Genomic DNA, 103778 nt, shown 5'->3' with positions numbered 1-103778 from the left:
GCACTCGTCGAGATCTACCAGAACTGCAACATCTTCAACGACGGCGCCTTCGACACCCTCAAGGACAAGCAGCAGGCCGAAGAAGCAGTCATCCGCCTCGAACACGGCCGGCCCATCCGCTTCGGCGCCGGCCTCTCCAAGGGAGTCGTACGGGACACGGCCACCGGCGACCTGAAGGTCGTCCCCGTCACCCCCGAGAACGAGGCGCAGCTCCTCGTCCACGACGCCCACAACCCCAGCCCCACCACCGCCTTCGCACTCTCCCGCCTCGCCGACCCCACCACCCTCCACCACACCCCCATCGGCGTCTTCCGAGACGTGGAACGGCCCGTCTACGACACCCTCATGGCCGACCAACTCGACACCGCCATCGAGCACAACGGCAAAGGCGACCTCGCCGCACTCCTCACCGGCAACGACACCTGGACCGTCGTCGGCTAGCCGACGGCCGGACCGCCGCCGGGGGCACCACCCGGTTCACGAGGCCCGGGCGCCGTCCGCCCGGGCCTCGTCGTATGCCCTGCGGGCCTTCTCCACGTCGTCCATCCGCCGCTCGGTCCACAGGGCCAGCGCCTTCACCTGGGCGGCGGCCTCGCGGCCCAGTTCGGTGAGGGAGTAGTCGACGCGCGGCGGGATCACGGGCCGGGCGTCCCGGTGGACCAGGCCATCGCGCTCCAGTGTCTGCAGCGTCTGCGTCAGCATCTTCTCGCTGACCCTGCCGATCGCGCGGCGCAGCTCGCTGAAGCGGTGCGGGCGCTCCAGCAGCGCGATGAGGACGAGGACGCCCCAGCGGCTGGTGACATGCTCCAGGACCAGCCGGTGCGGGCACATCGCCTCGCCGTTGGCCCCGGCTCCGGCCCCCCACTTACTTACCGTCATGCCTGTACCTTACTTGAAAGTGGGTACTTTCAATGAGTTAGCGCAGCTCCTAGGGTGAGTGGCAGGACCAGCCCACGAGGAGTTACGTCATGAGCATCGTCGTCACCGGAGCCACCGGACATCTTGGCGGTCACGTCATCGAGCAGTTGCTGGAGAAGGTTCCGGCCGAGCGGGTCACCGCCGTCGTGCGCAGCCGAGAGAAGGCCGCCGATCTGGCGGCACGGGGCGTCCGGGTCGCGATCGCCGACTACAACGCGCCCGAGACCTTCGACGGTCTCTTCTCCGCCGGCGACAAGGTGCTGCTGATCTCCAGCAGCGAGGTGGGCCGGGACCGCGTCGCCCAGCACCGGGCCGTCCTCGACGCCGCCGGGGCCGCCGGTGTCGCGCTCCTCGCCTACACCAGTGGTCCCGGCAGCCTGACGGCCACGCTGGCCGACGACCACCGGGGTACCGAGGAGGCGATCCTGGCCTCGGGCCTGCCCTATGTGCTGCTGCGCAACAACTTCTACCACGAGGTCTACACCGAGCAGCTCGCCCCCGTCCTGGAGCACGGGGCGGTCGTCCAGGCGGCCGGCGAGGGCCGCCTCGCCACGGCCGCACGCGCCGACTACGCGGCGGCCGCCGTCGCGGTGCTCACCGGAGAGGGCCACGAGAACACGACGTACGAGCTGAGCGGCGACACCACGTGGAGCTTCGCCGAGTACGCCGCCGAGCTGAGCCGGCAGACCGGCAGGCAGATCCCGTACACCCCCGTCCCGGTCGAGGTCTACGCCGGCATCCTGACGGGTGTCGGCATGCCCGAGCCGGTCGCCGCGGTCTTCGCGGGCGTCGACGTGGCCATCGAGAAGGGGGAGCTGGCCGTCACCACGGGCGACCTGTCCCGCCTCACCGGCCGCCCCACCACCCCGATCGCCGACGCGATCGCCGCCGCGCTCCAGGAGTGAGCCCGCTCGCCGAGGCCCCGGCATCCCCGCGGCCTCCGCCTGTCATGACCGTATGGCGATACGAGCATGACAGGCGGGGACTCTCGGCGCTACCTTCGGGGAGCTGCGTGGAAGCAGCCACGCGAGAAGGAGGGGCCCGTGACCGGGAAGTCGAAGGGCGAGCGGCGAACAGGTCTGCTGAACGGCTTCGCGGCATACGGGATGTGGGGGCTCGTCCCCCTCTTCTGGCCCCTGCTGAAGCCCGCCGGGGCGGCGGAGGTCCTCGCCCACCGCATGGTCTGGTCGCTGGGTCTGGTCGCCCTGGCGCTGCTGGTGATGCGGCGCTGGTCCTGGGCCGGGGAGCTGCTGCGGCAGCCGCGCAGGCTGGGGTTGATAACCATCGCGGCGGTTGTCATCACCGTCAACTGGGGCGTCTACATCTGGGCCGTCAACGCCGGCCACGTGGTGGAGGCGTCACTCGGCTACTTCATCAATCCGCTCGTCACCATCGCGATGGGCGTGCTCCTGCTGAAGGAGCGGCTGCGGCCCCTCCAGTGGGTGGCGGTCGCGGTCGGTCTCGCCGCCGTCCTCGTGCTGACCATCGGCTACGGCCGGCCGCCGTGGATCTCCCTCTGCCTCGCCTTCTCCTTCGCCACCTACGGTCTGGTGAAGAAGAAGGTCAACCTGGGCGGCGTCGAGTCGCTGGCGGCGGAGACCGCCGTGCAGTTCGTGCCCGCGCTGGTGTATCTGCTGTGGCTCACGGCGCGGGGCGACTCGACGTTCACCTCCCAGGGTCCCGGGCACGCGGCGCTGCTCGCCTCCACCGGCCTGGTCACCGCCCTCCCCCTGGTCTGCTTCGGCGCCGCGGCGATCCGCGTGCCGCTGTCCACGATCGGCCTGCTCCAGTACATGACACCGGTCTTCCAGTTCCTGCTGGGCATCTTCTACTTCCACGAGGAGATGCCGCCCGAGCGGTGGATGGGCTTCGGGCTGGTCTGGCTCGCGCTGTCCCTGCTGACCGGCGACGCACTGCGCACGGCCCATCGGACGGCCCGCGCGCTCAGGACCGGCGTCGGCGCGCCCGGCACCAGCTCACCCGGCGTCGGCGCACCCGGCACCAGCTCACCCGGCACCGGCATCGCCGCCGGAGCGGTGCGCACCCCGCCGCAGCGGACGGACGGTGCCGCGGCGGGGACCGATCCGGTGGAGACGACGCTGTAGGCCCGGAGACCTCGGCCGGCCGGTCCCGGCCGGCCGAGGTCTCCGGGTCCTTCGGGCCACCACGTGGTGGGTCACTCGCCGCCGAGCGCGGTGCGGGCGCGTTCGGCGAGGCGGCCCATGCGGCCGCGGGCCCGCTCCAACTGGTCCAGGTCGTCCGCGGCGGGACCCTCGTCGGCGGCGAGCTCGGTCCAGACGGCGATGAGGTCACGGCCGAGGTGCAGGCCCTGCATCGGGTCGCGGACGGCACGCCAGGCGGCGGCCGCGCTCTGCACGTTGCCGTACGCTCCGCGCGGGTCGCCCAGGCGGTGGCGGATCCGGGCGAGGTCGAGTGACAGATGGAACGACCGCAGGGGGTCCCCGGCCAGATAGGCGATGTAGGAGGTGAGCTCGCGCAGGCGCAGCACGTCCGGGTGGTCCGTGCCGAGTTCGGACGCGGACTCCGCGACGGCCCGCTCGGCCAGTTGGGCGGCGTCCTCGATGCGGCCCTGCTTCACGGCCGCGTTGATCCGGGCCATGGACTCCGCGACCGGCCCGCCCGCGCCGGCCGCCGGGACGACCTCGGACTCGTCCCCGAGGACCGCCACGGCCACCGAGTCGAACTCCCGCACGGGCGGCTCCTTGACCTCGTCCTCCTCCGCGTCGGCGCTCGCAGCGAACGACAGGAGCGGTGCGTGCCTGCGGCTCGGCTCGGGGCGGCGAACAGCGGTGGGGCGGGGAGCGGGAACGGGATCCCCGTCCACGTCGGCGGTGGGGGGCACGACCACTTCGGGAGTCTGCACGGACGACGGGGCGGGCGTGGGCCAGGTCGGCGGCTTCGCCATGACCGCGGGCGCGGGGGGTGCCTCGGTGGTGACGGGCGACGGCGACGCGACGGGCCCGGCGGGCGGCCGGACAGATGTCGCCGACGGCGGGCCGAACGCTCCGGTCGGCGGCAGGACGGTGCCGGGAGCCTGCGGCTCGGACGTGGTCGTGCCGCGCGGCGGCAGCGGAACACCGTCGTCGGAGGCGCCCGGCAGCACCTGGGCCGGGCCGGGCGTCGCGGTGATCAGCGCCGCCTGCTCGGGAACCGCGCGCAGGGCGAACGTGGCGACGGTGCCGCCGGGGCGGACCGGCGCTCCGTCCCGGCCCGGCGCGACGCCGTCCCGGCCGGACCCGGCGGATCCGGTGGAACCGGCGGGCCCCGCTCCCCCGGCGGCCCCGGCGACCCCCAGGGCGCCAGCGGATCCCAGGGCCTCCGCCGACCCCACCGCCCTGTCCGCCCCCTCCGGTTCCGACGGTGGGAGGGCGTCGGTCGTGGACGCCGGGGCGCCGGAAGCAGGATGCTCCGCGGGCCTGTGGTGTCCGGGCGTACGGTGCCCGGCGGGCGCCTGTTCCGGAGTGACGGCGCGGCGCGCGGCCTGCGGTGCCGTCGGGTCGGGTACCGCCCGCAGGGGGAACGTCGGGGCCGTGGTGCCCGGGGCCGGCTGCTGGGTGTCCACCGCCCGCAGCACATGCGTGGGCTTGTCGCGGCGCGGGCGCTGCGGCTCGGCCTCCGGCACGGCGGGAACGGACGGCGCGCCTCCCGCCGCGTGCCTTTCCGCGCCGGGCAGGCCCTCGACCGGCCAGGTGGGTGCCGCGACCGCGACCGCCGGGACCGGATCGTCGTCCTCGGCCGCCGCGCGGGGCGCAGAGGCGGGGGCGCCGGTCACGCCGGCGGGTGCCGATGCCGGTGCCGGTGCCGGTGCCGGTGCCGGTGCCGGACGTCCGGCGGGCCCCGCGGCCATGGGCGGGAAGGGGCCACGGGGTGCGGGCGCGCCCGGTTCCGGCGCCGGCGCACCCGCGGCGGCCGGTGCGGGCGCCCCGACGCGCACCGGCTCCCCCGTGAACGCGCTGGAGCCGTCGACGTACACCCGGATCGGTACGACGAAGCCGCTCCGTTCGTCGTGGACCGTGGCGAGGACCGGGTGGCCCGTGGCGAGCGCGAGGCGGTGGAGGTAGTTCAGAACGGCCTGCTGGACCGGTTCGCCCGGCGCCTCGACCACGGGCATCCCACCGACGGTGGCCCCCGCGCCCACAACCCCGTCCCGCCCGGTCGCGGGGACCCGGACCTCGATCGGGGTCACGCCGGAGCCCGCTCCCGCCCGGGACGCTGCCCCCGCTGCGGAGCGCCCCCGCTTCTGTTCGCGGCTGAGTCGAGACATCGTTCCCTCACTCGGGTCGGTCGGTCGAGGAAAGGGTGGCAGTGGCGGAGGAAGAAGTCGGCGCCGCGTCCGCCACGAAGAGCGCACCGGGGACCAGCGTACGCAAGCCGGCCCGGACGTCACCGAAGGCATCCGCCGGGCCCGTGGCGGGCGCCGCAACCCATGGGCCCGCGACGCCCGTTCGGGCCCACGGCGCTCTGTCCACGGCACTCGCCTTCCCGCTCGGCATCGGCTCCCCTCGCTCTCCGGCTCCGGACATTCGTACGGAGACGTATGTACGCATCCGAGTGTCCCGCGCGCGGCCCCGCCTCGCGTCACCGCAGCGTCACAGGCTCGTCGCAGGTACCCGTGCCCCGGTACCGAACTCCCCGTCCTGCCGTGAAGATCGGGGGTGCGACGACCGACCGAGGAGAGTGGCGATGCAGGGGATCGCGCAACAGGGGCCCGGCGGGCCCGAGATCTGGGTTCGCGGCCCGGTGGACGACGCAGGACCGCGGCCGGAGGCGGCCCAAGGCGTCGCCGCTCCGCGGCGGTTCTCCTGGGTGGCCACGCACGGCGGGGCCGGCACCTCGACGCTCGCCACGGTCTTCGGCGGATTCGACGCGGGCCGCGGCTGGCCCCTGCCCGACCGGAGCGAACCCGCCTCGGTGCTCCTGGTCGCACGGACGCACGACGCCGGTCTGCGGGCCGTGCTGCACTCCCTCGATATCTTCCGGCGCGGCGACGCGCCGCCCGGCCTCGACCTCGACGCCATCGTGCTGGTCGCGGACGCGCCGGGCCGACTGCCACGGCAACTCGCCCAGCGCATCAAGGTGATCGAGTCGATGATCGACGTCTACCGAGTGCCGTGGGTGCCGGCCTGGCGGATCGGCGACCTGGCTGGCCAGCCGCCCCGCGAGTGTGAGCAACTCGCCCGGCTGACCGGCGTGTTCACGCCGTCGGGCGGATGGCGGGGGCAGCGGTGAGCATGCGCTGGACCGTGCACGGGGAGCGTTCCCTGTACGAGACGCCCTGGGTGCGGCTGCGCGCGCTCGACGTGGAGCAGCCCGACGGGACGCGTGGCGACTACCACGTGGTCCGGCTGCGGGACGTGGCGGTCACCGCCGCCGTCGACCGCGAGCGGCGCGTGCTGATGATGTGGCGCCATCGCTTCGTCACCGACACCTGGGGCTGGGAGCTGCCGATGGGCCTCGTGGAGGACGGCGAGCAGCCCGACGCGGCGGCGGGGCGCGAACTCGAGGAGGAGACGGGCTGGCGCGCGGGCTCGCTGCGGCCGCTCGTCCACGCCGAGCCCGCGGCCGGCATCACCGACGCCCGTCACTTGGTGTTCCGCACGGACGACGCCCGGTGGATCGGGGCACCGACCGAACGCAACGAATCGGACCGCCTGGAATGGATCCCGCTCTCCCGGCTCGCCGGGATGATCGCGCGGCGGGAGATCGTCAGCAGCGCCACGCTCGTCGGTGTCATGGCCCTGCTGCTGGACATCATCCCCTCGGCGGGCTGACCCGGGCACTCTGCGAGACCCACGCCGAGGCCCGCACCGAGGCCCGCACGGGACTCCGGACTCCGAACTCCGGGACTCCGGACTCCGGGACTCCGGGACTCCCCCAAGATATCTGCACATGCATATAATGCGTGTACAGGTATCCGTGGCATGCCATCCAGCCCCTGGGGGACCCATGAATCGCCGTTTCCTCTTCCTTCTCGGAAGCGCCCGCAGCAACGGCAACACCGAGTTGCTGGCCCGCCGGGCCGCCGAGCAACTGCCTTCCGACGTCGAGCAGCAGTGGATCGCGCTCGCCGAGCACCCGCTCCCCGACTTCGCCGACCTGCGGCACGACGCGGACCATCGACAGTCCGAGGAGGGCGGCCTCACGACGCTCCTGGACGCCACCCTGGCCGCGACCGACATCGTGATCGCCTCGCCGCTGTACTGGTACTCGGTGTCCTCCCACACCAAGCGCTACCTGGATCACTGGTCGGCCTGGCTGCGCACCCCCGGCCTCGACTTCAGGGCGACCCTGGCCGGGCGCACGCTGTGGGGCGTCACCGTGCTCGCGGGCGAGGAACCGTCGGTCGCCGAGCCGCTGATCGGCACGCTCAACAACTCCGCCGCGTACATGAAGATGCGCTTCGGCGGGGTCCTGCTCGGCAACGGCAGCAGCCCAGGCGACGTACTGAAGGACACGGCGGCCCTGACGCGCGCCAAGACGTTCTTCGCCGAGCGGCCGCGGGGGCTCGCGCGGTTCCCGTACGAGGCCGCCGCGTCCGGTCCTACGCGGTGATGTCCTTCGTGGTGAAGCGCGCCCAGGCCGCCGAGCCGAAGACCGCCGCGTACAGGGCCTGCAGGCCCAGGTTGTGGACGAGGTCGTCCCAGTAGACCGGGTCGCGCATGAGGTCCGCGAACGACAGCCAGTAGTGCGAGAAGAAGTACGGCTGGAGCGCGTGCAGTTGCGGTATCTGGTCGAGGATCTGGACCGTGGTCAGCAGGCCGACGGTCGTGGCCATCGCCGCGATACCGCTGTTGGTGAGGGTCGAGACGAACAGTCCCAGGGCCGCCACGCCGATCAGGGACACGGCGACGACCAGAGCGATCAGCAGGGCCCGGCCCAGACCGTCGGCGAAGCCGATGCGCGTGCCCGAGATGGTCGTCAGGTCGCCCAGGGGGAAGAGCAGCGCGCCCACCGCGAGCGCCGAGAGGGCGACGACAAAGGTGGCGACCAGGCAGAAGGCCATGGTCGTCGCGTACTTGGTGAGCAGCAGTCGGGTGCGGCCGGCGGGGGCGACCAGGAGGTAGCGGAGCGTGCCGGCGTTCGCCTCGCCCGCGATCGCGTCGCCCGCGACGACGCCGATCGCCATCGGCAGGAAGAAGGGGAGCGTCGCGGCGAGCGCCGTGAAGACCAGGAACAGCCCGTTGTTGGTGACCTGGGTGATGAAGGCCGGCCCGCCCTCGCCGCCCCGGCCCCCGCCGACACCGGAGCCGTCGCTCGTCTCGATCTTGACCGCCACTCCGACCAGGACGGGCACGGCCGCCAGGACGGCGAGCAGCGCGAGCGTGCGCCAGCGCCGGAAGGTGGTCACCAGCTCACTGCGCAGCAGCCCGAAGGCCCACAGGGGGTTCGGACGCCGGGGCGTTCCGGTCGGCCCCGGCCCGGCCGCCTCGGCCCGCTCGGCCCCCTCGGCCTCCGCGGCCCCCTCGGCCTCCGCGGCCCGCTCAGCCCGCGACATCGAAGCCCTCTCCCGTCAGCGCCACGAACGCGTCCTCCAGGGATGCCCGCTCGACTCCGAAGCCGCGTACCCGGACGCCGGCGGTGACCAGCGCGGCGTTCACGTCGGCCAGTTCACGGTCCGGTGGTTCGCCCGTCACCCGGTCCTCCGCCGCGGTGACGTCGACCACGCCCTGTTCCTTCAGGACGCGGGCCGCGTCGGTCACGTCCGGGGTGGTCACCACGAGACGTCCGCGCGCACCGGCCGCCAGGTCCCGCACCGCGCCCTGGGTGATCAGCCGGCCCCGCGCCATCACGGCGGCGTGCGTGCACACCTGCTCGATCTCGCCAAGCAGATGGGAGGAGAGGAAGACGGTCGTGCCGTCGGACGCCAACTCCCTGACCAGGGAGCGGATCTCGCGCATGCCCTGCGGGTCGAGGCCGTTGGTGGGCTCGTCCAGGACCAGGAGCCTGCGGGGCCGCAGCAGCGCCGCCGCGAGCCCGAGGCGTTGCTTCATGCCCAGCGAGTACGCCTTCGCCTTCTTGCTTCCGGCCGCCGTGAGGCCGACCCGGTCCAGCGCGGCGGCAACGCGTGCGCGCCGGGTGCGGGGGTCGGCGGTGGGGTCGGCGGCGTCGTACCGCAGGAGGTTGTCGCGGCCGGAGAGGAAGCCGTACAGGGCCGGGCCCTCGATGAGGGCCCCGACGTGCGGGAGCACGGCGCGCGCGGCCCGGGGCATGGGCCGCCCCAGGACGCGTGCCGTGCCCGAGGTGGGTTCGATCAGGCCCATCAGCATGCGGATGGTGGTGGTCTTGCCTGAGCCGTTCGGCCCGAGGAAGCCGAAGACGCTGCCCACCGGGACGGTCAGGTCGAGCCCGTCCACGGCGAGCTGTCCGCCGCGGTAGCGCTTGGTGAGGGCGCGGGTGGCGATGACCGGGGCCTCCGGTCCGCTCACCGCCGTCTCCGCCTCCTCCGGCTCCGCTTCCACGGCGGACAGTTCCTCCATGGGCTCTCCTGCTCCTGGGGCTCTCCTGCTCCTGCCGTCCCCGCCGGACCTGTCCCGCCGGTGTCCCGCCGGACCTGTCCCGCCGGACCTGTCCCGCCGGACCTGTCCCGCCGGACCTGTCCCGCCGGACCTGTCCCGCGGGGCCTACTTCCCCGCGTTCGCCGCCTTCACCAGCGCGTCCTTGGTGACCGCGCCGGCGTACACCTTGCCTTCGTCCGTGATCAGGGCGTTGACCAGGCGGGTGGAGAACACGGTGCCCGAGCCGAACTTGCCCTTGACGTGGTCGCCGAGCGAGCCGAGGAAGCCGGAGACCGCACTGTCGCCGGACGCCGGGCCGCCCGAGGGCATCCTGCCCTTGCCGTCGCCGAGGACGACGATCGTGTTCCAGCCCTCGCCGATGGTCTCGGGCCCGGCACCCGGGACCGGCTTCTCCATGTCCTTGGGCAGTGCCTTGGGCAGACCCTTGGGAGCGGCCTTGCCCTCGCCGTGCCACCTGCTCCCCCGCTCGGCCCGCAGGTCGTCCCCCTGGGTGACCTTCGTGCCCTTGGGCGGCGTGAAGTCGAACGTCGACGCGGCCGGCCTGGCGAAGGAGACCTCGGTGAAGCCCACGTCCACGACGGCCGCGCCGCCCGCCGCCGGGGTCAGCGTGAACTTCAGCGGCATCCCGCTCTTCGCGTCCACCGCGATGCTGATCGCACCGACCGTGGTGCCCGACTGCTTCGGCCTGATGAGCAGCTTGTACGCGTCCCGGCCCGCGACCTGGGCGGTTCCGTCGACCGTCACCGAGGTCGTCTCGTCGGCGGCCTTCAGCGCCTCCTGGGCCAGGTCCCCGGGCGTGGCCGGTATGTCCCGGGGCGTCGTCCGCTCGTCCTTGCGGTCGGCGGCGCCGGTCGCGTGGTACGCCTCGTTGGATGCGCTGTCGTACGCCCAGAGGTCGGTGCCGTTGCGGATGACGCTGTACTCGGCGGCCTTCTCGATGAGGGAGAGCTTCTGCTTGTCCTGGCCGTCCGTGGCGACGCGCAGCGTGTGGGTCCCGGAGGCCAGTTCGAGCAGCTTGGAGCTCGGGTCGGCGGCCGAGCCGTCCTTGCCGCCGCCTCCGGCGCCCCGGGAGAAGGCGCCCGAGGCGAAGCTGTTCTGCAGACCGCCCAGGTTGGGCAGGCCCAGGTCCGTGCTGATCTTCACCGTGCCGGACAGCTGCTGGACGTCCGACGCGGCGATCTTCTCGATGAGCTGCTGTGCGCTGATCTTCGGCAGGTCGGGGTCGCCGGATCCGGCGAACGCCGGGACAAGCCCGATGGTCGCCGCCGCCACCCCCACCACCGCGACCGGAACGACGTACCGCGCGGCCTTGCGCCGTCCGTCGCGTACGTCCTCCGCCTGCCCGGCGGGTGCGTTGTGATCGGATTCGTACGGTGCCATTGTCTGCCTTACCTCCGTCGTCGGCGGCGGCCTACCGTCAGTGCACTCGTCCACCCCTGCGCCGCCATTGTCACCCGAACTCCTGTCAGGTGGGGGGTCCGGGGGGTCTCCCCGGGAAAGTCGATGCCTCAATCTGACCAAAACGGCCGCGGGGAAGCGTCAGACCGCGGGCTCAACTCGGCGTACTGCTGGGGTATGACATGGCAAGGCGGGACCTCCACCCACCCGTAGGGGTCGTCAGGGGGCCGCCGCCCCGGGGCCTTTCGGGGATTCCCCGGCCTCCGGACGCGCGAACTCCTGGTTCAGCCCCGCACGGGGACATGGTCCGCCCGGCAGCGGCGACTCCGGTGGCGATCAGGCCGGTGCGCCGTCTCGCCCCGGGGCCGAACGGATCGGACGCCGGACCCGCCCCGGGGAAGTGATCCGGACCACATTCCCGGCGATCACCGACGGTGGCCCGCCGCCAGAGGTGCGCCGCGGGCGACGCGGGGGCAGCGGGCGGGCTCAGCCGGCCCGGTGCACCACCGCGTCGCACATTTCCGTCAGGGCCGCCTTCGCACCGCACTCGGGCAGCGGCGCCAGGGCGGCGCGCGCGTCCTCCGCGTAGCGGATCGTGTCACGGCGGGCCTGCTCGAGCGCCGGGTGCACCCGCAGTCGGGAGAGGGCCTCGGCGTGCCGGGCGTCGTCCGTGAGGTCGGAGCCCAGGAGCTCGCACAGGGCGATGTCCTCGGGCAGCCCCAGGCGCTCCGCGCGCTCACGCAGACGCAGCACGGGCAGGGTGGCGATGCCCTCGCGCAGGTCGGTCCCCGGAGTCTTTCCGGACTCGTGCGAGTCCGACGCGATGTCCAGAACGTCGTCGGCCAGCTGGAACGCCACGCCCAGCCGCTCGCCGTACTGCGTGAGCACGTCCACGACGGTCTCGTCGGCGCCCGACATCATCGCCCCGAAGCGGCACGCCACGGCCACCAGCGAGCCCGTCTTGCCGCCCAGCACGTCCAGGTAGTGCTCCACCGGGTCGCGGCCGTCCCGTGGTCCCGCCGTCTCCAGGATCTGGCCCGTGACCAGCCGCTCGAACGCCTCCGCCTGGATGCGGACCGCCTCCGGGCCGAGATCGGCCAGGATGTGCGAGGCCCGCGCGAACAGGAAGTCGCCGGTGAGGACCGCCACCGAGTTGCCCCAGCGGGTGTTCGCGCTGTCCACCCCGCGCCGCACCTCGGCCTCGTCCATCACGTCGTCGTGGTAGAGGGTGGCGAGGTGGGTCAGCTCGACGACCACGGCCGAGGGGACGATCCCGGGCGCGTACGGATCACCGAACTGGGCCGCGAGCATCACGAGCAGCGGCCGGAACCGCTTCCCGCCCGCCCGCACGAGATGCTGCGCGGCCTGCGTGATGAAGGGCACCTCGCTCTTGGTGGCGTCGAGCAGCCCCTCCTCGACAGCGGCCAATCCGGCCTGGACATCGGCTTCCAGAGCCTGGTCCCGCACGCTCAGCCCGAACGGCCCGACGACGGTCACGAGGGGTCTCCTGTCTGCTGACGTCTGCTGACGCTCACACGGTCGGTCTCAAGGACGGTCACTGGGGCGATGACGTCGCCGGTCGACTCGGCTCACCGCGTTTGTCGATCTGTCGTCGCCACCACTCAAGTCAGCGTATCCGGTCAGGTTTCGATCACCACGAGCGCCCGCTGTTCCAGGCCGGGCGGTATCGGATCACGAACGGTATGTTCTCGATCAGCCGATACGAACAGATATTTACCGATATACCCGAAGTGCACCTTCTATGGTGCTGTACACCGTCGGGTGCGGCCGCGGCGCGCCCGGTCCGCCGAGGGCGAGGGCGGGCATCCGGGAGCCCGAGCAGCAGCCCGAGCAGCAGTCCGAACAGCAGTCCGAGGTCAGGCACATGCGCATCCGTACGGCCTTCCCCCATGAAACGGCCCACGACGACGTCTGGATCCCGCTCCAGGACGGCACCCGTCTGTACGCGCGCGTATGGCGGCCCCTCACCGATGAGCCCGTCCCCGCCCTGCTCGAGTACCACCCGGGCCGCCTCACCGACGCGACCGCGGCCCGCGACCACCAGCGTCATCCCTGGTACGCGGGCCACGGCTACGCCTCCGTCCGCGTGGACGCCCGCGGGTACGGCAACTCGGACGGGCCGCCCGCCGGCGCCGGCGGGGCGACCGGGCCCTCGGACGGCGTCGAGGTCGTCGAGTGGCTGGCCGCGCAGCCCTGGTGCGACGGCCGCGTGGGCATGTTCGGCCTCTCCCGGGGCGGCTCCGCCGCCCTCCGGGTCGCCGCCCTCGCCCCGGAGCCGCTCAAGGCGGTCGTCGCGGTCTGCCCCGCCGACGACCCGTACGACCCATACGAGCCGTACAGCACGTACAAGCCGTACGACCCGCATGACCCGTACGACCCGTACGACCCGTACCGCCCCTGCCACCCGTGCGACCGCGACGCGGAGCACCCCGGCGGTTCCGTCCTCTCCGGCCCCACTCGCGCCCGGGCGGCGGCGGTGCTCGGTCTCGCGGCCCAGCCGCCGGACCCCCGGTACGTGGGCACGGTGTGGCGCGACGACTGGCTCAGGCGCCTGGAGGCACTCCACCCTCCCGCCCGTGTCCGGGCGGACCCGCGCGAGCAGGGCACCCGAGAAGGCCACGGCACCCTCTCCGGGGACGCCGGCGCGGTCCGGGCCGCCGTGCTCGCGGTGGGCGGCTGGCACGACCCGTACCGGGACACCGTGCTCGCCCTCCTGGAGCGCCTTCCGGCCGACCGCGTACGGGGCCTGATCGGGCCGTGGCCGCACGCGTACCCCGACCACGGTCTGCCGCCCGGCCCGGCGATCGGCTTCCTCCAGGAGACCCTCCGCTGGTGGGACCACTGGCTCAGGGGCAGGGACACGGGGGTCATGGCGGAGCCGCTGCTGCGCGCGTACGTCACCGGCGCCCGCCCTCCCGCGGCCGGGTGCGAGGGGCTGCCGGGCCGCTGGGTCGGCGAGCCGTCGTGGCCGTCGCCGAACGTCACCCCGGTCCCCTACGCGCTCCGGGGCGCCCCTGTGCCCGTGCGGTCCCCGCTGCACACCGGTCTGGACGCCGGCCGCTTCGTCCCCCGCGGCGGCGACGCGGACCTGCCGCCCGACCAGCGCGAGGAGGACGCGAGGTCGGTGTGCTTCGAGTTCGGGGCGGAGGAGGAGACCTGGGTGCTGGGGCGGCCCCGGGTACGACTGCGGCTGACCTGCCCGGCGCCGTGCGGGCAGGTGGTCGCCCGGCTGTGCGACGTGGCGCCCGACGGGACGTCGGTCCTCGTCACCCGCGGCGTCCTGGACCTGTCCGCGCGTGCCGGCGGCGACCGGACGGCCTCCCGGGCCCCGGGGGCCACCGAGGACGTGGTGGTCGAGCTGGGCGGCACCGGCCACGCCTTCCCGCCCGGCCACCGCATCCGCCTAGCCGTGTCCTCCGTGTACTGGCCGTGGCTGTGGCCGCAACCGGGCGCGGAGGCGGGCCTCGTCCTGGATCCGTCGGGCAGTCGGCTCGAACTTCCCGTGCGCACGGCGCAGTCGGGGCCGCCCCTCGTGTTCGGGGAGCCGGAGCACGCCGAGCCGCTGGGCGTCAGCTCCCCGGCCACGCTCGACGAACCGCGCCCGAGCCGGCTGGTGGTCCGGGACGTGGCGAAGGGCGAGTGGCGCCTGGAACTCGCCCCCTGCCGGGAGGGTGTTCTGGTGTACCCCGACGGTCTCGAGGTCGCCGAGGACGCCCGGGAGACGTACACCGTCGAGGACGCCGACCCGCTGACGGCCCGCGCCCGCTGGGACCGGTCCGTGCGGATGCACCGCCCGGAGACGGGATGGGACGCCAGGGTGGAGACGCACTCCGGGATCGTCTGCACGGCGGCGGAGTTCGTCGTGTCGGACGAGCTCGTCTGCGGGGACGGCGACGAAGTGGTGTTCCACCGGACATGGGTGACGCGGATTCCCCGTACGACGCCCACCTCCCCCGCACCAGCGAAATGCCCGAATAGGGGGCATTAAGGGCTCACTTCCTGTGACCTTCGCCACCAGGACATCGAAGGCGTGCGGGGATCCTCGGGGGGGCCGGCGACCTCCACCCCATTTGCCCGAATTGGCACCCGATTTCCCATAACGCCAAGTTCCTTACCGTCGGCAGGGCGCCAGTGAATTCGGTCACGCCACCACTATATGGCTCTTTTCGGTCATGTAGTCAACTTTCCTTCTACAAAGGGCATGTTGACTGCCGACTCCACGGGGGACCAATATCCACATTGCGGAATCTCAAGGTCATTTCGGCTGGACCGCGACTTCCGGCTTGTTCCCGACATCTCCCCTCGCTTACCTTCCTCTCGACCCGAGCGGATCGCCGAATCCTGCCGCCGCTCGAGGGCCCATCGACCGATGACGGCAGGAGCGGGGGACCCAGGTAGGTCGCCGAACCGGACACCGCGCCGGAACGGCTCGGGGTGAAGCCACGCCCTCGGAACCGAGGACACGGCCGGGCACCTCCCAGCCCGAACCCGACAGCTCACCTCGCAGGCGCCGGAGAGGAAAACGACATGCCCGCTTTCGCCCTGCCCGCACGCCGTCGGAACGACCGGTCCAAGGCCGCCCGCATCCGCCGCACCCTCGCCGCCGCGGCGACCGGTGCCGCCGTGCTCGCTCTTCCCGTCGTGGGTGCGACGAGCGCTTCGGCCGCCGCTCCCGCCGCCGCACCGGCGACCGCCACGGCTTACCGCGGCAGCCTCGACGGCTGGATCCGTCAGTCGCTGACCGTCATGGCGAAGCACGGGATTCCCGGGTCCTACAACGGGATCTACCGCAATGTGATGCGCGAGTCGTCGGGCAACCCGAGGGCCATCAACAACTGGGACAGCAACGCCGCGAAGGGCATCCCGTCCAAGGGCCTCCTGCAGGTCATCGACCCGACCTTCCGCACCTACCACGTGCCCGGCACGGCGTACGACCCCTACGACCCGATCGCGAACATCACGGCCGCCTGCAACTACGCGGCCCACAGGTACGGCTCGATCGACAACGTCAACAGCGCGTACTGACCCCGAAGAGTCTCTCGAGGACGACGGCGATGCCGTCGTCCTCGTTGGACAGGGTGATCTCGTCGGCGACCGCCTTGAGTTCGGGATGGGCATTGGCCATGGCGACGCCGTGCGCGGCCCAGTCGAACATGGGGATGTCGTTGGGCATGTCGCCGAAGGCGATGGTCCGGGACGGGCTCAGGCCCAGATGCTCGGCGGCCAGCGCGAGTCCCGTCGCCTTCGTGATGCCGCACGGCTGGAGTTCGACGGTTCCGGGCCCCGACATGGTGACCGTCGCCAGCGACCCGATCGCACCGCGGGCCGCCATCGCCAACTCGTCGTCGGACAGGGTGGGGTGGCGCAGCAGCACCTTGCTGATGGGCTCGCACCACAGGTCGTCGCGCCGCTCGACCCGCACCGCGGGCAGGGTGGGGTGCGGCATCCGGTAGCCGGGCTCGACGAGGGTGAGCCCGTGCACCCCGTCCTGGTCGACGGCCGCGTAGACCTGCCCCACCTCGGCCTCGACCTTGCCGAGCGCGGTCTCCGCCAACTCCCGGTCCAGCGTGACGGAGAACAGCAGCCGGTCCGCGCCGGCGTCGTACACCTGCGCGCCCTGTCCGCACACCGCGAGCCCCCTGCTGCCCAGGTCGTCGAGCAGCGGCCGCACCCTGGGCGCCGGACGCCCCGTGACCACCAGGTGCTGGGCGCCGGCCGCCACGGCCCGCGCCAGCGCGGCCTTCGACCGGTCGGAGAGCGTGTCGTCACCACGCAGCAGGGTTCCGTCCAGGTCGGTGGCGATGAGTGCATATGCAAGGGGTGCGGCCATGATCAGAGAATACGGATGGAACACCCCGGCGTGCTCGGCGCGAACCGGACGAGGATCCAGCCGTGCGCCGCGGCCAGATGCCGTACCCGCCGCGACGACGCGAACCCCGTGCCGCAGCACACGAAGCGCATCACTCGCGCACCTGCACCCCGCCTTCGAAGCGGTCGCGCAGCCACGTGATCATCTCGTGGTGCTGGGAGCTGTGGGAGAACGGTCCGGTGGGTGCGGGTCCGTCCGCCGCCGCAGCCGGTAGACGCTGTCCACGACGGGCGGCCCACCCGTAACGTGTGCCGCGACCACCTGCAACCACCCCTGCACGGCACCACCGGAACGCACGAGAGCGAGGCAGCATCCCATGCCCCCCTTCGACGTCCCCGAGGGCGACCCCTTCGGCCCGCACAACCTCCCCTACGGCGTGTTCTCCCCCGCAGGCTCCGACGAGCGCACCGTCGGCGTCCGCCTGGGCGACCACGTGCTCGACGCCGGCGCGGCGGCCGAGGCCCTCGGCTCCCCGTACGCCTCCCTGCTGGCGCGGCCGTCCCTGGGACCGCTGCTGGCCGCGGGCCGCACCGCATGGTCGGACGTGCGCCGGGCGCTGACGGCGTGGGTGACGGTGCCCGCGCACCGGGAGACGGTGGAGCCGCTGATGCGCCCGCTGTCCGAGGTGACCCTCCACCTGCCCTTCGAGGTCGCGGACTACGTCGACTTCTACGCCTCCGAGAACCACGCCCGCAATGTGGGGCGGATCTTCCGTCCGGACGCGGAGGACTCGCTGACCCCCAACTGGAAGCATCTGCCGATCGGTTACCACGGGCGGTCGGGGACCGTCGTGGTGTCGGGCACGGACGTCGTGCGTCCACAGGGGCAGCGGAAGGCCCCCACGGACCCCGCTCCGGTCTTCGGCCCGTCCGTCCGCCTGGACATCGAGGCGGAGGTGGGCTTCGTGGTGGGGGTCCCGTCGCGGCTGGGCCGGCCGGTGGCGCTGTCCGCGTTCCGTGACCACGTCTTCGGGCTGTGCCTGCTCAACGACTGGTCGGCGCGGGACATCCAGGCGTGGGAGTACGTGCCGCTGGGGCCGTTCCTCGGCAAGTCGTTCGCCACATCGGTCTCGGCGTGGATCACCCCGCTGGACGCGCTGGAGCAGGCGCGGGTGGCGCCGCCGGAGCGCACCCATCCGCTGCTGCCGTACCTGGACGACGCGCGGGAGGAACCGGCCGGCTACGACCTGCGCATCTCCGTCGCGATCAACGGCCATGTCGTCTCCCGGCCACCCTTCTCCACCATGTACTGGACGGCGGCCCAGCAACTGGCCCACATGACGGTGAACGGGGCGTCGCTGCGGACGGGCGACCTGTACGGCTCGGGCACCGTGAGCGGCGCGGCGGAGCGCGAACGCGGCTCGCTCCTCGAACTCACCTGGAACGGCCGCGACGCTCTCGAACTCCCCGACGGCAAGCGGGCGTTCCTGGAGGACGGGGACGTGGTCACGCTGACGGCGTGGGCGCCCGGGCCGGACGGGACACGGGTCGGGCTCGGCGAGGTGACAGGCCGGGTGGTACCGGCGGTGGACACCGCGGGCTGAGGCGCGCCGGGCGCTGGGGCCCGGCGCCGTTCTAGAACCAGTCGTCCGGCTCCGGCTCCGGCTCCTGCCCCATGTCCCGGTCCGGCTCCGGGCCGGGTCCGGCGCCGTCGTCGGCGTCGGCGTCGGCGTCGGCGTCGGCGTCGGCGTCGGCGGGGGCGGCCTCGGCGGGGGCGGGGGCGGGGGCGGGGGCGGCCTCGGCGGGGCCGCCCAGGGCCGCGAGCACCCCGAGCACCCCTTCGCCGTACGTGGCCAGCTTCTTCTCGCCGACCCCGCCGACGGTGCCCAGCTCCGCCACCGAACCGGGCCGGCGCATGACGATCTCCCGCAGCGTGGCGTCGTGGAAGACGACGTACGCCGGGACACCCTGCTCCCGGGCCTGTTCGGCACGCCACGCGCGCAGGGCCTCGAAGGCGGGCAGCAGCTCCGGGGGCAGCTCGGCGGCGGCCGCCTTCGCCTTGCGCTCGGGCCGTGCCGAGCCCGACGACCGGGGCACCTCCGGCTTCTTCGGCTCCTTGCGCAGCGGCACCTCACGCTCCCGCCGCAGTACCGCACCGCTCTCCTCGGTCAGCACCAGCGTGCCGTACTCGCCCTCGACCGCCAGCAGCCCCTGCGCCAGCAACTGCCGCATGACACCCCGCCATTCGCCCTCGGTCAGCTCCTCGCCGATACCGAAGACGGACAGCTGGTCGTGGTCGAACTGGATCACCTTGGCCGTGCGCCGTCCCAGCAGGATGTCGACGATCTGCACCGCGCCGAACTTCTGCCGCCGCTCCCGGTGCAGCCGCCACACGGCGGACAGCACTTTCTGCGCCGCGATCGTCCCGTCCCAGGTGTCGGGCGGAACCAGACACGTGTCGCAGTTGCCGCAGCCGCTCGGCTCGGGGTCCTGGCCGAAGTAGGCGAGCAGATGGCCGCGGCGGCACTGGGCCGTCTCGCACAGGGCCAGCATCGCGTCCAGATGCGCCTGGGCGCGGCGGCGGAACGCCTCGTCACCCTCTCCGGACTGGATCAGCTTGCGCTGCTGGATGACGTCGTTCAGCCCGTAGGCCATCCAGGCCGTGGACGGCAGCCCGTCGCGGCCCGCCCGGCCCGTCTCCTGGTAGTAGCCCTCGATCGACTTCGGCAGGTCCAGATGGGCGACGAACCGCACGTCCGGCTTGTCGATGCCCATGCCGAACGCGATGGTCGCGACCACCACGAGGCCGTCCTCGCGCAGAAAGCGGGACTGATGGGCCGCGCGCGTGCCCGCGTCCAGTCCCGCGTGGTACGGCACCGCCTCGACACCGCTGCGGGTGAGGAACTCCGCCGTCTTCTCCACCGAGTTCCGCGAGAGGCAGTAGACGATGCCCGCGTCGCCCGGGTGCTCCTCGCGCAGGAACGCCAGCAACTGCTTCTTGGGGTCGGCCTTCGGAACGATCCGGTACTGGATGTTGGGCCGGTCGAAGCTCGCCACGAAGTGCCGCGCCGCCGGCATGCCGAGCCGCTGGATGATCTCCTGGTGCGTCGCCCGCGTCGCCGTCGCCGTGAGCGCGATCCGGGGGACGTCCGGCCAGCGCTCGCCCAGCAGGGACAGGGCCAGGTAGTCGGGGCGGAAGTCGTGGCCCCACTGGGACACGCAGTGCGCCTCGTCGATGGCGAACACCGAGATCTTGCCGCGCGAGAGCAGATCGCGGGTGGACTCCAGACGCAGCCGCTCCGGGGCCAGGTACAGCAGGTCCAGCTCGCCGGCCAGGAACTCGGCCTCCACCACGCGCCGCTCGTCGAAGTCCTGCGTGGAGTTGACGAATCCGGCGCGCACACCGAGCGCCCGCAGCGCGTCCACCTGGTCCTGCATCAGCGCGATCAGTGGGGAGACCACCACGCCCGTGCCGGGTCTGACCAGGGCCGGGATCTGGTAGCAGAGCGACTTGCCGCCGCCGGTCGGCATGAGCACGACGGCGTCGCCGCCGGCCACCACATGCTCGATGATCGCTTCCTGCTCACCGCGGAATGCCTCGTACCCGAAGACCCGGCGCAGCGCGGCGAGCGCCTCGCTGCCCTCGTCCGGCGCCGGCCTCACGCCGGCTCCGGTCATCCCACCCGCCTCGGTCATCCCGCCCGTCCCGTCCATCGCCCGTCCCCCGCACGTCGTCCCTCGACCCACTGCATCCACGATAGGCGCCGCCGCCGACAGCCTCCGGGTTTGTCCACAGACTCGACCCGTTCCGCTGCGTCACCGTTCGATGGCATCGGGCGACCGACAGGACCTTGTCCCCACGGTGCCTTCCGCCGCACACGCAGTTGATCGACGCGAGCCTCGTCTTCCCGCAGACACGACGGCCCGGCACCCCTGAGCGGGTGCCGGGCCGTTCCGTGCCGGTGCGGGTCAGCGGACGAAGACGCCCGCCTGGCTGGCCAGGTCCAGGAAGTACTGGGGCGCCACGCCCAGTACCAGCGTCACCGCCACGCCCGCGGCGATCGCCGTCATCGTCAGGGGCGAGGGGACCGCCACCGTCGGGCCCTCCGGATTCGGCTCGCTGAAGAACATCAGCACGATCACCCGGATGTAGAAGAACGCCGCGATCGCCGACGAGATCACACCGATCACGACCAGTGGTGTCGCTCCGCCTTCCGCCGCCGCCTTGAAGACGGCGAACTTCCCGGCGAAGCCGGAGGTCAGCGGGATGCCGGCGAAGGCCAGCAGGAACACCGCGAACACGGCCGCCACCAGCGGGGACCGGCGTCCGAGCCCGGCCCACTTGGACAGGTGCGTGGCCTCGCCGCCCGCGTCGCGCACGAGGGTGACCACCGCGAACGCGCCGATCGTCACGAACGAGTACGCGGCGAGGTAGAAGAGGACCGAGGACACGCCGTCCGGTGTCGTCGCGATGACACCCGCGAGGATGAATCCCGCGTGCGCGATCGACGAGTACGCCAGCAGCCGCTTGATGTCGGTCTGCGTGATCGCGACGATCGCACCGCCGAGCATGGTGGCGATCGCGACCGCCCACATCACCGGCCGCCAGTCCCAGCGCATGCCCGGCAGGACGACGTACAGCAGCCGCAGCAGCGCGCCGAACGCCGCCACCTTGGTCGCCGACGCCATGAAGCCGGTCACCGGGGTCGGCGCGCCCTGGTACACGTCCGGCGTCCACATGTGGAACGGCACCGCGGCCACCTTGAACAGCAGCCCCATCACGACCAGCGCGGCGCCGACGAGCAGCAGCGCGTCATTGCCCATGGTGTTGGCGAGCGCCGGGTCGACGTTGGGCACCGTGCCCTCGACGACCCGCGCGATCGCCGCGTACGACACCGAGCCCGCGTAGCCGTACAGCAGCGCGATGCCGAACAGCGTGAACGCGGAGGCGAACGCGCCGAGCAGGAAGTACTTGACGGCGGCCTCCTGCGACATGAGCCGCTTGCGGCGGGCCAGCGCGCACAGGAGGTACAGCGGCAGCGAGAAGACCTCCAGGGCCACGAACAGCGTCAGCAGGTCGTTGGCCGAGGGGAAGACGAGCATGCCGCCCACCGCGAACAGCAGCAGCGGGAACGCCTCGGTCGTGGTGAACCCCGCCTTCACGGCGGCCTTCTCGCTGTCACTGCCCGGTACGGACGCGGCCTGGGCCGCGAACGAGTCGACGCGGTTGCCGTGGGCCTCCGGGTCGAGGCGCCGCTCGGCGAACGTGAACACGCCGAGCAGACCGGCTAGCAGGATCGTCCCCTGCAGGAACAGGGACGGTCCGTCGACCGCGATCGCGCCCATCGCCGCGATGTGGGCCTTCGTGGTGCCGTATCCGTTGGCGGCGAGCGCCACCACCGCGGCGAACGCCGCGACGAGCGCGACGACCGATACGAAGGCCTGCGCGTAGTAGCGGGACCTGCGCGGCACGAACGCCTCGATCAGCACCCCGACGAGCGCGGCACCGATGACGATCAACGTCGGTGACAGCTGCCCGTATTCGATCTTCGGCGCATCGATCTTCGAGATCGGATCGGCCGCGGTTGTCCACAGGTTGTGGACGACTGCTGTGCTCACTTGGCCGCCTCCACCTCGGGCTTGGGATCGGTCTGGTGTACGTCCGACATGGTCTGCTGGACCGCCGGGTTGACGATGTCGGTGACGGGCTTCGGGTAGACGCCCAGGAAGATCAGCAGCGCGATCAGCGGGGCGATCACCAGAAGTTCGCGTACGCGCAGGTCCGGCATCTCGGCGACCTCCGCCTTCACCGGGCCCGTCATCGTCCGCTGGTAGAGGACGAGGGCGTAGAGCGCCGCGAGGACGATGCCGAAGGTGGCGACGATCCCGATGGCCGGGTGGCGCGTGAACGTGCCGACCAGGACCAGGAACTCACTCACGAACGGCGCGAGCCCCGGCAGGGACAGCGTGGCGAGGCCACCCACCAGGAACGTCCCGGCGAGCAGTGGCGCGACCTTCTGCACACCGCCGAAGTCCGCGATCAGACGCGAGCCACGGCGCGAGATGAGGAAGCCCGCCACCAGCATCCAGGCAGCCGTCGAGATTCCGTGGTTGACCATGTACAGCGTCGCGCCCGACTGGCCCTGGCTGGTCATCGCGAAGATGCCCAGGACGATGAAGCCGAAGTGCGAGATCGACGCGTAGGCCACCAGCCGCTTGATGTCCCGCTGGCCGACCGCCAGCAGGGCGCCGTAGATGATGCTGACGACCGCCAGGACGAGGATGACGGGCGTCGCCCACTTGCTCGCCTCCGGGAAGAGTTGGAGGCAGAAGCGCAGCATCGCGAAGGTGCCCACCTTGTCGACGACCGCTGTGATGAGCACGGCGACCGGGGTGGTGGACTCACCCATGGCGTTGGGCAGCCAGGTGTGCAGCGGCCATAGCGGCGCCTTCACGGCGAAGGCGAAGAAGAAGCCGAGGAACAGCCAGCGTTCGGTGCTGGTCGCCATGTGGAACGAGCCGTTCGCCCGCGCCTGCACGATCTCCGGGAGCGAGAAGTTCCCGGCCTGCACATAGAGGACGATCACCGCGGCCAGCATGATCAGGCCGCCGGCCAGGTTGTAGAGGAGGAACTTCACGGCGGCGTACGACCGCTGGGTGGCCGCCGCCTCCTCCCCGTGCTCGTGGGCGTGGTCCCCGAAGCCGCCGATGAGGAAGTACAGCGGGATGAGCATGGCTTCGAAGAAGATGTAGAAGAGGAAGACGTCGGTGGCCTCGAAGGAGAGGATCACCATCGCCTCGACGGCCAGGATCAGGGCGAAGAAGCCCTGCGTCGGCCGCCAGCGCCGGCTTCCGGTCTCCAGCGGGTCGGCGTCGTGCCAGCCCGCCAGGATCACGAACGGGATCAGCAGCGCGGTCAGCGCGACGAGCGCCACCCCGATACCGTCGACACCCAGCTCGTACCGCACCCCGAAGTCCTTGATCCAGGCATGGGACTCGGTGAGCTGGTAGCGGGCGCCGCCCGGTTCGAAGCGGACCATGACCACCGCGGCGAGCGCGAGCGTGGCCAGCGAGACGAGCAGCGCCAGCCACTTCGCGGCGGTGCGCCGTGCGGCAGGGACCGCGGCGGTGGCGATCGCCCCCACGGCCGGGAGCGCCGCCGTCGCTGTCAACAGAGGAAAGGACATCGCTATCAGACCGCCCTCATGAGCAGGGTCAGTGCGACGAGCACCGCCGCACCGCCGAACATCGAGACCGCGTACGACCGGGCGTAGCCGTTCTGCAGCCGGCGGAGCCGTCCGGAGAGGCCGCCGACCGAGGCCGCCGTGCCGTTGACGACGCCGTCGACCAGGGTGTGGTCCACGTACACCAGGGAGCGCGTGAGGTGCTCTCCGCCGCGGACGAGGACGACGTGGTTGAAGTCGTCCTGCAGCAGATCGCGCCGGGCGGCCCGGGTGAGCAGCGATCCGCGCGGGGCGACGGTGGGGACGGGGCGACGCCCGTACTGGGCGTAGGCGATGCCGACGCCGACCAGGAGCAGCACCAGGGTCGCGCCCGTGACCACCCCGGCGCTGACCGGCGAGTGGCCCTCCGCGTGACCGGTGACCGGCTCCAGCCAGTGCAGGAAGCGGTCGCCCAGCGAGAAGAGACCGCCCGCGAACACCGACCCGAAGGCCAGCACGATCATGGGGATCGTCATCACCTTGGGCGACTCGTGCGGGTGCGGTTCGGCGTGCTCACCGCGGTGCTCCGCGGCGGGCGATGGGGGTCCCCCCGGCCGAGCGGATTCGAGGCTGGGGGAACTCGGCTCGTCCGGGGAGGCGGTCGGCCGGTTCCGCCAGCGCTCCTCCCCGAAGAACGTCATCAGCATCACGCGCGTCATGTAGTACGCCGTGAGGGCCGCGCCGAGCAGGGCCGCGCCGCCGAGGATCCAGCCCTCGGTGCCGCCCTTGGCGAACGCCGCCTCGATGATCTTGTCCTTGGAGAAGAAGCCGGACAGGCCCGGGAAGCCGATGATGGCCAGGTAGCCGAGGCCGAAAGTGACGAACGTGACCGGCATGTACTTCCGCAGGCCGCCGTACTTGCGCATGTCGACCTCGTCGTTCATGCCGTGCATGACCGAGCCGGCCCCGAGGAACAGCCCGGCCTTGAAGAAGCCGTGCGTGACCAGGTGCATGATCGCGAAGACGTAGCCGATGGGGCCGAGGCCCGCCGCGAGCACCATGTAGCCGATCTGCGACATGGTCGAACCGGCCAGTGCCTTCTTGATGTCGTCCTTGGCGCAACCGACGATCGCACCGAAGAGGAGCGTGACGGCGCCGACCACGGTGACGACCAGCTGCGCGTCGGGCGCCGCGTTGAAGATCACACCGGAGCGGACGATCAGGTACACGCCCGCGGTCACCATGGTCGCGGCGTGGATGAGGGCCGAGACCGGGGTCGGGCCCTCCATGGCGTCCCCGAGCCAGGACTGGAGCGGCACCTGGGCCGACTTGCCGCAGGCGGCGAGCAGCAGCATCAGGCCGATGGCGGTGAGCTTGCCCTCCCCCGCCTTGTCCGCGCCGGCGAGGACCGGCTCGAAGGCGAAAGTCCCGAACGTCGTGAACATCAGCATGATGGCGATCGACAGGCCCATGTCGCCGACGCGGTTGACGAGGAACGCCTTCTTCGCGGCGGTGGCGGCGCTGGGCTTGTGCTGCCAGAAGCCGATCAGCAGGTACGAGGCGAGGCCCACGCCCTCCCAGCCGACGTACAGCAGCAGGTAGTTGTCGGCGAGGACGAGCAGCAGCATCGCCGCGAGGAACAGGTTCAGATAACCGAAGAAGCGGCGCCGGCGCTCGTCGTGCTCCATGTACCCGACCGAGTACAGGTGGATGAGCGATCCGACGCCCGTGATCAGCAGCACGAACGTCATCGACAACTGGTCGAGCCGGAACGTGATGTCGGCCTGGAAACCGGCCACCGGGATCCAGCTGAACAGGTGCTGCGTCATGGTGCGTTGGTCGGCGCCCTTGCCCAGCATGTCGGCGAAGAGGACGACGCCGAACGCGAAGGAGGTGGTCGACAGCAGCGTGCCGATCCAGTGACCGACCCCGTCCAGCCTTCTGCCGCAGCACAGCAGGACGGCTGCTCCGAGCAGGGGCGCTGCGATCAGCAGCGCAATCAGGTTCTCCACGATTCAGCGACCCCTTACAGCTTCATCAGGCTGGCGTCGTCGACCGAGGCCGAGTGGCGGGTACGGAACAGCGACACGATGATCGCGAGCCCGACCACGACCTCCGCGGCGGCGACGACCATCGTGAAGAAGGCGATGATCTGGCCGTCGAGATTGCCGTGCATCCGGGAGAAGGTGACGAACGTGAGGTTGCAGGCATTGAGCATCAGCTCGATGCACATGAACACCACGATCGCGTTCCGCCGGATCAGCACGCCGGTGGCGCCGATCGTGAACAGCAGGGCGGCGAGATACAGGTAGTTGACCGGGTTCACTTCGATGCCTCCTCGGTCCTCTTGAGCGCGGGCCGCTCTTCCTCGGTCCGCTCCAGGCGCTCGGCGGTGCGGTGCTCCAGGGCCTTCAGATCGTTCAGTGCCTGCTCGGACACGTCCCGGATCTGGCCGCGGTCGCGCAGCGTCTTGTTGACGGTCAGCTCGGACGGGGTGCCGTCCGGGAGGAGACCCGCGACGTCCACCGCGTTGTGCCGGGCGTACACGCCGGGGGCCGGCAGCGGCGGAACGTGCTTGCCTTCCCGTACGCGCTGCTCGGACAGTTCGCGCTGGGTCCTGGCGCGCTCGGTGCGCTCGCGGTGGGTGAGCACCATGGCGCCGACCGCGGCCGTGATGAGCAGCGCGCCGGTGATCTCGAAGGCGAACACGTACTTGGTGAAGATGAGGGCGGCCAGGCCCTCCACGTTGCCGTGCGCGTTCGCCTGGCCCAGGCCGTCGAAGTCCTTCAGCGCCGCGTTGCCGATGCCGCCGAGCAGCAGGACGCCGAAGCCCACGCCGCACAGGAGCGCCAGCCAGCGCTGGCCCTTGATGGTCTCCTTCAGGGAGTCCGCCGCGGTGACGCCGACCAGCATCACCACGAACAGGAACAGCATCATGATCGCGCCCGTGTAGACGACGATCTGCACGACCCCCAGGAAGTAGGCGCCGTTGGCGAGGTAGAACACCGCCAGGACGATCATCGTGCCGGCCAGGCAGAGCGCGCTGTGCACGGACTTCTTCATGAAGACGGTGCACAGGGCGCCGATCACCGCGACGGTGCCCAGGACCCAGAACTGGAACGCCTCACCGGTGGAGGTGGTGTAGGCGGCGAGCTGCGCGCTCATGCGTCCACCTCCTCCCCCGAGGGCTGTTCGCCCTTGGAGACGGCGACCTGGCGCACCGTGCCGGGCGCGGCCTCCGTCACCAGGCCCCGGTAGTAGTCCTGCTCGTCCATCCCCGGGTAGATGGCATGGGGGGTGTCCACCATGTCCTCTTCGAGGCCGGCCAGCAGCTGCTCCTTGGTGTAGATGAGGTTGGCGCGGCTGGAGTCGGCCAGCTCGAACTCGTTCGTCATCGTGAGCGCGCGGGTCGGGCACGCCTCGATGCACAGGCCGCACAGGATGCAGCGGGCGTAGTTGATCTGGTACACCCGCCCGTACCGCTCGCCCGGGGAGTAGCGCTCCTCGTCGGTGTTGTCGGCGCCCTCCACGTAGATCGCGTCGGCGGGGCAGGCCCAGGCGCACAGCTCACAGCCGACGCACTTCTCCAGGCCGTCCGGATGGCGGTTGAGCTGGTGCCGCCCGTGGAACCGCGGAGCCGTGGTCTTCTTCTGCTCCGGGTACTGCTCGGTGAGCCGCTTCTTGAACATGGCCTTGAAGGTCACGCCGAAGCCGGCCACAGGGTTCAGGAAACCGGGCTTGGTCTCCTTGGGCTCCTCAGCCATCGGACGCCTCCTTTCCATCCGTAGATCCGTCACTGACAGTGTCCGCCCCGCCACTGACAATCAGCTCCCGCTCCCGGTGCGGGCGGCGCCTCGGCACCGGCGGCAACGTCTGTCCCGGCAGCGGCGGTACGGGGAACCCGCCCGCCATCGGGTCGAAGGCCGCGGGCTCCTCGGCGGAGCGCGCGGTCTCCTTCGCCTTCTCGCGGAACATGTCGGCGACGAACGACAGCAGCAGCAGAGCGAGGACGCCGCCGGCCACGTACAGGGCGATGTCGCCGAAGGCGTAGTTCTCGTTGCGCAGCACCCGTACCGTCGCGACGAGCATCAGCCAGACCACGGAGACCGGGATGAGGACCTTCCAGCCGAGCTTCATCAGCTGGTCGTAGCGCACGCGCGGGAGCGTGCCGCGCAGCCAGATGAAGAAGAACAGCAGCAACTGGACCTTGATGACGAACCAGAGCAGCGGCCACCAGCCGTGGTTCGCGCCCTCCCAGAAGGTGCTGATGGGCCACGGGGCCCGCCAGCCGCCCAGGAAGAGCGTGGTCGCCACGGACGAGACCGTCACCATGTTCACGTACTCGGCGAGCATGAACATCGCGAACTTGATCGACGAGTACTCGGTGTTGAAGCCGCCGACCAGGTCGCCCTCGGACTCCGGCATGTCGAAGGGGGCGCGGTTGGTCTCGCCGACCATCGTGACGATGTAGATGATGAACGAGACCGGCAGCAGCAGGATGTACCAGCGGTCGTGCTGCTGTTCGACGATCCTCGAGGTGGACATCGAGCCCGAGTAGAGGAACACCGAGGCGAAGGCGGCGCCCATGGCGATCTCGTAGGAGATCATCTGCGCGCAGGAGCGCAGGCCGCCGAGCAGCGGGTAGGTGGATCCGGAGCTCCAGCCCGCGAGCACGATGCCGTAGATGCCGACCGAGGCGATCGCAAGGACGTAGAGCATCGCGATCGGCAGGTCGGTGAGCTGCATCGCGGTGCGGTGGCCGAAGATCGAGATCTCGTTGTCCGCGGGCCCGAACGGGATCACCGCGATCGCCATGAAGGCCGGGATGGCCGCGACGATCGGCGCCAGGATGTAGACGACCTTGTCGGCGCGCTTGACGATGAGGTCTTCCTTGAGCATCAGCTTCACACCGTCGGCGAGCGACTGGAGCATGCCCCAGGGGCCGTGCCGGTTGGGGCCGATGCGCAACTGCATCCAGGCGACGACCTTGCGCTCCCACACGATGGAGAACAGCACGGTCACCATCAGGAAGGCGAAGCAGAAGACCGCCTTGATGGCGACCAGCCACCACGGGTCGCGGCCGAACATGGAGAGGTCTTCAGCTGCGAAGTACGGGCTCATGCCTCCACCTCCTTGGGGGCTTCGTCGGCGGACGTCGCCGGGCCGATGCGGACGAGGGTGCCGGGCAGCGCCCCGGTGTCGGAGATGACGCCGCCGCCCGTGGAGTTCATCGGGAGCCACACCACGCGGTCGGGCATCTCGGTGATCTGCAGCGGGAGCTCAACGGTTCCGGACGGGCCGCTCACGGTCAGCACCGCCCCGTCCTCGACGCCGGCCTCAGCGGCGGTGGCGGCCGACACACGCGCGCGTGCCGCGTGCCGCGTGCCGGCGAGCGCGTCGTCGCCCTCCTGCAGACGCCCCTGGTCCAGCAGCAGCCGGTGGCCGGCGAGCACGGCCTCCCCGGCGGCCGGGCGGGGCAGCTGAACGCCGACGCCCAGGGAGTCGGCGGACCGCGGCCCGTCCCATGCGCCGAGCCGGTCCAGCTCCGCACGCACCGTGCGCAGATCGGGCAGTCCCAGGTGGACGTCCATGGCGTCGGCGAGCATCTGCAGCACCCGCGCGTCGGTGGGCGGCAGCCGCCGGGTCATCTGCTCGGGCTTGAGCGCGGCCTCGAAGAAGCGCGCCCGGCCCTCCCAGTTGAGGAACGTGCCGGCCTTCTCGGCCACCGCCGCCACCGGCAGCACCACGTCGGCGTGCTCGGTGACCTCGCTGGGGCGCATCTCGAGCGAGACCAGGAAGTCCACCGCGGAGAGTGCCGCACGCGCGCGTGCCGGATCGGGCAGATCGGCCACCTCGACGCCGGCCACCACCAGTGCCTGCAGCTCGCCGCCCGCGGCGGCGTCCACGATCTGGCCCGTGTCACGGCCGTAGCCGCTCGGCAGGACCGCGACGCCCCAGGCGGCGGCGACCTCCTCCCGGGCCCGCGGGTCGGTGGCCGGACGCCCGCCCGGCAGCAGCGAGGGCAGCGCGCCGACCTCGACGGCGCCGCGCTCCCCGGCCCGGCGCGGGATCCACACCAGTTCGGCGCCGGTCGCCGCCGCGGCCCGGACGGCGGCGGTGAGCCCGCCCGCCACGCCGGCGAGGCGCTCGCCCACGACGATCACCGCGCCCTGGGTGCGCAGTGCCTCGGCGGCCCGGACGCCGCCCTCCTCCAGGCCGACCTCGCTCGCCAGCGCGTCCAGCCACTCGGGCTCGGTGCCGGGCGCGGCGGGCAGCAGCGTTCCGCCCGCCTTCTCCAGGCCCCGGGTGGCGTGCGTGGCCAGCGAGAAGACCAGCTGCTTGTGCTTGCGCCACGCCTTGCGCAGCCTCAGGAAGACGCCGGGCGCCTCCTCCTCGGACTCGAATCCGACGAGCAGGACGGCCGGCGCCTTCTCCAGGGAGGTGTACGTGACGCCGCCGCCGTCGAGGTCGCGGCCCCGCCCGGCGACCCGGGCGGCCAGGAAGTCGGCCTCCTCGGTGCTGTGCACGCGCGCGCGGAAGTCGATGTCGTTGGTGTCGAGCGCCACGCGCGCGAACTTGCTGTAGGCGTAGGCGTCCTCGACGGTGAGCCGTCCGCCCGTCAGCACACCGGCCCGGCCCCGCGTGGCGAGCAGGCCCTGCGCCGCCACCCGGAGCGCCTCCGGCCAGGACGTGGGCTCCAGCTCACCCGATTCGTTCCGCACCAGCGGCTGGTCGAGCCGGTCCTTCAGCTGCGCGTACCGGAACGCGAAGCGCCCCTTGTCGCAGATCCACTCCTCGTTGACCTCGGGCTCGTTGGCCGCGAGACGCCGCATGACCTTGCCGCGCCGGTGGTCGGTGCGGGTCGCGCAGCCGCCGGAGCAGTGCTCGCACACCGACGGGGACGAGACGAGGTCGAAGGGACGGGCGCGGAACCGGTAGGCCGCCGACGTGAGCGCGCCGACCGGGCAGATCTGGATGGTGTTCCCGGAGAAGTACGACTCGAAGGGGTCGCCCTCGCCGGTGCCGACCTGCTGGAGCGCGCCGCGTTCGAGCAGTTCGATCATCGGGTCGCCGGCGATCTGCTGGGAGAAGCGGGTGCAGCGGGCGCACAGCACGCAGCGCTCGCGGTCGAGCAGCACCTGGGTGGAGATCGGCACCGGCTTCTCGTAGGTGCGCTTCTTGCCGTCGAAGCGGGAGTCGGCGGCGCCGTGCGACATCGACTGGTTCTGCAGCGGGCACTCGCCGCCCTTGTCGCAGACCGGGCAGTCCAGCGGGTGGTTGATGAGCAGGAACTCCAGCATCCCCTTCTGGGCCTTCTCGGCCACGGGCGAGCTGAGTTGAGTCTTCACCACCATTCCGTCCGTACACGTGATCGTGCAGGACGCCATGGGCTTGCGCTGGCCCTCGACCTCGACCATGCACTGGCGGCAGGCGCCCACCGGGTCGAGCAGGGGGTGGTCGCAGAAGCGGGGTACCTCGATGCCGAGCTGTTCGGAGGCACGGATCACCAGGGTGCCCTTGGGCACGCTGATCTCGATGCCGTCGATGGTCAGCGTGACGAGGTCCTCCGGCGGGATGGCCGCCTCCCCCTTTCCGGAGGGGCGCTGGCCCGCGGCGGAGCCGCTGTCGGATTGCTGTACGGTCATGCGTTCACCTCCGTGCGGTCGGCCCAGGCCGTGGACTTGGCCGGGTCGAAGGGGCAGCCCCGGCCTGTGATGTGCTCCTCGTACTCCGCGCGGAAGTACTTCAGGGAGGAGAAGATGGGTTGGGCGGCGCCGTCGCCGAGGGCGCAGAACGCCTTGCCGTTGATGTTGTCGGCGATGTCGGCGAGCTTGTCGAGGTCGGCCATGGTGCCCTTGCCGGCCTCGAGGTCCCGCATCAGCTGCACCAGCCAGTACGTCCCCTCACGGCACGGGGTGCACTTGCCGCAGGACTCGTGGGCGTAGAACTCGGTCCAGCGGGTGACGGCGCGGACCACGCACGTCGTCTCGTCGAAGCACTGCAGGGCCTTGGTGCCGAGCATGGAACCGGCGGCGCCCACGCCCTCGTAGTCGAGCGGGACGTCGAGGTGCTCGTCGGTGAACATGGGCGTCGAGGAGCCGCCCGGAGTCCAGAACTTGAGGCGGTGGCCGGGCCGCATGCCGCCGCTCATGTCGAGCAGCTGGCGGAGCGTGATGCCGAGCGGGGCCTCGTACTGGCCGGGGTTCGCGACGTGGCCGCTGAGCGAATAGAGCGTGAAGCCGGGGGACTTCTCGCTGCCCATCGACCGGAACCATTCCTTGCCCCGGTGCAGGATCGCGGGAACCGACGCGATCGACTCGACGTTGTTCACGACAGTGGGGCATGCGTAGAGGCCCGCGATGGCGGGGAAGGGGGGACGCAGCCGCGGTTGGCCACGGCGGCCTTCGAGCGAGTCCAGCAGCGCGGTCTCCTCACCGCAGATGTACGCGCCCGCCCCCGCGTGCACGGTGAGGTCGAGGTCGAGCCCGCTGCCGAGGACGTTCTTGCCGAGGTAGCCCGCCTCGTACGCCTCGCGCACGGCGGAGTGCAGCCGCCGCAGCACGGGGACGACCTCACCGCGCAGGTAGATGAAGGCGTGCGACGACCTGATGGCGTAGCACGCGATGACGATGCCCTCGATGAGGCTGTGCGGGTTCGCGAAGAGGAGCGGAATGTCCTTGCACGTTCCGGGCTCCGACTCGTCGGCGTTGACAACAAGATAGTGAGGCTTGCCATCACCCTGGGGAATGAACTGCCACTTCAATCCCGTCGGGAATCCCGCGCCGCCGCGTCCGCGCAGTCCGGAGTCCTTGACGTACGCGATCACGTCGTCCGGCGACATGGCGAGCGCCTTGCGGAGCCCTTCGTAGCCGTCGTGCCGTCGGTAGACGTCCAGCGACCAGGACTTCTCCTCGTCCCAGAAGGCGGACAGCACGGGTGCGAGCAGCTTCTCGGAGCTGGTCTCCCCCGCGCCCTCGAAGCCGCTCGGGCGGGCGGTGCCCCCGTTCTCGGCTGCCACGGTCATCACTGCCCCTCCTCGGCGACGGGCCCGGCCGGGTGGCTCGGGTCTGAAGCCGATGTGTCCTGCGGCGCGTCGTGCGAGCTGGGGTGCACGTCCGCGTCCGCTGCCGTCCCGGTCCGCGGCTCGTGGTGCGGTCGGCCCTCCCGCGGGTGGACCACACGCGCGGCGGGCTGCTCCCCCTTGGCCAGCCGCAGCCCGGCGAGCGAGGCCGGGCCCGCGCCACCGGACGCCTCGACGGCCCCGTCCCGTTCGTCGGGGAAGCCGGCCAGGATCCGCGCCGTCTCCTTGAAGCTGCACAGGGGGGCGCCACGGGTGGGTTCGGCCTGCTGCCCCGCCCGCAGGTCGTCCACGAGACGCTTGGCGCTCTCGGGGGTCTGGTTGTCGAAGAACTCCCAGTTGACCATCATGACCGGCGCGTAGTCGCAGGCCGCGTTGCACTCGATGTGCTCCAGGGTGACCTTGCCGTCGTCGGTGGTCTCGCCGTTGCCGACGCCGAGGTGCTCCTGGAGGGCGGAGAAGATGGCGTCGCCGCCCATCACGGCGCACAGCGTGTTGGTGCAGACGCCGACCTGGTAGTCGCCGGAGGGCCGCCGCCGGTACATGGTGTAGAAGGTGGCGACCGCGGCCACCTCGGCCGTGGTCAGCTCCAGCACGTCCGCGCAGAACTGCATCCCGGTGCGCGTCACATGGCCCTCCTCCGACTGCACGAGGTGCAGCATCGGCAGCAGGGCGGACCGGGAGTCCGGGTAGCGGGCGATGATCTCGCGGGCGTCCTGCTCGAGCCGTGCTCGAACGTCGTCCGGGTAGTCGGGCGCGGGCAGCTCGGGCATGCCCAGGCTGACGCCGTGATCCGAAGAACTGGTGGTCACCGGTCGACGCCTCCCATCACGGGGTCGATGGACGCGACGGCGACGATGACGTCGGCGACCTGGCCGCCTTCGCACATCGCGGCCGTGGCCTGCAGGTTGGTGAAGGACGGGTCCCGGAAGTGGACCCGGTAGGGCCGGGTGCCGCCGTCGGACACGACGTGCACACCGAGTTCGCCCTTGGGTGACTCGACGGCCGCGTACGCCTGTCCCGGCGGGACGCGGAAGCCTTCGGTCACCAGCTTGAAGTGGTGGATCAGGGCCTCCATGGAGGTGCCCATGATCTGCTTGATGTGGTCGAGGGAGTTGCCGAGCCCGTCGGGCCCCAGGGCGAGCTGGGCGGGCCAGGCGATCTTCTTGTCCGCGACCATGACCGGGCCGGGCTCCAGCCGGTCCAGGCACTGCTCGACGATCCTGACCGACTGGCGCATCTCCTCAAGGCGGATGAGGAAGCGGCCGTAGGCGTCGCAGGTGTCGGCGGTCGGGACGTCGAACTCGTACGTCTCGTAGCCGCAGTAGGGCTGCGCCTTGCGCAGGTCGTGCGGCAGTCCCGCCGCCCGCAGGATCGGGCCGGTGGCGCCGAGGGCCATGCAGCCGGCCAGGTCGAGATAGCCGATGTCCTGCATGCGGGCCTTGAAGATGGGGTTCCCGGTGGCGAGCTTGTCGTACTCCGGGAGGTTCTTCTTCATCTTCTTCACGAACTCGCGGATCTGGTCCACCGCGCCCGGCGGCAGGTCCTGGGCGAGTCCGCCGGGGCGGATGTAGGCGTGGTTCATCCGCAGGCCGGTGATCAGCTCGAAGACGTCGAGGATCAGTTCCCGGTCACGGAAGCCGTAGATCATGATCGTGGTGGCGCCCAGCTCCATGCCTCCGGTGGCGATGCACACCAGGTGGGAGGAGAGCCGGTTCAGCTCCATCAGGAGCACGCGGATGACCGAGGCGCGGTCGGGGACCTGGTCCTCGATGCCGAGGAGCTTCTCCACGGCGAGGCAGTAGCCCGTCTCGTTGAAGAACGGCGTCAGGTAGTCCATGCGCGTCACGAACGTGGTGCCCTGCGTCCACGTGCGGAACTCGAGGTTCTTCTCGATGCCGGTGTGGAGGTAGCCGATGCCGCAGCGTGCCTCGGTGACGGTCTCGCCCTCGATCTCCAGGATGAGCCGGAGCACGCCGTGTGTGGAGGGGTGCTGCGGTCCCATGTTGACGACGAGGCGTTCGTCGTCGGCGCGGGCCGCGGACTGGACGACCTCGTCCCAGTCGCCGCCGGTGACCGTGTAGACGGTGCCCTCGGTGGTCTCGCGCGGAGAGGCGGAGGACGGAGTCTGGGTGTTCATGAGTACGACCTCCGCTGGTCCGGAGCCGGGATCTGGGCGCCCTTGTACTCGACGGGGATGCCGCCGAGGGGGTAGTCCTTGCGCTGCGGGTGGCCCAGCCAGTCGTCGGGCATCATGATCCGCGTCAGCGCCGGGTGGCCGTCGAAGACCAGGCCGAAGAAGTCGTACGTCTCGCGCTCGTGCCAGTCGTTCGTCGGGTAGACCGGGACGAGCGACGGGACGTGCGGGTCGGCGTCGGGGGCGCTGACCTCGAGGCGGATCAGCCGATTGTGAGTGATCGAGCGCAGGTGGTAGACGGCGTGCAGCTCGCGCCCCTTGTCGCCGGGGTAGTGCACTCCGCTGACGCCCGTGCACAGTTCGAAGCGCAGCGCCGGGTCGTCGCGGAGCGTCCGCGCGACGACGACGAGGTATTCGCGCTCGATGTGGAAGGTCAGCTCGCCGCGGTCGACCACCGTCTTCTCGATGACGTTCCCGGGAAGCAGCCCCTGCTCCTCCAGGGCGCCCTCCAACTCGTCGGCGACCTCGTCGAACCAGCCGCCGTAGGGGCGGGTGGCCGCGCCGGGCAGCCGGATGGAGCGCACCAGACCGCCGTAGCCGGAGGTGTCGCCGCCGTTGTTGGCACCGAACATGCCGCGCTGGACGCGGATCTCCTCGCCGTGGTCCCCGCGCATGCCCGGGAGGTTGGCGGCGCCGAGGTCCTTCTCGGGGTTGACGCCGTCGCCGTCGGCGCCGGTCGCGCCGTCGCGCGGCGTGTTCGCGCCGTTGCTCTTCGCGTCGCTCATCGCAGCAGCCCCTTCATCTCGATCGTCGGGAGGGCCTTGAGCGCCGCTTCCTCCGCCTCACGGGCCGCCTCCCGGGCGTTGACGCCGAGCTTGGAGGTCTGGATCTTCTGGTGCAGCTTGAGGATCGCGTCCATCAGCATCTCGGGCCGCGGCGGACAGCCGGGCAGATAGATGTCGACGGGCACGATGTGGTCGACGCCCTGGACGATCGCGTAGTTGTTGAACATGCCGCCCGAGGAGGCGCACACCCCCATGGAGATCACCCACTTGGGGCTCGGCATCTGGTCGTAGACCTGCCTCAGGACCGGCGCCATCTTCTGGCTGACCCGGCCCGCGACGATCATCAGGTCCGCCTGGCGGGGCGACCCGCGGAACACCTCCATGCCGAAGCGCGCCAGGTCGTAGCGGCCGGCGCCGGTGGTCATCATCTCGATGGCGCAGCAGGCCAGCCCGAAAGTGGCCGGGAAGACGGATGCCTTGCGCACCCATCCCGCCGCCTGCTCGACAGTGGTCAGAAGGAAACCGCTCGGCAGTTTTTCTTCGAGTCCCATGGTTACAAGCCCCTCAGTCCCATTCCAGGCCGCCGCGCCGCCATACGTACGCGTACGCGACGAAGACGGTGAGCACGAAGAGCAGCATCTCCACGAGCCCGAACATCCCCAGGGCGTCGAAGGTGACGGCCCAGGGGTACAGGAAGACGATCTCGATGTCGAAGACGATGAAGAGCATCGCCGTCAGGTAGTACTTGATGGGAAAACGCCCGCCACCGGCCGGTGTCGGGGTCGGCTCGATACCACACTCGTAAGCCTCGAGCTTGGCCCGGTTGTACCGCTTCGGACCGATCAGCGTGGCCATGACCACGGAGAAGATCGCAAAGCCTGCCCCGAGGGCTCCCAGTACGAGGATGGGCGCATACGCGTTCACCGCTCCTCGCTCCTCTCAGTCGGCACTGACTGCTGGCGGTTGCGCTGGGCTCACGCCGGCCCCGCCTGTACCGCGAACCCCACTTGCCCCAGCGAAGATCGTGCACATGTGAAGGAGGTCACAAGCCCAACTGCGGTGCATCCTATGCCCGGGGGTGTGTGATCTGCGACACGGGGGTGTCCTTGTACTTTGTGATCTCTACCACCCGTCGAACGATCATGAAGTCGGATGAGCGGTGATCTTCGTATGCGAAGCGGCCAAGCGATCACCAAGAGATGACATTTTCGCTCGTTGTCGCTGGTCAGAGCCGTCTCGCACTATCAAAGGGCGACCGCCCGAGGCAAATTCGCACCGAGCCGGATCCCTTGATAGAGGGGCGCACCCCCACGGGCGGGGAGGGGCGGGCCGGAGGTGGACGTGTGCACGCGTTCACGAGGGAGGTGCACGCGTTCGCGAGCCGAGGTGCACGCGTTCACAAGCGCCCCGCCTCCCCTCGATCGACCGGCGACCACAGCACGTCATCGACCGCACACCGTCCGCGATCCCGGCCCCCGTCGCACATCAGGCGCCTCACCCGGGACGGAGGAGCGCGCCCCGCGCGAGACGCCCCCGCCGCGGTGACCGTTCCGTGACCTGCGCCACATCCGCGAGAGAGCCCATAAACCGGGCTTGGCCACACGTCCCCACCGGTGGTAGGCGCAGGGCAATCCGGACGTAACGACGAAAGACCGTGATCACAGGCTTGATCACTCGTGTCCGCAATGCCCGTTACGGCGTCAATAAAGAACGACACACCCGGGATTCACGGCGCCCATTGAACAACTGTGGCGCAGCACACGTTCCTTGAAGGTATGGAGGAGCCCCTGATACCGCTTGTACCCATGTCCCACACCGCTCACATACGCAGCCACCGGAAGCCCCGGAACCGCAGCGCGTCGAATCTCGCGATGCGGGCCGGAGTTGCCGGTGGCGTCCTCAGCATGGCCGCGGTCGGCGCGGCCGCATCGGCGAACGCCGCCGAGCCGGTGACGCAGACCCTCGAACTGCCCACCCTCACGGCCGACATGGCCACGCAGGTCGCGCAGTCCGCGGAGGCCACCCAGCAGGCTGCGGCCGACTACCAGCTGCAGGCCGAGCGTGACGCGGCCGCGGCAAAGGCCGCGAAGCAGGCCAAGGCGGACCTCGCGTTGGCGCAGAAGAAGGCGGAGGCCAAGAAGAAGGCCGAGGAGGCCCGCAAGGCGGCCGCCGAGAGCGCCACGCGCAGCTCCGCGCGGACCGTCCTCTCCACGACGACGACCGCCTCCGCGCCGAGCGGCAGCGTCGGAACCGTGATCTCCTTCCTCAAGGCACAGGTCGGCGACGCCTACGTCATGGGCGGCACCGGGCCGAACGCCTGGGACTGCTCCGGCCTCGTCCAGGCCGCCTTCAGGCAGGTCGGCGTCGACCTGCCGCGCGTCTCGCAGGACCAGTCGACGGTCGGCACCGATGTCTCGCTCTCCAACCTCCAGGTCGGGGACATCCTCTACTGGGGCGCCAAGGGCTCCGCGTACCACGTCGGTGTGTACATCGGCAACGGTCAGTACCTGGACGCGGCCAACCCCTCCAAGGGCGTCGTCATCCAGGACCTCTCCGGGTACCCGGCGACGGGAGCCGTGCGGGTTCTCTGAGCCGCAGCCGTATCTCCCGCGCACCGTACAAGCCGGACAGGGTGAAGGGCCGCAGCCGCTCGGGGGCGGCGGCCCTTCGGTTCGTCCCGTCCGGGCCGGCGGGGCCCTGTCCGGACAGGCGTCCTGGACGGCTCAGCCCACGTCGAAGGTGTTGGGCAGCCCCAGCCGGTAGCGCACCTCGTCGACGCGCTTCAGGGGCTCCATCTCCGGCGGCCGGTACAGCTCCCAGATGCGGCACCGCTCGGCGCCCGAACCGTCCGCGTCCAGGAGCGCGTTGACGGCCCGTCGGGCCGACTCGTTGGCTCCCTCCATGGTCGCCAGGTCCACGTCCGTGCGGACGTAGTCCCCCGCGAGGAAGAAGTTGGGCACCGCGGTCCTCGCCGACGGGCGGTGGTAGAGCGTGCCCGTGGGGTGGATGAGCAGCGGCTCGCGGTTCTGCGGATCGGGTCCCCCGAGCCCGGTCACCGCCGGGTCCATGAACCAGCCGAGCCGGTCGGCGTCGGTGAGCGTCGCCCCGCCGTAGTCGTCGAGGGCGTCCTTCAGTTGCGCCCAGCACTCCTCGACGATCTCCTCGCGCGTGCATTCGCGGGCCTTCTTGCCGTACAGGATCCCCGGTTTGTCCCACTCCGACACGATCGCGGAGAGGCAGTCGCGCGCGCTCCCGTCGCCGTAGTCCTCCGGGAAGTTCCGCACGTCCCGGAACTGCGCCTGCCCGATCCCCGTCACCGACCACGGGGAGTCCAGGCAGTTGATGTGCCCGTGCACCACGGGGGTGGGCGTGCGCAGATAGAACTGCACGCCGGTCATCCAGTCCGTCCGCAGCGCGTCGCACCGGGCGAGCTGCGGGTCGGCGGCGCGCAGGGCCGCCCCCCAGGTGCGCCGGGCGTGCTCGACCGGCAGGGCGGAGACGTAGTGGTCGGCGGAGACGGTGCGTTCGCGGCTCCCGTCGCGCGCGGACACCTGCACGCCGGTGACGCGCCCGCCCTCGTACAGCACCTCACGCACCTGCGCGTCGAACACGAACTCGACGCCCAGAGAGCGCAGATGCGCGGCCCAGGGGTCGATCCAGGCCTCACTGGTGGGGGCGTTGAGCACCCGGTCGATGTCGGCGTCGCCGTCCATGCCGCGCCCCAGCACTCCCCACAGCAGCAGCGCCTCGACGATGACGCGGCCGACGATGGGGGTCCCCCCGAGCTCGAACGAAGTTGAGGGCTTGGGGGAGGGTGGAGGCGACCTCGGCGCGGGTGGCAACCAGGTTGCGGGTCTGGCCGATGCCGAGGAGCGTGCGGTACTCCTCGCTCATCTGCCCGGCGCGGATGAAGTCCCACCAGGAGGTCTTCTCCCACTGGTCCTCGCGGCGGGCGTCGCAGCTGGTGAGGTGGACGAGGAGACGGTCGGCGAAGTACGCGGCCTCGTACGCGGGCAGCCGGGTGCCGAGGTCGAGGACGGACAGGACCTGGTCGCGGATCCAGGACGGGGTGATGTCGCCGGGCGCGGGCGGAGTGGTGAGCCGGCGCAGCGGGAAGTGGAGGTCGGGTCGGCCGCCCGCGCGGGCGAAGAGCGCCTCGGTGGCGCTGCGGAGGTTGTCGTGGACGCCGCCCGCGTTGCCGGGGAAGGGGATGCGGCGCATGGTGTCCGGCAGGTTCCGGTAGAAGCCGGGGAAGAAGCGGAAGCCGTGTTCCCCGGGCAGCGGCCTGCGCCCGCCCGAGCCGGTTCCGGGGACGTCCATCGAGCGGGCCTTGCCGCCGAGGACGTCGTAGTACTCGTAGACGGTGACGGCATAGCCGCGCTCGGCCAGTTCTTGGGCGGCGCTGAGTCCGGAGACACCGCCGCCGAGGACCGCCACCCGGGTCGCCTCGGAGGCGGAGGCGGAGGCGGCCGGGGCGGAGGACGCGGACGCGGCGGCGCCCGGCCGTAACGAGACGGCGGCGGCGGTGCCTGAGGCGCCGGCGAGGAAGCGTCTGCGGGTCGTTCCCTGGTGTTCTGTTGTCATGGCTACGGGAGGGCAGAGAGACGCGCCGCACGACGGAAGGTCGCCGCTCGGTCACCCACAGCATCCTCACCGACGGTGCGGGTCTCACACCAGCGGGAACAGGCGCGGCCCGACCACGCCGTCGTCCGCGGCCAGGACGGGGCGGAGCTGCCGGCGCACGCGGCCGGTGAGCCCGGAGCGCGCCGGGGGGGACCGAGGGGCGCGGCGAACCCGGGGGCCACGGAACCGGGGGCCACGGAACCGGGGGCCACGGAACCGGGGGCCACGGAACCGGGGCCGGCCGAGGCCGCCCCCGGCGTGGGTCACGCCTTCGGGGCCACCTTCGACAGGCCGTTGATCACCCGGTCCATCGCGTCCCCGCCCGTCGGGTCCGTCAGGTTGGCCAGGAGCTTCAGGGTGAACTTCATCAGCAGCGGGTGCGTCAGGCCCCGCTGCGTGGCGATCCTCATCACCTTCGGGTTGCCGATCAGCTTCACGAAGGCGCGGCCCAGCGTGTAGTAGCCGCCGTAGGTGTCCTTGAGGATCTTCGGGTAGTTGTGCAGGGCCAGTTCGCGCTGGGCGGGGGTCGCGCGGGCCACGGCCTGCACGATGACGTCCGCGGCGATCTGGCCCGACTCCATGGCGTACGCGATGCCCTCGCCGTTGAACGGGTTGACCAGGCCGCCCGCATCGCCGACGAGCAGCAGGCCCTTCGTGTAGTGCGGCTGCCGGTTGAAGGCCATGGGGAGGGCGGCACCGCGGATCGGACCGGTCATGTTCTCGGGGGTGTAGCCCCAGTCCTCCGGCATCGAGGCGCACCACGCCTTGAGGACCTCGCGCCAGTCCAGCTCCTTGAAGGAGGCGGAGGTGTTGAGGACGCCCAGGCCGACGTTCGACGTGCCGTCGCCCATGCCGAAGATCCAGCCGTAGCCGGGCAGCAGCCGCTCCTGGCCGCCGCGCCGGTCCCACAGCTCCAGCCAGGACTCCAGGTAGTCGTCGTCGTGGCGCGGGGAGGTGAAGTAGGTGCGGACCGCGACGCCCATCGGGCGGTCCTCGCGGCGGTGCAGACCCATCGCCAGGGACAGCCGCGAGGAGTTGCCGTCCGCGGCCACCACCAGCGGCGCGTGGAAGGTGACCTCGCGCTTGTCGTCGCCGAGCTTCGCGTGCACGCCGGTGATGCGGCCGGTGCGGTCGTCGACGATCGGCGCGCCCACGTTGCAGCGCTCGTACAGCCGCGCGCCCGCCTTCTGCGCCTGCCGGGCCAGCTGCTCGTCGAAGTCGTCGCGCCTGCGGACCAGTCCGTAGTCCGGGTACGAGGCGAGATCCGGCCAGTCGAGCTGGAGCCGCACCCCGCCGCCGATGATCCGCAGTCCCTTGTTCCGCAGCCAGCCGGCCTCCTCGGAGATGTCGATGCCCATCGCGACGAGCTGCTTGGTGGCGCGGGGCGTGAGGCCGTCGCCGCACACCTTCTCGCGCGGGAAGGCGGTCTTCTCCAGCAGCAGGACGTCGAGTCCGGCCTTCGCCAGGTAGTACGCGGTGGTGGAACCGGCTGGCCCGGCCCCGACGACGATCACGTCGGCGGTGTGTTCGGTAAGGGGCTGGGGCTCGGTCACGGCGGGTTCTCCCCAAGACTCGACGACGACAAGGCGGGACCGGCGGCGACGGCAGCGACGACACCGGCGACAACGGCGTCAGCGGCGTCAGCAACGGAGACAATCGGCGAAAACGACGTGCTGACGGGCACTGGACATGGGCAGTCTATTCAGCGGTACCGATCCCCCGGCTGAAGGGCTGCCCCGTGACCAGAGCTCTCCCCGACGTACGGCTGCGCGTTCCCACCGACGAGGACGCCTTCGCCTGGCACGGGATCTTCGCCGACCCCGAGGTCATGAGGTTCCACGGCGGCCGGGCCGCCGAGCTGTCCGTCTACGAGGAGCTCACCGCCCGCCAGCGCAGGCACGACGCCGAGTACGGGTTCTGCCTGTGGACCATGTTGGACGAGTCGGGCGAGGTCATCGGGTTCACGGGCGCGCAGCCGTGGCCGGGCGACTGGGGTCCGAAGGGCGAGATCGAGATCGGCTGGCGGCTCGCGCGGGCGCACTGGGGCAAGGGGTACGTCACCGCGGCCGCCCTCGCCACGCTGGAGCGGGTGCGGGCGGCGGGCGTGCCCCGGGTCGTCGCCATGGTCCGGCCCGCCAACGAGCGGTCGACAGCCGTGGCCCGGCGCCTCGGGATGGAGCTGGCCGAGGTCCTCACCGACCCCGTACAGGGCGAACCCGCGCACTGCTACCGGCTGGAACTGTGACGCTGGGTGATGGACTGCTACAGATAGCCACGCAACGCTTCCGGGCAACACCCTCGGCCGGTTACCCTTCCAGTACCGCTGGGGGTGACATCTGTGCCCATAACGCCAAAAACACCCGAAGTGCGCGTTCCGCGGCTGATCGGTCTGATGGCCATGGACGCGCGCGAGGCCGCGGAGAAGCAGGGTGTGCTGCTCGCCGCACCCGACCGGCCGGACTTCCATCTCACCGTCGTCGACTACGTCGTACGCCAATATCCCCTGCCCGGCGCGCAGGTGCCGCGGGGCGCCGTGGTGACCGTGTGGTTCGACCTCGGCGAGGGCGAGGGCGGCGGGGGCGCCGGGGTGCGCGAGCCACGCCTGCCCATTCCGCCACCGGGCGGACTGCGCCGCGAACTCGACGAACCGGGGAACGCGTTCGAACTGCTCAGGTGAGTTCCCGTCGCGCCGCGGCCCGTGGCGACACGCCCGTCGCCCCCGCCGTGCGCGGTCCCCGTGCGCCCGGCGGCGGAGAGGCCGACCCTAGTGCTGTGACCGGGAAGGTTCACCGGCTCGCGACGCCCGGCACGGCTCCCCCACGCTCGGCTGCGCTCGCGCGGGAGGGGCCCCCACCGCCGCGTTGTCGCATCACCCGCGTACATCCAGTACGCGGGCGACACTCCGCCTTGCGATGCTCCCCCGCAGCCCGAAGGGCGCGGGAGGTGCCCCCGGCACCGGACGCCGCGAGCTTCCGGCAAACCTTCCCGGCCACAGCACCAGCCCTGGAACTAGTGGTGCCGCTGCCAGAACAGCAGCCCCGCCGCCGCGCCACCGCCGACGGCGCCCGCGGCGACGACGGTGACGACCCAGACGAGCACGCGGCTGCGGCGCTGCTCCGGGAGGCCCACGGGAGCGCCCGGCGCGAAGGCGGCCGGGGGAACGGGGTGGTGTGCGGACGGCGCGGGCGGCCCGCCGGGAGCCGCCGGGGGCCGGACGGGGGCCGGGGGCGTGGCGGGCCCGGGGCCGGCCGGAGCCACGGAAGTGCCCCACGCGCCCGCCGGAGCGCTCGGCATCGGCGGGATCGGCGGGGGGAAGACCGACGTACGGCCGCCGAACATCTGCACCAGGTACGGCGCCACGAACGCGGCCCCGAAGACCCACAACAGGCCGAAGAGCAGCCCCTCCGGCAGGCTCAGGCCCGCCTCGGCCGAGCCTCCGAATCCACCCGAGGGTCCGTAGCCGAGGCCGAGGCCGAGGCCGTAGTCGGAGCCGAAACCGGAGCCGTAACCGGAGCCGGAGCCGTAGTCCGGGGACGCGTTCGCCGACAGTCGCCAGCCGAAGCCGCCGATCCAGGCGAGCAGCAGGAACAGGGCCACGAAGACGCCGGCAGCCAGCATCTGTTCGCGCCGGTCCGCCGAGCGGCGCGCGGCGATCACGCCCAGCGTGAGCGCGCACACCAGACCGAGGGCCAGCGCCCCGACCACCGCCCATGAGCCCGCCGTGTCCCCGAGTTCGGACAGGCCGAAGCTCTCGTGCCGGTACGACCCGCCGTACGCCGAACTCCCGCTCGCCCGCGCGTCGATGGAGGCGCCCCAGGACAGGCCGAGCGCCAGGACCGCGAGGTTGGGCAGCAGGAGCAGCGCGGAGAGCACCGGGGACACGTCCGAGCCGCCCGTCCGGTCGTCGATCCGGGTGAGGCAGACGACGAACGCGACGGCGGAGCACAGGGCCAGCACGATCGTGAAGGCCCGCAGCGCGGTCCCGGCCGCCCGCAGGGCCGAGCCCGCGCCGCCCGGCCGCGCCGTCAGCCGCTCGGCGAGGTCGTCGCGATGCAGCACTCCGCCCGCGACGGCGAACCCGAGCAGCAGGGCGCCGAGGGCCGCGAGCCAGGGCGAGGTGGAGACCCGCACCCCGGTCGCGAGGGTCGGGCGCGCGCACAGGGCGAGCACGAGGGTGGCGGCGGCCACGAGCAGCGCGACCCGTACGGCCGCCTCCAGTCCGGCGGTTCCCTCGCGCGGGCCGCGGGCGGGGAGGCCGCGGCGCAGGGCGCGCAGGCCGAGGCAGAGCGCGGCGATCCACAGCGCGGTCACGGTCAGGGGGATCAGCGACAGCGAGCCACCGCCCTGGACGCCGGAGAAGAACCCACCGGACGTGTCGTCACCGAGCATCGAACCGGTCGGGTCCGTCACCTCGAACCCGCCGCCGAGTGCCTGCAGCAGCGCGGCGAGCGCGATCCGCAGCCGGTCCCCGAAGCCGACCACCACGGCGTCGTCCTGCCCGTACGACGGGATCGCCAGCGCCACGGCGGCGCCGGCCATCAGCCCGACGGGCCACGCGGCGGCCCGGGCGGCCCCGCCCCAGTCCCCACGGAAGGCCCGCCCGAAGAAGGCCCCGAGCGGGGAGGCCGGGACGGGCGCGTGGAAGGGGGGCGGCGGAGAGGCGGGAGGCACGACGGCGGGAGGCACGACGGCGGGCGGCACGGCGGCGGGAGGCGACGGCAGGGCTGCCGGGCGCGGCGGCACGCTCTCCGGGGCCGGCGAGGCGGCCGCCGGGGCGGCCGGAGAGCCCGCCGGAGCCGACGGAGCGCCCGCCGAGGCCGGCGGGACGGTCGACGAACCCGACGGAGCGGTCGCTGGAGCCGTCGGGGCGGTCGCAGAGGTCTGCGGTGCCGACGGGGCGCCCGCAGAGGTCTGCGGAGCCGTCGCCGGGGCCGGTGGGGCGGTCGACGAACCGGGCGGAGCGGTCGGCGGTTGTGGTGGCGGGCCGGAGGGTCCGGGCGGGGCGCCCGGACCCTCCGGGGCACCCTGGGGCTCGTCCCCCGCCGCGGTCAGCGGTACGCGCTCCCGCCCGCATCCCATGCAGTAGCGGGCCTCGTCGGGAACCTGGGTCCCGCAGTGCGGGCAGTACGACGCCATGGGAACGCTCCGTCGACGTAAGAACTCGTGCCGTGATCAGACGTCATCAACGGACGAACGTCCTCCATGCACTGGTTCCCGTCGATCCCCCTGAGGCAGGGGCGCGTCGACGGCAGGACCGGCGCGAAGCCGCCGCGGGGACCGTCAGACGCTCTTGAAGCCGCGGTGCAGGGCCACGATCCCGCCCGTGAGGTTCCGCCACGCCACCTGGGACCAGCCCGCCTTGAGCAGCCGGTCGGCGAGGGCCGGCTGGTCGGGCCAGGCGCGGATGGACTCGGCGAGGTAGACGTACGCGTCGGGGTTGGACGACACCGCGCGGGCCACCGGCGGCAGCGCGCGCATCAGGTACTCGGTGTAGACCGTCCGGAAGGGCGCCCAGGTCGGGTGCGAGAACTCGCAGATCACCACCCGGCCGCCGGGCTTCGTCACCCGGTACAGCTCGCGCAGCGCCGCGTCCGTGTCCTGCACGTTGCGCAGCCCGAAGGAGATCGTCACCGCGTCGAAGACGTCGTCCCTGAACGGCAGCCGCGTCCCGTCCCCCGCGGTGAACGGCAACCAGGGGTGCCGCCTCTTGCCGACCTGGAGCATGCCGAGAGAGAAGTCGCAGGGGACCACGTACGCCCCGGTGCGGGTGAAGGGCAGCGAGGAGGTCGCCGTGCCGGCCGCCAGGTCCAGGACCTTCTGCGCGGGGCGCGCGTCGACCGCCTTCGCGACCTCCTTGCGCCACACCCGGTCCTGGCCGAGCGACAGCAGGTCGTTCGTCAGGTCGTACCGTTCCGCCACGTCGTCGAACATCGAGGCGACTTCGTGCGGCTGCTTGTCCAGGGATGCGCGGGTCACGCCGCCCATTGTGGCAGTACCGGGTACGGCACCCGCGCGCCGCACCCGGCACATCGCCTCAGCGGCGGCGGTGCACCAGCCGGCCCGCGACGACCGTGGCCACGCACGTCCCGGCCCCGCGCTCCGCGAGCGCCGCCTCGTCCGGGACGTCGAACACGGCGAACGTCGCGTCCCACCCGACCGAGCCGTCGGGCGGCAGCGGCCGGGGCATCGCCTCCGCCAGGCTCCGTCCGGCCAGCGGGTCGAGGGCCGGGGGCCCCGCGGGAGTCCCGAAGCGCTCCTCCACGGTCAGTCCCGCCCGGTGGACGACGTCCACCACCGCGGGCCGCCACAGGTCGCCCGCCACGGCGACGGTCCCGTGCGCCAGCATCCGCTGCACGCCGCGCCGGGCGCTCGCGCCCCAGCGGGCGTCGCTCATGCCGCGCGCCCCGATCGCCTCGAGGGCGCTGCCCATGAGCGGCTCGGTGCCGAGTTCGTCGGCCTCGCGCGGATCGGGATGGTAGGCCCGCTCCAGCAGTTCGGGCCCGTACGGGTTCAGCAGGCCCGGGGTGAGCAGGCCCGGCCAGCGCCGGACGCGGGCCGTCGGGTGGGCCGCCACCAGTTCGTCGTACGGGCCGAGGGCCGCGCACCCCCGGCCGTCGACCAGCACCGCGCCGCCCGGCACGGCGGGCCGGCGGTCGCCGGTGAGCAGCAGGTCGGCGGCGTGGATCGTCAGCACGGGCGGGTCAGTTGGAAGCCAGCAGCTTCAGTTCGGGGTGGGCCGTGCCACCCGCGATCGCCGTGGACGAGATGTGGGAGACGACCCGCTCGTCGACGGGGTCGTTCGCCGGGTCCTCGTGGACGACGAGGTGCTCGTACGTCGTGGCCCGCTGGGCGGGCACCCTGCCCGCCTTCCGGATCAGGTCGATGATCTCCTGGCGGTTGGAGCGGTGCTTGGCGCCCGCCGAGGAGACCACGTTCTCCTCCAGCATGATGGAGCCGAGGTCGTCGGCGCCGTAGTGCAGCGACAGTTGACCGATCTCCTTGCCGGTGGTCAGCCACGAGCCCTGGATGTGCCGGACGTTGTCGAGGAAGAGGCGGGCGATCGCGATCATCCGCAGGTACTCGAAGACGGTCGCCTGGGTGCGGCCCTTGAGGTGGTTGTTCTCGGGCTGGTACGTGTACGGGATGAACGCCCGGAAACCGCCCGTGCGGTCCTGTGTGTCGCGGATCATCCGCAGGTGCTCGATGCGCTCGGCGTTGGTCTCGCCCGTGCCCATGAGCATGGTGGACGTCGACTCGACCCCCAGCCGGTGCGCGATCTCCATGATCTCCAGCCAGCGCTCGCCGCTCTCCTTCAGGGGCGCGATCGCCTTGCGCGGCCGCTCGGGCAGCAGTTCGGCGCCCGCACCGGCGAAGGAGTCGAGTCCGGCGGCGTGGATGCGCGTGACGGCCTCTTCCACCGTCACGCCCGAGATCCGCGCCATGTGCTCGACCTCGGAGGCACCCAGGCTGTGGATGACCAGCTGCGGGAAGGACTCCTTGATGGCGCGGAAGTGCTTCTCGTAGTACTCGACGCCGTAGTCCGGGTGGTGCCCGCCCTGGAACATGATCTGCGTGCCGCCCAGCTCGACCGTCTCCGCGCACCGGCGCAGGATGTCGTCGAGATCGCGCGTCCAGCCCTTGTCGGTGTCCTTCGGGGCCGCGTAGAACGCGCAGAACCTGCACGCCGTCACGCACACGTTCGTGTAGTTGATGTTGCGCTCGATGATGTAGGTCGCGATGTGCTCGATGCCGGCGTACATGCGGCGGCGCACGGCGTCGGCGGCGGCGCCCAGCGCGTGCAGCGGGGCGTCACGGTAGAGGGCGAGCGCTTCTTCGGGGGTGATCCGCCCACCGGCGGCGGCACGGTCGAGGACGGACTGGAGGTCGGCCTTCTCGGTCACCGGGCGTCCCTTTCGCGAGGGTTGTGGACGGACGCAGGGGCTGCGGACGGACCGGACCAGCCTACGCCAGGGGCCCCCGGCCACCGACGTCAGGCCGCGTGGGCGCCGATCAGCAGCCCGACGAAGGCGCCCGCGATGAGGAACGGCCCGAACGGGATCGCGGTCCGCCGCCCGGCCCGCCGCAGCGCCACGAGCGCGAGCCCGTACAGACCGCCGAAGAGGAACCCGGCGAAGGTCCCGAGCAGCACGGCGCCCCAGCCGTACCAGCCGAGCACGGCCCCGAGGCCCAGCGCGAGCTTGACGTCGCCGAAACCCATGCCGTTCGGGGGGAGGACGAAGAGCAGGAAGTACGCGCCGCCGAGCACCAGGGCGCCGAGCAGCGCGGTGAGCCACACCCCCGCGTGCCCGGGCAGGGCCGCCGCGGCGGCGAGCAGGGCCAGGGCGAGGGCCGCGAGCGGCAGGGTGAGCACGTCCGGCAGCCGCTGCACCCGGAAGTCCACGATCGTCAGCAGCACGCCGACGGGCGCGAGCAGCAGCCAGACGCCCAGTTCGGGGCGGTTGCCGGTGGCGAGCGCGAACCCCGCGCAGACCAGGGCGGTGGCCCCGCACACCAGGGCGGTCCCGGGCCCGTAGGCCCGCCCGTCCGCGCACCGCGCCCAGCCGACCCATCCGCCGATCGGATGCCCGTCCGGACAGCGGTCGCGCCACGGCTGCTCGGGCTCGACGCAGAGCCGGTACGCGGCCCGGGGCACCAGCGCACCGGCCGCCGCGCCCCACAGCGCGGCACCGGCGGTCAGCCAGAGGTCCAGATCCACGCGGACAGAGTATGCGGCGGCCCAACTCCCGTGATCCGTCCGGCCGCAGCGGATCCGGATCGGTTACTTGATCTTCGCCAGCCGCGAGGTCGGGTTCCCGGCGTCCGGGTTGTCGGACGTGTACTTGAGGTCGGCGCCGACCGGCGTCAGCCGGATCTCGTGCCGTCCCGTCGTGCACGTCGACGGGTTGGACTTCCTGGCCACGCTGGAGGCGACGAGCTGCCGGTCCGAGGCCCGCTTCAGGAAGAGCACGTCGTCGCAGACGCCGCCGAGCGGGTCGGTGGACCTGAAGGTGCCCATCTCCTGGCCCACGTCCGCCCGGTGGACGGTGACGCGGAAGGTGCCCGCGGGCAGCGTGCCGCCGAGCGCGAGGCCGTCGCCCTCCCATGTGCCGAGATACGCGGCGGGCACGGCGGAATCCCCGGCACCGGGATCGCCCGAACCGCTGGTGAGCCCCGGGGAGGGGGCACCCGCCGCGTCGCCCTTGCCCGCACCGCCCTTGCCCAGCGGCCCGAAGAGGAAGGCCGACCCGACCGTCACGGCGGCCAGCGCTCCCGCCACCGCCAGCGCGACCGTGCAGCTGACCCGCCTGCCACGGCCGTTCGCGCCCGGCGCGGAGGTCGCGGCGACGCTCACGGACAGCTTCCCCGGCGGGCCCTGCACGTCCCGCGGGGCCGGCTCCGCGCCGGGCCGGGGCGGCCGGTGGGCGGGGGCCGTCGCGGGGGCGCCCAGGCCCGGCGGCGGACCGAAGACCCCGGCGGGCGGCGGGCCGAAGACACCGGGCCCCGGTGGGACGTGGACGCCCGCGGACCCCGCGGACCCCGCGGGCCCACCGGCCGCCGGAACGCCGGGCACCGGTGCGTCCGGCGCCGGGACGTCAGGCGACGCGGGGCGCGCCACCGGGACGTCAGGCGACGCGGGGCGCGCCACGGGGACGTCAGGCGCCAGGGGGCTCGACACCAGGGGGTGCGCCACCGGGGCGTCGGACACCGGGACCTCGGACGACGCGGGGTACGACACCGGGGCGTCAGGCACCGGGGTGCCAGGCGACGCGGGGCGCGACACCGAGGCGTCAGGCGCCAGGGGGCTCGACACCGGGGCGTCGGACACCGGCGCACCGGATGCGGACGGTTCGCCGAACGAGGGGCTGCTGAAGCCCACCGGGCCGGACGGCGGTGCCTGGGCGGGCTCCAGGTTCAGCAGTTGGACGGCCTTGCGGCTGACCTGCTCCACCAGGGGGCCCGGCAGCCAGCCCCCGGTCACCAGGGGGGCCGCGCCCCTCGGCGCGAGCCGTCGGGCCACCTCCGCCGGTGTGGGGCGCCCGGCCGGGTCCTTGGCCAGGCACGCGGTCACCAGGGCCCGCAGCTCACCGTCCAGCCCACCGAGTTCGGGCTCCTCGTGGACCACCTTGTACAGCAGCGCCGCGGACGAGTCGCCGCGGAAGGGGGACTCGCCGGTCGCCGCGTAGGCCAGCACCGCGCCCAGGGAGAAGACGTCCGCCGCGCCGGTGACGCCCCTCCCGGTGATCTGCTCGGGCGACATGTAGCCGGGCGAACCGATGGAGACGCCGGTGGAGGTGAGCGACGCCGTGCCGTCCGTGGCGCGCGCGATGCCGAAGTCGATCAGGAGCGGGCCGTCGAGGGTCAGCAGCACGTTCGACGGCTTCACGTCCCGGTGGACGAGGCCCAGCCCGTGCACCGCCGTCAGCGCCTCCGCGAGGCCGGCGCCCAGGACCCGTACCGAGTGCGCGGGCAGCGGGCCGACGTCCCCGACGGCCGCGGCCAGCGAGGGCCCGGCCGCGTACCCGGTCGCGACCCACGGCACCGATGCCTCCGGGTCCGCGTCCAGGACGGGCGCGGTCCAGGCGCCGCCCACGCGCCGCGCGGCTTCCACCTCGCGGCGGAAACGGGCACGGAACTCCTCGTCGAGCGCGAAGTGCGGATGCACGACCTTGACCGCGACCGTGCGCCCGCCCGCGCTGCGCCCGAGGTAGACGCGGCCCATTCCCCCGGAGCCCAGCCGGCCGAGCAGCCGGTAGGGCCCCACGACGGTGGGTTCACCGGCTTCGAGCGGCTGCATGGCCTCCACCCCTCCCCCGTACGACTCCCCAGCAGCGTAGTGCCCCGTGCGCTGCGTGCCCGCGCCCCGGGGCGCGGGCGCGGAGCACGGGCACGGAGCACGGGCACGGAGCGCGGCCGCCTACCGCTCCAGCAGCTTCACCTGCACGTCCGCGGGAAAGCCCGTGGTCGGCCCCACCCGCCGGGCGAACTCGGCGACCGCCGCCAGCTGCGGGCCCCCGAAGCGGAAGTCGAGCGTCGTGAAGTACTGCTCCAGGACCTTCTCGTCGAACGCCTCCCAGCGCGACGCCTGCTCCGCGACCTTGCCCACCTCCTCCAGGGAGAGGTTGCGGGAGGCCAGGAACGCCTCGTGCACCGTGCGGGTGATGACGGGCTCGCGCTCCAGGTAGTCACGGCGCGCCGCCCAGACGGCGAAGACGAACGGCAGGCCCGTCCACTCCTTCCACAGCGCACCGAGGTCGTGCACGGCGAGGCCGTAGCGCGGCCCGTCGAGGAGGTTGGCGCGCAGGGCGGCGTCGCCGATCAGCACCGCGGCCTCGGCCTCCTGCATCATCAGGCTGAGATCGGGCGGGCAGGTGTAGTAGTCGGGGCTCACCCCGTACCGGTCGGCGAGCAGCAGCTGGGCGAGGCGTACGGAGGTCCGGGAGGTCGAGCCGAGGGCGACCCGGGCGCCGTCCAGCCGGTCCAGCGGGACCTGCGAGACGATCACGCAGGACATCACCGGGCCGTCGCAGCCGACCGCGATGTCGGGGAAGGCGACCAGTTCGTCGGCGTGCTTGAGGAACTCGACCAGGGTGATCGGCCCGATGTCGAGGTCGCCCTGCACGAGCTTCTCGCTGAGCTTCTCGGGGGTGTCCTTGGTCAGCTCGAAGTCCAGGAGCGTCCCGGTTCTCGCGAGCCCCCAGTACAGGGGCAGGCAGTTCAGGAACTGGATGTGGCCCACGCGCGGCCGGGTGCGAGAATTGTCCACATCGCGAGACTAGACCCCGTGCGCTACCACGCTCGGCCCAGGGTCCGCAGGCGGCTTCGGAGACCCCCCGGCCGATCCGTGTCAACCCCTATGACTAGAATGCGCCACAGCAACGTCAACCCACGTCGGGAACCCTTCAAACATCAAGGTGACGTGATCTTGACCTCTGTTGCTTTCGGCTGCCCGCGTGCTAGGCTCGCCGCAAGTTGCAGTTTGGTTTCCTTGCAGTACAGAGCCTGCGGAGCATGTGACCGCGGGCTCTCGTCGTTTTCAGAGGCATGCAGTTGTGCGGCGTTCAAGTTTTCACACTTGCAGGTTCTGGAGCAGGGCAACCCTTTGGGCCCAAGGAGGGCTTATGGCTACCGGAACCGTGAAGTGGTTCAACGCCGAAAAGGGCTTTGGCTTCATCGCCCAGGAAGGCGGCGGCCCCGACGTCTTCGTCCACTACTCCGCGATCAACGCGAACGGCTTCCGCTCGCTCGAGGAGAACCAGCAGGTGAGCTTCGACGTGACCCAGGGCCCGAAGGGCCCGCAGGCGGAGAACGTCACCGCCATCTGAGTCTTCGTCTCGGAGTTGCAGGTCTTCGGTTCCAGGTCGTCGGCTCGATGAGTCCGATGCAGTGATCCGGAACGGACAGCAGTACCCAAGGAGCCCCGCGCGCCACCCGGCGCAAGGGGCTCCTGCTTTTTCCCGGGCGCCCCGCCGCCCTACCAGGTCACGGGCAGCTCCAGCGGGAAACGCCGGATGGTCTCCGTGTCCCAGCGCACCTCGTCCGGCGCCACCGCCAGCCGCAGCCCGGGGAACCGCTCCAGCAGCCGCCCGACGGCCACTTCCAGCTCCGCCATGGCCAGGGGCACGGCGATGCACCGGTGTCCGCCCCAGCCGAAGGTCATGTGCGGCACGGGCGGCCGGTCCGGGTCGATGACGTCCGGGTCCGGGTAGCGCCCTGGGTCCCGGTTGGCCGTCAGGTACGAGACGTGGACGAAGTCGCCCGCCCGGATCCGCGCCCCGCCGAGCTCCACGTCCTCCAACGCGATCCGGGGGATGCCCACCCCCTTGCGGAAGGGGATGTAGCGGAGCAGTTCGTTCAGCACGTCGGTCAGGGTCTCCGGCCGGTTCCTGAGGTGCTCCATGAGGCCGGGGCGGGTCAGCAGCAGATAGCAGATGTCGCTGATCTGGCAGGTGGCCGTGTCCTGACCGCTGAGCGTCAGCGTCAGCGCCATGACGGCCAGCTCCTGGTCGTCGAGCACGTCCTCGCCCTCCCGGGCGGCGGCCAGCGCGCTGATCAGATCGGTGCCCGGGGAGCGCCGCCGCTGTTCGACCAGTTCGCCGAAGTACGCCCGCAGCTCGGCCTTGGCGTTGGCGGCGGCGGCGCGGCTGTCGGGTCCGGTGGACAGCAACTGGTGCATGTACCGCTGCATCCGGGGCCAGTCGTCCTGCTCGATCCCGAGGAGGTCGAAGACGGTGTGCTGCGGGAGCGGGTCGGAGAGGTGGTGCACCAGGTCCGCGGGCGGGCCCTGCGCGGCCATCCCGTCGAGCAGGGTGTCCGCGAGCCGGATGATCGTCCGCCGCATCCGCTCGACGTGCCGTTTGGTGAACGCCTGCGACGCCAGGTGCCGCAGGCGGCTGCTGTGCGGCGGGTCCAGCACGTTGATCGACTCGGGCGAGACGATCGGTTCCGGTGTCAGCCGCGGATAGTCGGATCCGATGATCGCCGCCCGGCTGAACCGCTGGTCGGTGGTCACCTGCCGCACCTCGTCGAACCCGGTGACCAGCCAGGCGTCGGCGTCGCCGTACGGCAGCCGGATCCGGGTCGGGGAGTCGCGGGCCATGAGCGCCGCGAGCGAGGGATCGAACTCCAGGCCCTCGCTGAAGTCGAAGGGGCACTTGACTGCTTCGCTGCTCGATGTCATCGCGCGGTTCTCCGTATCCAGCCGTCGGTCAGCCCGCGTCGGCCGGCGCCACCGGCACCACATGGGTGGCGTCCACCGCGGCGCGCAGTCCCCGGGCGAGCCCGACGGCGTCGCCGACGGCCCAGAAGTGGGTGAAGAACAGGCGGGGTTCGTCCCGCAGACCGTGGTGGTGCACCTCGACGAGTTCGGCCCCCGCACGGCGCAGGGCCCCGAGGACGTCCTGGACCTCGTCGGCGACCATGACGCAGTCGCCGCTGACCGCGGCCCGACCGCCACCCAGCGGCTGGAAGTTGATCGCGGTGGTCGATCCGAGGCCCGAGGGCAGGATCCGGCCGCCGTCGGTGACGGTCTCGCGTCGGGCGAAGATGCTCTTGTAGACCCCGTCGTCGACGACGCCCCGGACACCCATCGCGGCATCGATGCCGGCGGTGTCCAGATCGAGGGGCCGCGCCGGCGCGGGAGGCGACGGGGGCGGGGTGCCGGTGCGGTCGAACGCCGCGCGCAGGCCGCGGGCGATGACCGCCGGGTCGTGACCGTGCGCGTGGACGTGGACCCACCAGATGTCGGGGAACTGGGAGAGCAGATGCTTGTGGAGCGCGGTCTGCTCGATCCCGTGCTCGTACAGGGCGTCACCGAACGGCTGCAGTTCGCGTTCCGTGACCACCACGTCGCCCATCAGCAGCGTGGCGCCGTCGGAGTACCGGACGAAGGAGACGTGCGATCCCAGGGCCAGCGCGGGCTTGATCATGACGCCGCGGGAGATCACCACGAGGTCCCGGCGCGGGAGGCCCGTGTGGTACATCACGCGCTTCATCTCGCCCTGGCGGCCCAGCACGTCGGCCACGGCGGTCCAGTCCGACAGCGTGGTGGGCATCGGTACGGCCGGCACCCGGCCGGTCCCCTTCGCCGTCGCCGCGGCGGCCGCGGCGCCGGCCGGGGCCGCCACGGCCGGCACGGGAGCCAGGCCCATCGCGGCCAGCACCCGCCGGCGTGACGCACCCCCTCGTGACGGGGTGCCGCGTGCTCCGTCCTCAGCCATCATCTGCGCCTCCTGGCGAGATGGAAGCACGGCGGATCACGGACTCCGGGGCATCGCCACCGCTGCCGGGGCCGGCTGGGCTAAGCAGTCGCTCGCGATCGGGTGAGGGCGCCCCGGGGCCCAGGCCCTGTCGTTCGGATCACCCCGCCGACCCGAGCGGGATGGCGCCGGGGCCCACAGCCGGCCCGATCCGAACGGCAGGGCCTAACCCGCGTACAGCCCCGCCACCTGACGGGCGAAGTCCCGCATGATCAGATCCCGGCGCAGCTTCATCGACGGCGTCAGATGCCCGGCCTCCTCGGTGAAGTCGACGGGCAGGACCGCGAAGCGCCGGATGGACTCGGGGCGGGAGACCATCTTGTTGGCCTCGTCCACCGCGCGCTGCAGGACCGCGCGCACCTCCTCGTCGTCCACCAGGAGTTCCATCGGCACGGGATGACTGCCGTTCATCCGGCGCCAGTGGGTGATGCCCTCCGGGTCCAGGGTGATGAGGGCGGAGACGTAGGGGCGGCCGTCGCCGACGACGATGCACTGGGAGATCAGGGGGTGGGAGCGCAGCCAGTTCTCCAGGGGAGCGGGGGCCACGTTCTTCCCGCCGGCCGTGATCAGGATCTCCTTCTTGCGGCCCGTGATCGTCAGATAGCCCTCGTCGTCCAGGCGGCCGATGTCACCCGTCGGGAACCAGCCGTCGGTGGACGCCGGGACGACTCCGCCCGCGTGCGGGTCCCAGTAGCCGCGGAACACCTGCCCCCCGGACAGCAGTACCTCGCCGTCCGCCGCGATACGGACCTTCGTGCCGGGCAGGGGCCAGCCCACCGTGCCCAGACGGGGTCTGAGCGGCGGTGTGACGGTGGCCGCGCCGGTCGACTCCGTCAGGCCGTAGCCCTCGTAGATCTCGATGCCCGCGCCCGCGTAGAAGGCGGCCAGGTCGCGGCCCAACGGAGAGCCGCCGCAGATGACATGGCGGACCCTGCCGCCCAGAGCGCCCCGGATACGGCGGTACAGGAGCGGGTCGTAGCAGGCGCGGGCGGCCCTCAGGGCACGGCCCGGGCCGGGACCCGTGCCGTGCCGCCGGGCCTCCAGCGCCTCGCCGTAGCGCCGGGCCACACCTGCCGCGCGATCGAACAGCGCCCCCCGCCCGCCGCGTTCGGCCGTCGCCCGGGCGTTGTTGTACACCTTCTCCAGCATGTACGGGATGGCCAGCAGGAAGGTGGGTCTGAAGGCCGCCAGATCGGCCAGCAGGTCCTGCGCCGCCATGCTCGGCGCGTGGCCCAGGCGTACCCGCGCGCGCACGCAGGCGATGGCCACCATGCGGCCGAAGACGTGCGACAGCGGCAGGAACAGGAGCGTGGAGGGCTCGCCGCCCGTCCGGGACCTGAACACCGGGTAGAGGAGTTCGACGGCGTTGTCGACCTCCGCCAGGAAATTGCCGTGCGTCAGCACACAGCCCTTGGGACGGCCCGTCGTGCCCGAGGTGTAGACGAGGGTGGCCGGCGTGTCCGGGCCCAGTACGCCGCGGCGCACGGCCACCTCCTGGTCCGGGACCTGTCCGCCCACTTCCGCGAGCCGCTCGACGTGCCCCTTCTCCATCACCCACAGGTGGCGCAGGTCGGGCAGACGGCTGCGTTCCGGGCCGAGGGCCGCCGCCTGGCCGGCCGTCTCCGTCACCAGGGCGACCGCGCCCGAGTCCTGGAGGATCCAGCGGGTCTGGAAGAGGGAGGAGGTCGGGTAGACGGGCACCGTCACCAGGCCGGCCGCCCAGGCCGCGAAGTCGAGGAGCGTCCACTCGTACGTCGTGCGCGCCATGATCGCGATCCGGTCGCCCGGCACCAGGCCCTCGGCGATCAGGCCCTTCGCCACGGCCAGTACCTGGTCGGCGAACTGCGCCGCCGTCACGTCCGTCCACCCGCCGTCCGGGCCGCGTCGGCTGAGGACCCGGTGGCCGGGCGCCGCGCTCGCGTTCTCGAACGGCAGGTCGGCGAGTGAGCCATGGGTCACGGGCGGCACCAGCGGGGGTACGGACGCCTCCCGCACCTCACCGCCCAGCCGCCGCGTCTCCGGTTCCACGAACACCGGCCCGCCGTCGTGGTCGAGATCGGCCGGGGAGACGGGGACGGGCGCGGACGAGTACGAGATGGGCATGGGCGGCTCCTGGGGCCTGAGGCTGTGCACCGCTTCGCTGCACGAGGTACGCGCCGTGCGCACCGAGACGGTCGCCGACGGCGCGCGACTCGGTGTTACCGCCGGTTATCTACAGGATCGTACGGGCCTCCCATGGGGAGAATGTGTGGATTTATGGAGGATTCGGGGCCGGGGCTGTGGACTCTCCTCCCCACGTCCGTCAGGCGCGTTCCAGGATCGCCGTCACGCCCTGGCCCCCGGCCGCGCAGATCGAGATCAGGCCGCGGCCGGGGGCGTCCCGTTCGGCGAGCAGCTTGGCGAGCGTGGCCACCATCCGAGCGCCCGTCGCCGCGAAGGGATGACCGGTGGCCAGGGACGATCCGGCCACGTTCAGCCGGGCGCGGTCCACCGGGGCCAGGCCGCGCTTGTCCCAGGCCGCGAGCGTCGCCAGCACCTGGGAGGCGAACGCCTCGTGGACCTCGACGAAGTCGAAATCCGTCATGTCGAGCCCCGCCTTCTCCAGCAGGCGCGGGACCGCGTACGCCGGGGCCATCAGCAGGCAGTCCTCGCCGCCCGCCACGTCCCCGCCGACGAAGTCGACGGCCGCCGTCTCGTGGGCCGTCAGATACGCCAGCGGTTCCAGGCCCCGGCGCCGGGCCCATTCCTCGCTCGCCAGCAGGACGACCGCGGCGCCGTCCGTGAGCGGGGTCGAGTTGCCCGCCGCCATGGTCGGATCGGGGCCGTCGGTGCCGAACACCGGCCTGAGGGCGGCCCAGTTTCTCCGGCGTCGAGTCCGGGCGGAGGTTCTGGTCGCGCTCCAGCCCCCGGAAGGGCACCACCAGGTCCGACAGGAAGCCCCGCTCGTACGCCGCCGCCAACCGCCGGTGGCTGGTCGCCGCCAGTTCGTCCTGGGCCTCGCGGGATAGGGGCCTCCCCTGCTCGAACGTAGTTGAGAGCTTGGGGAACCCCCAGGCGCGGGCCGTCACGGCGGCGTGCTCGCCCATGGACAGGCCGGTGCGCGGCTCGGCGTTGCGCGGGATGTCGGGGATGAGATGGCGCGGGCGGACCGCCGCAAGGGCCCGCAGCCGGGCGCCGGTGGTCTTCGCGCGCCGGGCCTCCAGGAGGATGCGGCGCAGCGCGTCGTCGACCCCCAGGGGCGCGTCGCTCGCCGTGTCCGCGCCGCCCGCGATCGCGGACTCCGTCCGGCCCAGGGCGATCTTGTCGGCGGCGGTGATCACGGCCTGCAGGCCGGTGCCGCGCGCCTGCTGGATGTCGTAGGCGGGGGTGCGGGGATCCAGCCGCGACCCCAGCACGGTCTCGCGGGCGAGGTTGAAGTCGCGGCTGTGCTTGAGCACCGCCCCGGCGACGAACTCGCCGACCGCGCCGGGGGCCCGGAGTCCGTGGCGCTCGACCAGGGCGTCCACGGCCGCGGTCAGCATCTCCTGGTCGGAGGCCGTGGCGTAGGGGCCGTCGGAGCGGGCGAAGGGGATGCGGCTGCCGCCGACGACGGCGACGGTGGGGGTCCCCCCTGCTCGAACGGAGTTGAGAGCTTGGGGGAGCACCTCTCCGATGTGGAGGGGGTTGCTCATCTCGACCTGCTCCTCACCCGTGACATAGGCTTACCCCCGGTAACCTTACTCCAGAGTAAAGAAACGAACCAGCTGGGAGTCACGCCATGGCCGACCGCTACCTGCGCTTCACGGGGACCGCTCCCGGTCGTTTCCTCACCCGGCGGCTCGGGCTGCCGCAGCCCGTGGCCCTGCGCCGCTGGTCGGCCGAGCGGCCCACGCTGGACGGCCCGCTGCTGCACCTGACCGCGGGCAAGTCGGAGCTCGCCCTCGCCCCCGTCCTGGCCCGCACGGGTGTCGCGGCCGGCGACGGCCGGCCGGCCGCGGTCGTCCTCGACGCCACGGGCGTCCGGGACGTCGACGGGCTCGCCGAGGTGCACGCCGCGCTGCATCCCGTCGTGCGCTCGGTCGCCGACAGCGGGCGGGTGGTGGTCCTGGGCGCGCCGCTCGATCCCGCCGACCACCACCAGGCGGCCGCCCAGCAGGGCCTGGAGGGGTTCACGCGCTCGCTCGGCAAGGAGATCGGGCGCGGGAGGACCGTGACGCTGGTACGGCTCACCGACGCGCGGGCGGCGGAGTCGACGCTGCGGTTCCTGCTCTCGCCCAGGTCCGCGTACGTGAGCGGGCAGGTCATCGAGGTCGCCGGCGGCCCGGCGCAGCCGCCGGAGGACTGGGGCCGGCCGCTCGCCGGGCGGACCGCGCTCGTGACGGGGGCCGCGCGCGGCATCGGCGAGGCGGTCGCCGCGACGCTGGCGCGGGACGGGGCGCACGTGGTGTGCCTCGACGTGCCGGCCGCGGAGGCGGAACTGCGGCGGACGGCCGAACGCCTCGGCGCGAGCACCCTGGCGCTGGACATCACGGCGGCCGACGCGGGCGCGCGGATCGCCGAGGCGCTGCCCGGCGGACTGGACGTCCTCGTCCACAACGCCGGGATCACCCGGGACCGGCGACTGGCCAACATGGCGGCGGACCGGTGGGGCGCGGTGCTCGACGTGAACCTCGGGAGCGTGCTGCGCACCACGGACGTGCTGCTCTCGCGCGGGGTGCTCGGTTCCGGGGGGCGGATCGTGGCCACCGCGTCGATCTCCGGGATCGCCGGGAACGCGGGCCAGACGAACTACGCGACGAGCAAGGCGGGCGTGATCGGGCTCGTGCGGTCGCTCGCGCCGCGTGCGCTCGCCGAGCACGGGGTGACGGTGAACGCGGTCGCGCCCGGGTTCATCGAGACGAAGATGACGGCCGCGGTCCCGCTGTTCATCCGGGAGGCCGGGCGGCGGATGAACTCCCTGGGACAGGGCGGACACCCGGTGGACGTGGCGGAGACGACGGCCTGGCTGGCCGGCCCCGCCTCGGGCGCCGTGAACGGGCAGGTCGTGCGCGTGTGCGGCCAGAGCCTGCTGGGGGCGTAGACCATGACCACCGCCAGCCACCAGATCGTGCTGCCCGGCTCCCCCTCCCTCGCTCCGCTCCTCGCCCTGGGCGCGCTGCGCTCGCCGTTCAAGCGCCCCCGGCCCGGCGCCGCCCCGCCCCGCACCCTCCTCGTCCTGCCCGGCGTCCGCATCGACCTCGCCCGTCTCGCCGCCTACGAGCGCGTCTGCGGCTTCCCCACCGGCGTCGACGCGCTCCCGCTCACCTACCCGCACGTCCTCGGCTTTCCGCTGGCCATGCGGATCATGGCGAGCCGGGAGTTCCCCCTGCCCCTGCTCGGGCTCGTCCACACCTCCATCGAGATCACCCAGCGGGAGGCGCTCGCCCCCACCGACGCCTACGAACTCACCGTGGGCGTGCGGGAACTGGCGCCCCACCGGCGCGGCACCGAGGCGGTCGTCGTCACCGAGGCCCGGACCGGGGGCCGGCTGGTCTGGGAGTCGAGCAGCACCTACCTGGCGCGGCATCGCACCCCCGCGGACCCCGCCGGGGCGCCGCCCGGCGCCGACATCCGCACCGCACTTCCCGCGCGCGCCGAATGGCGGCTCGGCGAGGACGTCGGGCGGCGGTACGCGGCCGTCTCCGGGGACCGCAACCCCATCCACCTGCACCCCCTCACGGCCCGCCTCTTCGGCTTCCCCCGCGCCATCGCGCACGGCATGTGGACCGTGGCCCGGTGTCTGGCGGAGCAGCCGGCCCGCGCAGCCGTCCGAATGCGGGCCGATTTCAAGGCGCCCGTCCTGCTGCCGGGCACCGTGACCTACGCCGCCGACGCCGGGCGCTTCGAACTGCGCGGCGGGGACAGACCGCACCTCACCGGCGACCTGCGGCCCCCGGCGGGCTGAATCCACAGGTCGTCCCCACCCCGCCCTCCTCGGCGGTGCCCCCTAGGCCCTGTCGTCACATTCCCGTCTGCCGTGCGACGCCATGCACGCTCCCCCAAGCTCTTCGAGCAGGGGGCACCCCCACTCGCCGCCCCGGGCCCGGACCCAAGTACATCCAGTACGTGGGTCAGGGCCCAGTACGCCGAGAGCACGCTCCCCCACTCTCGGCTCCGCTCGAGCGGGGGGACCCCCACGACGCCGCGCGGCCCGCCCTTCGGGCGGACGACGCGAATGTGACGACAGGGCCTAGGGTTCGCTGTCGTGGTCGGGCGGCGACCAGGGGTGGCCCTCCATGAGGTTGCCCAGGCCGGCCCAGGCGAAGTTCATCAGGGTGGCGGCGGCCTGCCGGGCGGAGACGCCGGGGTTGGTGTTGGCCCAGTCGGCGAGCGACTCGGCGGCGCCGACCAGGGCCTCGGCGAGCCCGGCGACCTCCCGCTCGGGCAGGTCCGGATCCCGGTGCGCCTGCCGGGCCGCCACCACGATGAGGTGCGTCACGAACGCGACGATCTCCTCGCGCATCGCGGCGACCTCGGCGGCGAAGGGCTCCGGGTGCGTACGGGCCTGGAGGTGCAGGACCGCCCAGGCGTCCGGGTTGCGGGCGGTGTGCGTGAAGAACGCGCACAGCCCTTCCCACAGTTGCCGGTCGGCGCCGAGCCCGGGCCGGACACCGGTGCGCACGGCCTCGATGAGCGCGGCGGCCTCGCGGCGGATGCAGGCGGTGAAAAGGTCTTCCTTGGAGTTCAGGTACAGGTACACCAACGGCTTGGACACACCGGCGAGTTCGGCGATCTCGTCCATGGACGCGGCCATGTAGCCGCGCTGGCCGAAGGTCTTCACGGCAGCGTCCAGCATCTGCTGCTCACGGACCGCGCGCGGCATCCGCCTGGTCTTCACGGAACCCATGCGGGCAAGCCTACGGTCGGCCCGCTCCGGTACGGGCCGAGGTTACGAAGTCTGTCCCTGCGCCCGCGCCGCGTCGTCCGCCGTGTCCTCCTGCTCGCGGTTCGCCTGGAGGTTGGCCTTCATCCGGTCGACCCGCTGCACGATCCGCTCGGACGCCCGGTCCCGCTCCCTGCGGAGCACCACGAAGCTGATGGGGGCCGAGATCACCAGGGCGAGCAGCACGACCCACAGGCCGTTGGAGTCGCCGAGGCCGCGCGGGGCGAGGCCCGAGTAGACGAGGCCCCAGACGACCACGAGGCTGCCCGCGAAGATACCGAGGCGCATCAGCGTGTAGCGGAGCATCCCAAACCACTCTTCCGTTCCGAACATTGCCAAAGGGCACGGCACGTCCAGTGAAGCACGCTCGGCACCCGATCTTGCAGGGGGGTGGCCGCCCCTCACCCGAGCGGCAGCAGCATCGTGATGTCGTCGCGGTCGTCCCCCGGCGCCACCCGGATCGCGCCGGGCACCCGTCCGACCTCCTTGTAGCCGCAGGAGGCGTAGAACCGCTCCAGGCCGGCGCCGCCCCGGCAGGTGAGCCGTATCGCCTCCACGCCCCCGATACGGCGGGCCGCGTCCGCGCCAGCGGACATCAGGTCCCGGCCGTACCCCTTGCCCTGGTGCCGCGGGTGCACCATCACCGTGTAGAGCCACAGCCAGTGCGTCATCAGCCGGTGCGTGTTCGCGGTGAGGAACGCGGTCGCGGCCACCCGCCGCTCCTCGTCGTACCCGACCAGCAGCCGGGTGCGGCCCTCGCTCATCGCGACCAGGTGCTTCACCAGCTCCGGGCGGACGGCCTGCGGCGTCACCGGGGGCACGAACCCGACGGCCCCGCCCGCGTTGGACACGTCCGCCCACAGGTCGAGGACGCCGTCCCGCAGGGCAGGGGTGACGGCCGGATCGAGCTCGAAGGTGAGGGGCACGGGCTCACACCCGCATGGGCTGCGGCTCGTCCCGGCGCGCCGGGTCCGGCCCCTCGTACTCTCGGATGATCTCGTACCGCGTGTTGCGCTCCACCGGCCGGAAGCCGGCGTCGCGGATCAGGTCGAGCAGGTCCTCGCGGGTCAGCTTGCCGGGCGTGCCGAAGTCGTCCGCGTCGTGCGTGATCTTGTACTCGACGACCGAGCCGTCCATGTCGTCCGCACCGTGCTGCAGGGCCAGCTGCGCGGTCTGCACGCCGTGCATGACCCAGAAGACCTTGACGTGCGGGACGTTGTCGAACAGGAGGCGGGAGACCGCGAAGGTCTTCAGGGCCTCCGCGCCGGTGGCCATCGTCGTCCGCTCCTGGAGGCGGTTGCGGACCTTGCCGTCCTTCATGTCCACGAAGTCGTGCTGGTAGCGCAGCGGGATGAAGACCTGGAAGCCGCCGGTCTCGTCCTGCAGTTCACGCAGCCGCAGCACATGGTCCACCCGGTGCCGCGGCTCCTCGATGTGGCCGTACAGCATGGTGCAGGGGGTCTTCAGACCCTTCTCGTGGGCCAGCCGGTGGATGCGCGACCAGTCCTCCCAGTGGGTCCTGTGGTCGACGATGTGCTGCCGGACCTCCCAGTCGAAGATCTCCGCGCCGCCGCCGGTCAGCGACTCCAGACCCGCGTCGATCAGTTCGTCGAGGATCTCCGACGCCGACAGGCCGGAGATCGTCTCGAAGTGGTGGATCTCCGTCGCGGTGAACGCCTTCAGCGAGACGCCGGGCAGCGCCGCCTTGAGCTCGCGCAGCGACCGCGGGTAGTAGCGCCACGGCAGGTTCGGGTGCAGTCCGTTGACGATGTGCAGCTCGGTGAGGTTGTCCGGCTCCATCGCCTTGGCGAGCCGGACGGCCTCCTCGATCCGCATCGTGTACGCGTCCTTCTCCCCCGGCTTGCGCTGGAAGGAGCAGTAGGCGCAGGACGCGGTGCACACGTTCGTCATGTTGAGGTGCCGGTTGACGTTGAAGTGGACCACGTCGCCGTTCTTGCGGGTGCGCACCTCGTGCGCGAGGCCGCCGAGCCAGGCGAGGTCGTCCGACTCGTACAGGGCGACACCGTCCTCACGGGTCAGCCGCTCACCGGCCCGGACCTTGTCCTCCAGCTCGCGCTTGAGCCCGACGTCCATGCTTGTGCCTCTCCCTCCGGACGAACCGTGCCCACCGTACCTTCCGCCCCCGGGGCGGAAGACGCCCCCGTACGGCGCCGCGCGCCTATCGGGGCTCTTCCGGGAGTTCGCCCACGCGGTTCTCCCACTTCGTGGAGAGCACGATCGTGGTCCGTGTGCGGGAGACGCCCTTGGTGCCGGACAGCCGGCGGATGGTCTTCTCCAGGCCGTCCACGTCGGTCGAGCGCACCTTGAGCATGAACGAGTCGTCGCCGGCGATGAACCAGCAGTCCTCGATCTCCTGGAGGTCCTTGAGGCGGCGGGCCACGTCCTCGTGGTCGGCGGCGTCGGAGAGCGAGATGCCGATGAGGGCGGTGACGCCGAGACCGAGGGAGGCCGCGTCGACCGTGGCGCGGTAGCCGGTGATGACGCCGGCCGCCTCCAGGCGGTTGATGCGGTCCGTGACGCTGGGTCCCGACAGGCCGACGAGGCGCCCCAGCTCCGCGTAGGAGGCCCGGCCGTTCTCCCTCAGGGCCTGGATGAGCTGCCTGTCCACCGCGTCCATGCGATTGAAGCCTTCCGCTGAAAGATCCGAAGAGTCTGAAGTGATGAGTGGTGCTGCGGGGTGCCCGGAGAACTACCCGGTTACTGTCACGACGGCCCGGCCCCACGGGTTCGGCCGCCGAGCTCCCCCTCCCAACGGCGGTAGAGCCGGTGCCGCACCCCTGCCGCGTCCAGCACGCGGCCCGCGACGAAGTCCACCAGGTCCTGGATGTGCGTCGCCCCCGCGTAGAACGCCGGCGAGGCAGGCAGCACGACCGCCCCCGCCTCGTCCAGCGCCACCAGGTGCCGGAGCGTCTGACCGCTGAGCGGGGTCTCCCGGACGGCGACCACCAGCCGCCGCCCCTCCTTGAGGGTGACGCTCGCGGCGCGCTGCAGCAGGTCCTTCGAGAGCCCCAGCGCGACCCCCGCCACACAGGCGGTGGAGGCGGGCACGATCAGCATCCCCTTCGTGGGATACGACCCCGAGGACGGCCCGGCGGCCAGGTCGACGGCGCTCCAGTACCGCACCCGCGCGATGTCCGCGTCGAACGTCCCCGGCTTGCCGTCGGCCCCCCGGGACAGCCAGGCCCGCAGGTCGTCCTGCCAGTGCCCGTCCCGGAAGGAGATCCCGGTCTCGTCCAGCAGCGTCAGCCGCGAGGCGCGGGAGACGACCAGATCGACGCTCTCGCCCGCGGCGAGCAGCCCGCGCAGCACGGCGGCGGCATACGGGGTGCCGGAGGCGCCGGAGACCCCCACGATCCAAGGCGTACGCGGCGTCTCTCCTGGCTTGACTGGGTTCACGACACCGAGCCTATCCGGCACCGCGCGGGTCAACGGTGCCGGGCCGATGCCCGGAGGGGGCGGGACGAGGGCGGGGTCGTCACGCCGGACACGGACCCGGACCCGGAGTGGTCGCAGCGGGACCGCGCGAAGGCGGCGGCCGAGCTGATGGCGGGCCGGGTGGCGCGGTCTGGGGTGACACGACGCTCACGGGCCTCGCCCCCACGCAGACGCACATCAGCGGGCAGGGCCGTCGGATCGGGCTCGCGGCGGGCGTGGCGGCGGCGTTCCTGTTCCGCCGCCGGGCGGTGGGGGATGCAGTCGCCACTTCGGGAATGCCCGATCAGGCAGTGGTTGAGGCTCCGGTACAGGAAAGCGGTCTCACCGGTTCGCCGCCGACACCCCCGACGCATCCGGCTCCGCATCACCCGTGCCGGCCCCTCCGGCCTCCCCGACATCCGGTACGGGAAGGCGCAGGCCGCGCGACTCGGCGATGCGCAGGGCGTCGCCCAGGCACTCGGTGAGCCGGAGTGCCGCGTACCGCACCTCGGCGTAGGGGGACATCGGGTCGTCCAGCACCCGGCGTGCGTCCTGGAGGACCTCCACGCCCGTGGCCAGTTGCCGGACTTCCGCCGCGTCGGCGAGACGCGAGACATATCCGCCCTCCCCCTCACCGCCGGGCAGCAGATAGCACGACTTGCCTTCCGGGGACAACCAGGGCAGAAGGCGGAGCGCGGTCACCGGCTCCGGCGATTCCGTCCGCTCCATCAGGCGGCCGCCTCCCCCACGCCGATCAGGCGCCGGTCCGGTTCGATCCCGAAGTCGGCGGCCGGTACGAGCGCGGCACGGCGACGCCGAGGACGGTCCTGATCACGGACGGTGAGGTACGGGCGGACAAGGGCGGATTCGGCGCCGTCGAGGGCGAGGCCCAGCCCGTACGGAGAGCGGTGCGGCGGGAGGGGCGGGGGCGCGAGGTGCCGCGTCATGGCCGGGGCGGTGCAGCGGGGCACCGGTGACCGGTGGATCGGCCGGGGTCCCGCGCGGTGGGTTCCGGTGCCCGGCGCGAACAGAAGGCCCAGCCGGTGGGCGGCACGGTGGATAAGGTTGCGCATGTCGACGCTCCGATTCAGCGTTGGCCGCGCCCCGGGGCCCTGCCAGGCCGCCGGGGTCTTTGCTTTCTCGACTCGATCCCAGTTTGCCTTAGGAAGCATTAGGTAGCAACTAGAAGCATCCGGCTGCCTGTGGTTGTTACCTCATGTGGTGAGCTGCTACGAGGCGCCTTAGCGTGCAGTCATGGCTGATGACCGCGACTGGAGACCCGACCCGACGAGCCACGTCTACGTGTATCTCCAGGTTGTGCACCACATCGCCGAGCAGATCCGCACGGGACGTCTCCCTGTAGGAGCACGACTTCCGGCGGAACGCGACCTCGCGGAACAGTACGGCGTAGCCGTCAACACGATCCGCCGGGCCGTCCGCGAACTCCGAGACCAGGGCCTCGTCATCACCGTGCCCATCAAGGGCACCTTCGTCCGCGCCGAACAACCACCCGCCGACGCCTCGGAGAACGAGACCGCCGGCTGACGGACGGCCTCCAGGAATACGTGCAGACAATTGGCGGGTTTGAGCCACTCGAATCCATCGCGAACTGGCACTTTCCATGTGGCTGTGACCCAAACTCACCAATTCCACAGCCCAAGGCACCGCCAACACCGCTCGACACTCTTCGGACGAACGCCTCGCCCTCGCCGGACGCCAGGCACGCGGGGCGGCGTCCCGAGTGGCCGCGCACGGCAAGGCCACGGCGGAGAGCACCCGACTCCCTTACGCCGGGGCCTTGTTCATGGCGGCGTCCGCACAGTTCAGTTGCCGCCTGGCTCCAGCGGTGGCAGGCAGCGTGGCAGAGCCTTCCTAGAAGTGGCCGCCGATGAAGCCGCCGGTGGCCGTGCCGCCGCCGTAGTAGTAGTGCTGGGAGGTGCTGCTGCGGGGCTTGTACGGCCCGCCGATATAGTGCTCCCCGAAGGTTCGGTACCACCAGTGGTGCAGTGTGACGCCACCGAACTCTCGCTCGGTCTGGGCGATCGCGGCGCCGTCCCAGACGACTCGGCCGCCGTGCCGGTCACGCTGCTCGGACAGGACCCGCTGGAGCTCCCCCAGGTGCAGCCCGGACGCGCTCACAGAGACGGCTGGCTCCGGAACGTCGACGGGCTCGACGTCGTGACGGAAAACGTACAGGACGGGTCGGCCACTGTCGCCGTCCGGCAAGGACGCCCAGCCCCACAGCCGCCGTGCGGCCAGCTCCGCCCTGCGGCGATTCGCCTGCTGCCGGGCGCGCTCCTCGGCTCGCGCCATCTCGTTCTCGGCCTCGATCCCCGCGCGGATCTCCGAGCGTATGGGAGCGTACGCGGTGTCGGCCGCCCGTACGGCATCGGTGTACCGCTCCTGGGCCTGCTGCCAGGCAGCCTCGGCGCGGCGCCACTTGCCGAACGTCCAGCGCCGGGCGCGGGCCGCCCGGCCCCGAGCGGCCTCCAGCTCGACGTCGGCCTGGTCCATGGCTTCGGCGTAGACTTCGACGGCCTGCCGCCAGCGTCGTAACTCCTCTTCCGTGCAGAGTAAGGCCCCGCCCTGGGGGCTCTTCTGGTATGGATTGCGGGGGGCGAACAGCGGACCGAGCTGTTCGTCGGCGTTCAGCAGGTGCTTGGGCCGCAGCTCCTGCGCCCATGTGTAGCGGCCCACCAGTTCCGCATTCCCCTTGGACTGCACCGCCTCGGACCATGTCATCTCCATCACCTCCACAGTCGGCTCACTCCAGCGTGCGCGCGGCTGTGCCGGGGAACAACGGGCCGGTCCCGCCGTTTTCACCTGGACGAGTCTGTCCAGATACGTTCAGCGGAACCGCGAATGCGACGCGCAGTAGCCGTAGTTCGCACATCCCGCCGACTCCGACCGCTTGACGTGGGACGGGACATCCCGCACGGCACCGGCGTCGAGTCGGCGCTCCATACCGTGTCGTGCCAGAAGTCCGGGTCCTTCGCCAACATCCGGATCACCCGCTTGATCTGCGGCAGCGAGGCCCGCACCAGCCGGCGTGCGTTGTCCGGTCCCGCGGCGGCGAGGGCGGTGGCCCGCAGCAGCGTCGTCTTGCCGGATCCGTTCCGCCCCGCGAGAACAGTCCATCCGGCGTAGGAGCCGTCTGGCCGTGCGAGACCGAGCACGGCGTCGCGGTCGCCGTGGAACGATCTGATGTTCCGCACACAGATCCGGCTCACATACATCGGGGGCGTCTTCCTGTAGGTCGGGCGCCCACCATCACCGAGCGCACTCTACGGGCTCTGCGGGCCGGCACCGCCCGCGCCGACGCCTACACCGTCAGGCCCCGAGCCAGGAGATCGAGAAGGGCGCACACGAACAGGGCGATGCCGATGAACCCGTTGACGCTGAAGAACGCCCGGTCGAGCCGGCTGAGGTCGTGGGGCCGGACGATCGTGTGCTCGTAGGCGAAGGCGCTCGCCACGATCAGCAGGCCCAGCCAGAAGAAGCCGCCCGCCCCGGTGGCGACGCCGTACCAGACGAACAGCGCCGTCGTGACGGCATGGCAGACACGGGCGCCCCGGACGGCGGCCGGGACGCCGAAGCGGGCCGGCACCGACATCACCCCCGTCGCCCGGTCCGTGTCCACGTCCTGGCAGGCGTAGATGAGGTCGAAGCCGCCGATCCAGATGCCGACGGCGAGGCCGAGGATCACCGCGTCCCAGGACCACGCGCCGCTGATCGCCAGCCAGCCGCCGACGGGCCCCATCGCCTGGGCGAGGCCCAGGATGGCCTGCGGGAAGTTCGTGAACCGCTTGCCGTACGGGTACACCACCATCGGGATCACCGCGATGGGGGCGAGCGCCAGGCACAGCGGGTTGAGCAGGGCCGCCGCGCCGAGGAAGAAGACCAGCGCGATCAGCGCACCGGTCCACGCGTGGCGCACCGTCATCGCGCCGGTGACCAGCTCGCGGTGGGCCGTGCGCGGGTTGCGGGCGTCGATCTCGCGGTCGATGATCCGGTTCGCCGCCATGGCGAAGGTGCGCAGGCCCACCATGGCGACGGTCACGAGCAGCAGCCGGCCCCACTGGATGTTCCGGTCCTGCTGGTACATCGCGGTCAGCGCGGCGATGTAGGCGAAGGGCAGGGCGAAGACGGAGTGCTCGATCATCACCAGGCGCAGGAACGCCTTGGTGCGTCCTGGCTGCGGGATCGCGGCGGAGGCGCTGCTCACAGGCCCGGACCATCCCCGCGTCGGCGGGGAAACCCCTTCTCCGCCCTGCCTGCTGCCAGCATGTCGGTAGGCATCACAGCCCGTACTCCTTCCAGCGTCGCGTCACCCGTTCGGATGTCTCCGGGTCGGACAGCACCATGTCGGGCCAGCCGCCGTCCCTCGTGTAGCCCTCCTCGGGCCACTTCTTCGTCGCGTCGATGCCCGCCTTGCCGCCCCAGAACTGCTGGTACGAGGCGTGGTCGAGATGGTCGACGGGACCTTCCACGACCGTGAGGTCGCGGGCGTAGTCCGTGTTGCCCAGGGCGCGCCAGGCGACCTCGTGCAGATCGTGCACGTCGCAGTCGGAGTCGACGACCACGATCAGCTTCGTCAGGGACATCATGTGGGCGCCCCAGACGGCGTGCATCACCTTCTGCGCGTGCTTGGGGTACTTCTTGTCGATCGACACGATCGCGCAGTTGTGGAAGCCGCCGGCCTCGGGCAGGTGGTAGTCCACGATGTCCGGGACGATGATCTTGAGAAGCGGCAGGAAGAAGCGCTCGGTCGCCCGGCCGAGGGGCCCGTCCTCCGTCGGGGGGCGGCCCACGACGATCGACTGGAGCAGGGGGCGCCGGCGCATGGTGACGCAGTCGATCGTCAGCGCCGGGAAGGGCTCCTGCGGGGTGTAGAAGCCGGTGTGGTCGCCGAAGGGGCCCTCGGGGAGCATCTCTCCGGGCTCCAGCCAGCCCTCCAGGACGACCTCGGCATGGGCCGGTACCTGGAGCGGGACCGTCCTGCAGTCGACCATCTCGATCCGCTTGCCCGCGATGAACCCGGCGAAGAGGTACTCGTCGATGTCACCGGGAAGCGGTGCGGTGGAGGCGTACGTCACCGCCGGCGGGCACCCGAAGGCGATGGCGACCGGCAGCTTCTCCCCGCGTCGTGCCGCCACCTGGTAGTGGTTGCGGCTGTCCTTGTGGATCTGCCAGTGCATGCCGATGGTGCGCTTGTCGTGGCGCTGGAGGCGGTACAGCCCGAGGTTGCGGATCCCGGTCTCGGGGTCCCTGGTGTGCGTGAGCCCGAGGTTGAAGAAGGAGCCGCCGTCCTGGGGCCAGGTGAACAGGGCGGGGAGCCGGTCGAGGTCGACCTCGTCGCCGCGCAGCACGACCTCCTGCACGGGTGCGTTGTCGGACTTGACCTTCCTGGGCGGTACATGGGTCATCGCGCCGAGCTTCCCGAACGCCTCGCGCACGCCGACGAACCCGTGCGGCAGCTCGGGCCTGAGCAGTCCGCCGATCTTGTCGGAGATCTCGCCGTACGACGTCAGGCCGAGCGCCTTGAGGAGGCGGCGGTCGGTGCCGAAGACGTTCATGGCGAGGGGCATCGCGGAGCCGCGCACGTTCTCGAAGAGCAGCGCGGGACCGCCGGACTTCTGCACGCGGTCGACGATCTCCCCGACCTCCAGACACGGGTCGACCTCGGCTTTGATGCGCTTGAGATCCCCTTCGCGCTCCAGCGCCCGGAGCAGGGACCGAAGATCGTCGTAGGCCATGCGTTCCAGTATCGGGCAAGGGCTAACCTGGCCCCGTCACCGGGGCCGTCCCATGCCCCGTCACCGTCTGCTGGGGGATCGCACCACCATGTTCCGGTATCTGCCCTATCTGCTGGTCCTGGCGCTGTGGATCTACGCCTTCATCGACTGCCTGAACACCCCCGAGGAAGAGGTGCGGGGGCTGCCCAAGGTGGTCTGGGTCATCATCATCCTGCTCTTCGGCGAGGTCCTGGTCGGCCCCATCGCCTGGCTCGTCGTCGGCAAGGTGCGCCACGCCCCCTCCGGGGGAGGCGCCACGCCTTCCGAGTGGCACCGCAACCACCGCACGGCCTGGGTCGCGCCCGACGACAACCCCGAGTTCCTGCGGTCGTTGAAGGAGGAGAACAAGAAGGACGAGGCGCTCCTGAAGGACTGGGAGGCCGACCTGCGGCGGCGCGAGGACGAGTTGCGGCGCCGCGAGCAGGACGAGGACCCGAAGGGCGAATGAGCCCTCCCCGCGCGCCGGGCCAGCGCGCGGCGGACTCGGTCGATCACATGCGGGCGGGCCGCGGAACGCATTCGTGACCCAACGGACACCACGCGCCCTGGTACGAATCAACGTCCCCTTTTTACAGTGGTGTTGATACAACTCACAGCAGCACATCGGACCGGACCGCGCCAGGGGGAGGATGCGGTGCTCAGAGGGCTGCACGGCCGGGAACCGCTGTTCGACACCGATCCGCCCGGTCTCGCTGCACGGCTCGTGGGTCTGCGCCCGTACCAGCTGCGGTCCACCCCGTACGAGCACGGGGACGACCTGCCGTTCGTGGTGTTCGCGGGCGGGCGCGGCCTCGGCAAGAGTGCGCTGCTCGCAGAGGTGCGGGCCGCCTACCAGGGACGCACGCCCGTCGCGCTGATCGACGGCGAGGAGACCCAGTTCGCCGGGCCGCCGGCGGAGCGGCCCGGCGGGGCGTGGTCGCCGGTCGCGCAGGGGCTCACCACGGTGGCCGAACAGCTCGCCGAACCCGTAACCGGCGCGCGGCGGATCGGTTTCCCCCGGCTCGTGTCCGGGCTGCTGGCCGTGGCGGCGGGCGGCTGGAACAGCCGGGACCTGCCGCGTCTGCGGCACGAGGCCGAGCGGATCCTGCTGCTGAACGACCCCCGGTCCTTCCTCGACGGGTTCGCGGGGCGCTGGGTGAGCAAGGTGATCGCCAAGCTCATCGTCTCCATGTCGAGCACCGGGCCCGCCGTCGAGCCGATCATCGAGGCGACGCTGGAAGCCTTCGGCGAAGGGGTCTCGCCCACCCACCGCCGGCTGCGGAGAGCCGCCGCCTGGTACCGCGACTACCCGAACGCGGGCGGCAACCCCAAACTGGGGCTCATCCTGCTCTCCGGGCACTTCCGGGCCGGCGGCGACTCCCGTACCCACGCCGAGCGCCATCTCGTGCGCGCGCTGCTCGCCGACCTCGACGACGCCTACGCGGGCGTCGTGCGGCGCTCCCACCGGCCCGGCCGCCCGGTCGTGCTGATCGACAACGTGCAGGAACCCGCCGGGCGCGGCCTCATGGAGGCCGTGCTGCGCGACCGCGCGGACGGCATCGGGGACCGGGTGGTCTTCTTCTCGGCGCTGCGCGGATACGCGCTCCCGGCGCTGCGCAACGCGGGCCGCCGCACCCTGGCCGAGGTCGCCCGCGGCACCGGCTGGGAACCGGGCGCCTCCCCGTCCTCCCGGGCGCTGGTCGTCTCGCTGCCGCCGCTGACGCCCGACCACACCCTGCACCTCGTGGGGGCCGTGTGCCGGGGCCTGGAGGTACCGCCCCAGCTCCCGCACGCCACCCACCGGTTGACCGGCGGCAGCCCGCTCGGTGTCACCCTGCTCGCCGAGTCCGCCCGGCAGAACCTGCCCCGCGGCGCCACCTCCCTCGGCGCGCTGCTCACCCGTGACGTCGCCCTCCACGCCGATCACACCGGCCGCCCCGCCCACCAGGAGCTGCTGGACCGGCTGGTGCCCGGCGGCCGGCTCGACGAGCTGACCGTGCTCGCCGCCGCCCACGACCGGGACTCCGCGCTGGCGCTCGCGCGGGAACACCTCCCGGAGGACTTCGGCGCGGCCGGGGTGCTCGGTCTGGAGGAGCGGCTCGCCGAGGAGGGATGGCCCACGGCGGAGGGGCAGTTCGTCGGCGATCCGTTCCTGCGGACGCTGCTCCTGCTGCGGCTGCACCACCTCGACGCCGGCCACGAGCGGTGGACGGCGGCCCACCGCACCCTCGTCGACCACTACGGCGAGCGGGACACCGCGGACGCCGCCCGCTACCGCCTGCACCACGAACTCGCCCTCGGCCGGACGGACCTCGCGGTCGCCCGGCTGCGCGACACCTTCCCGGGCGCCGACGTCGGCGACTGGCTGGGGTCGCTCGTGTTCATCGCCTCCGCGTCCTACTACCACGCGCACGACGCCGAGGGCCGCGACGTGGGCGGCCCCGACCACCGGGCCGCGGTCGCGCTGGGGCGCACGGACGCGGCTCAGCGGCCGCCGGAGGGCGCGGACGCCGTGCTGCACCTGCGGGTACGGCGCCTGCTGCACGCGGTGTGGCAGCTGACCGATCCGCTGGTCCTGCCCGACCCGGAGGTGGCCGAGCGGCTGCGCTTCGAACTTGAGCAGTTGTCGAATCTGCGGCCGGGGGGCACCGCCCTGCTGTGGCGCGCGTCGCGGGACTGGCCGTCGGACGCGCTGGCCGGCCGGCCGCTGCGCGTTCCGGACGACGAGGACGGGGGCCGGTGATGGCCGGACGGCTGTGGAGATGGCTGCGCGAGGACGTGTGGGAGATCCCGTTCCGCCGGTATGCGGCGCTGCTGCTCGCCGCGGTGCTCACGGCCGCCGCCGTGTGGGGCGGGCTGCGGCTGGGCGAGCAGGACCGGTCCTGCGCCGAGGGGGTGGTCCGTCCCGGGGACAGCGACGACTGCGTGGGCGTGTCGGCGACGGCGTACGACTTCGGGCAGCCCCGGTTCACCCGGGTCATCCGGGCGGTGGACCGGGAGAACGACCGTCTGACGGCGGGACGTTACGTCACCGTCGCGCTCTTCGAGCCGTTCACCGCGAGCGACCCGGACAGCGTCAACGACACGCTGCACGAGCTCCAGGGCGCCTATCTCGCCCAGTACCACGCCAACCACGAGGCCACCGGGGAGACCCCCGACATCCGGCTGGTGCTGGCCAACACCGGCCGCGACGGGACGTACTGGCCGGACGTGGTGGACCGGCTGACCGAGATGGCCGAGGGGCCCGACCGGCTGCGGGCGGTGACCGGCATAGGGCTGAGCACCGACAACAACAGGGCGGCCGTCAGGGAACTGACCGGCCGCGGCATCCCCGTCGTCGGCTCCTCCATCACCGCCGACAGCCTCGCCAACGGTCCCGGCGGAAAGGACCCCTTCCCGGGGCTCGCCCGCGTGGCCCCCACCAACAGCGACTCGGCCCGCGCCCTCGCGTCCTTCGCCCGGGTCTCCGCGGGCAGGGCGATGCTGGTGTACGACAGGCCCGGCGACCCGTACACCCGTACCCTGCAGAGCGCCTTCGAGAGGCTGACGGCCGGATCGCCCTACCAGCCGCAGCCGTTCAGCCCGCCCGCGGACCGCACCCAGGAGGGCACGACGGCGAACCAGTTCCGGCAGATCACCCAGCTGGTGTGCGACACCCCGAAGACCACGGACACGATCCTGTTCGCCGGCCGGCACACCCAACTGCGGCAGTTCGTCAACGCGTTGGGGGCACGCGGCTGCATGGACCACCGGCTGACGCTGCTCACGGGCGACGAGGGCTCGTACCTCACCGGCGACCGGCAGCTCGACCGGACGGCGCTGAACCGCAGTCTCTCCGTGCGCTACACGGCGCTGGCACATCCGGACGCGTGGAAGGGCGAGAAGGCGACGACGGGGGGCAGTCCGGCGGACGCCGCGGCCCTGGACTCGCTGATCGGCCGGAGCGGCCGGGAGCCCGTCGGGCCGATCGGCCCGGTCGTCCTGGACGACGGGCAGCTGATCATCGCCTACGACGCCATGCGGCTGGTGGTGCAGGGAGTGCGGGAGGCCACGCCGAGCGGCCGGGTGGCGCCGGCGCTGGGGGACGTCGTCAACGAGTGGTCGCTGATGAAGGGGTCGCAGCGGCTGAACGGGGCGAGCGGGTGGATCTGCCTCGACGCGCACGGCAATCCGTACGACAAGGCCGTGCCGATCGTGGAGCTGACGCCGTCGGGCGGGTCGCGGTTCGTGAGGATCGCCTGGCCGGAGGGCAAGGCGCCGGCCAGGGAGTGCCTGCCCCCCGCGTGAGCGCCGTCACAGGATGCCGCCCTCCACGGAGGCGAGCAGGCGCTCGAAGCGTTCCCGCCAGCCCGGATCGCGGTCGTCGGCGCTCTCGTGGGTGAACCGCACGGTGGTGCCCGCCGGGCGGTCCGGCTCCAGGTGGAAGCGGATGCGGTCGCGGCCGGCCACCGTGTACTCGACGACCCGCTCGACGTCCCAGGCGGTGATCCGTCCCCGGGCCGCCGCGCCGGGCAGCCGGAGTACCACGGCGCCGCCGAGCCGGGGTTCGAAGGGCTCGGCGACGGCCAGCCACTCCCGCAGGCCCGCGGGGGTGGCCAGAGCGGTCCAGACCTCCTCCACGGGCCGGGCCAGGCGCAGCTGGTAGTGCCGTATGCGGGCGTCCCCCCGGCGCTCGGCTGTGCCCTCTTCGATGGGATTGGTCATGACACCAGCGTGGCCCGCGGACGGGGGTTCCGCACCCGTTGCGGAGGCGGTGCGGCCAGGCGTCCGGCGCCGCGGTGAGGCCCGGCGCGGCGGCCGTGCACGAAGGCCGGTGCCCGCGGCATGGATCACGGGAACCGGCCTTCGCGTATACGGGGTGCCCCGGCGGTCAGAAGCCCTTGTAGGAGTGCATGCCGGACACGAAGATGTTGACGCCGTAGTAGTTGAACAGCCAGCAGCAGAAGGCGGCGAGCGCGATGTACGCGGCCTTGCGGCCCTTCCAGCCGGCCGTGGCCCGGGCGTGCAGATAGCCGGCGTAGGCGACCCAGGTGATGAACGACCAGGTCTCCTTCGGGTCCCAGCCCCAGTAGCGGCCCCAGGCGTCACCGGCCCAGATGGCGCCCGCGATGATCGTGAAGGTCCACAGCGGGAAGACGGCGGCGTTCACGCGGTAGGCGAACTTGTCGAGCGAGGCCGAGGAGGGCAGCCGCTCCAGGACGGAGGTGGCGAAGGTGCCGGGCGTGCCGCCGTTCTGCAGCTTGTTCTCGTAGGAGTCCTTGAACAGGTAGAGGATCGTGCCGACCGCGCCCACGTAGAAGACCGCGCCGCAGATGATCGCCGTGGAGACGTGGATGTACAGCCAGTAGGAGTGCAGGGCGGGCACCAGCTGGTCGCTGTCCACGTACAGCACGGTGACGGCGAGGCCGAGGTCGAGGAGCACCGTGGTGATCAGCGGGAGACCCAGCCAGCGGACGTTCTTCCTCAGCGCGAGCAGCGCCAGGTACACGCCCACGGCGGCCGTGGAGAACGTGATGTTGAACTCGTACATGTTGCCCCACGGGGCCCGCTGCACCGACAGGGCGCGGGCGAGCACGCCGCCGAACTCGACGAGGAAGGACACCACGGTGAGCGACACGGCGATCCGGCCGTACAGGTCGCCCTGTTCGTCGCCTCCGTGGGCACCGGGGCCGTCCGGCACGTCACGGGCGCCGGCCGCGGCGCGGGTGACGACCTCGGGCCGCTCGAGCACCGCGGTGCCCCCGGCCTTCCTGACGGTGACGGCGGGCGCCGCCGCCTCCTTCGGGGCCGCGGAGGTCAGCGCGCCGGCCGTGCGGGCGACCTTGCTGCGGCTGCCGAAGAGCCATTCGGCGATGTACGCGAAGAATGCCAGCGTGTAGACGGCCATCGCGGAGTAGATCAGCGTGTTGCTGATGTTCGCGAGGTGTTCGTTGGTGGCGACGGCGAGGGTCATGTGGTCGAGGGTCACTTGTTCCGAGCCCCTTCAGCGGCAGGTACGGGGGTTGCGGCGTCCGGCTCCTGATCGGGGTCGGCGTCAGGGTCGTCGTTCTTCGTGGGTGCCCGGTCGTGGACGAGCGCGGCCAGGTCGCCGAGTTCCTCGGGCAGCTTCGGGGACTCGCTGCGGCCGAGTCCCGCCATCTCCACGAGGGTGGCGCCGTCGGCGCCGGTCGTCGCGCGCACCCAGACGCGGCGGCGCTGGATGAACAGGGAGGCGGCCAGGCCGAAGATCGCGGCGAGCGCGCCGCCGAGCGCCCAGCCGCTGCCGGGCTCCTGCACGACCTGGAAGCCGGCCCACTCCTTGATGTCCTTCTCGAAGGTGATCGAGCCGTTGCCGCCCGGCAGTTGCATGGTCTGGCCGGGCACCAGGCGGGCCTTGAGGATGTCGCCCTTGGCGTCCTTGAACTGCTTCAGGTTCTTGGTGTCCAGCTGGTACACGTTCTGCGGGATGCCGGCGTTGACGCCCAGGTCCCCGTGGTACGCGTTCAGCGCCAGCACCGGATTGTCGAGCGCCGGGAACTGGGAGAACATCGTGCCCTTGCCGGCGCCGGCGAAGGTCGGCACCAGGATCGCGTGGAAGCCGAGCTGCTCCTGCTGCCCCTGGGCGTTGCGGTAGCCGTCCAGCACCTTGATCGCGCCCTGTGAGGTGACGTTGCCGTCGATCGGCAGCAGCGGCACCGCGTCGTGGAAGACGACATGGCCCTTGCCGTCGCGCACGGTGACGACGGGCGCGTACCCGTGGCTGACGAGGTAGACCTTCGCGTCGTCGATGTGCAGCGGCTCGTTGACCTTGATGGTGCTCTTCTTCTCCTTGCCGTAGGCGCCCATGCTGTAGGTGATGGCCGCCTGGTACGTGCGCGGGGTGCCCTTGTTGGGGCCGCTGCGCTCGTAGGTTCCGGTGAAGTTCTTCAGGTTGAAGCTGAAGGGCACCAGGTCGTCGCTGGTGAAGAGGTTTCCGGACTTGAAGTCGTCGTACTGGGTGAGGGTGTTGGAGAACCCGCCTCCCTCGACGATCAGCTTGTTGCCCTCGGACTTGTAGAGCTGGCCCCAGGCGAAGGCGACCAGCAGCACGATCAGCGCGACGTGGAAGGCCAGGTTGCCGAACTCACGCAGATAGCCCTTCTCGGCGGCGACGGCGTCTCCCGCGACATGCGCGCGGAAGCGCCGTTGCCCGAGGACCTTCAGGGCGGCCTCGCGGACCTGTTCGGGATCGGCGTCGGTGCGCCAGGCCGCGTACGCGGGCAGCCGGGTCAGCCGCTTGGGCGCGGCCGGCGGGCGGCCCCTCAGCTGGCCCGTGAACTGCCAGGTGCGCGGCACGATGCAGCCGATGAGGGAGACGAACAGCAGGATGTAGATCGCCGAGAACCACACCGAGCTGTACACGTGGAACAGCCCGAGCTTGTCGTAGAGCGGGCCGAGCACCGTGTGCCGGTTCTTGAAGTCCGCCACCTTCATCACGTCGGTGCCGGACTGCGGGATGAGCGAGCCGGGGATCGCGCCGAGCGACAGCAGGAACAGCAGGATCAGGGCGACCCGCATGGAGGTCAGCTGCCGCCAGAACCAGCGGGCCCAGCCGAGGGTCTCGCGCGCGGTCCAGGTGATCCATCCCTTGGCGCCGGGGGCGCGGGTGCCGCCGAAGGAGCCGGGCACGGCGGTCTCGGCGGGCGCGGTGGACAACTGCGAGCCGGCCTCCCCGAGGTCGGGTTCGGCGCCGAGGCGGGCCTCCGGGGGTTCGGGGGTCCCGGTCGTCTCGGGGGTCTCCGAGGTCCCGGGGGTCCCGGTCGTCCCGGGCGTCCCGGGGGTCTCGTCGCTGTGCACGTCGGCGCTCCGTGTGTCGCTCATGGATCAGACCCCCACCGTGAAGCCGCTGGACCAGCTCTGCATGTGCTGCACGATGCCGTCCCAGACGCCGGTCAGCAGCAGCAGTCCGGTCACGATCATCATGCCGCCCCCGATGCGCATCACCCAGGCGTAGTGCCGCTTGACCCAGCCGAAAGCGCCGAGCGCCTTGCGGAAGGCGACCGCGGCGAGCACGAAGGGCACGCCCAGGCCGAGGCAGTAGGCGACGGTCAGTATGGCCCCACGCCCGGCGCTCGCCTGGTTGAACGCGAGGGCCTGCACGGAGGCGAGGGTCGGGCCGATGCACGGCGTCCAGCCGATCCCGAAGAGCGCGCCGAGGAAGGGGGCGCCCACGAGGCCGGCGGCGGGCCGGTTGTGGAAGCGGAACTCGCGCTGGGTGAGCCAGGGCATCAGGCCCATGAAGAACACGCCCATGAGGATCATGAGCACCCCGAGCGTCTTGGACAGGGTGTCCTTGTGCTCCTGCAGCGTCTGCCCGAAGAACCCGAACAGCGCGCCCCCGGACACGAACACGGCGGTGAAGCCGAGGACGAACAGTGAGGCTCCGGCGACCATCCGGCCCCGCCGTGCCTCGGCGAGGTCGGTGCCGGTGACGCCGGTCACATACGACAGATAGCCGGGGACCAGCGGCAGGACGCAGGGCGAGAAGAAGGAGACGAGGCCGCCGAGGAGGGCGACCGGCAGGGCGACCAGCAGGGCCCCGTTGAGGACCGTCTGGTTCGGGTCGGTGGCCGCGGCGAGCATGGACACTGCGGTCACGTCACTTCTCCGCGAGGACCGGGTCGATCAGCCGGCGCAGCTTCTCCTCGCTGAGGGGCTGCAACGTGCGCGCGGCGATCTTCCCGTCCCGGTCGAGGACGAGCGTGGAGGGGATCGCCTGCGGGTTGAGGGTGCCCTTGCGGAAGCGGAGCATCAGCTTGCCGGTCGGGTCGTACAGGCTCGGGTACGTGACCCCGTACTGCTTCTCGAAGGCGCGGGCCGGTTCCGTGCTGGTGTCACGGGTGTTGATGCCGACGAACTGGACGCCCCGGCCCGCGGTCTGCGCGGCGACCTTGACGAAGTTCGGCGCCTCGGCACGGCACGGCGAGCACCAGGAGCCCCAGACGTTGATGACGACGACCTTGCCCTTGTAGTCGGCCACGTCCAGCTTCGTACCGTCGATCGTCGTGCCGGACAGGTCGGGGGCGGCGTCCCGCTCGCCCTTCGCCGCGGTCGCGATGCCGTCCGCACCGGTGATGAAGCCGGTCTTGCCGGAGCCCCCGGAGGTGCCGCCGGAGGTGCAGGCGGACAGGGCGAGCGCCGCGACGGCGGCACCGACGGCGACGAGGGCGGTGCGTCGGCGGGTGCGGGTGCGGGTACGCGTGCGGTTCAGGCGTCGGGGGGCGCGGCAGGCGGCACTCATGTGAAAAGTTTCGCATGTCCGTTCCGAGGATCTTGCGCACCCCCCTCGCGGACGCGGCGCGGGCGGCGACCCGCGTGTCAGGCCGCGTGCGACGGGCTGCCCGAACCCCCCTTGCCGGTGCCCGACAGGAATTCCTTCCAGCCGCCCGCCGGCTGCTGCCCCACGTCCAGGGACTGCAGCTTGGCGACGACCTCGGGCCGCTGCACGTCGAGCCAGTCCGTGAACTGCCGGAACGACACGAGCCGTACGTCGGCGCCCTTCTCCTTCTCGCGTGCGATGTGCTTGAAGGCCGTCTCGACGGCGTCCATGTAGATGCCGCCGTTCCAGTGCTCGAAGTGGTTGCCTATGAAGAAGGGCGCGCGATTGGTCTCGTACGCCCTCTTGAATCCGGATATGTACGAATTCGCCGCCTGGGTGCGCCAGCCGGGGTAGTTGGACGGGGGCGCCTGCGTCGTCCTGATCGACTGGTTGGCGAGCATGTTGTAGTCCATCGACAGGACCTCGAACCGGTGCCCGGGGAACGGGATCAGCTGGAGCGGGAAGTCCCACAGGCCCTGCCGCTTCACCGGCCAGCGCTGGCGGCCGCCGGGCGAGGACGCGTCGTAGCGCCAGCCGAGTGCGCGCGCCGTGGGCAGCAGCCTGTCCTGGCCGAGGAGACAGGGCGTACGGCCGCCGATCAGCTCCTTGTCGTAGTCGAAGGGCAGCGACGGCAGATCGGTGAAGCCGGTGTTGGTGCGCCATTCCTTGACGAAGGACTTGGCCTGCTCGATCTCGCTGCGCCACTGCTTGGGGGTCCAGTGGTCGACCGTTCCGAAGCCGGAGCAGAAGTGGCCGTTGAAGTGGGTGCCGATCTCGTGGCCCTCGAGCCAGGCGCGGCGGACGTTCCGGAGCGTGGCGCGGATGTGATCGTCCGTCAGATAACCGATGTCGGAGGCGCCCGGCGCGTTGTTCGGGGGAAGGTACTTGCGCTTCTTCGACTCCGGGAGCAGGTAGAGCCCGGAGAGGAAGAAGGTCATGTGCGCGCCGTGCTCCTTGGCGAGGTCGAGAAAGCGCGGGAAGAGACCGTTTCCGACCTCACCGGCACCGTCCCAGGAGAAGACCACGAACTGCGGCGGGGTCTGACCGGGCTCCAGCGGTGCGGGTTTTCCGGGCTGGTTCGGCTGTTTGCCGCTGTCGGCGGTGGAGCCGTCACCCAGGGGGCGCGCGGTGGCCGTGGGGCTGTGGGACGGGCTGGAACCCCCCCGGCCGGAACCGCCGTCGGCCCGTCCGCCGTCCCCGTCCTTGGAACCGCAGGCGGCCAGTCCCAGCGTGGCCGCCGCACCCGCCCCGAGCCCTATCAGTCCCCGCCGGCTGATGTCCCGCATCCCGTCCCCATTTCATCGCGCCCTCTCGGTGGTCACCCATTCAGAGGGCGCGACGAAGACGACGGTTCCGCCGAACGCGAGCCTATATAGCGGATTTTACGAAGATACGCCCACATGGCAGGACTGGATACGTCTTGTGACGAAGCGTGCGTGTAAGCGCGCAGCGCCGGGAACCCGGACCCGTTGCCCGGACCCGGAATCCCTCAGGCCCCGAACGCCTTGTCCTTCCCCTTCACCGGCTTGGCACCCGCGAGGAGATGCGCCGGAACCAGTTCGCGGGCCGGCTCGGAGTACCCGACGGACACGATCCGGTCGCCCTGGAACGTGAACGTGGTCAGGGAGGCCAGCGTGCACTGCCGCTTGCGCGGGTCGTGCCACAGCCGCCGCTTCTCCACGAAGCTGCGCACGATCCAGATCGGCAGCTGGTGGCTCACGCACACGGCCTCGTGCCCGCGCGCCGCGTCCTTGGCGGTGTGCAGCGCCCCCATCATCCGGACGACCTGCTCCACGTACGGCTCCCCCCAGGACGGCTTGAAGGGATTGACCAGGTGCTTCCAGTTCTCGGGTCGTCTGAGCGCCCCGTCGCCGACGCCGAAGGTCTTCCCCTGGAAGACGTTGTCGGCCTCGATGAGGCGCTCGTCGACGGCGAGGTCCAGCCCGTGCGCCTTGGCGATCGGGGTGGCCGTCTCCCGGGCCCGCTCCAGCGGGGAGGAGACGACGTGGGTGACGTCCCGTGAGGCGAGATGCTCCGCGACCCGGTCGGCCATCCGCCGGCCCAGCTCGGACAGGTGGTAGCCGGGCAGACGTCCGTAGAGGACCCCGTCCGGGTTGGCGACCTCGCCGTGCCGCATCAGGTGGACGACGGTGATGTCACTCATGCTGCTGTGGCCTCCGCAGCTGCCCGGGCCGCCGCCGGAAGGGCGTCGGCGATCCGCTGGACGGCCCGCTCGTCGTGGGCGGTGGAGACGAACCACGACTCGAAGGACGAGGGCGGCAGGTAGACGCCCTGGGAGAGGAGGGAGTGGAAGAAGGCGGTGAACCGGAAGGACTCCTGCGCCTTGGCGTCCTCGTAGTCGCGCACCGGGCGGTCGGTGAAGAACACGGAGAACATGTTGGAGGCGCTCTGCAGCCGGTGGGCGACGCCTTCCTTGCCGAGCGCCTCGGTGACCAGCGTGCGGATCTCCGCGGAGACCGCGTTCACCTTGTCGTACGCGGCGTCGTCCAGCAGCCGCAGCTGGGCGAGGCCGGCGGCGGTGGCGACCGGGTTCCCGGAGAGGGTGCCGGCCTGGTAGACGGGCCCGGCCGGGGCCAGGTGCGCCATCACGTCCGCTCGCCCCCCGAAGGCGGCGGCGGGGAAGCCGCCGCCCATGACCTTGCCGAAGGTCATGAGGTCCGGCTCGACCCCGTCGATCCCGTACCAGCCGGCCCTGCTGGTCCTGAAGCCGGTCATGACCTCGTCGGAGATGTAGAGGGCGCCGTTGTCCCGGCAGAGGTCCTTGAGCCCCTGGTTGAACCCGGGCAGCGGCGGCACGACGCCCATGTTCCCGGGCGACGCCTCGGTGATCACGCAGGCGATCTCGCCGGGGTGCGCGGCGAAGGCGGTACGGACGGCGTCCAGGTCGTTGTAGGGCAGGACGACGGTGTCGCCGGCCTGGGCGCCGGTCACGCCGGGGGTGTCGGGCAGCGCGAAGGTGGCGACCCCGGACCCGGCGGCCGCCAGCAGCGAGTCGACGTGCCCGTGGTAGCACCCGGCGAACTTGATCACCTTGGACCGCCGGGTGAACCCACGGGCGAGCCGGATCGCCGACATGGTGGCCTCGGTCCCGCTGGAGACGAGGCGCACCTGCTCGACCGGCCCGACCCGGGCGACGATCTCCTCGGCGAGCGCGACCTCGCCCTCACCGGGCGTGCCGAAAGAGGTGCCGCGGGAGACTGCCTCCTGGACGGCGGCGATCACCTCGGGGTGGGAATGGCCCAGGATCATGGGCCCCCACGAACAAACAAGATCGACATATTCACGTCCGTCGGCATCGGTGAGATAGGGACCGCTGCCGGACACCATGAACCGGGGCGTACCGCCCACGGCGCGGAAGGCGCGCACCGGAGAGTTCACGCCGCCGGGCGTGACGGCCGCCGCGCGCTCGAAAAGAGTCTGCGAAACTGGGGCTTCGTACGGATAGCTCACACTAGCCATGGTGTCAGAGCCCTCGAAGATCCCGCGGACAGGTGTTTGCACGCACGTTTCGGCGAGCGGCCGCGGGGGAGGTCACTGGCACGATGATCGGGTTGCGCGGCGGGGGCCACGCGTCCTAGAAAAGCAGTCGGGTGGAGATATGCATCGCGGTGGCGGACTGGGCGAGGGGACCGATGACCTGGGTCCTCGGCGTGCCCGGCGGGGAAGGCACCGGCGCGAAGCGGAGGAGACGACAGAGACACGTCGGGCACAGGAGCCGCAGGAGGCGCGCGATCCCTATGGTTCGCGCGGCCCGGAGGGCTCCCCTTCACAGGGTTCACAGAGCTCGCAGCTTTCGCCGGGCTCACAGCGTTCGCAGGGAGATCCTGAGCGAATCGGCCGGGCGGCCCGTATGGACCGTGGAGAACGCACGGTCGACCGGCTGAGGACAGGGAGCGGGAATGGTGGTCGGGTGGGGGTGACGTACAAATACTTCGGCGCGCCGGACGGCGCCACGGCAGCCCGCGTCCCGATCTCGATGCGGCCCGAGGAGCTCGGTGGCGACGAGCTCGGCATGGGCGGCATGTTCACCAAGATCAAGCCGGAGACGATGGCGGCGATGGTCCTCACGGGCATCGAGGGCGTCCCGCTGCACAAGGTCCCGCCGCTGGAGCTGGTGGTCCTGCACCCCGACTACGCGGTCGTCAAGCTGCCCATGACGGTCGTGGACCCTCTGCGCGACATCGGCGAGGAGGCGGTGGGCGCCGCGGCCTTCATCTGGTCGACGGTCCCGGACCGCGGCGGCCCGCGGGACGCGTTCAACGTGTACCAGCTCCTGCACGAGTGGCAGGATTTCAGCCATCGGCTGCACGAGGCGGGGCATCAGCCGTACTGCCTGGTGTGGCCCTGAGCCGGGGTTTCTTGCGGTGTGGGCGGGGCCTTCGGGTCCCGCCCCTCGTCGTGTGCCGGGAGGGGCCGTCAGGCCGCCAGGGCACTTCGAGGGCACATGGGTTTCGGCGAGGGCACTGATGATGTGCCCTGGGCACCCTGGACGACGCCCACAGCCCTCACCCGCACCCTGACCTCGCGCATACGCCGCCTTGGCGAACGCCACGCCCCAGTCCACGAGCCGAGGCAGCCAGGGCTCGCAGCGTCACACAACGCCGGGCCACTCCCCTCCAGCCTGCAGCAGCCACTCCTCCGCCGCTTCCGATACGGCGGCGCTGGTCAGGCCGGGGCGGACACTTCAGGAGCAAGCAGTTCCAGCGCCTCCTCCCAGCGGTAACGGTCAGCCCCGCCCCCGGCCTTCGGCCGGTGCGGCTCGTACGAGCCGATCAGAACGCCCATCTCGCGCAACCGCTCCAGGCTCTGCCGGTACGCGGGATGGGCAGCCTGGGCCGAATTCACATACGGCAGGACAGCGGTGGGGATGCCCATGCCGTACGCCTCGCACAGGATGCCCAGCGCCAGGGTGTCGGAGATCCCTGCCGCCCACTTGTTGACCGTGTTGAAGGTGGCCGGGGCCACCGCGATGGCGCTGGCCGGCGGCAGTGGGCGAGGATCGCCGGGCGAGCGCCACGCCGAGCGGATGGGGTAGCCGGTCTGGGCCTCGACTGCCTCCGTGTCGATGAAACCCAGGCCCTGCGGAGTGGCGATAACGCCCACGTTCCAGTTCGCCTCCTGAGCAGCCGTGATCAGCTTGGCGATGTCGCCGGCGACCCCGGCCGCACACACGACGACGTGCAGGAACGGCTTCTTGCCCGACATCTGCGGCTCGGTCACGTGAAGCCCCCGATAAGCCGATGGTCTCGTTGGGCCGCCAGCAGGGCAGCCAGGGCCTCCGGCCCGATCCTGCTCAGCGCCCAGAGGCTGCTGATGTGGCGGGCCAACCGCCAGAGTGGGTCGCCCGTGTCCACAGGGGTGTGGAAGGACAGCACCTGGATGTCGTGGGCATCGAACGCCTGAGTGTCGAGGTAGCGCCAGCCGCCCGTGCCGCAGAGGTAGTGGGTACTGCTGGTGGCCGCGGCGAGGTCGGCGAGTCGCTCTGACCGGCCTTCTCGGGTCGGAATCGTGCTGCTGTCCAGTACCTCGCCGCTCCAGCCCATCGCGGTGAGCAGGGCGACCGTCGACGCCTTGGCAACGTCGGATACACGGTCGGTGTCCTCGAACTGATCGAGAACCGCGTCCAGGACGTCGCGCACCGCGGGCCAGTAGCGGCTGCGGCCGTAGTACTGGCGTATCAACAGGCTGACGGTGCGACGGGATCGGCTGGGTTCGACGAGCCGTGCCTGGTCGATCGGTGTCGGGCGCCCGTGGGGAAGGTAGGTCGGGAGCGTGAGCCACCGCTGCCGAGCGGGCTCGTCCAGGGCCGCCAGACGAGCCCGGTGCTGGTAGTCGCGCCGGGCGAACTGGACGTCGTCAAGGACGATCCACCGGTCGGCGGCGTACAGCTTGGCCAGCGTGGAAAGCCGCGGGAACAGGTTCGGTTGGTGGATCGCGCACACCGCGCCCGGCGGCCCGACGTGGAGTGGTTCAGCTGCTGATGAGGCGACTGTCGAAACCGGCGCCCAGGAGGCGCTCGTAAGCGTCATACACATCCCCCGGTACGTCCTGCTCGACGGCGAAGCCGAGCTTCGGGTACTCGATCACCCGTTGCAGGTCGCCGACGAGCATGTCGACGACGAGCTTCTCGTCGCCGATGGACTTGATGTAGTCGTCCAACTCCAGTGGCTCGGAGGCGCAGACAACCTCCGCCTCGGGCCACAGCTTGCGGCACGTCGCGTACGAGCGGCGCTCCATGTACGGCTTGGAGATCAGCAGCAGCGACTCCACCGCGATACCGGCCTCGGCCAGCAGCTCGCGGGAGAAGGTGATGTTCTGGCCGGTGTTGGCCGCCTTCGGCTCTACCAGGATCGCCCCGTCCGGCACACCCATACTCAGCGCATGCTCGCGGTAGTGCACCGCCTCGCCGCGTGGGAAACGGGCCCGGGTGGTGGGACTGTTGCCGCCGCTGAACACCACGATCGGAAAGAGGCCGGCGCGGTACAGATCGGCGGCCGCGGCAGCCACCCCGAGGTCGTGGCTGCCCAGGCCGATCGCCGCCGAGCAGGGCCGCTGCTCGTGGCCCATCTGGTGGTAGTTCCAGATCAGCGTCGCGTCGTGGAACTGCTCATCGGTGATCTGGCGCTGCTCGTGCTCCGGCACTGGCACTCCCTGGCTCATCCCTGCTGGTCCTTGCGGATGCCCTCGATGCTGCGCAGCTGGTGGCTCAGCCCGTACTGGCGGGCCACCTGTGCCGCCTGATCGAGGACGGACAGCCCATCATTCCGGGTCGCCGCATCCGACAGAAGGATGTGCCCGTACGCGGTGTCCAGCCGCACCCGCTGCATCGGGGAGTCGACCGTGCCGGTCGTGCGCGCGATGCCGATGTAGTGCAGGGCCTGCTTCAGGTCGCCGGCACCGCGGTGGGCTAGGGCCAGCTTCTGGTGCGCGACCGACCAGTCCTCGGGTTCGCCCAGGTCCTCGAAGGAGCGGGTGGCCTCGACCATGACGCCGGTGGCGTACTCGTTGTCGCCCTCCTTGCTCAACGCCGTACCCACCCAGAGCTGGGCCCTGGCGCGGTCGCGCAGGCTCAAGCGCTCGTCCGCGGCGAGGAGTTCGTAGTGGCGGGCGGAGGATTCCAGCTGGCCCGACATCTCCTGGACGACAGCGAGGGACAGCTCGATCTGGGCCACCCGGCGCGGGATGTCGAGCTCGGTGAACATGCCGCGAGCGCTCAGGTAGGAGTGCCGGGCTGAGAGTGGGCCGAGGATCGCGCCCTGATCGCGCTGAAGGTCGCCAAGGAGCACGAGGGAACGGCCGTACAAATAGAGGCCCTTGTCGTCCAGTTGGTGGGGTGCACGGCTGCCCAGCCAGCGGTTCAACAGGGTTGAGGCGAAAGGGAAGTCCTGGCGGCTGATGCAGACAACAGCGCGCTCGATGTCCTCGGTCCAGGTCTCGTAGTCCGTCGGCCGCATGCTCTGCCGTTCAGGGAACAGCACTGTCTCGAACCGGGATTGGGAGGCGGAATCCGCCCGTGCGAGCGCAGTGTCGAGGATGGCCTGGGTGTCCGGGCGGGGCTGCGTCTCCGCGCCGAGGCTCTCCCACTTCGCAACCGTGCGAAGCGCGACACCGAGGTGCTCGGCGAAAGCGCGCATGCTCATACGCAACGCGGCGCGCAGGGCGCTCGCCTCCCGACCTGTCCACTGCTGCACGCTGACCACGGATGACCTCCCTCCGTCACGTATGGAAGCACTGTCAGTGACGACGTGGGGCGGGAAGTGCAACGGAAGTACAACAGCAGGTCATTTCAAGGCCGTTCACGACGGCCGACGCTGTGGGCATGGACGACGACCTCATCACCGAACGCCGCCCCATCGCCTTCCCTCAGGTCTTCGGCTACCTGCGTCACGTCACCGGCGGCCTACCCCGCCATACGGCTCTCGTCGACTGCCTCACCGAATATTGCGACCGGCACGAACTAGCCTTGTGCGGCGTCTTCACCGACCGCGACGCCGCAGTGATCGTCCGCTCCCCCGCCTTCGTCGGTCTGCTCGACGCGCTCGAACTCCCTGATGCCTACGGGGCCGTAGTTCCGGCACTCAGCCACCTCGGCCCCAAGGGCCTCGGCACCGAGCGCGAGCGGCAGATAACAGCAACAGGCGCTCGTCTGATCGTGGTCCGCCCCCTCACGCCGACCACGCGATCCGCCTCTTCGCTCAGCGCGAGCCAAAGTCTTCGGCCGCAGGGCGGTGTGTGATGTCCGTGCGTGACGCGTTGCGAAGCGCGCCCATGGTGAACGACGTGTCGGGACTGCGGCTACTGAAGGTCGGCGACGGCTGGGACGTGGTGCGCACCTCGGCCGAGATCGGCCTCTTGGCTCTGGCCTACCTGCGCGGCACCGGTGCCTCCGTCGGCCCCGTGCTCTACGACAGGCCCAACGGGCGTCTCTACTACGCCGTCCCGACCGGCTCCGAAGCCAGCTGGGACGATCTGCCGGTACGGCACCTCTCCACCGACTCCTGGCTCGTCGCCCCCGGCCTGGAACTGCTCGACGGCTGGTTCGGCGGATGGTGCGAGCTACCCGCCGACGACACCCTCACCGACACGCACGCCCTCCGCGCTGCTCTCCAGCACCCCTACGTCGCCACAACTCTGGAGTCGGTTCGATGACCAGCCGCGCGATCATGTGCCGCAAGCGGTGGACCCTCCAGCCCGACCGGGAACCCGACGCCGAGCCCACCACTTACGCGATGCAGTGCACGGTCTGTGGCGAAACCTCACTGTCCGGCACCGACTTCGCCGAACCGCAGAGCTGGGTGTTCACGCATGGTGGCCGCAACCCCTCACACCATACGTACCGGGAGATCATCACCCGCCCCTGGCGGGCCTGGCGGAAGCCGTGAACCGCCGTGTCGCCGCCCAGGCAGCTCGGGCCGCCCGCTACGCCGGACCACTGCTGATCGTGCTCGTGTCTGCCTCGTGCGGCTTCGTGATCGGCGTGGCCGCCTCGACCGCACGGCTCATGCCATGACCCGCGCTTGGTGAAGGGATCCACCGGCCGAGCGAGCGGCCAACCTGATCGCCGCCCACCACCAGGCCCGACCAACCCCTCACACCCACCTCGTGGAGGTCCAATGATCGAGACGAACACCAGCGCCAAGAGGCTGAGGCTCAAAGCAGCTCCGCAGCTCGTGGCCAGCCCGTTTCTCGCCCAGTACCTCCTCGTCCAGCCCGGGCGGGCGGCCGGCGTGCGCATCCCGGAGGTCCGCTACGAGGAGCTGCGGGCTGCGGGGGCGGAAGGGCGATCCGTCCCGGACTGGCTGGCCGACGCGGCGAGGGAAGCGTGGGGGACCAAGCTGTCCTCGTCGCCGCCGGTCGGCGACATCGTCCTCGTCCGCGAGCGGTCGCGGTACGGGTACGGCAAGGCGTCGTGGGAGATCAACCTCGGCTGCGACTACGACTGCGAGTTCTGCTACCTCGGGGAGAAGCGGTTCGATGGCCTGGACTGGGCCGGTAAGCAGGCACTGCTGCAGACACTGAGGGACGCTGGTGTCTTGTGGTTGCAGATCACCGGCGGTGAGGCGCTGATCGACCGCGAGTTCGGCGCGGCGTACGAGTACGCCCACCAGCTCGGGATGATGGTCCAGGTCTCGTCCAACGGCTCCTCGCTGCGGAAGCAGCCGATCCGGGACCTGTTCGCCCGCCACCGGCCGTACCGACTGACCCTGAGCGTCTACGGAGCCACCGCCGAGACGTACGACAAGGTGACGCGGAACCGCGGGGCGTTCGGCCGGTTCCTGAAGGGCCTAGATGCCGCCCGCCAGGACAGACTGCCGGTCCGCCTGAACGTGATCGTGTCGGACGGCAACGCGCACGAGACAGACGCGATGGTGCGCCTCTCGAAGTCGTACGGCTTCCCTCACCAGGTCTTCACGAACATGTCGCCCACGATCGACGGCGAGGCGAACCCCCTGGCGACGCAGGCGCTGGGCCATCTCAAGGCCCGCAGCATCTTCACCGGCTGCAACGCCGGCCACACGTTCTTCCACGTCAACCCACACGGCATCGCGTCGATCTGCAAGGTCGGCCGTGACCCGAGCGTGAACCTCATCACCGAGGGCGTCGAAGCCCTCCCCCGACTCGGCGCGGTCGCCGAGTCCCTACAGCTCCGCACCGGTGGATGTTCCGGCTGCACGAAGGTCGGCACGTGCCGCACGTGCCGACCGCTGGCCAGGCTCTACCAGGAGGCGGGGGACCGACGAGAGCTCTACTGCCAACATGGAGGTTACGGATCATGACCCCGCCCACCACACTCCTGACCCCGCCTCGCGAACCGGTCATGCTCACCATCGGCCGACATCCGGCGGACAACCCGACCAGCGCCCTGCCAGTACCGCTGACCGCCGCGTCGATCAAGGACGACGAGTTCCAGATCATCGCCGACCTGGACGAGGCGGCCGAGGGCGCCGAGTGCAGCTGCTCCGCTGGGGACGACCAGCCGTACTAGATCCACCACGGACGGCACCCGTGCCGCCCGCTCCTTCCACCCCCTCAGTGCCGCCCCGGCCGTACCCTGGCCGGGGCGGCATTCCCTGTACCCGAGCCCCTTGAGGAACCGCGTGTGTCCATGTCCCGCATCCCGTTCGAGCAGCTTCCCGCCGACGTCCGCCGAGCCGTCGCCGACAAGAGCGGCGCCGTTCACCAGGCGATGACCGTGCAAGGCGGCATGAACTCCGGCATCGCCTCCGTCCTGGAGACGAACGGCGGCCGGGTCTTCGTGAAGGGCATCCCAGCCGATCATTCCCAGGTCGCTGCCCAGCGCCGCGAGGTGGCCGTCGCGCCCTACCTGCCGGCCTCCTGTCCCCGCCTGTACTGGCACCTGGAGTCCGGTGGCTGGAGCTTGCTCGGCTACGAGGTGATCGACGGCCGCCACGCCGACTACACGCCAGGCTCACCCGACCTGCCGCTCGTGGAAACCGCGCTTGTCGAACTGCAGGGCGTTACAGCACCCGCCGGCATTGGGATCAAGGACGCCGTCGACCGGTGGGCGGACTACGCACCGCCAGGTACGCTGCACTACTTCGAGGGCAACACTCTCCTGCACACCGACTTCGCCCCGGACAACGTCCTGATCACCGGCGCCCGCGCACGACTCATCGACTGGGCCTGGCCGACGCGAGGGGCAGCCTGGATCGACCCCGGCGCACTTGTCCTCCAGCTCATGGACGCCGGGCATTCCGTGGAGGAGGCCCTCGCCTTCACAAGTCGGTTCCCGTCCTGGCGGGATGCCAAGGCCGAGGCTCTCGCGGCGTTCAGCTCGGCCACGGCGGCCCTGTGGCGGGAGATCGCCGAAGTGGACCCGACTCCATGGAAGTCGGGGATGGCGGAGCAGGCGGCGACGCTCGCGAGCATCCAAAACGGGAACCTGTAGGCGCTAGGTGTATTGACCCGTCTTATCCTCCACCAGTGCCTCACCGGGCACGATGCCGAAGGGCTCGCCGTTCGCGGTGTGGCCCCTCGGCGTACGTAATTGCGCCGCCTCAGCTGGCGGCAGCCGGTGCACGGTCCGAGCTCTACGGCGGGCAGCCCAGCGCCGCAGAGGCGGTTGCTCGGCCGTGCTGGTCGGGACGGCGAATTGAACGTGCAGCGGGGCGGCAGAGCAGCACTACCGCTCCGCATAGCGCAGGAACTGCCAGCCCAGTACGGCCAGGGCAAGTGTCTGTGCAAGGGAGACGATCACGAGTAAAGGCTGGACGGCGGGAGAGCACCAGAATGCGGTCACGCAGATCATCGGCAAGGCCAAGTACGTGAACAGATCCACAGCGGCCTGTAGTCGCTTGCGTGTGGTGCGGCTCGCATCGTCGCGGTGGTAGATCTCCCAGCCGAACACTGCGCCGTGGGCGCCGCTGAGCTCGGCCAGTCGCGGTCCCAGTTGGTCGCGGATGTAGCCGCCGACCGCCGAGATCTTCTCGTCATTGACCAGGTAGGTCCAGCCCAGGACCAGAGAGACCGCAGGGACAGCGAGCAGCAGTTGAGCCTGCCTGCTCTGGACGGTGATCGCCAGGACCGCCGTGACCGCGGCGAGCGTGAAGTAGAGCAGGTTGTCACGGAAGCCTATCCGGGTTTTCTGTTCCTCCTTGATGCGGTCGTACTCGGCCAGCAGCAGTCTGCTCTCGGTGACGTCTTCTGTGGCGGCCACGGCCATTCCTAAGCTCGGGTCCCGGCTGGGCTGATGAGTGGGCGGGCAGGGATCCGGCGCTCCGGACCCTGCCCGCTCCGGAGGCCCGGAAGACTCAGCCGACAGCATGGAAGGACGGCACGTTTTTGGGGTTGTTTCGTTCGATCCAAACCTTTCCGTCCGCCGCGATTCCCTCCAGGAGGCGGAAGGTGTGGATGAAACCAGCCGCATCGAGGTTGATTTCGGCGATTTCCTCGGCGTTCTCGTCCGGCGCAAGTTGATGGGTATCGGCGTCTTTGACGCGAATGTTCCTGGCCGGTCCGTTGGTGAGGAAGAGCTCCAGGTCATAGCCGACCTCGCTGCGTTCCGTCACCTGCACGGAGGACAACGCGTCGAACCGGTAATTGCTTCGCTGCCGGTTCCCGCGCTTTGCATCGGTGAAATCGAATTCCGAGCTGACTTCACGAACGCCATCCTGTGTGACCAGGAAAAGACGGAAGCTGTAGCGCGAGTACCGCCAAGGACCGCCCTTCACCCGCCCTCGCTTGTAGGGGCGCGCGGGTGTCACCAGGATGGTGTGGGCGATCACATCGCGCCAGGTGAGCTGGTAGTGGCGGAGTGCTTCGTCGACGAACAGCGTCTTGTCGCAGGCGAGCCAGGTCTCCATTTCCAGCTCACTGGGTCGCGCGACGTCCAGGAACGACTTCCAGTTCTGGTACGCGGCTTGCCGCGCGGCCAGTTGCTCCTGGTATTCCTTGGTTTCCTCGGCCACTCGGTGGTCCTCACCCCGGGCCTCCAGCCACGAGGACCCAGCCGCGCGTCCGGACCAGACCGCGCCGCCTACGGCCAGGACGGCCAGCAGCAGCTGCAACGCGTCGGTGCCTGAGGCCACTGTTCCGAGCAGAGCCAGAGTCGTGAGGCAGAGAACGCCGAGGGCGACCACGCACAGCGCCTTCGCCCCCGCGGGCGTCTGGTTCTGGTGGTGATGATCGAGCAGAGTACCCTTGCTGTGGCGGTCCCGGGCATCCTCGGCGAGATAGCGGATCAGCCAGTTGACCCGGTCCACGCTGATTCGGCTTTCGCGGTAGAGAACCGCGATCTCGGCGACGAGGCTGTTGCGGATGTGGACGGTATGACCGAGCCATTCGTGCGGGGCGAGCCCGTGGGGCACGCGGGTGCTGAAGTAGTGGTCGAACGAATGACGGACGCGGTTGGTGAACCCATCCTCGGCAGAGGCCGGTTCGCGTGGGTGCGGGATCTGGAACACACGATTCTTGGTCTTCAGCCGATGTTCTTGGAACCACCATCGGCGGCCGAAGTGAGTGGCCGTCAGGCCCGCACCGAGCGCCACCAGTAACTCGACGGCTGCCGCAACCGGGTCTGCGACCAGGGCCAAGACGCAGAGGAATGCGGTGGCGACGACGAACAGGCCAGCTCGGACCGGGAGGGCCGTCTGGGCGGCAGTAGCGGTGCTCGGACGGGGCGGCAGGGCTCGTGGCCCGATGGGGTCGGGTTCGAAATAGGCCCAGACCCGTTGGACCCGGTCGTTGCCGAAGCGAGCCGCCTCGGCCCGCTCGCGGCGCTCGGCCCACAGACTGTCCTTCAGCCCTCCGGTGAGCACCAGGTCGAAGTGGTGGAGGATCGTGTCACGCAGGCTGGGTGACAAGGCTCGCAACCGCTCCAGCACGCGTCCTGTTTCGCCGTCCGGGGTGCTGAGCATCTCCAGAAGTTCGAAAGCGACGCGCAGAGTGTCTGTCCACTCTCCCTCGGCATAGGTCCGTACGAGCCCGGAGGCGCGATGCAGCCGCTGGAGCTCTTCGGTGCTGAGGTCGTCGTAGGCGCGTCCACTGAGCATGGCAAGCACCCAGTGGAAACGGACCTCCGCGTTATCGTGTCCGTTGGCGATCGCGTCACTGATCAAGTCGCGAGCACGGCTGGGGACGCCATCCTCCAGGAACCGCACACCGACCTTGTACTTTTCCTGAGGCGACGCATCCTGGTGGCCGATGGAGACGTGGGCGTTGTGTACGACCCCGGCTTGCATTCCGACGATGGAGCCGTACGCGGCCGAATTGTGCGTGACACTCCTGCCGTCGTTCATGACAAGTCACCCGCCGCGACAACCAGTGGTGCAAGCCTGGCCACCAACTCGGGAAACTCCGTGATCAGACCGCGTAACCTCTTGAGTGCCATGGTCGCCCTCTTGGACGCCTCGGGAGTGTTCTCCCTTGCTGCCCGGTGGGCAACGCCCAGCTCGGCCAGTGCCTCTCGGTAGGTGTCGTCGTCGAGGGCGCCCTCGGCGCGGTGGCGCATCAACGACTCACGGAAACCGTCCAGTTCCGCGACCAGGTTCGCCGGACCGGTCACCTTCGGGTCCGCGTTCACGTAGACGCTGCTCCCCTTGACCGAGCCGGCCATGATGCCAACAGTGCTGTTATGGGCGGTGTTGCTGACGTGCTCTTCGAGCCTGTCGGCCGTATGGGCCCTGTCTGCCTGGGACATTGCGATCTGCTCCTGTTCTCCCACCAGTTCCACGGCCAGCCGTGTGGCGAATGCCGCCGCGTTCGCCGCGGCCCGTGGTTGCCAGTTACGGTCCTTCGCGCTGTTCTTCGTACCGTCCGCTCGGTCGCTGATTCCCCGGATGATGGCCACCGGTGCCCCGTTGAGATGACCGGCCTGCGCCACACCGGCGGCCTCCATCTCGATCGCGAGCGCGTCGTTGTAGTGCTGCCGGATCCACCGCGCCTCGGCCGAGATCTTCGAGTTCTGTACGACCTCACCGGCGGCGATCGCGCCGAAGCGCACCTGCGGCGCGCGCCCATGACCGGGCGTGTCGTCGGCCCAGTCGTTCACGCGAGCCAGGTGCGAGCCGAGCTGGCTGATACCGTGTGCCGTCTCCCACACCCGGGGACGGGCCTTGAGCCCGTCGTCCTCGCTGGTCCCGCCGTGGTAGGCGTACACGTGTGTCGCCATCACCACGTCACCCAGCCTGGCGGTGTCCCACAGCGCACCGGCGACGCCGACGAACAACACGGCCGCCGGCGAAAACTCCTGTATCGCGCGCTCAGCGATCACCGCGGCGGAATGATTCCCCTTGTTCGTCAGACCGAGCGCGACACAACATGAAGTGCCCTGCACGGTTCCCACTTCGAACCGCGTCCCACGCTCATGGCGGTGTACCTGTGGACCGGCCAGTTTCCTGCGCACGGCCTCGTACTCGAGATTGAGGGCGGTGAGAATCACCACCATGTCTTTCGACATCTATTCCCCTTCCTCTCTCGTTTCCTCTTCCGTCCTGGACGGCACAGGTCGGATCAGTGGTGGGAACAACACCTTCTTCGGCCCGGCTCGATACAGCCGCGCGGGCCGTCCTCCCGTGGTCCTGCGTCCCGAGCCGGCGGGGATGATGAACCCCTTTACGGCCTGGACTTTCCGGTAGAAATTACGGGTGTCGAGTTCGGTGCCCCAAACCGCCTGATACACCTGCTGCAACTCGACTATGGTGAAGCTTTCTCCGCAGAATGCCGTGGCCAGCGCCGTGAATTCGAGCTTGGTACGTGCACGCTCAATTCCGTCCGTCACGATCCGACGGTGATCGAAGGCCAGTTCCACCTCACCAGACAGGACGGCTTCCGCGGGAATCCACGCAGCATCCATGGCGTCCGTCCCCGCGACCGGTTCGGGGAGTCCCGGCGCGATCGCCAAGTGGGCCACGGAAACGACTCGTCCCCGTGGATCACGGTCTGCGGCCCCATAGATGGCCAACTGTTCAAGATGCACCGTCCCGGCAGCCAGAGCGGTTTCCTCACTCAACTCACGGTGGGCGGCGTCCAGGATCTCCTCACCAGCGTGATTGAGGAATCCGCCGGGCAGAGCCAGCATGCCCTGAAACGGATCTTCGCCCCGCTCCACGAGCAGGACACACAGTCGCCCCTCACGCAGCGTCAGGATCACGAGATCGACCGTCAGTAGCACGGGCGTGGGTGACCACTCATCAACTTGCATGTGACACACGGTACTTCAGTTCCTGTCACTTTAACAAGAATGGCGACATGGAGGCCGCTGGTGCTGTAAGACGGAGACGCACCGAAGCGGTCGACTCGCCGTACGCTCCGCAGCCAGGCGTGGGCCCTCCAAGCGGCGCGGGAACGGGTACTTGCGTTCCAGGAAGGCGTGGAGGGCTGCCTGAGCTGACGGTCGGGCGGACGTGGGTGTCCACGTCGGCGAGGTAGAAGAAGCCGATGCCCTCGCCCACCGCCAGGCGGGAGAGGCGACGGTTGGACGCACTTGAAGGGAAAGGCCGGCACAGGAGGCTTCGGCGCCTCCGACAGGTCATGCCAGCCGCTCCAGCTCCCCAGCCCAGCCCAGCCCACGAGCGAGCATCCCAGGGCACATCCAGGGCACATGAGTCTGGGAAACGGAGTTGACCGGTGAAAACTACGGAGAGGAGTTTTCCCAGGTCAACGCATATTCCACCGAGAAACCCCAGGTCAGCACCCTCCCGCCCCCATTCACTGCACGAGTGGCAGGACTTCTCGCACCGACTGCACGAGGCGGGGCATCAGCCGTACTGCCTGGTGTGGCCCTGCGCCGGGAGTTCGTGGAGTTGGGCGCTGGGCGGGGCTTTCGGCCCCGCCCTCGTCGTGCCGCCGGCCGACATGGCGCCGAGCCGCGTGGTGGCAGCGGGGGACGGGGGCGACACCGACCCATTGATCCGATCGTTCGTCGACCTGGTCGTTCGTCGAGATCGCGGCAGCCGCGTACCGCCACCGAGTTCCGGTTCCTGGCCGACCCTCAAGCCGAGAGCGCCGGTTCCTGCCAGTCCGGGTCGGGCGCGCACGCGGCCGCCAACTCGTCCAGGGACACGTGCAGCGCGGCGGCCAGGGCCGCGACGGTGAAGAAGGCGGGGGTCGGGGCCCGGCCGGTCTCGATCTTGCGCAGGGTCTCCGCGGAGACCCCCGCCGCGGCCGCCACCTCCGCCATGCTGCGGCTGCCGCGCGCTCGACGCAGCAGCGCGCCGAACCGCTCGCCGCGTTCCCGTTCCCACGGTGTCAAAGGAGTCCTCACCATGACCGTGATACTAATACCGGTATAAGTATTGGGTCGACGCGCCACGGGGAGTCAGACACATGGTGGAGATCAAGACCGATGCCGCGCTGGAGGCGATGCGGGAGGCCGGCCGCGTGGTGGCCCGCGCCCTGGCCGCAGTCCGAGAAGCAGCCGGCGTGGGAGTGTCCCTGCAAGAACTGGACGAGGCGGCCCGGTCGGTCCTGGCCGAGGCCGGGGCCGACTCGCCCTTCCTCGGATACCGGCCGTCCTTCGCCCCGGTCGCCTTCCCGGCCGTGATCTGCACGTCCGTCAACGACGCCGTGTCGCACGGCATCCCCACCGGCTACCGGCTGCGCGACGGCGATCTGGTGAGCATCGACTGCGGCGCCCGACTCGACGGCTGGACGGGCGACGCGGCCGTCACCTTCACCGTCGGAACGCCACGCCCCGGCGACGTCGAGCTGATCGACGCCACCCGGCAAGCCCTCGACGCCGGCATCGCCGCCGCCCGGGTGGGCGGTCGCATCGGTGACATCTCCCACGCCATCGACACCGTCGCCCGCACAGCGGGCTGCGGCATGCCCGCCGACTTCGGGGGGCACGGCATCGGCCGCCGCATGCACGAAGACCCGCACGTCCCCAACCGCGGCCGCCCCGGTCGGGGCTTCCCCCTCCGCCACGGCCTGGTCCTCGCCATCGAACCCATGTTCATGGCCGGCGGGCGGAACACCTACCGCACCGATGTCGACGGCTGGACCCTGCGCACCACCGACGGCAGCCGAGCCGCCCACATCGAACACACCGTCGCCATCACCGACCAGGGCCCCCGCATCCTGACCCTGCCCTGACCTCCCGGACGCCGGCGGATCCCCGGACGTCGGCGGATCCCCGGACGTCGGCGGATCCCCGGACGTCGGCGGATCCGGGGACCGGACCGGACCCTTCGAGGCCCGACGGCAGGCCCGTCCGTTGCGCTCCCGTCACTGCGGGGGCGGTCCCCGCGGGGCCACGCCCCCGGGGGCGACCCCGCTCAGGGGCCGCCCCCACGTAGATCCGGCCCCACGGCGGTCCCGCGGGGTCCACCTCTACGACGACGTGACGGTCTCGCGTCCGCGGCCCAGTCGTTCGCGGACCAGTGCGACGGCCACCACGCCCGCCGCGACCAGGGTGGACAGGACCACCTGGTCGCGGCCGCCGCCGTCGGCCGTGTCGGTCAGCATGTAGCCCAGGACGAACGTGATCAGGGCGATGGTGGCCCAGGTCAGGTAGGGGAAGAGCCACATCTTGACGATCAGCTTCTCCGGCGTCTCCCGCTGGAGGATCCGGCGCATCCGCAGTTGGGAGAAGCAGATCACCAGCCAGACGAACAGGGCGATCGCGCCGGAGGAGTTGAGCAGGAACTGGAAGACCGTGTCCGGCCACAGGTAGTTGAACGCGACCGCGACGAAGCCGAAGACCACCGAGGCCAGGATGGCCGTGCGCGGCACGCCGCGTTCCGTGGTGCGGCCGAAGGCCGCCGGGGCGTCGTGGCGCCCGCCGAGGGAGAACGCCATCCTCGACGCCGTGTACAGGCCGGAGTTGAGGCAGGACAGCACGGAGGTCAGCACGATGGCGTTCATGATCTGGCCCGCGTGCGGGATGCCGATGGAGCTCAGTGCGGCGACGTACGAGCCGTCCTTGAGGATCGCCGGGTCGTCCCAGCGCAGCAGCGAGACGACGATCAGGATCGAGCCCAGGTAGAACACCGCGATCCGCCAGATCACGCTGTTGGTGGCCTTGGTGACCGCGCCCTGGGGGTCCTCGGACTCGCCGGCCGCGAGGGTGACGATCTCGCTGCCCATGAAGGAGAAGACCACCATCAGGACGCCGGTGAGGATCGCCCCCGGCCCGTGCGGCAGGAACCCGCCGTGCGCGGTGAGGTTGGAGAAGCCGCTCGCCGGGTGGTCCGAACCGGGCAGCAGGCCGAAGATCGCGAGGGCGCCCAGCACGATGAAGGCGGCGATGGCGACGACCTTGATGCCGGCGAACCAGAATTCGAACTCGCCGTAGGAGCTGACCGAGGCCAGGTTGCTGACGGTGAGGACGGTCATCACGATCAGGGCCCAGCCCCATTGCGGGACCGCCGGTATCCAGCCGGAGAGGATCTTGGCGCCGGCGGTGGCCTCGACCGCGAGCACCACGACCCAGAAGAACCAGTACAGCCAGCCGATGGTGAATCCGGCCCAGCGGCCCAACGCGCGGTCCGCGTAGGCGGAGAAGGAGCCGGACGTGGGGTTGGCCGCCGCCATTTCGCCCAGCATGCGCATGACGAGGACGACGAGGACGCCGACGAGCGCGTAGGAGACGAGGATGCCGGGGCCCGCGGCGGCGATGCCCGAGCCGGAGCCGACGAACAGGCCGGCGCCGATGACGCCGCCGATCGCGATCATCGACAGGTGACGGTTCTTCAGCCCGGCGCGCAGGCCGGAGCCCTCGGTGGTGCTCTCGGCGGTGCTCTCGGCGGTGCTCTCGGTACGGCTCAGCGGGTCTGTGTCGGAGAGAGGGGGACGTGTGGTCATCTCGACATCCATCCAGGGAGGGAGTGCGGACGAGGACATGCGTCGGCGGGCCCCGGCGGGGTGACCGCGGGGGTTTCGCCGAAGGGGGACGGGTGTGGAAGGCGGACGCGTCGCAGGTCGCGACCACCGGTGCCGTGCGGGCACAGTGGGTCGCGGCCCCATGGCCCGTGCCGGCGGAAGCAGGCACGGGTGGCCGACAGGAAAATAGTTCACGACGATCGAAAAAAACAAGAGGGGTCCGCCGGACGTCTTCTCCGTGACGCCCGGGCACCACGGGCGCCCCGCACCCGCCCTCGGCGCGCCACGGCGGCGGCGCACGACACAGCTCCTGCCCCGGGGGGCTTGTTTTAAGTGTTCACCATGCCCTAATTTTTCGAGCGGCGCGGAACCACGTCGTCCGTCATGGTCGCCGCGTGGCACGTCTCCCGTGTTCCGGCCCCGTGGAGCCCCCTATGCACAACACCGCGGCATGGTCGCGAGAACCACCCCTGATCCGGCATCGGGCGGCCCCGGCCGCCCGGCGGAGTGAGAAAGAGCCCTGACCGCCGGGCCCCGCCCGGGCGGCGTCCCCGCGGGCCGCGACCCCGCCCAGCAGGCCGTTAGGGTGGCGTCGTGGTGAATCCAGCGGGCAAGTTCGGACCCTACAGCCAGCCAGGCCCGGCGGGGCCGGCGTCGGTCGCCGGGGTACGGGACACCCGTGGCCTGCCCGGCAGGGGCCAGACGGGATCGGAGCTCGTCCGCTCGCGGATCGCCCTGCGGGTGCGTCTGAAGTCCGTGTCACCGGGAGACCGGCTGCCGGACGCCGGCGTCCTCGCGGAGGAGTTGGGGATCAGCGAGATCACCGTGCGCCGCGCGCTGGAGGGCATGTGCCAGGACGGTCTGCTCGACCGCCGTCGCGGACGGGCGGGCGGCACCTTCGTCGCAGCGGGCTGGGACACGGTCGTCGCCCTGCTGCACGACGCCGACGAGGCGGCTTCGCTCGACGCCTTCCACCTGCTGCTCGAATGCGGTCTCGTGGCGCGCGGGGCGGGCGACATCCCGGCCGGTCACCTCGACGGGCTGCAGACACTGGTCGACGAGATGGACCGGGCCGAGGAACCGGCACGGCTCCTCGAACTGGAGACGCGGTTCCATCTCGACCTCGCGGAGGCCCTCGGCGGTGCCGGCATCCGCGAGTTCACCGCCGACGTGCTCGGCAGGCTGTGCCTGCTGCTGCCCGCTCCGGCCCCCGCGGTGGTACGGGCCCGGAACCGCTGCCACGCCGAACTGCTCACCGAACTCGGCCGCGGCGCGATGGACCCGGCCGTGCGGGCGGTGAAGGCACACCAGCATGCCCGCCCGAGCTGACCTCCGGTCGCGCCGGCCCGGCTGCCGACGACCCCGCGCACCCCTTGCGCCGCCATTCTGCAGAAGGAGCTGCCGCCATGACTGACCCCGGTGCCGTCGGCCCGTCGTCGCCGTCTGGCCCCGCCGCCGGCACGCCCCAGCGGCTGCGCGGCGGCGTCCTCGGCATGGCGGACATCGCGGCCGCCACGATGGCCAACGTCGGCCCGGCCATGAGCTTCTTCTTCGGGTTCGCCTTCCTCGCCACCACCGCGGGCGTCGCCTCCCCGCTGACCATCGTCGCCGCGGGCATCGCGGTCGCGCTGCTGGGCAACACGCTCGCCGAGTTCTCCCGGGCCCATCCCTCGGCGGGCAGCTTCATCACCTTCGTGGGCAAGTCCTTCGGACCGGTCAGCGCGGTGACCACGGCGCTGCTGGCCGGTCTCGGGTACATCATCGGGATGGCCGCCGTCATCGCGATCTCGGGCGGGTTCGTGCAGATCACCCTGTACCACTACACCGGCGTCGACCTGCCGTGGATCATCTGGACGCTGCTGCTGACCGGGCTGTCGGTGGTGCTGATGCTGCGTGGGGTGGTGGTCTCCACCAAGTGGGCCGGCTACTTCTTCGGCGTGGAGATGGTGATGCTGGTCGTCGTCTCGGTCGCGGCGATCGCCGGGCATCGCGGCCACCTCTCCGCCGACCCGTTCCTGCCCGGTCACATCAGCCACGGTCTCACCGGCCTGGCCGCGGGCTTCCCGCTGGCGGTGTATCTGTTCATCGGCTGGGAGAACTCGGCGGCGCTGGCCGAGGAGACGGAGAACCCGCGGCGCAACGTCGGCCGCGCCGTGTTCTTCTCCATCGCGATCATGACCGTGAGCTACATCCTCTTCTCCTATGCCACGGTGACCGGCTTCGACTACGACGTGGCCCGACTCGGTCACTCGCGCATTCCCTTCATCGACGTCGCCGAGGAGACGCTCGGAGCGCTGGCCTTCGTCGCCTACATCGGGGGCCTGACCTCCACCCTCGGCGTGCTGATCGCCGGCATCAACTCCCAGGCCCGCCTGGTGTTCAACGCCGGACGCGAGGGGCTGCTCCCGTCCTTCTTCGGCTATGTGCACCCCACCCGCCGCACCCCGACCAACGCGATCGTCACCTTCGCCGCCACCTCGCTGCTGATCATCGGAGCCTGGGGCCTGGGCCATCTGCTCGGGGCCGACGGCGGCCCGATGAACCCGGTGGTCTTCTTCACCGAGTCCTCCAGCCTGGGCTCCATCCTGATCCTGCTGGTCTACCTGGCGTCCAACATCGCCCTGCCGGTGTACTACCGCCGGTACCGTCCGCAGGAGTTCCGCACGGTCCGGCACCTGGTGCTGCCGGCGATCGGCACCCTGGCCATCCTGGTTCCGCTCTACTACCTCGCCAAGCCCGGGCAGCCCGCGCCGTACAGCTGGTTCCCCGTCGCGGCGCTGGCCGCCCTGCTCGGCGCCGTCGGCTACGCGGCCCTCCTGGTCCGCCGCGACCCGAGCCTGGCCGAGCGTGTCGGTTCCGTCGTCGCCGACGCGGAGTGAGCGCGGGCGCGCCGCTCTCCGAACGCACCGCTCCCGAACGCGCCGCTCTCCGAACGCACCGCTCTCCGAACGCCGTCGCCGACCGTGCCGGGACCACTGCCCGGCCGAGGCGACGACGGTGACGGATCGGCCCGGGAAACGGCTTGTGAGGCGTCCGGACGTCCCGTGATGATGGTGCGATGCTGACCTCCGTGGTGGCCTTCCTCGGCGCGGCCTTCCTGATCGCGATGGTCCCGGGCCCCAGTACGGCCGTGATCCTGCGCCGCGCGGTGGTGAACGGCCGTCGCAACGGCCTGGCCACCGTGCTGGGCAACGAGTGCGGGGTCGTGCTCTGGGGCCTCGCCGCGGCGTTCGGCCTCTCGGCCCTGCTGCTGGCCTCGGAGGTCGCCTACGACGTGATGCGGATCTCCGGTGCGGCGGTGCT

General features: G+C 71.3%; 93 protein-coding genes, 5 pseudogenes and 1 riboswitch (1 of these 99 cut by a window edge). Of the genes and pseudogenes, 30 read left to right on the top strand and 68 right to left on the bottom strand.

Annotated elements, in window-relative coordinates:
- Window positions 1-441: pseudogene (locus tag ACFYMU_RS27340) on the top strand (2-oxoacid:ferredoxin oxidoreductase subunit beta); the annotation flags it as partial.
- Window positions 442-477: 36 nt separating this feature from the next.
- Here ACFYMU_RS27340 and ACFYMU_RS27335 read toward each other — a convergent pair.
- A complete protein-coding gene (locus ACFYMU_RS27335; RefSeq protein ID WP_388378392.1) occupies window positions 478-879 on the bottom strand; it encodes a winged helix-turn-helix transcriptional regulator in 402 nt (133 codons plus the stop codon).
- A gap of 89 nt (window positions 880-968) precedes the next feature.
- Between ACFYMU_RS27335 and ACFYMU_RS27330 the strand changes: the two genes are divergently transcribed.
- Entirely contained in the window at window positions 969-1823 is an 855-nt protein-coding gene (locus ACFYMU_RS27330) for an SDR family oxidoreductase (RefSeq protein WP_388378389.1), read from the top strand.
- Between the two features lie 138 nt (window positions 1824-1961).
- Window positions 1962-3023: an EamA family transporter RarD gene (gene rarD, locus ACFYMU_RS27325; protein ID WP_388378387.1), complete on the top strand. Its 1062-nt coding sequence runs from the start codon at window positions 1962-1964 to the stop codon at window positions 3021-3023.
- A 71-nt stretch (window positions 3024-3094) separates the two neighbouring features.
- On the opposite strand, the gene ACFYMU_RS27320 is transcribed toward rarD, so the two are convergent.
- Window positions 3095-5050, bottom strand: coding sequence for a hypothetical protein (locus ACFYMU_RS27320; RefSeq protein ID WP_388378384.1), 1956 nt, complete (start codon window positions 5048-5050; stop codon window positions 3095-3097).
- Between the two features lie 572 nt (window positions 5051-5622).
- Between ACFYMU_RS27320 and ACFYMU_RS27315 the strand changes: the two genes are divergently transcribed.
- The 3 genes from ACFYMU_RS27315 to ACFYMU_RS27305 all read left to right on the top strand — a co-directional run bounded on the left by ACFYMU_RS27315 (window position 5623) and on the right by ACFYMU_RS27305 (window position 7491).
- Entirely contained in the window at window positions 5623-6168 is a 546-nt protein-coding gene (locus ACFYMU_RS27315) for a hypothetical protein (RefSeq protein ID WP_388378382.1), read from the top strand.
- Window positions 6169-6170: 2 nt separating this feature from the next.
- Window positions 6171-6710 (top strand): NUDIX hydrolase, encoded by a 540-nt coding sequence (locus ACFYMU_RS27310; RefSeq protein WP_388378422.1) that lies wholly within the window; start codon window positions 6171-6173, stop codon window positions 6708-6710.
- 175 nt (window positions 6711-6885) lie between these two features.
- Entirely contained in the window at window positions 6886-7491 is a 606-nt protein-coding gene (locus ACFYMU_RS27305) for a flavodoxin family protein (RefSeq protein ID WP_388378379.1), read from the top strand.
- Here the strand turns inward: ACFYMU_RS27305 and ACFYMU_RS27300 are convergent.
- The 4 genes from ACFYMU_RS27300 to ACFYMU_RS27285 form a co-directional block, all read right to left on the bottom strand.
- Window positions 7481-8434 (bottom strand): ABC transporter permease, encoded by a 954-nt coding sequence (locus ACFYMU_RS27300; protein ID WP_388378376.1) that lies wholly within the window; start codon window positions 8432-8434, stop codon window positions 7481-7483. The two genes, ACFYMU_RS27305 and ACFYMU_RS27300, sit on opposite strands and share 11 nt — an antisense overlap.
- The gene (locus ACFYMU_RS27295) at window positions 8421-9416 is read right to left on the bottom strand and encodes an ABC transporter ATP-binding protein (protein ID WP_388378373.1); all 996 of its coding nucleotides are present in this window, start codon (window positions 9414-9416) and stop codon (window positions 8421-8423) included. Before ACFYMU_RS27295 ends, ACFYMU_RS27300 begins: the two co-directional genes overlap by 14 nt.
- 144 nt (window positions 9417-9560) lie before the next feature.
- The gene (locus tag ACFYMU_RS27290; RefSeq protein WP_388378371.1) at window positions 9561-10835 is read right to left on the bottom strand and encodes an outer membrane lipoprotein carrier protein LolA; all 1275 of its coding nucleotides are present in this window, start codon (window positions 10833-10835) and stop codon (window positions 9561-9563) included.
- Between the two features lie 504 nt (window positions 10836-11339).
- Window positions 11340-12350: a polyprenyl synthetase family protein gene (locus ACFYMU_RS27285; RefSeq protein WP_388378368.1), complete on the bottom strand. Its 1011-nt coding sequence runs from the start codon at window positions 12348-12350 to the stop codon at window positions 11340-11342.
- Between the two features lie 388 nt (window positions 12351-12738).
- Between ACFYMU_RS27285 and ACFYMU_RS27280 the strand changes: the two genes are divergently transcribed.
- Together ACFYMU_RS27280 and ACFYMU_RS27275 are read left to right on the top strand one after the other, a co-directional pair.
- On the top strand, window positions 12739-14862 hold the full coding sequence (locus tag ACFYMU_RS27280) for a CocE/NonD family hydrolase (protein ID WP_388378419.1): 2124 nt from the start codon (window positions 12739-12741) through the stop codon (window positions 14860-14862).
- Between the two features lie 369 nt (window positions 14863-15231).
- Window positions 15232-15397, top strand: a riboswitch (cyclic di-AMP (ydaO/yuaA leader).
- A 4-nt stretch (window positions 15398-15401) separates the two neighbouring features.
- The gene (locus ACFYMU_RS27275; RefSeq protein ID WP_388378366.1) at window positions 15402-15899 is read left to right on the top strand and encodes a transglycosylase SLT domain-containing protein; all 498 of its coding nucleotides are present in this window, start codon (window positions 15402-15404) and stop codon (window positions 15897-15899) included.
- Here the strand turns inward: ACFYMU_RS27275 and ACFYMU_RS27270 are convergent.
- Window positions 15883-16704 (bottom strand): HAD family hydrolase, encoded by an 822-nt coding sequence (locus tag ACFYMU_RS27270; RefSeq protein ID WP_388378363.1) that lies wholly within the window; start codon window positions 16702-16704, stop codon window positions 15883-15885. The genes ACFYMU_RS27275 and ACFYMU_RS27270 overlap by 17 nt on opposite strands.
- A gap of 355 nt (window positions 16705-17059) precedes the next feature.
- Between ACFYMU_RS27270 and fahA the strand changes: the two genes are divergently transcribed.
- Window positions 17060-18286 carry a fumarylacetoacetase gene (fahA, locus tag ACFYMU_RS27265; RefSeq protein WP_388378360.1) on the top strand — a complete coding sequence of 409 codons (1227 nt, stop codon included), beginning with the start codon at window positions 17060-17062 and terminating at the stop codon, window positions 18284-18286.
- Between the two features lie 31 nt (window positions 18287-18317).
- Here the strand turns inward: fahA and recQ are convergent, their stop codons facing one another.
- From recQ to ACFYMU_RS27190, 15 genes are all read right to left on the bottom strand, one after another.
- Complete coding sequence (gene recQ, locus ACFYMU_RS27260) at window positions 18318-20396, bottom strand: DNA helicase RecQ (RefSeq protein ID WP_388378357.1); 2079 nt, start codon at window positions 20394-20396, stop codon at window positions 18318-18320.
- Between the two features lie 255 nt (window positions 20397-20651).
- Window positions 20652-22301, bottom strand: a complete 1650-nt coding sequence (gene nuoN / locus ACFYMU_RS27255) for an NADH-quinone oxidoreductase subunit NuoN (RefSeq protein WP_388378354.1) — start codon at window positions 22299-22301, stop codon at window positions 20652-20654.
- Window positions 22298-23869 (bottom strand): NADH-quinone oxidoreductase subunit M, encoded by a 1572-nt coding sequence (locus ACFYMU_RS27250; protein ID WP_388378351.1) that lies wholly within the window; start codon window positions 23867-23869, stop codon window positions 22298-22300. Before ACFYMU_RS27250 ends, nuoN begins: the two co-directional genes overlap by 4 nt.
- A 5-nt stretch (window positions 23870-23874) precedes the next feature.
- Window positions 23875-25857 (bottom strand): NADH-quinone oxidoreductase subunit L, encoded by a 1983-nt coding sequence (gene nuoL / locus ACFYMU_RS27245; protein ID WP_388378347.1) that lies wholly within the window; start codon window positions 25855-25857, stop codon window positions 23875-23877.
- A 14-nt stretch (window positions 25858-25871) separates the two neighbouring features.
- Window positions 25872-26171, bottom strand: a complete 300-nt coding sequence (gene nuoK / locus ACFYMU_RS27240; RefSeq protein WP_388378345.1) for an NADH-quinone oxidoreductase subunit NuoK — start codon at window positions 26169-26171, stop codon at window positions 25872-25874.
- A complete protein-coding gene (locus tag ACFYMU_RS27235) occupies window positions 26168-27010 on the bottom strand; it encodes an NADH-quinone oxidoreductase subunit J (RefSeq protein WP_388378342.1) in 843 nt (280 codons plus the stop codon). The genes nuoK and ACFYMU_RS27235 overlap by 4 nt, the downstream gene beginning before the upstream one ends.
- On the bottom strand, window positions 27007-27609 hold the full coding sequence (gene nuoI / locus ACFYMU_RS27230) for an NADH-quinone oxidoreductase subunit NuoI (protein ID WP_388378339.1): 603 nt from the start codon (window positions 27607-27609) through the stop codon (window positions 27007-27009). Before nuoI ends, ACFYMU_RS27235 begins: the two co-directional genes overlap by 4 nt.
- Window positions 27602-28966 carry an NADH-quinone oxidoreductase subunit NuoH gene (gene nuoH / locus ACFYMU_RS27225; RefSeq protein ID WP_388378336.1) on the bottom strand — a complete coding sequence of 455 codons (1365 nt, stop codon included), beginning with the start codon at window positions 28964-28966 and terminating at the stop codon, window positions 27602-27604. The genes nuoI and nuoH overlap by 8 nt, the downstream gene beginning before the upstream one ends.
- Window positions 28963-31491, bottom strand: coding sequence for an NADH-quinone oxidoreductase subunit G (locus ACFYMU_RS27220; protein ID WP_388378333.1), 2529 nt, complete (start codon window positions 31489-31491; stop codon window positions 28963-28965). Before ACFYMU_RS27220 ends, nuoH begins: the two co-directional genes overlap by 4 nt.
- Window positions 31488-32873: an NADH-quinone oxidoreductase subunit NuoF gene (gene nuoF, locus ACFYMU_RS27215; protein ID WP_388378331.1), complete on the bottom strand. Its 1386-nt coding sequence runs from the start codon at window positions 32871-32873 to the stop codon at window positions 31488-31490. The genes ACFYMU_RS27220 and nuoF overlap by 4 nt, the downstream gene beginning before the upstream one ends.
- Window positions 32870-33736 (bottom strand): NADH-quinone oxidoreductase subunit NuoE, encoded by an 867-nt coding sequence (nuoE, locus tag ACFYMU_RS27210; RefSeq protein WP_388378328.1) that lies wholly within the window; start codon window positions 33734-33736, stop codon window positions 32870-32872. Before nuoE ends, nuoF begins: the two co-directional genes overlap by 4 nt.
- Window positions 33733-35064, bottom strand: a complete 1332-nt coding sequence (locus ACFYMU_RS27205; RefSeq protein WP_388378325.1) for an NADH-quinone oxidoreductase subunit D — start codon at window positions 35062-35064, stop codon at window positions 33733-33735. The genes nuoE and ACFYMU_RS27205 overlap by 4 nt, the downstream gene beginning before the upstream one ends.
- Window positions 35061-35846, bottom strand: coding sequence for an NADH-quinone oxidoreductase subunit C (locus ACFYMU_RS27200; RefSeq protein ID WP_388378322.1), 786 nt, complete (start codon window positions 35844-35846; stop codon window positions 35061-35063). Before ACFYMU_RS27200 ends, ACFYMU_RS27205 begins: the two co-directional genes overlap by 4 nt.
- On the bottom strand, window positions 35843-36397 hold the full coding sequence (locus tag ACFYMU_RS27195; RefSeq protein ID WP_388378319.1) for a NuoB/complex I 20 kDa subunit family protein: 555 nt from the start codon (window positions 36395-36397) through the stop codon (window positions 35843-35845). Before ACFYMU_RS27195 ends, ACFYMU_RS27200 begins: the two co-directional genes overlap by 4 nt.
- A gap of 13 nt (window positions 36398-36410) precedes the next feature.
- Window positions 36411-36770 (bottom strand): NADH-quinone oxidoreductase subunit A, encoded by a 360-nt coding sequence (locus tag ACFYMU_RS27190; RefSeq protein ID WP_266705409.1) that lies wholly within the window; start codon window positions 36768-36770, stop codon window positions 36411-36413.
- Window positions 36771-37621: 851 nt separating this feature from the next.
- On the opposite strand from ACFYMU_RS27190, the gene ACFYMU_RS27185 reads away from it, so the two are divergent.
- Complete coding sequence (locus ACFYMU_RS27185; protein WP_388378316.1) at window positions 37622-38437, top strand: C40 family peptidase; 816 nt, start codon at window positions 37622-37624, stop codon at window positions 38435-38437.
- 132 nt (window positions 38438-38569) lie between these two features.
- On the opposite strand, the gene ACFYMU_RS27180 is transcribed toward ACFYMU_RS27185, so the two are convergent.
- The 3 genes from ACFYMU_RS27180 to ACFYMU_RS27170 form a co-directional block, all read right to left on the bottom strand.
- Window positions 38570-39559: an FAD-dependent oxidoreductase gene (locus ACFYMU_RS27180; RefSeq protein WP_388378313.1), complete on the bottom strand. Its 990-nt coding sequence runs from the start codon at window positions 39557-39559 to the stop codon at window positions 38570-38572.
- Entirely contained in the window at window positions 39510-40430 is a 921-nt protein-coding gene (locus ACFYMU_RS27175; RefSeq protein ID WP_388378311.1) for an FAD-dependent oxidoreductase, read from the bottom strand. The genes ACFYMU_RS27180 and ACFYMU_RS27175 overlap by 50 nt, the downstream gene beginning before the upstream one ends.
- 302 nt (window positions 40431-40732) lie before the next feature.
- On the bottom strand, window positions 40733-42022 hold the full coding sequence (locus ACFYMU_RS27170) for a geranylgeranyl reductase family protein (protein ID WP_388378308.1): 1290 nt from the start codon (window positions 42020-42022) through the stop codon (window positions 40733-40735).
- Window positions 42023-42207: 185 nt separating this feature from the next.
- Here ACFYMU_RS27170 and ACFYMU_RS27165 point away from each other — a divergent pair, with 185 nt between their 5' ends.
- Together ACFYMU_RS27165 and ACFYMU_RS27160 are read left to right on the top strand one after the other, a co-directional pair.
- Window positions 42208-42714 carry a GNAT family N-acetyltransferase gene (locus ACFYMU_RS27165; RefSeq protein WP_388378305.1) on the top strand — a complete coding sequence of 169 codons (507 nt, stop codon included), beginning with the start codon at window positions 42208-42210 and terminating at the stop codon, window positions 42712-42714.
- Window positions 42715-42834: 120 nt separating this feature from the next.
- The gene (locus ACFYMU_RS27160) at window positions 42835-43146 is read left to right on the top strand and encodes a PASTA domain-containing protein (protein ID WP_388378302.1); all 312 of its coding nucleotides are present in this window, start codon (window positions 42835-42837) and stop codon (window positions 43144-43146) included.
- Window positions 43147-43478: 332 nt separating this feature from the next.
- Here ACFYMU_RS27160 and ACFYMU_RS27155 read toward each other — a convergent pair whose 3' ends face one another.
- The 8 genes and pseudogenes from ACFYMU_RS27155 to ACFYMU_RS27120 form a co-directional block, all read right to left on the bottom strand.
- On the bottom strand, window positions 43479-45008 hold the full coding sequence (locus ACFYMU_RS27155) for a DUF6350 family protein (protein ID WP_388378416.1): 1530 nt from the start codon (window positions 45006-45008) through the stop codon (window positions 43479-43481).
- A 528-nt stretch (window positions 45009-45536) separates the two neighbouring features.
- A pseudogene (locus ACFYMU_RS27150) lies at window positions 45537-45605 on the bottom strand (zinc-ribbon domain-containing protein); the annotation flags it as partial.
- Between the two features lie 144 nt (window positions 45606-45749).
- The gene (locus ACFYMU_RS27145) at window positions 45750-46445 is read right to left on the bottom strand and encodes a demethylmenaquinone methyltransferase (protein ID WP_388378299.1); all 696 of its coding nucleotides are present in this window, start codon (window positions 46443-46445) and stop codon (window positions 45750-45752) included.
- A 58-nt stretch (window positions 46446-46503) separates the two neighbouring features.
- The gene (locus ACFYMU_RS27140) at window positions 46504-47163 is read right to left on the bottom strand and encodes a hypothetical protein (protein ID WP_388378296.1); all 660 of its coding nucleotides are present in this window, start codon (window positions 47161-47163) and stop codon (window positions 46504-46506) included.
- A 7-nt stretch (window positions 47164-47170) separates the two neighbouring features.
- A complete protein-coding gene (gene mqnC / locus ACFYMU_RS27135; RefSeq protein WP_388378293.1) occupies window positions 47171-48370 on the bottom strand; it encodes a cyclic dehypoxanthinyl futalosine synthase in 1200 nt (399 codons plus the stop codon).
- Window positions 48371-48459: 89 nt separating this feature from the next.
- Complete coding sequence (locus ACFYMU_RS27130; RefSeq protein WP_388378291.1) at window positions 48460-49185, bottom strand: prepilin peptidase; 726 nt, start codon at window positions 49183-49185, stop codon at window positions 48460-48462.
- Window positions 49186-49248: 63 nt separating this feature from the next.
- Window positions 49249-51264 carry a protein kinase gene (locus tag ACFYMU_RS27125; RefSeq protein WP_388378288.1) on the bottom strand — a complete coding sequence of 672 codons (2016 nt, stop codon included), beginning with the start codon at window positions 51262-51264 and terminating at the stop codon, window positions 49249-49251.
- Window positions 51265-51384: 120 nt separating this feature from the next.
- Window positions 51385-52233 (bottom strand): menaquinone biosynthetic enzyme MqnA/MqnD family protein, encoded by an 849-nt coding sequence (locus ACFYMU_RS27120; RefSeq protein WP_388378285.1) that lies wholly within the window; start codon window positions 52231-52233, stop codon window positions 51385-51387.
- 355 nt (window positions 52234-52588) lie between these two features.
- On the opposite strand from ACFYMU_RS27120, the gene ACFYMU_RS27115 reads away from it, so the two are divergent.
- Window positions 52589-52792 carry a cold-shock protein gene (locus ACFYMU_RS27115; RefSeq protein ID WP_043442843.1) on the top strand — a complete coding sequence of 68 codons (204 nt, stop codon included), beginning with the start codon at window positions 52589-52591 and terminating at the stop codon, window positions 52790-52792.
- 149 nt (window positions 52793-52941) lie between these two features.
- Here the strand turns inward: ACFYMU_RS27115 and ACFYMU_RS27110 are convergent, their stop codons facing one another.
- The 4 genes and pseudogenes from ACFYMU_RS27110 to ACFYMU_RS27095 all read right to left on the bottom strand — a co-directional run bounded on the left by ACFYMU_RS27110 (window position 52942) and on the right by ACFYMU_RS27095 (window position 58869).
- Window positions 52942-54147, bottom strand: coding sequence for a cytochrome P450 (locus ACFYMU_RS27110; protein WP_388378281.1), 1206 nt, complete (start codon window positions 54145-54147; stop codon window positions 52942-52944).
- A gap of 28 nt (window positions 54148-54175) precedes the next feature.
- Complete coding sequence (locus ACFYMU_RS27105) at window positions 54176-55189, bottom strand: DUF1259 domain-containing protein (RefSeq protein WP_388378278.1); 1014 nt, start codon at window positions 55187-55189, stop codon at window positions 54176-54178.
- 201 nt (window positions 55190-55390) lie between these two features.
- Window positions 55391-57328, bottom strand: coding sequence for an AMP-dependent synthetase/ligase (locus tag ACFYMU_RS27100; protein WP_388378275.1), 1938 nt, complete (start codon window positions 57326-57328; stop codon window positions 55391-55393).
- A gap of 199 nt (window positions 57329-57527) precedes the next feature.
- Window positions 57528-58869: pseudogene (locus ACFYMU_RS27095) on the bottom strand (acetyl-CoA C-acetyltransferase).
- A gap of 113 nt (window positions 58870-58982) precedes the next feature.
- On the opposite strand from ACFYMU_RS27095, the gene ACFYMU_RS27090 reads away from it, so the two are divergent.
- Both ACFYMU_RS27090 and ACFYMU_RS27085 read left to right on the top strand, forming a co-directional pair.
- The gene (locus tag ACFYMU_RS27090; protein WP_388378271.1) at window positions 58983-60284 is read left to right on the top strand and encodes a 3-oxoacyl-ACP reductase; all 1302 of its coding nucleotides are present in this window, start codon (window positions 58983-58985) and stop codon (window positions 60282-60284) included.
- A 3-nt stretch (window positions 60285-60287) separates the two neighbouring features.
- The gene (locus ACFYMU_RS27085) at window positions 60288-61148 is read left to right on the top strand and encodes a MaoC family dehydratase (RefSeq protein ID WP_388378268.1); all 861 of its coding nucleotides are present in this window, start codon (window positions 60288-60290) and stop codon (window positions 61146-61148) included.
- A 285-nt stretch (window positions 61149-61433) separates the two neighbouring features.
- Here the strand turns inward: ACFYMU_RS27085 and ACFYMU_RS27080 are convergent, their stop codons facing one another.
- From ACFYMU_RS27080 to ACFYMU_RS27045, 8 genes are all read right to left on the bottom strand, one after another.
- Window positions 61434-62090: a TetR/AcrR family transcriptional regulator gene (locus tag ACFYMU_RS27080; protein ID WP_388378265.1), complete on the bottom strand. Its 657-nt coding sequence runs from the start codon at window positions 62088-62090 to the stop codon at window positions 61434-61436.
- Window positions 62091-62132: 42 nt separating this feature from the next.
- Window positions 62133-62432, bottom strand: a complete 300-nt coding sequence (locus ACFYMU_RS27075; RefSeq protein WP_388378413.1) for a DUF4229 domain-containing protein — start codon at window positions 62430-62432, stop codon at window positions 62133-62135.
- A 95-nt stretch (window positions 62433-62527) separates the two neighbouring features.
- Window positions 62528-63052, bottom strand: coding sequence for a GNAT family N-acetyltransferase (locus ACFYMU_RS27070; protein ID WP_388378262.1), 525 nt, complete (start codon window positions 63050-63052; stop codon window positions 62528-62530).
- Window positions 63053-63056: 4 nt separating this feature from the next.
- On the bottom strand, window positions 63057-64220 hold the full coding sequence (gene mqnE / locus ACFYMU_RS27065; protein ID WP_388378259.1) for an aminofutalosine synthase MqnE: 1164 nt from the start codon (window positions 64218-64220) through the stop codon (window positions 63057-63059).
- 85 nt (window positions 64221-64305) lie between these two features.
- On the bottom strand, window positions 64306-64764 hold the full coding sequence (locus ACFYMU_RS27060; protein ID WP_388378256.1) for an Lrp/AsnC family transcriptional regulator: 459 nt from the start codon (window positions 64762-64764) through the stop codon (window positions 64306-64308).
- Window positions 64765-64850: 86 nt separating this feature from the next.
- Window positions 64851-65543, bottom strand: coding sequence for a UbiX family flavin prenyltransferase (locus ACFYMU_RS27055; RefSeq protein ID WP_388378253.1), 693 nt, complete (start codon window positions 65541-65543; stop codon window positions 64851-64853).
- A 360-nt stretch (window positions 65544-65903) separates the two neighbouring features.
- Window positions 65904-66290, bottom strand: a complete 387-nt coding sequence (locus ACFYMU_RS27050; protein ID WP_388378250.1) for a hypothetical protein — start codon at window positions 66288-66290, stop codon at window positions 65904-65906.
- A complete protein-coding gene (locus tag ACFYMU_RS27045) occupies window positions 66290-66634 on the bottom strand; it encodes a hypothetical protein (protein ID WP_388378247.1) in 345 nt (114 codons plus the stop codon). Before ACFYMU_RS27045 ends, ACFYMU_RS27050 begins: the two co-directional genes overlap by 1 nt.
- Before the next feature lie 181 nt (window positions 66635-66815).
- On the opposite strand from ACFYMU_RS27045, the gene ACFYMU_RS27040 reads away from it, so the two are divergent.
- The gene (locus tag ACFYMU_RS27040) at window positions 66816-67106 is read left to right on the top strand and encodes a GntR family transcriptional regulator (RefSeq protein WP_388378244.1); all 291 of its coding nucleotides are present in this window, start codon (window positions 66816-66818) and stop codon (window positions 67104-67106) included.
- A gap of 327 nt (window positions 67107-67433) precedes the next feature.
- On the opposite strand, the gene ACFYMU_RS27035 is transcribed toward ACFYMU_RS27040, so the two are convergent.
- From ACFYMU_RS27035 to ACFYMU_RS27015, 5 genes and pseudogenes are all read right to left on the bottom strand, one after another.
- Complete coding sequence (locus tag ACFYMU_RS27035) at window positions 67434-68303, bottom strand: hypothetical protein (protein ID WP_388378241.1); 870 nt, start codon at window positions 68301-68303, stop codon at window positions 67434-67436.
- 111 nt (window positions 68304-68414) lie between these two features.
- Window positions 68415-68602, bottom strand: a pseudogene (locus tag ACFYMU_RS27030) (IS982 family transposase); the annotation flags it as partial.
- Between the two features lie 33 nt (window positions 68603-68635).
- A pseudogene (locus ACFYMU_RS27025) lies at window positions 68636-68797 on the bottom strand (AAA family ATPase); the annotation flags it as partial.
- Between the two features lie 86 nt (window positions 68798-68883).
- Window positions 68884-69786 carry a menaquinone biosynthesis prenyltransferase MqnP gene (gene mqnP, locus ACFYMU_RS27020; protein ID WP_388378238.1) on the bottom strand — a complete coding sequence of 301 codons (903 nt, stop codon included), beginning with the start codon at window positions 69784-69786 and terminating at the stop codon, window positions 68884-68886.
- A 73-nt stretch (window positions 69787-69859) separates the two neighbouring features.
- Window positions 69860-71317 carry a menaquinone biosynthesis decarboxylase gene (locus ACFYMU_RS27015; protein WP_388378235.1) on the bottom strand — a complete coding sequence of 486 codons (1458 nt, stop codon included), beginning with the start codon at window positions 71315-71317 and terminating at the stop codon, window positions 69860-69862.
- Between the two features lie 88 nt (window positions 71318-71405).
- On the opposite strand from ACFYMU_RS27015, the gene ACFYMU_RS27010 reads away from it, so the two are divergent.
- The 3 genes from ACFYMU_RS27010 (at window position 71406) to ACFYMU_RS27000 (ending at window position 75622) form a co-directional block, all read left to right on the top strand.
- Complete coding sequence (locus tag ACFYMU_RS27010) at window positions 71406-71804, top strand: PLD nuclease N-terminal domain-containing protein (protein ID WP_388378410.1); 399 nt, start codon at window positions 71406-71408, stop codon at window positions 71802-71804.
- A 186-nt stretch (window positions 71805-71990) separates the two neighbouring features.
- Window positions 71991-74078, top strand: a complete 2088-nt coding sequence (locus ACFYMU_RS27005; RefSeq protein ID WP_388378232.1) for a hypothetical protein — start codon at window positions 71991-71993, stop codon at window positions 74076-74078.
- Window positions 74078-75622 carry an ABC transporter substrate-binding protein gene (locus ACFYMU_RS27000; protein WP_388378229.1) on the top strand — a complete coding sequence of 515 codons (1545 nt, stop codon included), beginning with the start codon at window positions 74078-74080 and terminating at the stop codon, window positions 75620-75622. Before ACFYMU_RS27005 ends, ACFYMU_RS27000 begins: the two co-directional genes overlap by 1 nt.
- 6 nt (window positions 75623-75628) lie before the next feature.
- Here the strand turns inward: ACFYMU_RS27000 and ACFYMU_RS26995 are convergent, their stop codons facing one another.
- The 8 genes from ACFYMU_RS26995 to hemL form a co-directional block, all read right to left on the bottom strand.
- Window positions 75629-76039, bottom strand: coding sequence for an SRPBCC domain-containing protein (locus ACFYMU_RS26995; RefSeq protein WP_388378226.1), 411 nt, complete (start codon window positions 76037-76039; stop codon window positions 75629-75631).
- Between the two features lie 166 nt (window positions 76040-76205).
- Window positions 76206-77288, bottom strand: a complete 1083-nt coding sequence (ccsB, locus tag ACFYMU_RS26990; protein ID WP_388378408.1) for a c-type cytochrome biogenesis protein CcsB — start codon at window positions 77286-77288, stop codon at window positions 76206-76208.
- Between the two features lie 11 nt (window positions 77289-77299).
- Entirely contained in the window at window positions 77300-79174 is a 1875-nt protein-coding gene (locus tag ACFYMU_RS26985; RefSeq protein ID WP_388378223.1) for a cytochrome c biogenesis protein ResB, read from the bottom strand.
- Window positions 79175-79177: 3 nt separating this feature from the next.
- Complete coding sequence (locus ACFYMU_RS26980; protein ID WP_388378220.1) at window positions 79178-79951, bottom strand: cytochrome c biogenesis CcdA family protein; 774 nt, start codon at window positions 79949-79951, stop codon at window positions 79178-79180.
- Between the two features lies 1 nt (window position 79952).
- Window positions 79953-80594 (bottom strand): TlpA family protein disulfide reductase, encoded by a 642-nt coding sequence (locus tag ACFYMU_RS26975; RefSeq protein ID WP_388378217.1) that lies wholly within the window; start codon window positions 80592-80594, stop codon window positions 79953-79955.
- A 77-nt stretch (window positions 80595-80671) separates the two neighbouring features.
- Window positions 80672-81958, bottom strand: coding sequence for a hypothetical protein (locus ACFYMU_RS26970; RefSeq protein ID WP_388378214.1), 1287 nt, complete (start codon window positions 81956-81958; stop codon window positions 80672-80674).
- A gap of 203 nt (window positions 81959-82161) precedes the next feature.
- Window positions 82162-82836, bottom strand: a complete 675-nt coding sequence (locus ACFYMU_RS26965) for a histidine phosphatase family protein (protein ID WP_388378211.1) — start codon at window positions 82834-82836, stop codon at window positions 82162-82164.
- Window positions 82833-84152, bottom strand: a complete 1320-nt coding sequence (gene hemL, locus ACFYMU_RS26960; protein WP_388378208.1) for a glutamate-1-semialdehyde 2,1-aminomutase — start codon at window positions 84150-84152, stop codon at window positions 82833-82835. The genes ACFYMU_RS26965 and hemL overlap by 4 nt, the downstream gene beginning before the upstream one ends.
- A 391-nt stretch (window positions 84153-84543) precedes the next feature.
- Between hemL and ACFYMU_RS26955 the strand changes: the two genes are divergently transcribed.
- On the top strand, window positions 84544-85041 hold the full coding sequence (locus ACFYMU_RS26955; protein ID WP_388378205.1) for a hypothetical protein: 498 nt from the start codon (window positions 84544-84546) through the stop codon (window positions 85039-85041).
- A 317-nt stretch (window positions 85042-85358) separates the two neighbouring features.
- On the opposite strand, the gene ACFYMU_RS26950 is transcribed toward ACFYMU_RS26955, so the two are convergent.
- From ACFYMU_RS26950 to ACFYMU_RS26935, 4 genes are read right to left on the bottom strand one after another with little or no spacing between them, the layout of a single operon-like run.
- The gene (locus ACFYMU_RS26950; RefSeq protein ID WP_388378202.1) at window positions 85359-85913 is read right to left on the bottom strand and encodes a flavoprotein; all 555 of its coding nucleotides are present in this window, start codon (window positions 85911-85913) and stop codon (window positions 85359-85361) included.
- Window positions 85910-86635 (bottom strand): WbqC family protein, encoded by a 726-nt coding sequence (locus ACFYMU_RS26945; RefSeq protein WP_388378199.1) that lies wholly within the window; start codon window positions 86633-86635, stop codon window positions 85910-85912. Before ACFYMU_RS26945 ends, ACFYMU_RS26950 begins: the two co-directional genes overlap by 4 nt.
- 28 nt (window positions 86636-86663) lie before the next feature.
- On the bottom strand, window positions 86664-87353 hold the full coding sequence (locus tag ACFYMU_RS26940; protein ID WP_388378196.1) for a YdcF family protein: 690 nt from the start codon (window positions 87351-87353) through the stop codon (window positions 86664-86666).
- Window positions 87350-88393 carry a helix-turn-helix domain-containing protein gene (locus tag ACFYMU_RS26935; RefSeq protein WP_388378193.1) on the bottom strand — a complete coding sequence of 348 codons (1044 nt, stop codon included), beginning with the start codon at window positions 88391-88393 and terminating at the stop codon, window positions 87350-87352. The genes ACFYMU_RS26940 and ACFYMU_RS26935 overlap by 4 nt, the downstream gene beginning before the upstream one ends.
- 119 nt (window positions 88394-88512) lie before the next feature.
- Between ACFYMU_RS26935 and ACFYMU_RS26930 the strand changes: the two genes are divergently transcribed.
- From ACFYMU_RS26930 to ACFYMU_RS26905, 6 genes are all read left to right on the top strand, one after another.
- Window positions 88513-88929 (top strand): hypothetical protein, encoded by a 417-nt coding sequence (locus tag ACFYMU_RS26930; RefSeq protein WP_388378190.1) that lies wholly within the window; start codon window positions 88513-88515, stop codon window positions 88927-88929.
- Window positions 88930-88961: 32 nt separating this feature from the next.
- The gene (locus tag ACFYMU_RS26925) at window positions 88962-89342 is read left to right on the top strand and encodes a hypothetical protein (protein WP_388378187.1); all 381 of its coding nucleotides are present in this window, start codon (window positions 88962-88964) and stop codon (window positions 89340-89342) included.
- The gene (locus ACFYMU_RS26920) at window positions 89339-89575 is read left to right on the top strand and encodes a hypothetical protein (protein WP_388378184.1); all 237 of its coding nucleotides are present in this window, start codon (window positions 89339-89341) and stop codon (window positions 89573-89575) included. Before ACFYMU_RS26925 ends, ACFYMU_RS26920 begins: the two co-directional genes overlap by 4 nt.
- A gap of 231 nt (window positions 89576-89806) precedes the next feature.
- Window positions 89807-90970, top strand: a complete 1164-nt coding sequence (locus ACFYMU_RS26915) for a radical SAM protein (RefSeq protein WP_388378181.1) — start codon at window positions 89807-89809, stop codon at window positions 90968-90970.
- Complete coding sequence (locus ACFYMU_RS26910) at window positions 90967-91179, top strand: hypothetical protein (protein WP_388378178.1); 213 nt, start codon at window positions 90967-90969, stop codon at window positions 91177-91179. Before ACFYMU_RS26915 ends, ACFYMU_RS26910 begins: the two co-directional genes overlap by 4 nt.
- Window positions 91180-91299: 120 nt before the next feature.
- Window positions 91300-92103 carry a phosphotransferase family protein gene (locus tag ACFYMU_RS26905; protein WP_388378176.1) on the top strand — a complete coding sequence of 268 codons (804 nt, stop codon included), beginning with the start codon at window positions 91300-91302 and terminating at the stop codon, window positions 92101-92103.
- A 234-nt stretch (window positions 92104-92337) separates the two neighbouring features.
- On the opposite strand, the gene ACFYMU_RS26900 is transcribed toward ACFYMU_RS26905, so the two are convergent.
- The 5 genes from ACFYMU_RS26900 to ACFYMU_RS26880 all read right to left on the bottom strand — a co-directional run bounded on the left by ACFYMU_RS26900 (window position 92338) and on the right by ACFYMU_RS26880 (window position 97920).
- Complete coding sequence (locus tag ACFYMU_RS26900; protein ID WP_388378173.1) at window positions 92338-92877, bottom strand: hypothetical protein; 540 nt, start codon at window positions 92875-92877, stop codon at window positions 92338-92340.
- 88 nt (window positions 92878-92965) lie between these two features.
- Entirely contained in the window at window positions 92966-94951 is a 1986-nt protein-coding gene (locus ACFYMU_RS26895; protein ID WP_388378170.1) for a hypothetical protein, read from the bottom strand.
- The gene (locus tag ACFYMU_RS26890; RefSeq protein WP_388378167.1) at window positions 94948-96111 is read right to left on the bottom strand and encodes a purine phosphorylase; all 1164 of its coding nucleotides are present in this window, start codon (window positions 96109-96111) and stop codon (window positions 94948-94950) included. The genes ACFYMU_RS26895 and ACFYMU_RS26890 overlap by 4 nt, the downstream gene beginning before the upstream one ends.
- Complete coding sequence (locus ACFYMU_RS26885) at window positions 96112-96855, bottom strand: NUDIX domain-containing protein (protein ID WP_388378164.1); 744 nt, start codon at window positions 96853-96855, stop codon at window positions 96112-96114.
- Window positions 96856-97644: 789 nt separating this feature from the next.
- Window positions 97645-97920 carry a helix-turn-helix domain-containing protein gene (locus tag ACFYMU_RS26880; protein WP_388378161.1) on the bottom strand — a complete coding sequence of 92 codons (276 nt, stop codon included), beginning with the start codon at window positions 97918-97920 and terminating at the stop codon, window positions 97645-97647.
- A 59-nt stretch (window positions 97921-97979) separates the two neighbouring features.
- On the opposite strand from ACFYMU_RS26880, the gene map reads away from it, so the two are divergent.
- Window positions 97980-98747, top strand: a complete 768-nt coding sequence (gene map, locus ACFYMU_RS26875) for a type I methionyl aminopeptidase (RefSeq protein ID WP_388378158.1) — start codon at window positions 97980-97982, stop codon at window positions 98745-98747.
- A gap of 237 nt (window positions 98748-98984) precedes the next feature.
- Here map and ACFYMU_RS26870 read toward each other — a convergent pair whose 3' ends face one another.
- Window positions 98985-100457 carry an amino acid permease gene (locus tag ACFYMU_RS26870; RefSeq protein ID WP_388378155.1) on the bottom strand — a complete coding sequence of 491 codons (1473 nt, stop codon included), beginning with the start codon at window positions 100455-100457 and terminating at the stop codon, window positions 98985-98987.
- A 612-nt stretch (window positions 100458-101069) separates the two neighbouring features.
- Here ACFYMU_RS26870 and ACFYMU_RS26865 point away from each other — a divergent pair.
- The 3 genes from ACFYMU_RS26865 to ACFYMU_RS26855 all read left to right on the top strand — a co-directional run.
- Window positions 101070-101804: a FadR/GntR family transcriptional regulator gene (locus tag ACFYMU_RS26865; RefSeq protein ID WP_388378152.1), complete on the top strand. Its 735-nt coding sequence runs from the start codon at window positions 101070-101072 to the stop codon at window positions 101802-101804.
- A gap of 77 nt (window positions 101805-101881) precedes the next feature.
- A complete protein-coding gene (locus ACFYMU_RS26860) occupies window positions 101882-103354 on the top strand; it encodes an APC family permease (RefSeq protein ID WP_388378150.1) in 1473 nt (490 codons plus the stop codon).
- A gap of 179 nt (window positions 103355-103533) precedes the next feature.
- Window positions 103534-103778, top strand: partial view of a LysE family translocator gene (locus tag ACFYMU_RS26855; protein ID WP_388378147.1) — the 5' end (the start) only. It continues 379 nt past the right edge of the window; the window shows 245 of its 624 coding nt (coding positions 1-245); it begins with the start codon at window positions 103534-103536; the stop codon falls past the right edge of the window.

The organism is Streptomyces sp. NPDC007264 (assembly GCF_042869095.1).
Lineage (GTDB): Bacteria > Actinomycetota > Actinomycetes > Streptomycetales > Streptomycetaceae > Streptomyces.
This window is presented reverse-complemented; position numbering and strand designations above follow the sequence as displayed.

Bases quoted from the DNA above. Each gene is read 5' to 3' on its own strand.
- ACFYMU_RS27290 (WP_388378371.1), bottom strand. From the start codon at position 10,835: ATGGCACCGTACGAATCCGATCACAACGCACCCGCCGGGCAGGCGGAG.
- ACFYMU_RS26930 (WP_388378190.1), top strand. From the start codon at position 88,513: ATGGACGACGACCTCATCACCGAACGCCGCCCCATCGCCTTCCCTCAG.
- nuoI (WP_388378339.1), bottom strand. From the start codon at position 27,609: ATGGCTGAGGAGCCCAAGGAGACCAAGCCCGGTTTCCTGAACCCTGTG.
- ACFYMU_RS27205 (WP_388378325.1), bottom strand. From the start codon at position 35,064: ATGAACACCCAGACTCCGTCCTCCGCCTCTCCGCGCGAGACCACCGAG.
- ACFYMU_RS27090 (WP_388378271.1), top strand. From the start codon at position 58,983: ATGGCCGACCGCTACCTGCGCTTCACGGGGACCGCTCCCGGTCGTTTC.
- ACFYMU_RS27115 (WP_043442843.1), top strand. From the start codon at position 52,589: ATGGCTACCGGAACCGTGAAGTGGTTCAACGCCGAAAAGGGCTTTGGC.
- recQ (WP_388378357.1), bottom strand. From the start codon at position 20,396: ATGGACGGGACGGGCGGGATGACCGAGGCGGGTGGGATGACCGGAGCC.
- ACFYMU_RS26860 (WP_388378150.1), top strand. From the start codon at position 101,882: ATGACTGACCCCGGTGCCGTCGGCCCGTCGTCGCCGTCTGGCCCCGCC.
- ACFYMU_RS26920 (WP_388378184.1), top strand. From the start codon at position 89,339: ATGACCAGCCGCGCGATCATGTGCCGCAAGCGGTGGACCCTCCAGCCC.
- ACFYMU_RS27060 (WP_388378256.1), bottom strand. From the start codon at position 64,764: ATGGACGCGGTGGACAGGCAGCTCATCCAGGCCCTGAGGGAGAACGGC.
- ACFYMU_RS27195 (WP_388378319.1), bottom strand. From the start codon at position 36,397: ATGGGACTCGAAGAAAAACTGCCGAGCGGTTTCCTTCTGACCACTGTC.
- ACFYMU_RS27300 (WP_388378376.1), bottom strand. From the start codon at position 8,434: ATGTCGCGGGCTGAGCGGGCCGCGGAGGCCGAGGGGGCCGCGGAGGCC.
- ACFYMU_RS27235 (WP_388378342.1), bottom strand. From the start codon at position 27,010: ATGAGCGCGCAGCTCGCCGCCTACACCACCTCCACCGGTGAGGCGTTC.
- hemL (WP_388378208.1), bottom strand. From the start codon at position 84,152: ATGGCTAGTGTGAGCTATCCGTACGAAGCCCCAGTTTCGCAGACTCTT.
- ACFYMU_RS26880 (WP_388378161.1), bottom strand. From the start codon at position 97,920: ATGGTGAGGACTCCTTTGACACCGTGGGAACGGGAACGCGGCGAGCGG.
- ACFYMU_RS26890 (WP_388378167.1), bottom strand. From the start codon at position 96,111: ATGTCGAAAGACATGGTGGTGATTCTCACCGCCCTCAATCTCGAGTAC.
- ACFYMU_RS26965 (WP_388378211.1), bottom strand. From the start codon at position 82,836: ATGAGTGACATCACCGTCGTCCACCTGATGCGGCACGGCGAGGTCGCC.
- ACFYMU_RS26975 (WP_388378217.1), bottom strand. From the start codon at position 80,594: ATGAGTGCCGCCTGCCGCGCCCCCCGACGCCTGAACCGCACGCGTACC.
- ACFYMU_RS27185 (WP_388378316.1), top strand. From the start codon at position 37,622: ATGGAGGAGCCCCTGATACCGCTTGTACCCATGTCCCACACCGCTCAC.
- ACFYMU_RS26995 (WP_388378226.1), bottom strand. From the start codon at position 76,039: ATGACCAATCCCATCGAAGAGGGCACAGCCGAGCGCCGGGGGGACGCC.
- ACFYMU_RS27275 (WP_388378366.1), top strand. From the start codon at position 15,402: ATGCCCGCTTTCGCCCTGCCCGCACGCCGTCGGAACGACCGGTCCAAG.
- ACFYMU_RS27045 (WP_388378247.1), bottom strand. From the start codon at position 66,634: ATGCGCAACCTTATCCACCGTGCCGCCCACCGGCTGGGCCTTCTGTTC.
- ACFYMU_RS27040 (WP_388378244.1), top strand. From the start codon at position 66,816: ATGGCTGATGACCGCGACTGGAGACCCGACCCGACGAGCCACGTCTAC.
- ACFYMU_RS26910 (WP_388378178.1), top strand. From the start codon at position 90,967: ATGACCCCGCCCACCACACTCCTGACCCCGCCTCGCGAACCGGTCATG.
- ACFYMU_RS27250 (WP_388378351.1), bottom strand. From the start codon at position 23,869: ATGTCCTTTCCTCTGTTGACAGCGACGGCGGCGCTCCCGGCCGTGGGG.
- fahA (WP_388378360.1), top strand. From the start codon at position 17,060: ATGCCCCCCTTCGACGTCCCCGAGGGCGACCCCTTCGGCCCGCACAAC.
- ACFYMU_RS27105 (WP_388378278.1), bottom strand. From the start codon at position 55,189: ATGATGGCTGAGGACGGAGCACGCGGCACCCCGTCACGAGGGGGTGCG.
- ACFYMU_RS26870 (WP_388378155.1), bottom strand. From the start codon at position 100,457: ATGACCACACGTCCCCCTCTCTCCGACACAGACCCGCTGAGCCGTACC.
- map (WP_388378158.1), top strand. From the start codon at position 97,980: ATGGTGGAGATCAAGACCGATGCCGCGCTGGAGGCGATGCGGGAGGCC.
- ACFYMU_RS26970 (WP_388378214.1), bottom strand. From the start codon at position 81,958: ATGCGGGACATCAGCCGGCGGGGACTGATAGGGCTCGGGGCGGGTGCG.
- ACFYMU_RS26940 (WP_388378196.1), bottom strand. From the start codon at position 87,353: ATGAGCCAGGGAGTGCCAGTGCCGGAGCACGAGCAGCGCCAGATCACC.
- ACFYMU_RS27100 (WP_388378275.1), bottom strand. From the start codon at position 57,328: ATGCCCATCTCGTACTCGTCCGCGCCCGTCCCCGTCTCCCCGGCCGAT.
- ACFYMU_RS27080 (WP_388378265.1), bottom strand. From the start codon at position 62,090: ATGGGTTCCGTGAAGACCAGGCGGATGCCGCGCGCGGTCCGTGAGCAG.
- ACFYMU_RS27050 (WP_388378250.1), bottom strand. From the start codon at position 66,290: ATGGAGCGGACGGAATCGCCGGAGCCGGTGACCGCGCTCCGCCTTCTG.
- ACFYMU_RS26900 (WP_388378173.1), bottom strand. From the start codon at position 92,877: ATGGCCGTGGCCGCCACAGAAGACGTCACCGAGAGCAGACTGCTGCTG.
- nuoH (WP_388378336.1), bottom strand. From the start codon at position 28,966: ATGAGCCCGTACTTCGCAGCTGAAGACCTCTCCATGTTCGGCCGCGAC.
- ACFYMU_RS27155 (WP_388378416.1), bottom strand. From the start codon at position 45,008: ATGGCCGGCGCCGCCGTGGCGCTGGCGATCCCGTCGTACGGGCAGGAC.
- ACFYMU_RS27315 (WP_388378382.1), top strand. From the start codon at position 5,623: ATGCAGGGGATCGCGCAACAGGGGCCCGGCGGGCCCGAGATCTGGGTT.
- ACFYMU_RS27305 (WP_388378379.1), top strand. From the start codon at position 6,886: ATGAATCGCCGTTTCCTCTTCCTTCTCGGAAGCGCCCGCAGCAACGGC.
- ACFYMU_RS27335 (WP_388378392.1), bottom strand. From the start codon at position 879: ATGACGGTAAGTAAGTGGGGGGCCGGAGCCGGGGCCAACGGCGAGGCG.
- ACFYMU_RS27125 (WP_388378288.1), bottom strand. From the start codon at position 51,264: ATGCAGCCGCTCGAAGCCGGTGAACCCACCGTCGTGGGGCCCTACCGG.
- ACFYMU_RS27010 (WP_388378410.1), top strand. From the start codon at position 71,406: ATGTTCCGGTATCTGCCCTATCTGCTGGTCCTGGCGCTGTGGATCTAC.
- ACFYMU_RS27280 (WP_388378419.1), top strand. From the start codon at position 12,739: ATGCGCATCCGTACGGCCTTCCCCCATGAAACGGCCCACGACGACGTC.
- mqnE (WP_388378259.1), bottom strand. From the start codon at position 64,220: ATGGACGTCGGGCTCAAGCGCGAGCTGGAGGACAAGGTCCGGGCCGGT.
- ACFYMU_RS26955 (WP_388378205.1), top strand. From the start codon at position 84,544: ATGGACCGTGGAGAACGCACGGTCGACCGGCTGAGGACAGGGAGCGGG.
- ACFYMU_RS27110 (WP_388378281.1), bottom strand. From the start codon at position 54,147: ATGACATCGAGCAGCGAAGCAGTCAAGTGCCCCTTCGACTTCAGCGAG.
- ACFYMU_RS27175 (WP_388378311.1), bottom strand. From the start codon at position 40,430: ATGACAACAGAACACCAGGGAACGACCCGCAGACGCTTCCTCGCCGGC.
- ACFYMU_RS27180 (WP_388378313.1), bottom strand. From the start codon at position 39,559: ATGGACGGCGACGCCGACATCGACCGGGTGCTCAACGCCCCCACCAGT.
- ACFYMU_RS26925 (WP_388378187.1), top strand. From the start codon at position 88,962: ATGGTGAACGACGTGTCGGGACTGCGGCTACTGAAGGTCGGCGACGGC.
- ACFYMU_RS27220 (WP_388378333.1), bottom strand. From the start codon at position 31,491: ATGACCGTACAGCAATCCGACAGCGGCTCCGCCGCGGGCCAGCGCCCC.
- ACFYMU_RS26895 (WP_388378170.1), bottom strand. From the start codon at position 94,951: ATGAACGACGGCAGGAGTGTCACGCACAATTCGGCCGCGTACGGCTCC.
- ACFYMU_RS27085 (WP_388378268.1), top strand. From the start codon at position 60,288: ATGACCACCGCCAGCCACCAGATCGTGCTGCCCGGCTCCCCCTCCCTC.
- ACFYMU_RS26915 (WP_388378181.1), top strand. From the start codon at position 89,807: ATGATCGAGACGAACACCAGCGCCAAGAGGCTGAGGCTCAAAGCAGCT.
- ccsB (WP_388378408.1), bottom strand. From the start codon at position 77,288: ATGACCCTCGCCGTCGCCACCAACGAACACCTCGCGAACATCAGCAAC.
- ACFYMU_RS26905 (WP_388378176.1), top strand. From the start codon at position 91,300: ATGTCCCGCATCCCGTTCGAGCAGCTTCCCGCCGACGTCCGCCGAGCC.
- ACFYMU_RS27320 (WP_388378384.1), bottom strand. From the start codon at position 5,050: ATGCCCGTGGTCGAGGCGCCGGGCGAACCGGTCCAGCAGGCCGTTCTG.
- ACFYMU_RS26985 (WP_388378223.1), bottom strand. From the start codon at position 79,174: ATGAGCGACACACGGAGCGCCGACGTGCACAGCGACGAGACCCCCGGG.
- ACFYMU_RS27330 (WP_388378389.1), top strand. From the start codon at position 969: ATGAGCATCGTCGTCACCGGAGCCACCGGACATCTTGGCGGTCACGTC.
- ACFYMU_RS27035 (WP_388378241.1), bottom strand. From the start codon at position 68,303: ATGACATGGTCCGAGGCGGTGCAGTCCAAGGGGAATGCGGAACTGGTG.
- ACFYMU_RS27075 (WP_388378413.1), bottom strand. From the start codon at position 62,432: ATGCTCCGCTACACGCTGATGCGCCTCGGTATCTTCGCGGGCAGCCTC.
- ACFYMU_RS27310 (WP_388378422.1), top strand. From the start codon at position 6,171: ATGCGCTGGACCGTGCACGGGGAGCGTTCCCTGTACGAGACGCCCTGG.
- ACFYMU_RS27000 (WP_388378229.1), top strand. From the start codon at position 74,078: ATGGCCGGACGGCTGTGGAGATGGCTGCGCGAGGACGTGTGGGAGATC.
- ACFYMU_RS27270 (WP_388378363.1), bottom strand. From the start codon at position 16,704: ATGGCCGCACCCCTTGCATATGCACTCATCGCCACCGACCTGGACGGA.
- ACFYMU_RS27295 (WP_388378373.1), bottom strand. From the start codon at position 9,416: ATGGAGGAACTGTCCGCCGTGGAAGCGGAGCCGGAGGAGGCGGAGACG.
- ACFYMU_RS27200 (WP_388378322.1), bottom strand. From the start codon at position 35,846: ATGAGCGACGCGAAGAGCAACGGCGCGAACACGCCGCGCGACGGCGCG.
- ACFYMU_RS27015 (WP_388378235.1), bottom strand. From the start codon at position 71,317: ATGGCCTACGACGATCTTCGGTCCCTGCTCCGGGCGCTGGAGCGCGAA.
- ACFYMU_RS26885 (WP_388378164.1), bottom strand. From the start codon at position 96,855: ATGCAAGTTGATGAGTGGTCACCCACGCCCGTGCTACTGACGGTCGAT.